Below are 111162 nucleotides of genomic sequence, written 5' to 3'. Positions count from 1 at the left end.
CGTCGACCACCTCGGCGACCGTGCCGATCGCGCCGGTCAGCCCGAGCCGCTGCGCGATCACCCGGCCGATCTCCACCGGCGCGGCGCTGACCAGCCAGACCCGCTCACCGGAGTCGAGGTGGAGCTGGGCGAGCGCCCGGGTGCCCGACCAGATCCGCGGCGCCATCAGCTCGTCGAAGATCTCCTCGGTGAGCCGCTCGATGTCGTCGACCCGCCAGCCCTCGATGAACGCCAGGGCCACCTTCTTGGCGGACGACACGTCGCCCGCGTGCTCGGCGGCGAGCAGCCGGTAGCGGGCCTGCTGCCAGGCGAACCGGGCGAGGTCGGTGGTGGTGAAGTAGCGCCGGGCGGCGAGCCCGCGGGCGACCCAGTAGATCGAGGCGCCCTGCAGCATCGTGTTGTCGATGTCGAAGAAGGCGGCCGCGCTCTTGTCGACGTCGACCGCGAGCGCCGCGTCGAGCTCGGCCTCGGCCCAGCCCGCGGTGTGGCCGTGTGCGTCCGTGCTGATGGTCAGCTTGTGCTCGGATGCCACGCGCCACCTCCCGATCGCCTGCGCCGCCTCCAGCGAGGGTATCCGCCCGATGACGCCCGTTGCGCGATCGAGGCGCCCCCCGAGGTGGGGAACGCCCCGATCGTGGTAGTTCCAGCGGTCTGCCCGACTCAGGGCACGATGCCGCCGAGCAGGTCGCCCAGATCCTCGACCAGGTTGCCGCTCTTGCTCGGCGCCGGGGTCGGCGAGGCGGGCGCCGGGCTCGAACCCGCGGGCCGCTCGGCGTCGCCGGTCCCGGCCGGGGCGTCGGACGTGTCCGGCCGCGGGTCGGTCTTCTCCGGCCGGACCTCGTCGTTGGCCCGCTCCTGCTCACCCGACTGCGGCTGGCCGGCCGGCGCGTCGGCCGGAGCCTTGCCCGGTGCGCACGCACCCGCCAGCGGGCCGAGCGCGTCGGCACCCTCCGCGACGGCGCCGCACTCGAGCCCGCGACGCAGCTCGTCGGCCCGCTTCTCGACGGAGAGCAGCAGACCGACGGAGGTCAGCGCGCGTTCGTGCCGGGCACCCGTGGTGGTGCCGAGCAGGTCGCCGACCTTCGTGCGCTGCTGCTTGAGGAACGCCTCGACGGCGTCCAGGGCGGCCGTGTCGTGCCGCTCCATCGCCGTGGTCGTGAGCAGGCGTACGCCTTCGGTGGTGTTGGCGTCCATGTCGTCGAGCGCGTTCGCGAACCCGTCGCTCTCCCGGACCGCGGTCGCCTCGGCGAGGCGGTTGCGGGCGAAGTCGAGGAACAGCTGGCCCTTGGACAGGTCGGAGCTCGCCAGCGCGAGCTGGGCCCGCTCGGTGGACCGCTTGACCCCGTAGAGCGCGTCGCCCGGCACGGCGTTCTCGCTCGCCGCCGACATCCCCGAGATGGCGATCGCGCCGACGGCGACGCCGGCCAGGATCGCCCCACGGGTACGCAGCCGGCGCGCCCGCTGCTTCGGCGCGTGGGCCGCGGCGCGGAACGCCTCCAGGTCGACGGTCGCGCCGGTGTCGGCGATGTTGCCGATGCCCTCACGCTCCGCCGCGGCCACGAGCATCGCCCGCAGGCCCATCCGGAACTCGGGATCGACGTCCACGTCGATCGCGTGCTTGAGCGCTGACACCCGATGCCCGACAGCCACGACATCGGCAAGATCATTATCGACCGGAGACCGTACGTGGTGACGACGGCCGCCGTGGGCCTCGTCGAGAAGCTGGGCGAAGCGCTCGGCACGCCGTCGGTGGAAAAGCACGGAGTTCACCGCGGGCACCCCCCTTCGCTGATTACGACAGTGATGCCGGGATGGAAGCCCATCGCCGGACGCATCGAGTTCAACGGTCGTAAGGCACGAATAGTTACGGGGCGCCCGCCACGCGTCACGGTTGGAACCCGTCGGGCAGCAGCCGGGCGAGGGCTCTGACCGCACGGTACTGCAGGGCCTTGATCGCGCCCTCGTTCTTGCCCATGGCCCGCGCGGTCTCGGCGACCGAGAAGCCCTGCAGGAACCGCAGCACGATGCACTCCTGCTGCTCGGGGTTGAGCTGCTTGACGGCGGTGAGCAGCGCCACGTTGGTGATGTGGTCGACCACGGCCGCCTCGGGGCTGCCCTCGGGACCGCGGTCCTCGCGGTCGGCGTCGAGCACGTCGCCCGTCGTCACCTCGAGCCGGTAGCGCCCCGACTTGAAGTGGTCGGCGACCAGGTTGCGGGCGATCGTGACCAGCCAGGCGCCGAGGTCGCGGCCCTGCCAGGTGAAGCTGCCGATGCGCTTGAGGGCGCGCAGGAACGTGTCGGAGGTCAGGTCCTCGGCGAGCTGCCGGTTGCCGACGCGGAAGTAGACGAACCGGAAGACGGTGTCGACGTAGCGGTCGTAGATCAGCCCGAACGCCTCGGCCTCGCCCGCCTGGGCCCGCTCGACCAGCGTCCAGACCTCGGTGGCCGGGTCCGACGGGTCGGGGCGCGACGGATACTGCGGCGGAGCGCCGCCCGAGCCGCCGGTGCGCTGCTCGGTGATCGGCGGCACGGCCGGCAGGACGGTCGTCTCGCCGGCCTCCGCGGGGCTCTGGCCGGGGCCGGGCTGGGCGGGCATGGTCGGCCGGTTGGGCGTCCCGACGCGGCCGCCGTTGACCTGCTTCGCGTTGCTGCCCGGGCCGACCGGGCGACCGGGCAGGTCGGTGTGCGGTCGGTTGCGGGTCCGCCGGGCGCCCCCGTCGGCGACGGGACCGTCGCCACGCCAGGTGGATCCGTCACCTCGGATGTCGAGGCTCCGCATCTCGTGCAGCGTGCGGCGCAGGGCCGTGAGCCCGGCGTCGAGGGCGAGTCGCGCGTCGCGCACCTCGCGGCTGCACAGAACGCCGTCGGCATAGCTGTAGGCCGTCACTTGCCGCCCTCCTGGCCGCGTGCACGCGGACATAGGTGCTTATGCAACGCATGTATGGGCACAGCGGCCTCCTCGGGGATGAGGGGTGTGACTCACATACAAAAGGGGTGAGCCGACCCAAAGATGATAGGGCCAACATCACCCACGTGTGGGGAGTCCGTTACACAGAGCCGAAGTATTTCCCGATAGCACCTGAACGTGTCGCACATCTTGTCCGTTACCGGACCTACGCCACCTGGCCGGGCGACGGGCGCCACCTGCGGAAAGCGCGCGACACGCCGAATCGCGACACGCCGATGTATGCCGGCGCCTCTAACCGATCGGCGACACGCGGGTGGCCCGTCGGCTCGTGCGTACAGTCCCGTAGGCGGGATCGCGACGCACAGTCGCACGACCACGTGCGTGCCACGGTCGGCGACACTGTGCCAGACTCGGCGACCGTGGTGGACCGCCGTTCCGACACACTTGCCGACCGTGTGGCGGCAGCCGCTGTCGCGACACCTGACAAGCCCGCGCTCGTCTGGCACGACACGACGGTGAGCTGGCGCGAGCTCGACCGCCGCGTCGACGCCGCCGCGACCGCGCTCACCGGGCTCAACCTGTCGACGGGCGCTCGGGTTGCGCTCGCGTTGCCGAACTCACTCCGGTACGCGGTGACGTTCTTCGCCGTGCTCCGCGCCGGGCTGGTCGCCGTGCCGACCAACCCGCAGTACACCGCCCGGGAGCTGCGCCACGTGCTGGCCGACTCCGGGGCGTCCGTGCTGGTCGCGACCCCCGACGTGGGCCGGCTGGTCGAGGGCGTACGCGCGGACCTGCCGGAGTTGAGCCGCATTCTCGAGAAGCTGCCCGAGGACGCGACCGGCCCGGCGCCCGCGCCCGTCGGTGGCGACCTCGCCGTGCTGCTCTACACCTCCGGCACCGAGGGCCGGCCGAAGGGCGCCATGCTCAGCCACCGCGCACTGCTGGCCAACCATGAGCAGATCGACGGGATCACGCCGACGGTGCTCGGCCCCGGCGACACCGTGCTGCTCGCGCTGCCGTTCTTCCACGCCTACGGCCTCAACTCCGGCCTGGGCGCGGTCGCCTACCACGGTGCCACCGGCGTGGTGGTCGACCGCTTCGACCCGGCCGACGCCGTCGCCGTGATCGCCCGCCACCGGGTGACCGGGCTCGTCGGCGTCCCGTCGATGTACCAGGCCTGGTCGCTGCTGCCCGGCCTCGGCGAGGCCATGTCCAGCGTGCGGGTCGCCGTGTGCGGCGCCGCGCCGCTGGACGCCGAGACCTCGGCCCGGTTCACCCGGGCGACCTCGCACGCGCTCTTCGTCGGCTACGGCCTGACCGAGACCGCGCCCGTCGTCACGTCGACGCTGGCCAGCCCGACGCCGAAGGCCGGCTCCATCGGCCGGCCGATCCCCGGCGTGGAGGTGCGGCTGGTCGCGCCCGACGGCAGCGAGGTCTCGGAGGTGTCCGACCTGGACGGTGACGAGTTCGACCTCGAGGTCGGCCCGCCCGAGACCGACCCGGGCGAGATCGTCGTGCGCGGCGCCAACCTGTTCTCCGGGTACTGGCCCGACGGGAGCGGCGGGCCCGACGCCGACGGCTGGTGGGCCACGGGCGACATCGCGTACGCCGACGCCGACGGCGACCTGTTCCTCGTCGACCGCCGCGGTGAGCTGATCATCGTGAACGGCTTCAACGTCTACCCGCGCGAGGTCGAACAGGTGCTGGAAGCCCATCCGGGCGTGGCCGAGGCGGCGGTCATCGGGGTGCCGCATCCCTTCACGGGGCAGACCGTCAAGGCGTTCGTGGTGCGTACGCCGGGCACCCACGTCGAGCCCGAGGACCTGCTCGCGCACGCCGAGGAGCACCTCGCCCGGTTCAAGACGCCGACCGCGCTGGAGTTCGTCACCGAGCTGCCGCACTCCGCGATCGGCAAGGTGCGCAAGGCCGAGCTGCGGGGGTCCGACGATGCCTAGGATCACGTTGCTGACGCGGGTCGACTGCCACCTGTGCGACGACGCGCGGGCGGCGCTGGACCGGGTCGCCGCGCGTACCGGATCGGGTTGGACCGAGGTCGACGTCGCGAGCGACATCGAGCTCGAGCGGGACTACGGCGACCGGCTGCCGGTGGTGCTGCTGGACGGCGCGGAGCACGGTTACTGGCGGGTCGAGGAGGACCGGCTCGTCCGCGACCTGTCTGGGTAGAGTGCCTCGGGTGACGCGTACGCACCTGGTCTGGGACTGGAACGGCACCCTGCTCAACGATTTCGACCTCGTCCTGCAGGCGACCAACCACGCGCTCGCGACGGTGGGCGGGCCACCCGTGACCGCCGACCACCACCGGCGGCACTTCGTCCGGCCGGTCGCCGACTACTACGCGATGGTGCTCGGGCGGGCCGTCGACGCCGACGAGTTCGACCAGCTCGACGCGATCTTCCACGACGCCTACCGGGCCCGGCTGACCACGTGCGCGCTCGCCGACGACGCCGTCAACGCGATGCGCTCCTGGGGCGGCACGCAGTCGCTGCTGTCCATGTGGTTCCACGAGGACCTGGTGCCGGCCGTGACCGCGTTCGGGCTCGACGGGCGGTTCCGCCGGGTCGACGGGGTGCAGGTCGCGCTCGGCGGTGACCGGGCGTTCAAGGCGGGCCACCTCGCGCGGCACATCGCGGCGCTCGAGGTCCCCGGTGAGTCGGTCGTGCTGATCGGTGACTCGCTGGACGACGCCGACGCGGCCACGTCCGTCGGCGCCGGCTGCGTGCTCTACACGGGCGGCTTCACCGACGAGGACCGGCTACGGGCCTCGGGACAGCCGGTCGCGGCGACGCTGTCGGAAGCCGTGGAGCTGGCCTCAGCCGCGTAGGTAGGCCAGCACCGCGAGCACCCGGCGGTGCTGCTCCTCGTCGGGCGGAAGCTGCAGCTTGGTGAAGATGTTGCGCACGTGCTTCTCCACGGCGCCGTCGCTGACCACGAGCTTGCGGGCGATCGCGGTGTTGGACATGCCCTCGGCCATCAGCCCGAGCACCTCGCGCTCCCGGGCGGTCAGCTCGCGCAGCGGGTCGTCGCGGCGCCGGCGCACCAGGAGCTGGGCGACCACCTCGGGGTCGAGCACCGTGCCACCGCCGGCCACCCGGCCGAGCGCGTCGAGGAACTCCGTGATCGCCGCCACCCGGTCCTTGAGCAGGTAGCCCACCGCGCCGGCCCGGTCGGCCAGCAGATCGTCCGCGTACGAGACCTCGACGTACTGCGAGAGCACCAGCACCGGCGTGCCGGGCACCTGACCGCGGGCCTCGACGGCCGCCCGCAGGCCCTCGTCGGTGTGGGTCGGCGGCATCCGCACGTCGACGATCGAGACGTCAGGCTTCTCCCGGACGATCGCCTCGACCAGGCTCGGGCCGTCACCGACCGCGGCCACCACCTCGTGACCGTGTTCGGTCACCAGCCGGACCAGTCCTTCGCGGAGGAGCACGGCGTCGTCAGCGATCACAATGCGCACCGGTCCGAGCGTAGTGGAAGGGCCCCCGTCGGCAGGGGGCCCTTCAGTTGCCGCTCAGACCGGCGGACGGTCGGTTGCCGCTCAGACCGGCAGGCTCGCCTGGATCAGGGTCGGGCCGCCGGCCGGGCTGGTGACCGTGAGCCGGCCACCCGCCGCGTGCACCCGGTCGGCCAGGCCCGCGAGGCCGTGCCCCTTGGAGACGTGCGCGCCGCCCTCGCCGTCGTCGGAGATCTCGACCCGGACGTCCTTGCCCTCCCGGCTGACCACGACCCGGCAGATCTGCGCCCGGCTGTGCTTGGCGACGTTGGTGAGCGACTCAGCGACCACGAAGTACGCCGCGCTCTCGACCGCCGGGTCCAGCCGGCCGCCGCCGGTGCCGAGCGCGGGGTCGACCGAGAGCTCGATCGGGATCACCCCGCGGCTGGCCAGGGCCGCCAGCGCGCTGGGCAGCCCGCGGTCGACCAGAATCGGGGGTGCGATGCCCCGGGACAGCGAGCGCAACTCGTCGAGCGTCTCCCGCGTCTGGGTGAGCGCCTCCTCGATCGTGCGGCGGGCGGCCTCGGGATCGTGGTCGAACTGCTGCTGGGCCCGGCCGAGGTCCATCGCCAGCCGGACCAGGCGCTGCTGGGGGCCGTCGTGGATGTCCCGCTCGAGCTTGCGCAGCGCGGTCGCCTCGGCCGAGACGGCGGCCCGGCGCTGGCCCTCGAGCGTGGTGATCCGGTTGCGCATCTCGGCGACCCCGGTCAGCATCCCCTTGCTGAAGCTGGCCTGGAGCAGGGCCACGCCGCGCACCACGATCGGCAGGCTGAGCAGGAAAAACAGCCCGATGGCCGTGTAGAGGAGCAGGCGCGGGCCGGTGCCGCTGCCGAGCCCCAGCAGGGTGTTCAGGTCGACCTCGTCGGGGCTGCGGGGGATCGCCCAGTCGTAGGTCCAGTAGGTCAGGCCGCCGAGGGCGCCGGCCCACCACGTGATCGTGACCACGAACGAGAAGATCGACAGGACGAACTTCACCAGCGCGTGTACGACGTCGAGCCAGGACTGGCTGTCGCCGACGATCGCGAGGACCCGGCGGAACAGGCCCGCGTCGGGGGGCGCCGCGCGGTACTCCGGGCGGACGCGGGGGATGCGCAGCACCGGGCCGATGGCGAGCCGTTCGAGGTCGGCGAAGAAGCGGGCGAGGAGCAGGGCGCCGGCCATCACGGGCAGGCCGATGCCGGTGACGATCAGCCCGGCGCTGAGCACCACGCCGACCAGGGACGCGACGAAGCCCGCGATCGCCAGCGGGAAGCCCACGATCACGTACGCCGAATCGGTGAGCAGTTGGCGGACGATGCCCCGGGGGGCGGCGACCGCGGGGCTGGGGACGACGGCGGTTGTCATGCCTTCGACGCTAGGCATCGGCCCTGCTTACCCCCATCCCGTCGGCTTGCCTCTTCAGGGTAGGGCTGTCCGTACCACGCTCCACCAAGAGCAATCTGGAATTGGTGGCCCAGGTCCCATTTACGCAATAATCATGACCAGGGATCGGCGGATATCGAGTGACCAAGATCGCGATTTGTGCACGACTTCACAAGCGCCTAGGCTGTAACCCCGTCGAATCCCGTTAACACAGCCGGTCTCCGCACCTCACTGTGGGGGGCCCAGCACGCGGGCCCCGCTCGCGGGCAATCCGGACGATCGCCACACGGAGTCGCATGAGCCAGCACCGCCCTGGGGGCCCCAACGGACGGGCCGGCGGCGTACCCGCCCTGCCGGACCTGCCTGAGGCCACGGTGGCACGCCTGCCCGAATACCTTCGCGCGCTGCACAACCTCGCCGAAGCGGGCAACGACACCGTCTCCAGCGAGGAGCTCGCCGGGGCCGCCGGCGTGAACTCGGCGAAACTGCGCAAGGACCTGTCACACCTCGGGTCGTACGGGACGCGTGGTGTCGGTTACGACGTGGCGCTGCTGATCGACCAGATCGAGTTCACCCTGGGGTTGACCCAGCGCCGGGGCGTCGCGCTGGTCGGCGTCGGTAACCTCGGTCACGCCCTGGCCGGCTACGCGGGCTTCGCGAGTCGCGGGTTCCGCATCGCCGCGCTGTTCGACGCCGACCCCGCCCGGGTGGGCGAGCTGATCAACGGCCTCCATGTGCGGCACATCTCGGACCTCGCCGACGTGGCGGTCGCCGAGTCGATCGCGATCGGGGTGATCGCGACTCCCGCCGCCTCGGCCCAGGACGTCGCCGACGCGCTGGTCGCGGCCGGCGTCACCAGCATCCTCAACTTCGCGCCATGCGTGCTTTCGGTGCCCGATGGAGTCGATGTCCGCAAGGTCGACCTGGCGGTCGAGCTGCAGATCCTCTCCTTCCACGAGCACCGCAAGTCGTCGCTGACCGCCCTGCCGGGCGGCCTGGGCGGCGGCCCGGCAGGGCTCGTGTCGGCGGCCGAGCCGGAAGAGGCGGTGGGCACGTGAACCTGATCGTGGTGGGTGCTTCCTACAAGACCACGCCGGTCGCGATGCTGGAGCGCATCGCGGTGCCGGCGGCCGACCTGACCGAGACCCTCGACCAGCTCGTCGCCCAGCCCTACGTGCGCGAGGCGGCGGTGCTGTCCACCTGCAACCGGGTGGAGATCTACGCCGCGGTCAGCGGTTTCCACGGCGGCCTGGGCGACATCTGCAACGTGCTCGGCGCGCGCGCCGGTCGGGCGCCGGCCGAGCTGGCCAACCACCTCTACGTGCACCACGACGCCGCCGCGGTCGAGCACGCGTTCCGGGTCGCCACCGGGCTCGACTCGATGGTGATCGGCGAGGCGCAGATCCTCGGCCAGCTCCGCGACGCGTACCACGCGGCGACCGAGGCCGACACCGCCGGCCGCACCCTGCACGAGCTGATGCAGCAGGCGTTGCGGGTCGGCAAGCGCGCCCACGCCGAGACCGGCATCGACAAGGCCGGCCAGAGCGTGGTCACCGCCGCGCTCGACATCGCCGCCACCCACTTCCCGGGCGGCCTCGCCGACCGGCCCGCCCTGGTGGTCGGTGCCGGCGCGATGGGTGCCCTCTCCGTCGCCACGCTGTCCCGCACCGGCGTCGGCCCGGTCTCCGTGACCAACCGGGGCGCCGACCGCGCGGTGCGCCTGGCCGCCGCGTACGGCGCGACCGCCGTGCCGATGACCGACCTGGCCCACACGCTGGCCGAGGTCGACCTGGTGATCGCCGCGACCGCGTCCACCGAGCCCGTGCTCACCCGGGCGACCGTCGAAGCGGCCCTGCGCGGCCGCACCACGCCGCTCGTCCTGCTCGACCTGGCCGTGCCGCGCGATGTCGAGCCCGAGGTCGCCGGCCTGCCCGGCGTCGTCGTGGTCGACATCGACACGCTCGCCGCCGAGCTGCGGGCCGGCCAGCACGCCTCCGACGAGCTGGCGGTCGAGGGCATCGTCGAGACCGAGGTCGAGTCGTTCGTCGGTTGGCTGCGCGGTGCCGACGTGGCACCGACCGTCGCCGCGCTGCGCACCCGGGCCGACGAGGTGGTCGCCGCCGAGCTGAGCCGGCTGCGCCAGCGCCGCCCCGAGCTGACCGAGGAGCAGCGGGCCGAGGTCGCGCACTCGGTGCACCGGGTGGTCCGCCGCCTGCTGCACTCGCCGACCGTGCGGGTCCGGCAGCTCGCGGCCGAGCCGGGCGGCGACCAGTACGCCACGCTGCTGCGGCAGCTGTTCGACCTCGAGGTCCCGCAGACCGCCCAGGTCGACGACGTTCCCCCGTTGGGAGATGACGCATGAGCGCACTGCGGTTGGGCACGCGTGCGAGCAAGCTCGCGCTGGCCCAGTCCCGCCTGGTCGCGGCCTCCGTGACCGCGGCCACCGGCCGTCCCGTGGAGCTGGTCGAGATCACCACCGCCGGCGACCGGTCGAACGCCCCGGTCGCCCAGCTCGGCGTCGGCGTGTTCGTGTCCGCGCTGCGCGACGCGCTGACGGAGCGCCGGATCGACCTCGCGGTGCACTCCTACAAGGACCTGCCGTCGGCCCAGCCCAACGCGCTGCACATCGCGGCCATCCCGCTGCGCGAGGACCCGCGGGACGCGCTGATCGCCCGCGACGGCCGGACCCTGACCGACCTGCCCGACGGTGCCACGGTCGGCACCGGGGCGATGCGTCGGATCGCCCAGCTCAACGCTTTGCGGCTGCCGCTGCGGGTGACGCCGATCCGGGGCAACGTCGACACCCGGATCAAGCGGGTCACCGGCCCGGAGGCCGACCTTGACGCCGTCGTACTCGCCCGCGCCGGGCTCGCCCGGCTCGGGCGGCTCGACGAGATCACCGAAACGCTCGACCCGATGCTGATGCTGCCCGCACCGGCACAGGGTGCGCTGGCGGTGGAGTGCCGCCACGACGACCATGACCTGGTCGAGGAGCTCGGAGCGCTCGACGACGGACCCACCCGCGCCGCGGTCACCGCGGAACGGGCGTTGCTGGCCACGCTGGAGGCCGGGTGCAGTGCCCCGGTCGCCGCCTACGCGGAACTCGCGGAGGGCGAGGACGGCGACGAGATCTACCTGCGCGGTGCGGTGATCAGCGCGGACGGCGAACGCGCCATCCGGCTGTCGCGCACCGGAACGCCCAGCGCCGCCGCGGAGATCGGCAAGGCACTCGCCGCCGAACTCCTCGACCGTGGTGCCGATACCTTGTTTGGGAGCACAGAATGACCCGCACCCGTAAGCCCGCAGGCCACATCTCGTTCGTCGGGGCCGGACCCGGCGACCCGGGCCTGCTGACCCGCCGGGCGCACGACGCGTTGGTCGAGGCCGACCAGGTCGTCTACGACCGCGGCGTGCCGGAGACCCTGCTCACGGCGATCCGGGCCGAGGCCAAGGACGACGCGCAGTTCACCCCGGCCGAGGGCGCCTCCGGCGACGTCGCCAAGGTGCTGATCTCCGCCGCGCGCTCCGGGCTCTCCGCCGTGCACCTCGTCGCCGGCGACCCGTTCGGGCACGAGTCGGTGGTCAAGGAGGTGCAGGCCGTCGCCCGCACCGCCGTCCACTTCGAGGTCGTGCCGGGCGTCGGCCAGGCCGAGGGCGTGGCGACCTACGCGGGTGTCCCGCTTCCGGGCCTGCGTACCGCCGCTGACGTCGACGACGTCTCGTCCCTCGACTTCGAGGCACTGGCCACCGCGGTCGCCCGCGACTCGCTGGCCCTCGCGGTCGACGCCGGTGACCTGGCCGCCCTCCGCGACGGCCTGCTCTCCGCCGGCCTCGACGGCACCACGCCGGTCGGCGTGACCGGCGACGGCACGGGCGAGACCCAGTTCACCACCACGTCGACGGTCGACAGCTTCGTCGCCGCCGCGCTCGGCTTCACGGGCCGGGTGGTGCTCACCCTGGGCGCGGGCGTCGCGCACCGCGACAAGCTGAGCTGGTGGGAGAACCGCCCGCTGTACGGCTGGAAGGTGCTGGTCCCGCGCACCAAGGAGCAGGCGGGGGCGATGAGCGCCCGACTGCGCGCGTACGGGGCGATCCCCTGCGAGGTGCCGACCATAGCGGTCGAGCCGCCGCGCACCCCCGCCCAGATGGAGCGGGCGGTCAAGGGCCTGGTCGACGGCCGCTACGCCTGGGTGCTGTTCACCTCGGTCAACGCGGTCCGCGCGGTCTGGGAGAAGTTCGGCGAGCACGGCCTCGACGCCCGCCACTTCGGCGGCGTGAAGATCGCCTGCATCGGCGAGGCCACCGCCGACGCCGTACGCGCCTTCGGCATCCAGCCCGAGCTGGTCCCGGCCGGCGAGCAGTCGTCCGAGGGCCTGCTGGCGGAGTTCTCCCCGCACGACGAGGTCCTCGACCCGGTCGGCCGGGTGCTGCTGCCGCGCGCCGACATCGCCACGGAAACCCTGGCGGCCGGCCTCACGGAGCTGGGCTGGGAGGTCGACGACGTGACCGCGTACCGCACGGTCCGCGCGGCCCCGCCGCCGGCCGAGATCCGCGACGCCATCAAGTCGGGCGGCTTCGACGCGGTGCTGTTCACCAGCTCCTCCACGGTCCGCAACCTGGTCGGCATCGCCGGCAAGCCGCACACCCGCACGGTGGTGGCGGTCATCGGCCCGAAGACGGCGGAGACGGCCACGGAGTTCGGCCTGCGGGTCGACGTCCAGCCGGCCCACGCCTCGGTCCCGGACCTGGTGGAAGCGCTCGCCTCGTACGCGGTGGAGTTGCGCGAGAAGCTGGCGGCCATGCCGGCCAAGCAGCGCCGCGGTTCCAAGGTCCAGGGCCCGACCGCCCTCCGGTTCCGCTGATGGGTTTCCCGAACGTGCGCCCACGCCGCCTACGGGTCAACCCCGCGATGCGGCGCCTGGTCGAGGAAACGAAGCTGGCCCCGTCAGAACTGGTCCTCCCGATGTTCGTCAAGGAGGGCCTGACCGAACCACGCCCGATCACCTCGATGCCCGGCGTGGTCCAACACTCCCGCGAAAGCCTACGAAAGGCAGCCGCGGAAGCGGTCCGCGCGGGCGTAGGCGGCCTCATGCTGTTCGGAGTCCCGATCCACAAGGACCCGGAGGGTTCGGGAGGCCTGGACCCGAACGGCATCCTCAACGTGGCGATCCGCGACGTCATCTCCGAGGTAGGCGACAGCACGGTAGTCATGGGCGACCTCTGCCTGGACGAGTTCACGTCCCACGGCCACTGCGGCGTCCTGGACGCCCAAGGCAGGGTAGACAACGACGCGACGCTGAAGGCATACGCCACAATGGCGGTAGCTCAAGCGGAAGCAGGCGTACACGTGGTGGGCCCATCAGGAATGATGGACGGCCAGGTAGGTGCGGCCCGCCAGGCCCTGGACGCCGCAGGCCACCAGGACGTAGGAATCCTGGCCTACGCGGTCAAATACGCATCGGCTTTCTACGGCCCATTCCGCGAGGCGGTCGAATCCTCACTGGAGGGCGACCGCCGCACGTACCAACAAAACCCAGCCAACTTCCACGAATCGCTACGCGAGGTAAAATTGGACGTGGAAGAAGGCGCGGACATGGTCATGGTCAAACCAGCACTAACAAACCTAGACATAATCCACGCGGTCCGCAAAGAGGTCACACTCCCGGTAGCGGCCTACCAAATCTCAGGCGAATACGCAATGGTAGAAGCAGCGGCAGCGAACGGCTGGGTAGACCGCGAACGCGCCCACCTGGAAACACTAACCTCAATCCGCCGAGCAGGCGCCCAAATAATCCTGACCTACTGGGCAACGGAAGCAGCCACCCTCCTCCGCACCCGCTACTGACAACACCCCGCGCCGTGACGACCGCACAAAGCTCCCCGCGGTCCGACGCAGAAAGCCCGCCTGGCTGCTCCTCACACGCCGGCCCCTAGCCCGCCCGCAATTGGGCAAGGACCGCCCGCGCCCGCTGCGACCTACGCTCACACTCTCCCGACATCTGACGACACGACACCTGTCGAGAGAATCGAGACGCCAACGGCCGCCCAGCCAGCGTGACCGACGCGCGCCAGCACGAGCCGACGGTGCGCCGCGAAACCGCGCGACGCGCTGACTTCGCAATCCGGCCGGCGCACCGACCTCCTCGCGCACCGACCGGCCGGAAAACGCGAACCTTCGCTCCCACGCAGCGGAGCGATCCCGCAACCCCGAAACACCATGTCTGGGCCCGCCCTCCACCCAGCCACCACAGCAAGACGGGACCGGCAAGCCATCCGCGGCACCCCGGGCAACTGCTCCAACCGCTCGCGAACCCCACGCCCCGCGCCCGCCACCCACCCGCACCGCCAGGCTTTGCTCTGCACCCATATACGCACCACCCCTGCTGACCTGCGGTGCGTATATGGGTGCAGAGCAAAGTCAGGTGGTTATCCACAGGCTGGGGGGTGGGGGTGTTTTGGGGTGGGCGCCGGCGGCATGCTTTCGGTATGGCGCTTGAATCTGGTGGGTTGGGGAGTGCGGTTTCTGGGTTGTTGCGGGCCGCGCGGCGGCGGGCTGATCTTAGTCAGCGGCAGCTTGCCAAGAAGGGGAGGGCTAGTCATGGGACTGTGGGGCGGATTGAGTCCGGGGAGCTTGTTCCCAGTCTTGCCATGATGGAGCGGTTGCTTGCCGCATGTGGGTTTCGGATCGTTGTTGTGGATCAGCGGGAACGGAAGCTGCAACCCATGGTCGATAGCGATAACACCCTCGATGGGGCTCGGCGGCGGTTTCCCGCTCATCTTGATGTGATTCTTGATCCGCTGTTCGGTGAGTGGTGGGGCGATATTTATGGGCTTGCTCGGCCGCCCGAGACATTTTATCGCGATCGGGGGCGGCGGGATCGGCAGCGCCTCCGTAGTCAGTGGGAAGTGCGGGTCGCGCGGTTTCGGCGGGTTGAGGCACCTTATACCGAACCTGGTTTTTACGGTATGAAGAGCGGCCCGGCCGTGGGGGCCGGGCCGCTCGTTTCAGTCAGTACCTAGTCGTCGTTGCGGATGGTGCCTAGGCCGATCGGGTCTGTGAGGACCAGGCCGGGGATTCCTGCTACCACCAGCGTCAGGGTTTCGTTCTGTTCGCGTTGGCGGTCGCCCTTGATCGTTACGTCCACCGTCGTCGACGTTGCGCCGGCGGGGAGGGTGCGGCAGCCGATCACCGGGTCGTAGTCGGTGCCCGCGCGGGCCGTCAGGCCCAGCGTCGTGCCGCAGAGGAGGATCGGCTGGGAAAGCGGGCGGGAGAGCGAGACCGTGAAGGTCAGGCGGGTGGTTCCCGTGTTTCCTTCCAGGACCGTCGCGTCCGAGACGCGCAGTTCCGCGCGGGACGTGAAGCGGGCCACCTGCGGGTCGTGGTCGCTCGAGCCGCGTGAGCCGTCGCCTGCGTGGTTCGCCGCCCAGTCGGCGTTGATGTGGGCCGCGCGCATCTGGATCAGGTCGTCGTGCAGCGGTGCGTTGACGAACAGGTGGTCCAGCGTCTGGGCCTGGCCCTCGAACGAGTACGAATACGCGCTCGACGGGACCTCCGCCACCAGGTTCTCCCACAGGTTGTGCAGGCCCTGGTCGTAGAGCGGCGCCAGTTGGTCGCCGGGGTTCGACTGCACCGGGTCGTCCGGGCGGGGGAAGACGTTCAGGTCGCCGCCGTACGCCACGCGGGCGTTCGGCTCCGATGTCTCGATCGCCTGCACCACCGCCGCGCCGTAGGCCGCCTGTTCGCGGCGCTGGCCGATGCGGCCGTCCGGGCCCGACGAGTAGTGGTTGCTGATCGCCCACAGCACCGAGCGTTCCGTGCTGCCCGGGGCCGCCGCCACCAGGAACTTGGCCACCTGCGGCGCGCGCGTGTAGACCTTCGAGCCGTCCACGCCCGTCGAGGTGTCGACGTCCGCGGGGAGGTCCGCGTTGAGCGACTTCGGGTTCTGGACGTCCGTGTTGTACGGCAGCGCGTCGCCCCGGTAGGTGACCGCCGGCGTCGCGCCCAGCACCGCGTCGGACGCGTCGGCGGGAGCCAGCGAGACCCGGTCCGTGCGGTACAGGAACGCCGCCGTGATGCCGCGGTCGTCCGCGCCGTCACGGTCATAGGCCGCCGCGTACGCCGGGCCGCCCTTCGCCTTGATGGTCAGCGCCAGTTCCTGGATCGTGTCCGGCGCACCGTCGGCGTCGTCGGTCGTGCCGCAGGACAGCGCGTTGCCGGCGACCGTGCAGATGTCCTGGTCCTCGGCCTCCTGCACCAGGATCACGTCGGGGCTGTGCAGGTCGTTCGTGATCTGGTCGGCCAGCGCCGCCAACTGGTTGTCGTAGTCGGCCTGGTCGACCGGCACGTAGTCGAACGGCGGGCTGACGCCCGGGCAACCCGTGTTGCCGAGGAAGTCACAGCCGTCGAACGGGTCGTCGCGGAAGTCGTAGAGGTTCTCGACGTTGTACGTCGCGACCGCGTACTCCGTGCTGCGGTTGGCGGCCTTCGGCGGGTTGTTCTTCGACGGGTCGGCGCCGCCCGCGAAGGAGACCTGCTCCGGCTGGATGCCGTACTTGTCGAACGAGAAGTAGAGCCCGCCGACCGCGTCGCCCGTCAGCTTGTCGAAGGTGTGCGCCGGCGGGAGCAGCGTCGTGCTGTCGCCGGAGCGGTCCTTGACGCCCATGGAGCCGAACATGATCCGGTTGCCGTTCTCGTCGTCGAACCGCGCCGGGTCGTTGTCCAGCGGGTGCGAGTCACGGAAGACCCGGCGGGCGTACGGGTCGGCGCGGTCGAGCAGCGGGTCGTCCTTGTCGACCACCCACACCTCGGAGTCGGCCGTGCTGGTGAACACGTCGCGGCCGCTGACCGCCTGCGCGCCGGCCGCCACCCGCATCCGCATGCCCTCGTGCCGCTCCCAGAACCGGTCCGCGGTGGCGAGGTCGGTCGACGGCACCGCGTCCGTGACGGTCACCGAGACGTCACCGGCCAGCTTGGACACCAGCGAGGCGCTGGCGATCTGGGTCAGGTTGAAGTACTCGGTGACCCGGCCCCGGACGACGATCTCGTCGCCGACGACCGGCTGGTAGCCGCCGATCAGCGTGGTGAACGTGCTCGTGTAGACGAAGATGCCGTCGGAGGTCAGCGGGTCGCCGTCCTCGGTGCCGGGGCGGCTCTGCAGGAAGAAGCCGTACTGCAGCGCGCCGGCCGACGTGCGGGAGAGCGTGCGCTGGGTGACCACGCCGCGGATGTCATACAGCAGCGCGCTGTTGCCGCTGGCCGGGGCGAGCGGCGAGCGGTCCAGCTTGCCCTGCTCCGCGTCGGTGGTCTGGCCCTGCACCTCGCCGACGGAGAGCGTCCGGTTGACCTGGACCGTCAGCGTGCAGGACGCGGTCGTGCCGTCGTCGTCGGTCGAGGTGACCCGGACCTGGTAGCCGCCCGCCGGCAGGTCGGCGCTCGCCGCGAGCGTGGCCGTGGCGGTCGCGCCGCCCGTGAAGGCCGTGCGGGTGATGCTGCCCGTCGCCGGCGTCGGCGTCACCGAGGTGATCGCGAGGTCGGTGATCGTGTCGTCGGGGTCGGTGGCCGTGACGTCCCGGGTCGCCGCCGTGCCGACCGCGGTGTAGAGCGGACTGCCGCAGGTGAGCACCGCGGGCGCGTCGACCGGGCCGCCGCCGGTGGAGTGGCTGCCGAGGCCGTCGAACGTGTCGGAGGCGAAGCCGTCCCACTGCGTCGCCGGGTCGAACGCGTCGCTCGGGTCCGTGTCGCCCGCCTCGACCGTCGACGTGCGACGGATGGTGTTGTCGGCCGTGCTCGTGAGGCCGGTGCCCCACTCGGTGCCCGGGTCGACGCCGACCTGGCCGAGCGAGTCGACGACGGCGCCGCCCTTGCTCAGCACGACGGCGTCGTCACCGTTCCACAGGCCGCTGCCCGTGGTCGCGTCGGCCTGGGCCAGGATCGCCGCGGCCGAGGACGCGTGGGCGAACACGAACACGTCGCCGGCCGCGACCGTGCCCGTCAGGTCGGCGTTGAAGGTCGCCGCGGTGGCACCGTTGAAGTAGACCGAGAGCCGGTAGCCGGCCAGGTCGACCGGTGCTCCCGTTCCGTTGTAGAGCTCGACCGCCTTGTTGTTGGACGAGCCCTCGACGTATTCGGAGATGATCAGGTCGGTCGGTGCCGCGGATGCCCCACCGGACACGCCGAAGATAGCGGCGGTCGTGGTGAGGGTCGCGGCCACCAGGACGGCGGACGCGCGCTTAGAGCGCAAGGGAGCCTCCGGGGTGGTGGGGGCAGAAAGAGAAAACCATTCAGGGCTGTCTAGCAGCCCTGAATGGCGATCACGTGTCGGCTAGCTGACTAAGCGCCGTGTTCGAGTCTGCGCAGGACGTCGGCCACGTCGGCGCCGTACTCGTACCACTCGCGGTCGGCCTGGAAGCCCAGCTCCGCGTTGACCTTGAGCATCGACTCGTTGGCCTGCGCGTTCCACGTCTGCACCTCGGCCAGCTTGGGCTCGGCCGAGCGCAGCTCGAAGAGCATGCGCGCCTTGATGGCCCGGTCGATGCCGTAGCCGCGGTGGTCCTGGGCGACGATCGTGTCGTACTGGTCGGCCCGGGTGGGGTGCTGCGCCGGCACGACGACCTCGGTGAGCCCCGCGACGTCGCCGGTCTTCTCGTGGATGGCGAGCACGATGTAGGGCTTCATGCCGCGGCGGTGCAGGCAGTCGAGGCTCGCCCGGAGCCGTTGCGGGTCGTAGGAGCTGGGGCGCAGGTCGAGGTCGCCGTCGTCGATGTCGCGCAGCTCGGCCTTGGCCTTGGCGTAGGCGTCGAGCAGGTCGTCGGGCGGCCCGCCCGGGCAGAACTCGAGCCGGTAGCCGGCCCCGATGCCGCGGGCCATCTCGCCCAGCGTCAGCCAGTCGACGGAGTTGAGCCGGAGCACGCTGCGGGTCTCGGTGTATTCGCGGACGAAGCCAACGGATTCGAAGAACGTGACGGCCGGGGTGCCACCGACGACCTCGGCGCCGATGACGGAAAAGCCTTCGTGAAAGGTCTTGCGGGCGGCCTGGGCGAGCATTTCGCGGGCGAGGCCGGCGCGCCGGGCCTTGGGGTGGATCAGCAGCTCGACCACGCCGATGTCGCCGAGCAGCAGCACGTTGGCGTGCCCGAGGACCTTGGCCGGCTTGCCCTGCTCGGCGGGCTCTTCGGCGAGCCAGGAAATGCGTCGTTCACCCGGCATCGTCTCGGCCAGGTATTCGCGAAGATAACTCTCCTGCCACAGTGGGTCATCCGGGAGGTCCGCCATGAGCACGGCATTGAGGCTGTCCAGCATCGCGCGTAGCTCGTCGGCGGAGGCGGTTCTGGGATCCCACTCGCGCACCATCACCTGTCTAGCTTGCCGCTAACCAGTCCGACGCGAAAGGCCTTAGTTCTCCAAAGTGCCTGTGCGATTACGCTACGTGCGGCTCTTGGTGCCGTACTCGTTGGCCGCCGCGAACACGTCCCGGACGTATTGGTCCACGTTGTTGTAGCTGCGGATGGCGGACGACCAGTCGCCGGGCCGGTTGAGGTCCCAGGAGTTTCGACACAGATAGTTAGCTGTCGCCAGGGCCGCGTCGTCGAGGTCGTTCGGATCCTTCACGCCGTTGTTGTCCGCATCGACGCCGGATGTGGCCCACGTGGTGGGGATGAACTGCATCGGACCGATCGCCCGGTCGTACGTCGAGTCGCCGTCGAGCTGGCCGTCGTCGGTGTCCATGATCCGCAGCCGGTTGCCCTGGCCGTCCAGTGGCAGGCCGATGATGCGCGGGAAGGTCTGGCCGTCGGGAGTCAGCGTGCTGTTGTTGGCGGTGCCGTGCCCGGACTCGACCTTGCCGATCGCGGCGACCGTGGTCCACGACAGGTTGCACGACGGCGTGGTCTGGGTGACGACGAGTTCGGCGTAGCCGTACGCGCGCATGGCGGTCGCGCTGATGCCGACCTTCGCGCCGATCTGGGTGGCCCACCCGGTCAGCACGTCGGCGGGCTGCACGGCGCCGCCCACCGGCGGGTTGTTGCCCGGCGCGGTGGTCGTCGGCGTGCCGGTCGGGATCGGCGGGAAGCCCGGGTCGGACGGCACGGCGTCGGTCGGGAACGGGAAGCCGGGGTCGGCGGAGAGGGACGGGTCGGCGCTCGGCGTGCTCGCCGGGCTCGGGTGGGCGGCCGGCGGCGCGTTGGCGGGGAGCACCACGGCACCGGCGACCGCGGTCATGCCGACGAGCGCGAAGAGCAGCGCACCGGGCAGCACCAGCCGGCCGCTCGGGCGGCGGGACCAGTCGGCGAAGGCGGTCGCACCGGACCGGATCGCCGCCCCGCCGAGCAGGCGGCGGGTGACCGGGCGCTCGATGCCGGGCGGCGGCCGCTTGGCCGGGTCCCACGGCTCGTCGAGGTCGATGTCCACTTTGGTGGGTGAAGGTGCCGGCGGGTCCGCCACTTCGGACTTTTCGGCCTCGGGCGGCGGAGCGGGCGTGCCGCCGGGCGCCGCGGCAGCCGGCTCGGCGGCCGGTGCGTCGCTCGGCGAACGTTGGTCCGGCACGGAAGCGCGAAGCTTCGCCGCAGCCGTCGGTGTCTCCTCCCCGGCACCCACGAGCACGAGCCTACCCAGGCGGGTGCGGGTTTCGGTAAGGCGGAGGCCGTACCCTGTCTGGCATGCCCCGGTATGAGTTCCGCTGCCGCGCTTGCGGCAGCACCTTCGAGGTCAACCGCCCGATGGCCGAGGCGTCCGCGCCCGCGCAGTGCCCGGACGGCCACGCCGACACCGTCAAGCTGCTCTCCACAGTCGCCGTCGGCGGCATCGCCGGGGCATCGCCCGCTCCGTCGGCGGGTGGCGGCGGAGGCTGTTGCGGCGGCGCCTGCGGGTGTTGACCCCCGTTCGCTGACCCCTGTCGATCATCCGTTGGTCTGATCAACACTGACCAACGGTGCCGCAACCACCCACCGGACACCTCGTTACTCAGCCGTGTAACCGCGGCCGGACACCCGTGGTTAACCCCGGCGTGGCACGTTCCTCCAGGTGGGAGCGGGTGATCGACCTTGGGCCCCGCCGGGCCGACCGAACCTACGATGCGCCGGCGGACCGGAGTGCGGCAGCATGGACCCGACTTCCAGGGGGGCGGAGGTTCTAGGCGTGCCGGGACGAGTTCACCTTCCCAGTGGGTTGGTGACTTTCTTGTTCACCGACATCGAGGGCTCGACGCGACTGGCCCAGATGCTCGGTGCGGGTTACCGGCCGGTGCTCACGGAGCACCGGCGGATTCTGCGCGCCACCCTCGCCGCCAACCGTGGCGTCGAGCTGTTCACCGAGGGCGACTCGTTCTTCATCGCGTTCGACGACGCGGCCGCCGCGCTGGACGCCTGTGTCAGCGCGCAGCGCGCCCTGGCCGACCACGACTGGCCGGCGCCCGAGGCCACGCCCCGGGTCCGGATGGGCCTGCACACGGGGCACGCGGTCCCGCTCGCCGGTGAGTACGCGAGCCCCGAGGTGCACCGGGCGGCCCGGATCGCGGCCGCGGCGCACGGCGGCCAGGTGCTGCTCTCCGCGGCGACCGCGCACCACGCCGCGCCGCTGCCGGCCGACGCGTCGCTGATCGACCTGGGCCTGCACCGGCTGCGCGGCTTCGACGACCGCGAACGCCTCTTCCAACTCGTCGCACCGGGCCTGGGCCGCGACTTCCCGCGCCCGCGCACGGTCGACGAGGCCGTGCACAACCTGCCGACCCAGGTGACCCCGTTCATCGGCCGGCAGACCGAGCGCGCCGAGCTGTCGGCCCTGCTGCGGGAGAACCGCCTCGTGACGGTCGTCGGCGCGGGCGGTGCCGGCAAGACGCGGATCGCGGTCGAGGTCGCCGGGCCGCTCGTCGACGCGTACCCGGACGGGGTCTGGTTCGTCGACATTGCCACGGTGACCGACCCGGGCCTGGTCGCGTTCGCGATCGCCGCGGTCTTCGGCCTGCGCCCCGAGCCCGGGCGGCCGATGATCGACACGCTGGTCGACTACGCCGCGGGCAAGCGCATGCTGCTCATGCTCGACACCTGCGACGCCCAGCCCGGCGCGTCCGCCGAGGCCATCTCCCGGTTGCTCACCGGTGGCAGCGCGCTGCGCGTGCTGGCCACCAGCCGGGAGCCGTTCGGGCTGCCCGGTGAGGTCGTGTGGCGCATCCCTCCGCTGTCGACGGAGCCGGCACCGGGTGGCGGGCCGAGCGACGCGATGGCGCTGCTGCTCGACCGCACCGCGGCAGCCCGCGGCGGCCGGCGCGGCGGGCTCAACGAGTCGATCGAGCTGCACCGGGTGGTCGCCCGGCTCGACGGGCTGCCGCTGGCGATCGAGCTGGCCGCCGCCCGCCTGCGGGTGCTCTCCGCGAGCCAGCTCGCCGAGCGCCTCGACGACGTGCTCGGCACGCTGGACGCGGGCCGCGAGGACGCCGAGGGCCCAGCGGCATACGGGGATTTCCCGAACGCCGGCAACCAGGAAGACACCGTCGACCTCAACGCCGCGGCGCTCGGTGAGGCGCGCAGCGCGCAGACCCGGGCCGCGTTGCGCTCGGCGACCCAGCGGCACGCCACGATGCAGGCGACGGTCACCTGGTCCTACCGCACGCTCGGCCCGCGCGCCGCCCGGCTGCTGCGCTGGCTGTCGGTCTTCGCCGGCCCGGTCGACCTCGCCACCGTCGAGTGGCTGCTCGACGACGACCCGCTCGACCCGCTGGCGGTGCTGGTCGACAAGTCGATGATCCAGGTCGAGCCGCACGGCACGGGGAGCAGCTACCGGATCCTCGACCCGATCCGCGCGTACGCGGCCCGCCGCCTGGTCGACGCCGGCGAGGAGCAGAGCGCCCGCGACCGGCACGTCGCGTGGTGCGCGCACGCGCTGCAGCGGGTCTTCCACGGCGCCGACGGCCGGCCGGTGACCCTCTCGCTCGCCGCGCTCGACCCGCTGGCCGACGAGGTGCGGGCCGCGCTGCGCTGGACGGCCACCGGCGGCAGCGCGCGGATGGGACTGCGCCTGGCCGGCGGGCTCGACCAGTGGTGGCGCGAGCGCGGGCTCGCCCGCGAGGGCCGGCTGTGGCTGTTCCGCCTCTACGGCCGGATCGCCGAGACCGGTGAGCCGATCCCCGACGCGGAGCTCGCGGCGGTCTACCACATGCACTCGCAGCACGCCGCTGCCGACGGCGAGTTCGCCGAGGAGCTGCGGTTCGCCCAGCGCGCCGAGGTGGCCGCGCAGCAGGCGGGCGACGCGGGCCTGCTGGCCCGGGTGATCGCCGGCCGGGCCGGTCCGCTGATCGACATGGGCCGGTTGGCCGAGGCCGAGCGGGCCAGTCGCGACGTGATGGAGTGGGCCGCCGAGAACGGCGTCACCAGCGACGCGCTGGTCGCGGTGCTCAGCCTGGCCGAGCTGCTCTGGCAGCGCGGCGCCCTCGACGAGGCGGCCGAGTTGCTCGGCGCGGCCCGCCCGCTCGAGGCCGCCCGCCCGGCCGAGCGGGGTCGCCGCACGGTCGACATGCTGCTCGGCATGGTCGCGCTGGCCCGCGGCGACCTGGTCGCGGCGCACGACCACCTGGTCGTCGCGCTGCGCTCGCGGATGGCGTACGGCTTCCGGAGCCGGGCCTGCGACAGCCTCAACGCGATGGCGGTGCGGTGCGCCCAGGGCGGCGACCCGAAGACCGCGGCCCGGCTGTTCGGCGCCGCGCAGGCCACCCGCACCACGACGCGCGGCGCGGGCGGGCTGTTCGCCGCGTACTGGTCGCGGGAGCAGGAGACGACCCGGTCGGCGCTGGGCGACACCGCGTTCGACACCGCGTACGCCGCCGGTGCGGAGCTCACGCTGGAGCAGGCGGCCGGCATGGCGCTCGCCGTCGAGCACCCCGACCTGGCCGCGGGTTCGAGCCGCTTCGCCGCCGAGCCCGAGACGTCCGGCCCGCTCGACGGGGCGCCGATGCCGCAGCACGCGCCGGATCCGTTGCGGCCGGGGGCCCGCCACCGGCCCGACCCGTCCCGGGAGGGCGACGAGACCACGGTGTCGTTCCGCGAACCGCGGGGAGGCCGGCCGGCCGGCGGCGTCGACCCGCAGCCGCCGCACCCGCGCCGCTCGCGCACCTACCGCGGCGCCCTGATCGGCGACGGCGAGGCTGACCGCAAACCGTAGCTGACGCCCGCGCGGAATCGACACCCGCCGGGGGGCGCGGCAGCCGCGCGGCTTCGTTACGGTGTGGGCGTGCGGGAGACGGCGTGATCCACTTTCCCAAGGTACGCCAGAGTCCACTCCGGGCGCTCGGCGTGCGACTGCTTGCCGCGGTCGCGCTGGTCGTGCTCATCGTCGTCATCGTGTACGTCGACCGTGGCGGCTACCGCGACGTCACGGAGACGCCGCTCTCGCTGCTCGACTGCGCGTACTACGCCGTGGTGACGCTCTCGACCACGGGTTACGGCGACATCACCCCGGTCAGCGAGTCCGCCCGCGTGATCAACGTCTTCGTCATCACGCCCGCCCGCGTGCTCTTCCTGATCATCCTGGTCGGCACCACCCTCGAGGTGCTGACCGAGCAGTACCGCACCAACCTGCGACTGACGCGGTGGAGGAAGAAAGTGAAAGACCACGTGATCGTCTGCGGGTACGGGACGAAGGGGCGCAGCGCCGTCAACGCGCTCCTGGAGAACGGCCTCGACAAAAGCCGGATCGTGGTCGTCGAGCGCGACCAGACGGCACTGCGGTCGGCGATCGCCAGCGGCCTCGTCGGCATCGAGGGCTCGGCGACCCGCTCCTCGACGCTGCTGGACGCGCACGTCAAGGACGCCAAGTCGGTGATCATCGCGACGCACAGCGACGATGCGGCCGTGCTGGTGACGTTGACCGTGCGGCAGTTGACCGCCGGCAAGGTGCGGATCATCGCCGCCGCCCGTGAGTCGGAAAACGCGCCGCTGCTGCGGCAGAGCGGCGCCCACCACGTGATCGTGTCGGCGTCCACGGCCGGCCGGCTGCTGGGCCTCTCGACCTCCGCGCCGCCGCTGATCGAGGTCGTCGAGGACCTGCTGACGCCGGGCCAGGGCATGGCGCTGGCGATGCGCTCGGCCGAGCGGCGCGAGGTAGGCCAGGCGCCGCGCGCCCTCGACCCGCTGGTGATCGCGCTGGTCCGCCGCGGCAAGGTCGTCTCGATCGCGGAGCCGGCCGGCCTCACGGTCGAGACCGGCGACATGCTGGTCTACGTCCGTGACGACCGGCCGTCCACGGTGGCCGGAGCCTAGAGGATCGTCCAGGTGTCGCCGCTGGTCAGCAGGCCGGCGAGCTGGTCCTCGGGCGAGCCGGTGGCCTTTGCCTTGGCCGTCTCGGTCTGCTCCCGGACCCGCTCGTCGTAGGACGACCGCTGGACCTGGCGCAGCACCCCGATCGGTGTGTTGCGCAGGTCGAGGCCCGGCAGGCGGGACAGGGCGAACGCGTACGCCGGCTCGGCGACCGTCGCGTCGTGCACCACGATGTCGGCCGGGTCGACCGAGGCCGTCTCGCGCACCTCGAGGCCGAAGCCGCCCGGCGGGTGCACGACGCAGCGCTGACCGTCGGCGCCGAACGTGATCGGCTGGCCGTGCTCGAGCCGGATCAGGTACTCATCGCGGGTCGACGGGTCCTTCAGCGTCTCGAAGGCGCCGTCGTTGAAGATGTTGCAGTTCTGGTAGATCTCGACGAACGCGGAACCCTGGTGCTCGGCCGCGGCCCGCAGCACCGACTGCAGGTGCTTGCGGTCGGAGTCGATGGTCCGGGCGACGAACGTGGCCTCGGCGCCCAGCGCCAGCGAGAGCGGGTTGAACGGCGAGTCCGCCGAGCCGACCGGCGTCGACTTGGTGATCTTGCCGAGCTCCGACGTCGGTGAGTACTGCCCCTTGGTCAGGCCGTAGATCCGGTTGTTGAACAGCAGGATCTTCAGGTTGACGTTGCGGCGCAGCGCGTGGATCAGGTGGTTGCCGCCGATCGAGAGCGCGTCGCCGTCGCCGGTGACGACCCAGACCGAGAGGTCGGGCCGGCTCACCGACAGGCCGGTCGCGATCGCCGGCGCGCGGCCGTGGATCGAGTGCATCCCGTAGGTGTTCATGTAGTACGGGAAGCGGGACGAGCAGCCGATGCCCGAGACGAACACGGTGCGCTCGCGCGGGATCTGCAGCTCCGGCATGAAGGACTGGACCGCGGCGAGGATCGCGTAGTCACCGCAGCCGGGGCACCAGCGAACCTCCTGGTCGGACTTGAAGTCCTTCTGGGTCAGCTTCAGGGCGACGGGCTCAGCCATTTTTGACGACTTCCTCGAGCATGGACTCCAGTTTCGCGGCCGTGAACGGCAGGCCGCTGACCTGGTTGTAGGGGATGGCGTCGACGAGGTAACGCGCCCGGACCACGTGGGCGAGCTGGCCCAGGTTCATCTCCGGGATGACCACGCGGTCGTACGCCTTGAGCACCTCGCCGAGGTTGGCGGGCATCGGCGACAGGTGCCGCAGGTGCGCCTGGGCGATCGGCAGCCCGCGCTGGCGCAGGGCCCGGCAGGCCGCGCCGATGGGGCCGAAGGTCGAGCCCCAGCCGAGCACCAGGGTGCGGGCGTCGCCGTCGGGGTCCTCGACCTCGAGGTCCGGCACCGGGATGCCCTCGATGCGGGCGGCCCGGGTGCGCACCATGAAGTCGTGGTTCGCCGGGTCGTACGAGATGTCGCCGGTCTTGTCGGCCTTCTCCAGACCGCCGATCCGGTGCTCGAGGCCCGGCGTGCCGGGGATCGCCCACGGGCGGGCCATCGTCACCGGGTCGCGCAGGTAAGGCAGGAAGGTCTTGCCGTCGTCGCCGTTGGGCTCGGTCGCGAACTCGACCCGCAGGTCGGGCAGCGAGTCGACCTCGGGCAGCAGCCACGGCTCGGACCCGTTGGCCACGTAGTTGTCGGACAGCAGGATCACCGGCGTGCGGTAGGTCAGCGCGATCCGGGACGCCTCGAGCGCGGCGAAGAAGCAGTCGGACGGCGACCGCGGCGCGACCACGGCCACCGGCGCCTCGCCGTGCCGGCCGAACAGCGCCATGTTGAGGTCGGCCTGCTCGGTCTTGGTCGGCATGCCCGTCGACGGGCCGGCCCGCTGCACGTCGATGATCACGAGCGGCAGCTCGAGCGCGACGGCCAGCGAGATCGTCTCGCCCTTGAGCGCGACGCCGGGGCCGGACGTGGTGGTGATGCCCAGGCTGCCGCCGTACGAGGCGCCGAGCGCGGCACCGATCGCGGCGATCTCGTCTTCCGCCTGCATCGTGGTCACGCCGAACCGCTTGTGCTTGCTCAGCTCGTGCAGGATGTCGGACGCCGGGGTGATCGGGTAGGCGCCGAGGAAGACCGGCAGGCCCGAGCGCACGCCGGCGGCGACGAGGCCGAGCGAGAGCGCCTGGTTGCCGGTGATGTTGCGGTAGGTGCCGGGGCGCATCCGGGCGGGCTTGACCTCGTAGCGGACACCGAAGTCCTCGGTGGTCTCGCCGAAGTTCCAGCCGGCCTTGAACGCCGCGATGTTGGCCGCGACCAGCTCCGGACGGGAGGCGAACTTGCGCTCCAGGAACCGGATCGTCGACTCGTAGGGCCGCGAGTACATCCAGGAGAGCAGGCCCAGGGCGAACATGTTCTTCGCGCGCTCGGCGTCTTTCTTGGAGACCGCGTGGTCGGCGAGGGCGCCGATGGTCATCGAGGTCAGGGCGACCGGGTGCAGCGCGTAGCCGTCGAGCGAACCGTCCTCGAGGGGGTTCACCGCGTAGCCGACCTTGGTCAGGTTGCGCTTGGTGAACTCGTCGGTGTTGACGATGATGTCGGCACCGCGCGGCAGGTCGCCGATGTTGGCCTTGAGCGCGGCCGGGTTCATCGCGACCAGTACGTTCGGGGCGTCACCCGGGGTGAGGATGTCGTAGTCCGCGAAGTGCACCTGGAAGCTCGACACACCCGGCAGCGTGCCGGCAGGGGCCCGGATCTCGGCGGGGAAGTTCGGCAGCGTCGAGATGTCGTTGCCGAGCTGGGCGGTCTCCGAAGTAAACCGGTCGCCGGTGAGCTGCATGCCGTCGCCGGAGTCGCCAGCGAAGCGGATGACCACGCGATCCAGTTGACGGACCTGTTTGGTCACGAGAAGCTGACCTCCTTGCCGGACGGCGGCGGCGGGGTCGCGCGTCAGTGGGCCGTCCCGCTCCATGTTGTGTCTCTGGGAAAGCGTACGTCCCGAGAACAGCCTTTCCACGTACCGGGTCCCGCCCGGTGAGACGACCTTCTCATGTCCGGGTCAGGGTTACCTTACTTGTGAGCGAAAGCACTGCTTGTCGGCCTAGTTATGGGCCGGCACGTCGAGCGGTGCGGTGCTGTCGTCTTCTATACGCGCACGCAGGGAGGTGGTGGCGAGCGCGATCGCCAGCACCACCAGCAGGATGGAGACGATCACCAGGGCGAGGGCCGTCTTCTGCACGGTCGACAGGCCGCCCGCGTCGCCGCCGATCGGTGCGAACGCGCCGACCATGCCCTGTGAGGCGGTCGGGCCGACGGGCGCGTCGGGGGTGGCCGACGGCGTGGCGGTGGCCGCGGCCGCGGTGATCCGGAAGCTCATCTGCACCTGCTTGGTGCGACCGCCCGCGGTCAGCGTGCCGAACACCGCGCCGGACAGCGGAGCCAGCCGCTGCGCCTCGGCCGTCGCCAGCAGCGGCAACGTCGTCGTCACGGTCTCGCCGGACCCCAGCCGGCCCAGGTCGCAGCGGGTGCGGTCGCCCTCGGTGGCGCAGCCGGCCGGGCGGGTGCCGACGGTCACCCCTTCGGGGAGCACCACCTCGACCGCGCCCGCCGAGTCGACGTCACCCGAGTTGGTGAGCCTGACGTCGAGGTCGGCCGTACCGGTGGCCGTCCGGAAGTCGACCTCGCCGGCGGCGAGCCTGATCCCGGCGACCGGCGGGCCCGGCGGGAAGAGCACCGCGAAGCCCTGGTTGTCGCCGACCGTGCCGAGATCGGTCCGGCCGGGGGCGCTCGCCGTGACGTCGACGGAGCCGCTGAGGGGCATCCGCCGCCAGGCGTCGCCGGCCACCCGCACGCGGACCGTGGTCGAGAAGCGCTTGCCGGGACCGGCGACCCAGGAACCGCAGGTGTACGTGCGCCCGGCGGCGCGCTGGCAGCCGGGTGTGCCGGCGTCGGTGAGCCCCTCCGGCAGCGTGTAGCGCATGCTGATCCGCTCGACGATCGTGCCGGTGTTCTCGACGACCACCCGCAGGTCGGCACGGGTGCTGCCGCGGGTCCAGTAGGAGGGGCCGAGGCTGACGTCGTCGGTGCGGACCAGTGCCGCGAGCCGTGGCTTGTCGCCCGGGAGCACCGGGCCGGGCCGGCTCTGCGTCGGGTACGGGACGCCGCTCGGACCGGGCCGGTAGCTGGGCTGACTCGGCCGGGTCGGCTCCGTGGTCGGTTGCTCGGTCGGCGTGCCGGTCTCGGTGTCGGTCGGCGTGGGGCTCGGCGTCTCGGTCGCCGTCTCGGTCGGCGCGGCGATGGTCGGCGGCGAGTCGGGCTCGGTCGCGTCCGGGTCGGGCAGGGTGGTGTCGTCCTCGGGGTCGTAGGCGACCGCGACGGGGCCCGGGCCGGGGCCCATGGACGGGACCGCCACCACGAGCGCGGTCAGGCCGGCGGCGAGCAGGCCGGCAGCGAGCGCGCGGAGCAGCGCGGGCGTGCGGCGATCGCTCGGCATGGGCCCTCTTCCGTCCGTGGGTGCTTCATTATTCGGGGATAGTTGCCCCTGGACACCCGTTCGGTCGGAAACAAATCCGTAACTCCGACCTTCGCTGACTCGCGTGGACTCATCGGCCCGCGCTGATCGCCCGAACGGCGGTAGAGTGCCGTGCCATGACGGGTTACCTCGGGTCGTACGCGACGCTGGGGCTCCTGTTGGTGGCGAGCGTGCTCATCTTCGTCGGCGCGTTCACCGCCAATCGGCTGCTCAGTCCGGCCGATCCGGCCGAGCCCGCGGGCAAGCGCGCGACCTACGAGAGCGGCGTCGACCCGGTCGGGGGCGACTGGGCGCAGATGCAGATCCGCTATTACGTGTACGCGTACCTTTATGTGCTTTTCGCGGTTGAGGCCGTTTTCCTCTTTCCGTGGGCCGTGATCTTCGACCGCCCGGGATTCGGTGCGACGACCGTCGTGGAAATGGCCATCTTCGTGGCCGTGCTCGCGCTCGGCATCCTCTACGCCTGGCGCAAGAAGATCCTCGACTGGACCTAGGCGAGTCCCCTCCGGGAGACCGCCGGAGGCCGGTCGCCGCGGATCGCGGAGACCGTGTCGAGGACGCGGCGGGTCTCGCGGACCTGGTGGGCGCGGAAGAGGCGGGCGCCGAGCCAGGCCGAGACCGCGGTCGCCGCGAGCGTGCCCTCCAGTCGCTGGTCGACGGGCACGTCGAGGGTCTCGCCGATGAAGTCCTTGTTGGACAGCGCGACCAGCACCGGCCAGCCGGTGGCCACCAGGTCGCCGAGGCGGCGGGTCAGTTCCAGCGAGTGCCGGGTGTTCTTGCCGAAGTCGTGCGCGGGGTCGACGACGATGCCGTCCGGTCGTACGCCCAGTGACTCGGCCCGGCGGGCCAGCGCGGTGACCGTGCCGACCGCGTCGGCGACCACGTCGGCGAAGGCGGCGCGGTGGGGACGGGTGCGCGGGCGCAGGCCGCCCGCGTGGGTGCAGACCAGCCCCGCGCCGGTGGCCGCGGCGACCTCGGCGAGATGCGGGTCCGCGCCGGCCCAGGTGTCGTTGATCAGGTCGGCGCCGGCGGCGACCGCCTCGGTGGCGACCTCCGCGCGCCAGGTGTCGATCGAGATCACCGTGTCGGGGAACGCGGCGCGGACCGCGGCGACGGTGGCCACCGTCCGCTCGATCTCCTGGGCCGGGTCGACGTGGTCGCCCGGGCCGGCCTTGACGCCGCCGATGTCGATGATGTCCGCGCCGTCCCGGATCGCCGCTTCGACCGCCCGCAACGCGGCGTCGGCGGCGTAGGTGGCCCCGCGGTCGAAGAACGAGTCGGGTGTCCGATTGACGATCGCCATCACCACGAGGTCGGTCGGGCCGAACGTACGCGGACCCAGCCGCAACTCGCCCGACATGTCGTGCCTCCTGTGGTCGTGGGTCCTCCGGCCGCCGTAGGACGTCCGGCTTGATCCTTGCCCGCGAAGGTGGACGACGGGGTGGCGGGGTCGACCCTCCCGGCGCGGCATGCCACGATCGGGCGTATGGGTCAGCTACTCCTTATTGTGGTCGTCGCGGTCACGATCGCGGCGGTCGTGTTCGGCGTGACCGTGCTGGTCAGCGGGCGCGACCCGGGCCTGTCACCCGCGGAGCCCGACGGGCGGGCGTTACCGCTGCCCACCACGCGACCGCTGCGCGAGGCCGACCTGGGCGACGTGCGCTTCGACCTGACCACCCGGGGCTACCGGATGGCCCAGGTCGACCAGGCGCTGCGCCGGGCGGCCTACGACATCGGCTACAAGGACGAGCTGATCGGGGTGCTGGAGGCCGAGGTCAACGCGCTGCGCGAGGGCCGGTTGCTGGACGCCGACGCGCTGCGCCGGGCCCGCGAGGCGGCCCAGGCACCACCGCCGGCGGCGGCCGGCGCTGACCAGCCGAGCCGGCCCGGCTGGTCCGAGTTCACCCAGCCGGCTGAAGATGCCGAACCCGCGGCGGCGCCGTCGGGTGGCGCGGAGGCCTCGGCCGGGGACGCGGAGATCGACAAGGCTGAGCCGGGCGTGGGCGAGGTGGCGCCCGCGGGTGGCGGGCGGCCGGGCGCCGAGACGTCGGAACCGGCCGTGACCAGCGCGGCGACGGAGCCGGCGACCGAGATCGAGCGCGTTCCCGAGGCCGGCGCGGCCACCGCCGCGGAGCCGTCCGTGGCGGCGGAGCGGGCCGCGGTCACCGAGCGGGCCGCGGCCACCGAGCGGGCCGCAGCCACCGAGCGGTCGGCCGCCGCCACGGAGGCGTCCGCGGGAGCCGAGCGGTCCGCCGCGGGAGAGCGGTCCGCGACCGCGCCGTCCGTTTCGGCCGAGCGGGCCGCGGCCGCTGACCAGGTCGGCACGGACTCGGCCCTGGCCGGCGAATCGACCGCTCCCGCGGAGCCCACGGCCGCCGCCGGCGAGGTCAGCGGCGCCGCCGAGCCGGCCGCCGCGACCGTGCCGGCCAAGCCGCGCAGTGCGACCCGGCGGTCCACCGGCACCCGGGCGAGCCGGGCGACCAAGGCCGCCGCCGCCGACCCGGCCGAGCCCCCATCCGTGGGCGCTTCGCCGGAAAGCGCACCCATCGCGAAATCGACCATCGAGTCGGAAACCTCGGCCACCGCGAAGCCGGCGGAAGACGCCGAGTCGGCGCGGCGATGAGCGAGGCCGACCTGCGCGACGCCGCGCAGCCCGGCGCGGGCGAGGTCACCGCGACCGTGATCGTCAACGCGCCGGCCAAGCAGGTGTACGAGGCGTTCACCGCCTGGCGCCGGCAGGGCGACTGGATCCCGTTCACCACCGTTCGGGTGATCTCCGGAGACGGCGGCGAGGGCAGCGTGATCGAGGCGGTCACCGCGATCGGCCCGGCCGTGCTCCGCGACGAGATGCGGGTGGCCAAGCTCGACCCGCCGTACGAGGTGCGGGTGATCCACCAGGGCCGCCTCCTGCGCGGCCCGGGCGTGCTGCGCTGCACCCCGATGGGGCAGAACCGCACCCAGGTCGTCTGGCACGAGTGGTTCCACCTGCCGGGCGGCGCCGCGGGCCGGGTCGCCTGGCCGGTGCTCTGGCCGGGCTCGAAGTTCAGCCTGACCCAGGCCCTCAAACGCTTCGCACGACTCGTCGAGGCCGGCCGGTTGCCGTAGGGGGTTCTGTCGTACCCCGCTCATAGGCTCGTGTCCGTGACGGACCTCGTGATCGGCGCCGACGGCAAGGCGCGCTGCCCGTGGGGCGGCAGCCCCGACTACCTCGTCTACCACGACACGGAGTGGGGCCGGCCGCTGCACGGCGACGACCACCTCTACGAGCGGATGACCCTCGAGGCCTTCCAGTCGGGCCTGTCCTGGCTCACGATCCTGCGCAAAAGGGAAAACTTCCGCGCGGCGTTCGATCATTTCAAGATCAAAAAAGTCGCGGCGTACGACGATTCCGACGTCGCCCGCCTCATGGCCGATGTCGGCATCGTCCGCAACCGGCAGAAGGTCGACGCCGCGATCGCCAACGCCCGCGCGGCGCTCGAGGTCGACGGCGGGCTGAGCAAGCTGCTGTGGTCCTTCGCCCCGCCGCCGCGCCCGCACCGCCCCCGCTCCGCCGGCGAGGTCCCCGCGATCACCCCGGAGTCGACGGCACTGGCCAAGACCCTCAAGAAGCGTGGGTTCCGCTTCGTCGGCCCGACCACGGCCTACGCCCTGATGCAGGCGACCGGCATGGTCGACGACCACCTGGAAGGCTGCCACGTCCCGCCACACTGAGGTCCGCCTAACCGACTGTGATGGGATGGTTGGCATGGCACAGTGGGCGGTCGTCATCCCGGAGGCTCGGCTCGCCGCCGAGCGGCTCTTCCACCACGAGACGCTGGAGCTCTCCGACGGCGGCGAGACCGCCGGCCCGGCCGAGGGCGACCAGGTCCTGGTGGTCGCCGAGGAGCCGGCACCGCACATCGTGGCCCTGGGCCGGATCACCGCCGCCGCGGGCCGCGCCGACGACGACCCCGACAACGCCGACGTGGCCGCCCGGGGCCCGGTGGTGGTCACCTACACCCGCCGGTTCTTCGACGAGCCGACGCGGGCCGACGAGCTGACCCTGGCGGGCCCACTCACCCCGCTCGACGAGGTCACCTTCGCGACCCTGTCGACCCGGGTGGCTCCCGCCGTCGACAACCGCACCTGGCTGGTCAGCCTCGACCTCCCGATCGAGGCCCCCAACGCGGCCGAAGCGGTCCGGCTGTTCTGGAGCTACGTGATGGAGCTGGGCCCGCGCGAGCTGCCCACCTACGTCGCACCCTCCGACGACGAGCTGGCCATGCAGGCCTTCGTCCTCGGCGAGGAAGCCAACCAGGACCCGGAGGAAGACGACGACTAGCGGCCCTCGAAGACCGGCTTCTGCTTGTTGACGAAGGCCATCGTCGCGTTGCGGTGGTCGGCCGTGGAGCCGCTGATCGACTGCGCCAGTGCCTCCGCGGACAGGGCGTCGGCCAGCGTGCCCGCGTCGCCGATCGAGAGTTGGCGCTTGATCGCGCCGTAGGCCACCGTCGGGCCCGCTGCCAGCCGGGCCGCCAGGTCCTGGGCCGCCGGCAGCACGTCGTCGTCCGCCGGCTGCACCTCGGTCAGCAGGCCCAGCGCCAGCGCCGCCTCCGCCTTGACCGGCTGGGCCAGCATCAGCAGCTCGATGGCCTTCGCGTGGCCGACCAGCCGGGGCAGCGACCACGACAGGCCCGTGTCCGCGGCCAGGCCCACGTTGGCGAACGCCATCAGGAACGACGTGGACGGCCCGCCGATCCGGAAGTCGGCCAGCAGCGCGAGGCCCGCCCCGGCGCCCGCCGCCATCCCGCCGACCGCGGCGACCACCGGCTTGGGCATGCTGCCCAGCCGCGACGCGATCGGGTTGTAGTGCCGCCGCACCGTGTCGAGCGGGTCCGTGCTGCCGGACTCCAGCACGCCGACGTGCTCCCGCAGGTCCTGTCCGGCGCAGAACGCCCGCCCGGCACCCGCCAGCACGACCGCCCGGCAGGACCGGTCGGTCTCGAGCGAGGCCAGCGCGTCGCGCAGCGCCTCCTTGAGCGGCACGTCGAGCGCGTTGAGCGCCTCCGGCCGGTTCAGGGTCAGCGTCACGACGGCGTCGGTGCGGTCGACGAGCAGCACGTCACTCACGTCTCAGGAACCTTTCGATCGGGCGGCCCGCAGGCCCGCGTCGAGACAGCTTTCCACGTAGCGGTCGGCGGCCGGGCGCAGGCGCGTGGCGTGCCGGTCGAAGAACGCCGCCGCGTGCGTGCCGGCCCAACGGTCGGGCAGCAGCGCCGGCGGCAACTGCGGGTCACGGAACAGGAACGTGCGCCAGGCGTGTACGAGCCGGAACCGCGCGGCGTACGCGTGCTCGTCCTCGCTGCGCGGCGTCACCTGGGACAGCAGCGGGCGCTGGGCGGCCACGAACGCCTCGTACGCGCCGCCGATCTCCTCGAGATCCCAGGCGCGGCGGACGACCGCCATCGCGCCGGACGTACCCGCGGCGTGGGTCGCCGTGAACCGCTCGTAGCCGATGTTCGCCTCGACGAGCAGGGCGTCGACGTCGGGGCCGGGCCGGGTGGCGACCCAGGTGCGCTCGTCGAGCATGCCGTAGCCGAGGTAGCTCAGGTTGGCACCCAGCCGGTGGCGTTCCCGGCGCGCCGCCGGCGCCTCCAGGACGATGAGGTCGAAGCGCCCGTCCCAGCCCGGGCGGTTGGTGCGGTAGATCCGGGCGGCGGCCTCGTCGAGCCGCCGGGCCGCCTTCGACGTGATCAGATATCCGGGGCCGGAGGCCAGCCGGAGGGGGTGCAACCAGCCTTGTCGCACCATGCGGGACACCGCTGTGCGCACCGCGGGAGGAGCGATGCCGAGGGGCGCGAGCAGGCGCACGAGGGCGGCGACGGGGGCCCTGCCGCCACGTGGGCGCAGGTAGTCGCCATAGAGGTCGAAGAGTGCCGACCGTGCCTGCATGACCGCACATTGTGACAGCCACTTTCAAGATAAGCTAGATGCTGTCACATCAATACCGGCTCGGTTTGGGCCCAGCGGTGGTTATCAGGGAAAATCATTGGTCGGCGCCCTGCGAGGCGCCCTCGGGTAATAACGGTGTCACGGGCCGTAGCGTGGCACCGCCGGAACGAAGTGGCTGTGGGACAACCCACCACCCTGGCGAGTCTGAGGGGAGACAACATGGCGGCGATGAAGCCGCGGACGGGCGATGGTCCGCTGGAGGTCACCAAGGAGGGCCGGGGCATCGTGATGCGGGTTCCGCTGGAAGGCGGAGGGCGGCTCGTCGTTGAGATGACCCCTGACGAGGCCAACGCGCTCGGTGACGCACTGAAGACCGCCGCCGGCTGACGTCCGACCGCGCCCGCCGGCACGCCATTCCCCGGAGTGCCGGCGGGCATCCTTGTCTCCGCAGCACCGTGCGATCCCGGGAGGCCGGCGTGCCCACAGTCCGTTTCATCGAACCCACCGAGGTCGATGCCGAGACCCTCGTCGTGCCCGTCCGGGCCGGCGAACCGCTGCCCGACGACCTGCCCGCCGACGTCCTGGCGATGGCGGCCGAGCACAGCGGCAAGGGCGTCGAGGTGCTGCCCCGGCCGACCCAGCGGCCGTCGCGGGTCATGCTGGTCGGCATCGGTGACGGCGACGCGAGCGGCTGGCGAGCGGCCGGTGCCGGCATCGCCCGGTCGACAGCCCGCACATCATCAGTCACCGTACGTGTGCCCGACGGCGCCGACCTCCGGGCGTTCGCCGAGGGCGTGCTGCTGGGCTCCTACCGGTTCCGGCTCGCCGGGCCGAAGCCCAACGGCGCCCCGGAGCTGACCGAGGTGCTGCTGGCCGGCGCCCCCGACGAGGCCGCGCTGGCCGCCGCGAGAGCCACGGCCGACGCCACCACGCTGGCCCGCGACCTGACCAACATGCCGTCCGACCAGAAGACCCCGGAGTGGTTCGCCGCGCGGGTGGAGGAGGCGGCGGCACCGTACGACGGCCTGACGATCTCCGTCCGTGACCCGGAGCGGCTCGCGGCTGAGGGCTTCGGCGGCATCCTCGCCGTCGGCGGCGGCTCGGCGCGGGGTCCCCGCCTGGTCGAGCTCTCCTGGGCGCCGGCGGGCGCCACCCAGCACGTCGTGCTGGTCGGCAAGGGCATCACGTTCGACACCGGCGGCATCTCGATCAAGCCGCGCGACGCGATGAAGCTGATGCGCAAGGACATGGGCGGCGCGGCCGCCGTCGTCGGCGCGACGATCGGCGCCGCGGCGCTGGGGCTGCCGGTCCGGGTGACCGCGCTCGCCCCGCTCGCCGAGAACCTGGTCAGCGGCTCGGCGTTCCGGCCGGGCGACATCATCCGGCACTACGGCGGGCGCACCAGCGAGAGCAACAACAGCGACGCCGAGGGCCGGCTGGTGCTCGCCGACGCGCTGGCCTACGCGGTCGACACGCTCGCACCCGACCTGATCGTCGACCTGGCGACGCTGACCGGCGCCAATGCGGTGGCGCTGGGCAAGCGCACGGCCGCGCTCTACAGCGACGACGACGGCCTGGCCAAGTCGTTCGCCGACGCCGCCGCCGACGCGGGCGAGCAGGTCTGGCGGATGCCGCTGGCCACCGACTACCGCGAATACCTGAGCAGCGATCTCGCCGACCTGAACAGCGTCTCCCCGGAGGCGAGCGCCGGGTCGGTGATGGCCGCGCTCTACCTGGCCGAGTTCACCGGGTCGCTGCGCGACCGCTGGGTGCACGTCGACATGTCGGCGCCCTCCTGGGCCGACTCCGACAGCGCCGAGCTGACCAAGGGCGCCACCGGCTGGGGCGTACGCACGCTGCTCCGCTGGCTGGCGGCGCTGTAGCGGCCGGCGGTCAGCGACGCACCGCGGTGAGCAGGCCGGCGCCGGTGGGCAGCAGGGCGGGCACCCAGTCGTCGGAGTCCCGCAGGTCCTTGACGACCTCGCGGATCAGCACCGTCTCGGTGTCGCGGGCGGCCGGGTCGCCGATCCGGCCGCCGGCGAGCGCGTTGTTGACCGCCAGCACGCCACCGGGGCGCAGCAGCCGGCGGGCCGCGATGACGCAGGCGGCGTACTCGGTCGGGTCGGCGTCGACGAACACCAGGTCGTACCCGCGGTCGGTGAGCCGGGGCAGCACGTCGAGCGCCCGCCCGGTGATGATCCGGGTGCGGGACGGCGCGAACCCGGCCTCCTGGAAGATCCGCCGGGCCACCCGTTGGTGTTCGTTTTCGACATCGATCGTGGTCAGGACGCCGTCGGGCCGCATGCCGCGCAGCAGCCAGACGCCGCTGACCCCGGTGCCCGTGCCGATCTCGACCAGCGAGCGGGCGTTGCCCGCAGCGGCGAGCAGCCGCAGCGCCGCGCCCGCGCCGGGCGTCACGCAGGGCAGGCCGACCTCGTCGGCGAGCCGGCGGGCCGTCTGCAGCACCAGGTCCTCCGGCGGGTACGCGTCGGCGAACTGCAGCGCCTGCGCTGATGCCGGGCCGGCGGTGCCCATGGGTGAACCTCCGTGCGAGGGGGAAGCGGGGGGACCGGGTATGAGCGTAGAGCGCACCGTCGGTGTTGGATGGACGGGCGGTGCGGTGAAGGCGTTCGGCAATGGCTGAATGGTCTTCAGGTATCCATGTAATCCTTGAAGCGGGTTAGTGGGCGGCGACCGGGAGGCGACGTGACCGACGGCTGGCATTGGCAACAGCCGGGCAACGGCCGGCCCCAGGGCCAGCCGGTCCCGAGCCACGTGCCGACCAGCCCGCCGCCGGCCGGTCCGGCTCCGGCCGGGTCCGCACCGGGCAGCCCGTGGTGGTCCGACGCCCTCGGCGACCCGTGGCGCGACCCGCACGCTCCGGCCGCGGTGGTGCTCCAGCCCGGCCCGACCGGTGTCGCGCAGCCCGAGCCCGTGGTCGACCCCGACGCGCCGCGCCCGCCCGGCAACAACCGGTCGGTGCTGCTCGTCGCCGTCGTCTCCGCGCTGCTGGCCGGGCTGCTCGGCGGTTCGCTCGGCTACGCGTTCGCGGCCCGCAGCGGCATCGGCGGCGGCACGGCACTCGGCGGCAACGGCGCCAGCCCGCCGGCCGCGGCCAACCGCCCGCCCGACTCGCTGGCCGGCGTCGCCGGCCGGCTGCTGCCCAGCGTGGTCACCGTCCGGGTGGCGTCCAGCAACGGCTCGAGCATCGGTTCGGGCTTCGTGGTCTCCACCGACGGTTACGTCATCACCAACGACCACGTGGTCGAGGGCGGCGGCACCCAGACCTTCACGGCGGCGTTCAGCGACGGCAGCACGGCCTCGGGCAAGCTGGTGGGGCAGGACCCGGAGTCCGACATCGCGGTGATCAAGCTGGCCCGTGACGGCCTGACGCCGGTCGAGTTCGGCGACTCCGACGCGATCGCGGTCGGTGACCCGGTGCTCGCCATCGGTTCGCCGCTGGCGCTGTCCAACACGGTCACGGCCGGCATCGTGAGCGCGGTCGACCGGACCATCCAGGCCGGCGACCCGGGCGGCACGGTCCGCTACTACGCGGCCATCCAGACCGACGCCGCCGTCAACCAGGGCAACTCGGGCGGCCCGCTGGTCGACGCCGGCGGCCGGGTGATCGGCGTCAACGCGGTGATCAAGTCGGTGTCGGCCGACGAGCAGTCCGCCGGCAACATCGGCCTCGCCTTCGCGATCCCGATCAACCAGGCCAAGCGGGTCGCGCAGGACATCATCGACACCGGCAAGGCCCGCCGCACGGTGATCGGCGCCAAGGTGACCAACGGCCGCACCACGGGCTCCGGGGTCCGGCTGGACACCGTCGAGTCGGGCGGCCCGGCCGAGTCCGCCGGCCTGCGGGCGGGCGACGTGGTGACCCGGATCGACCGGCACCCGCTGGAGGAGGCCACCGACCTGATCGCGCTGGTCCGCAAGTACGCGCCGGGCTCCGTGGTCACCGTGGAGTACCGCCGGGGCACGGCGACGCAGACGGCCTCAGTGACATTGGCCGCAGACGCCCAGTGACCGCGGGGTCTGTCCCGCACCTACGGGCCGCGCGTATGGTTGCGCCGGGGAAGGCACGAGGGAGGCCCGGTGTTCGAGAACCTGAACTGGTGGGAGATCGGTCTCCTGGTCCTGGTGGCCCTGCTGATCTTCGGCGACAAGCTGCCCAACGTGATCAACGACGGCCTGCGCATGGTCCGCAACCTGCGCAACATGGCCCGCAACGCGACCGGTGACCTGAGCCGCGAGCTCGGCACCGACATCCAGCTCGAGGACCTGCACCCGAAGGCGTTCATCCGCAAGCACCTGATGAGCGAGGAAGAGCAGGAGTCGCTGCGCAAGCCGCTGCAGAAGATGTTCGACGACGCCAAGGACGACCTGACGGGCGTGCACAACGACCTCAAGGACGTGGCGAAGGCGGCCGACATCAAGGCGGCGGCGCGTCAGCCGGCCACCGGGACGGCGAGCGCCCCGGCGCCGGCTCCGCAGCGCTCGTTCGACGACTACACCTGAGTGCAAGGAACGGTCCGTTGTTAACGCATGGCGTTAACAACGGACCGTTCCTTGCTTCGTCAGCGCCCCGCCGGCTTCAGGCCGAGGGGCTTGCCGATCAGTGACTCGCGGCGCACGGCCAGCCGTTCGGCGACGGCCGACAGTGCCTGCGCCGCCGGCGCGTCGGGCTCGGCCAGCACGATGGGCAGGCCCGCGTCGCCGGCCTCGCGGACCCGGGTGTCCAGCGGGATCTGGCCCAGCAGCGGCACCGACGCGCCGAGCGTGCGGCTGAGCTTGTCGGCGACGATCTGCCCGCCGCCCGCGCCGAAGATCTCCATCCGCTCGCCGGTCGGCAGCTCGAGCCAGGACATGTTCTCGACGACACCGAGCAGGCGCTGGTGGGTCTGCAGCGAGATCGCGCCGGCCCGCTCGGCGACCTCGGCCGCGGCGGCCTGGGGCGTGGTGACCACCAGGATCTCCGCGCTCGGCAGCAACTGCGCCAGGGAGATCGCCACGTCGCCGGTGCCCGGCGGCAGGTCGAGCAGGAGCACGTCGAGGTCGCCCCAGTAGACGTCGGCCAGGAACTGCTGGAGCGCCCGGTGCAGCATCGGGCCGCGCCAGACGACCGCGGCGTTCTGGGCGGTGAACATGCCGATCGAGATCACCTTCACGCCGTGCGCGGCGGGCGGCATGATCATGTCTTCGACCCGGGTGGGCCGGCCGGCGGCGCCCAGCATCCGGGGCACCGAGTGGCCGTAGATGTCGGCGTCGACCACGCCGACCGCGAGACCCCGGGCGGCCAGCGCGGCGGCCAGGTTGACCGTGACGCTGGACTTGCCGACGCCGCCCTTGCCGCTGGCGATCGCGTAGACGCGGGTGCGCGAGCCCGGCTGGGCGAACGGGATCACCGGCTCGGCGCCGCCACCGCCGCGCAGCCGGGTCTGCAGGTCCTGGCGCTGCTCGGTGCTCATCACGCCGAAGTCGATCACCACGCCGCTGACACCGGGGACCGCGGACACCGCGCTGGTGATGTCGTTGTTGAGCTTGTCGCGCAAGGGACAGCCGGCGACGGTGAGCAACAGCTCGACCCGCACCAGCCCGTCTTCGTCGATGGTGAACGACTTGACCATGCCGAGATCGGTGATCGGCCGGCGGATCTCCGGGTCGTCGACGGTGGCGAGGGCGGCCTGGACGGCTTCCTCACGGGATGTGGCAGGTGCGGACATGCTGCAACTGTATGTCGCGCCTCAGGCGTCGGTGTCCGCGTGGTCGTCGGGTTCGGCTTCGGGTTGTTTCGGCTTGCGCTTCTTGCGCGGGCGTTCCTCGAGCTCCTCGGCGAGCCGCCCGAGCTCGGAGCGGAGGAAGTCGCGCGTCGCGACCTCGCCGATCGCGAGCCGCAACGAGGCGATCTCGCGCGTCAGATATTCGGTGTCGGCCTTCTGCGCCGCCGCCCGCCGCCTGTCCTCCTCCAACGCGAGGCGGTCGCGGTCGGCCTGCCGGTTCTGCGCGAGCAGGATCAGCGGCGCGGCGTAGGACGCCTGCAACGACAGGATCAGGGTCAGGAACGTGAAGGTGTACGGGTCGAAGCGCCAACCCGAGGGCGCCAGCGTGTTCCAGCCCACCCAGAGCAGGATCACCACGCTCATGTAGACGAGGAACTTGGCCGTGCCCAACGCCCGGGCGATCGCCTCCGACCAGCGGCCGAAGGACTCGGGATCGAACCTGGGCAGGCTCAACCGGCGCGGCTCACGCGGCTGGTCGAGCCGCGGCGCGCGGCGGGGCTCAGCCATGGGCGCCGCCGTCGCGGCCGTTCGGCGTGTTGCGGTGCGGCACGGCCACGGGGGAGGCGGGAACGCTGTCGGGCACGTCGCGGTCACGCCAGTCCGGCGGCAGCGAGTGGTCGAGCACGTCGTCGACGGTGACGGCGCCGAGCAGGCGGTTGCTCTCGTCGACGACCGGCATCGCGACCAGGTCGTACATGGCCATCCGCCGGGTGACCTCGATCAGCGGCGTGTCGGGCCGCAGCGGACTGATGCCGGCGTCGACCACGCCACCGACGATCTCCGACGGCGGCTCGCGCAGCAGTCGCTGGAAATGCACCATGCCGAGGTATTTGCCCGTCGGCGTGGCCATCGGCGCCCGGGCGACGAAGACCTGCGCGGCCACCGCCGGCGGTAGCTGCGGCTCGCGGATCCGGGCCAGCGCGTCGGCCACCGTCGCGTCGGGGGTGAGGATCACCGGCTCGGAGGTCATCACGCTGCCCGCCGTGCCGGCCGCGTACTTGAGGAGCTGTCGCACCGGCTCGGCCTCGTCGGGCTCCATCAGGTCGAGCAGCGCCTGCCGCTCGGGGCCGGTCAGCTCGCCGAGCAGGTCGGCCGCGTCGTCGGCGTCCATCTCCTCGAGGATGTCGGCGGCCCGCTCCTGGTCGAGCACGGCGAGGATCTCGACCTGGTCGTGCTCGGGCAGCTCGCTCAGCACGTCGGCGAGGCGCTCGTCGTCGAGCGCGGCGGCCACCTCGTTGCGCCGGGTGTCGGACATCTCCTGCAGCGAGTTGGCCAGGTCGGCCGGGCGCATCTGCTCGAGCACGGCGAGCAGGCCGGCCGTGCCCTGGGTGTCGGTGAGCCCGATCAGCCCGCGGACACGGTCCCACTCAAGCTCGACGAGCTGGCCACGGCGGGTCAGCCGGCGGCTCGGCTGGCGGACCGCGACCTTGGCCAGCGACCACTCGCCGGTGCGGTTGGTCTCCATGGCCAGGTCGACCACCACGCCCGGCGTCTCCTCGGGCAGGATCGTCACCCGCCGGTCGAGCAGGTCCTCGAGGACCAGCAGCTCGTTGGGGCGCTTCTCGAACCGGCGCAGGTTGAGCGTGCCGGTGCTGAGCACGACCGCGTCGGGGTCGATCGAGGTGAACCGGCCCATCGGCAGGAAGATCCGGCGGCGCACGGTCATCTCGGTGACGAGGCCGACGACCTGCGGCGGGCGGTTGGTGGTGCGCAACCGGGCGACGGCGTCACGGACCCGGCCGACCTGGTCCCCGTTGGGGTCGTAAACGGGGAGGCCGGCGAGTCTGGCGATGTAGACCCGCGCCGTCGTCACCGTCCCAGCCTAATTCCCTAGGCTGTGGCGCATGTCTACCGTCGCGTACGAGATCGTCGACGTCTTCACCGACCGGCCGTTCACCGGCAACCCGCTCGCCGTGGTGTTCGGCGGGGAGGAGCTGGCCGCGAGCCAGATGCAGGCGCTGGCCCGCGAGTTCAACCTGTCGGAGACGGTCTTCGTGCTGCCGCCGACGCCCGGCGCGCAGGCCACCTACCGGGCCCGGATCTTCACTCCCAACAGCGAGCTTCCGTTCGCCGGCCACCCGAGCGTCGGTGCGGCGGTGACCGCCAGCGGCCGCGGGCTGTTCGCGGCCGGCGACGTGGTGCAGGAGTGCGGGGCGGGCCTGCTTCCGGTGGTCGTGTCCGGTTCGACCGCGACGCTGACCGGCGGCACCGCGACGGTCGGCGAGCCGCTCGACCCCGGCCCGCTGCTGGCCGCCGTGAGCCTGACCGCCGAGGACCTGGACCCGGCCGCGCCGCCGCGGGGCGCCGGGTGCGGCCTGGAGTTCCCCTATCTGCCGGTACGCGCGGACGCGGTGGCCCGGGCGCGCGTCGACACCGCCGCCGCCCGCGGGGTCGTCGCCGACAGCATCGACGTGTTCGCCTGGGACCCGGAGACCCGCACGGCCCACGCCCGCGTGTTCGCGCCGGGGCTGGCGGTGGCGGAGGACCCGGCCACCGGCTCGGCCGCGCTCGGCCTCGGCGTCTGGCTGGTCACCGGCGGGCTGCTGCCGGCCGACGGCGACAGCGACTACGTCGTGCACCAGGGCGTCGAGATGCACCGCCCGTCGGTGCTGCAGTGCGCGGTGAGCGCGACGGGCGGGCGGGTGACCCGGGCCCGGGTGACCGGCCACGTGGTGCCGATCGCCCGCGGCGAGATGGCGGTGCCGCCGTTCGTCGGATAGTCAGTCTGGCGGTATATACCGATGGTCGGTAGCATCGACGCATGGCCATGCAGGAGCCGACCTTCTTCATCCTCACCGCGCTCGCCGAGCAACCGCTGCACGGCTACGGCGTGATCCGGGCCGTCACCGAGCTGTCCGGCGGCCGGATCACCCTGCGGGCGGGCACCCTCTACGCCGCCCTCGACCGCCTCACCGAGGAAGGGCTGCTCGTCGTCGACCGCGAGGAGGCCGTCGAGGGGCGGCTGCGCCGCTACTACCGGCTGACCGACGACGGCACCGGCGCCCTGTCGGCCGAGGTCGAGCGGCTGCGGGCCAACGCGGCGATGGCCGCCGCCCGGCTGCGCCGCACGACGAAGCTCGCGTTCGGCCCGGCGTCGTGAGCGACCTCGAACGTCGCTACCGCCGCCTGCTGCTGGCCTATCCGCGCGCCTACCGCCGGGAGCGCGGCGACGAGCTGGTGACCACGTTGCTGGAGGGGGCGCCGCCCGATCGGGTCCGCCCGGCCGCCGGTGATGCGTGGGACCTGCTCCGTGGGGGCCTGCGCCTGCGGTTCGCGCCGCCGCACGGTCGCCGCTACCGGGTGTTCGCGCTGGTCGGCGCCCTCGCCGTCGGCTACCTCGCGCTGGCCGCCACCGCGCGGACCACGCTCGACGACGACCCCGGCGACCAGGTGCTGGCGACGGCGATGGCCCTGCTTCCTCCGGACGCCGGTTCGACGGGGGTCGGCGACCGGGAGTGGACCAGCTTCGGCGGGCCGACGGAGCTGGTCTTCACGTTCGCCACCGAACCGTCGGCCATCGACGGCCTCACCGCGGACATCCGGGCGCGGGCGGTCGCCCAGGGCTTCACGGCCGGCCCGCTCGAACCCGGGCACCGGTTCACGCTCGACCGGGCCGGGCAGACCGCGGTCGTCTCGGTCGCCGACGGCGAGACCTACGCGGGCACCGCGATGTCCTTCGAGGCCCGCTTCCCGTGGCCGGCCGCGCTGCTGCCGGCCGGCATCGCCGCCCTCGTCCTGGGTGGGCTGACCGGCTGGCTGGCGAGCGCGTGGACCCTGCGCCGGTTCCGGACCCGCCGGCCCGCCGGCCAGCTCGCGATCGCGCTGGTCGGTGTGCCGAGCCTGCTGTTCGTCGCCGCGGCGGCGATCGGCACCGTCGGGGCCGCCCGGGGTGACCTGGGCCCGGCCGTCTGGGCGGGTGGGTTCTTCGAACGGCTCGGCATCCTGGGCCTGCTGGTGACGCTGCTCCTGGCGGCGGTCCTGCCGCGGGCCGGCCCGCTCGTCGCCGCGCGCCCGCCCCGCGACAACCTGCGCGCGGGCATCCGGCTGGTCACCGTGGCCCATCTCGCCTTCGGGCTCCCGATCGCGGCCGTCTTCGTCACCTTCACGGTGCGCATGCTGGTCACCGGCGCTGACCGGGCCGCGATGGTGAGCGGTGCGCACGACCCGAAGGAGGTGCTCCCGTTGGCGGTGTTCGCGCCGATCGCGCTGCTCTACTACGCCGGCGTCGTGCTGTCGCCGCTGCTCCTGCTCGTCTCGGTGCCGCTGCTCGGCGTGGGGCGCGGCCGGGTCGGCCCCATGACCTGGCGGGTGCTGCTGGCGGCGGCGATCTCGGCGGCGGTGCTCCCGGCGCTGCTGCTCACCCCGTACGGCGGCGACGTGGCCACCTGGTGGATGGACTAACGCCGGCGGACCTTGTGCAGGCGGAACGGCTTGCGGGTCGGGCGGGCCGCCGGCGTCTCCCGGGGTGGCTCGGCCAGGCTGCCGTCGGGCAGGTCGGGCCGGGCGACCACCGCGCCCGCCGGGCTCAGGCAGCTCAGCGTGCAGTCCATCGCCCAGCGCTCCACCAGGAGCTCGGTGGAACCCGTCGCGTTGAGCCGCTTCGCGCCGACCTGCGGCGCGACCGTGTTCCACTCGTCGTCGCCGGGCTGCACGCGGCGCACGTCGGCGGTCCAGGTGACGATCCGGCCGCCGTGGTCGCCGCGGAGCGTCACCTCGGCGGTGGCGGCGCGGGCCAGCCCGTCCAGCCGCTGCTCGCCGATGCCGGTGACCACGTAGAGCGCGCCGTCGACCGGCACGCACCAGAGCCCCTGCGCCGGGCCGCCGTCGACGGACACCCAGGCAATGGCCGCTTTCCTGATCGCCTCTTCCACCACCGGCTCGGTCACCCCCTCATCCTGCCCGGCACGGGGGTGCGCTGGCCATGGTCCACCTCGTCCAGCACCCCGGTGAGCCCGCTGACCGCGCGCCCGGGCCAGTCGACGTCGGCCGCGAAGACCAGGTGGTCGACCAGGTCCGGGGCGGCCAGCCGGACGGCGGTCATGCCGACCCCGCGTGCCCCGGTCAGCTCGTGGCTGCCGCCATCGCCGACGTAGAGGCACTCCTCGGGCGGCACACCCAGCCGCTGGCAGGCGGCCAGGTAGATGCTCGGGTCCGGCTTGCAGACCCCCTCCTCGACCGAGAAGACCGCGGTGTCGAGCAGCGGCGCGATCGGCAGCCGGGGCAGCAGCGCGGGCAACTCGTGGGTGCAGTCGCTGACCACGGCGGTACGCAGGCCGCGCAGCTTGAGCGCCCAGAGCACCGGCACGGCCTCGTCCCGTAGCTCGGTGTCGTGCTGGACCGCGCGGAGCCGGCAGTCCAGGGCGGCGCGGATCGCGTCGTCGGACGGCGCGGCACCGGCCCGGGCGGCGATCCAGCGCAGGTTGTCCTCGGCCGAGCCCAGGTCACCACTGGCCCGGCGGTAGTAGGAGACGTTCAGCAGCGTGATCATCACCTGGGGGTCGCATCCCAGGATGCGGGCGGTCTCGAGGTGCTCGGGGCCGCGGTGGACCGCCCGGGTGAGAGTGCCGAAGAAGTCGAACAGGACCGCGCTCAATGCGGGCAACGTCAGCCTCCCTGGCCTGACCTTGGGGCAGCAGCGGGTAGGACCGGGGAAGCCTATCGATGCCGACCGCCCGACCCTATCGGCTGATCGACTGAACGTAGTCGGATAAACGCAGGTTGTGATTTGTGAGGATGGTTCACTGTGCACCGCCCCGCCATCGACCCGGCCGCCACGACGGCGCTGGTCGTCGCCGTCCTCGCCGTCTCGACCTCCGGCCCGCTGATCGCCTTCGCCGCCGCGGCGCCCGCGCTGGCCATCGCGTTCTGGCGCAACGCCCTCGCGGTCGGCGTGCTCGGCCCGATCTCGCTGATCGCGCGCCGCGGCGAGTACGCCCGCCTGGGCCGGCGCGAGGGGCTGTTCTGCGTGCTGGCCGGCGTCGCCCTCGCGGCGCACTTCGCGGCCTGGATGCCGAGCATCCGGTTCACCACCGTCGCCGCGTCGACCGCCCTCGTCGCCACCCAGCCGGTCTGGCAGGGCCTGATCTCCGTCGTCCAGGGTCGCAAGCTGCGCACGGTGACCTGGGTCGGCATCGGCATCGCGGTGGTCGGCGCCGTGCTGGCCACGGGGGCCGACTTCGGTGTCTCGGGCCGGGCGGTGCTGGGCGACCTGCTGGCGGTGCTCGGCGCGATCATGGCGGCGGCGTACACGGCGCTCGGTGAGCGGGCCCGCGCGACGCTCAGCACGACCACGTACACGACGATCTGCTATTCGGTCTGTGCCGTGCTGCTGGTGGTCGTCTGCCTGGCGTCGGGGCAGTCCCTCGGCGGCTACCCGGGCACGACCTGGCTCGCGATCCTCGGCCTGGTGGCCGGTGCCCAGTTGCTCGGGCACACGATGTTCAACTACGCGCTGCGCCGGGTCTCGGCCACCACGATCAGCGTGCTGATCCTGCTCGAGGTGCCGGGCGCGGCGTTGATCGCCTGGCTCTGGCTCGACCAGGTGCCGCCGGCCGCCTCGCTGCCGGGCCTCGCCCTGCTGATGGTCGGCGTGGTCGTGGTGGTGCTCGGCGGCGCACAGGCGACCCGCCGCGAACGCGAACGCGCCCTGGCCCGCGAGGTCGAGACGGCCGGCACCCTGCCCTAACCGATGGCCTGCTCGCTGGCCTTCCAGAGGGCCGCGGCCATCGCCGGGTCGCTGGCCTTCGCGTACGGGCGGCGCGGTTTCATGTCGAAGTAGTAGGCGCCGTTGACCAGCAGCGCCGGGTCGGCGGTGGCCAGCCAGACCAGGGTCTCCGCGCCCTTCTCCGGGCCGCGCAGCAGCGGTGCGCGCTTCATGCCCCAGGCGATCAGCCGGTTCTCGTTGTAGAAGCGGGTGCGCACCGCCCCCGGGTGGAACGAGTAGGAGAGCATCGCCGGCCACTGGCGGGCCGCCTCGGCGGCGAACAGGATGTTGGCCTGCTTGCTCGTGCCGTACGCGCGCATCGGTACGTAGCGCTCCAACGACCGGTTGAGGTCGCGCGGGTCGAGGTTGCCCCACCGGTGGGCGCCCGAGGCGGTCACCACCATCCGCGTGACGCGGTCGTGCAGCAGCACGGTGAGCAGGAAGCTCGCGAGGTGGTTGGCCTGGATGGTCAGCTCGTGACCGTCCACGGTGGTCGCCGGGTGCAGCACGATCGCGCCCGCGTTGTTGGCCACCACGTCGATCCGGTCGTACGCCGCCCGCAGCGTCTCGGCCAGCGCCCGCACGTCGTCGAGCGCCGCGAAGTCGGCCCGGAAGGAGGCCGGCAGCGTGCCGGCCGCGTCGCGCACCTCGGCGGCCGCGTCGGCCAGCCGGACGGGATCGCGTCCGACGAGGACGACCTGGTCGCCGCGCCTGGCCAGGGCGACGGCGGCGGACAGCCCGATCCCGGAGCTGGCCCCGGTGATCACTACGACTCGCCCGGTGACTTCTTCCACTGGTTGGTTCTCCTCGGTCGTCGCGCGAGGTTACCGTTTGGCTAACTGTATCGATCGTGAGGAGCCGTCGATGGCCGCTGCGGGACGACCACGCCGGTCCTGTCTGGCCGTACCCGGTTCCAGCCTGAAGATGCTCGACAAGGCCCGCACGCTTCCGGCCGACCAGGTCTTCCTCGACCTCGAGGACGCGGTCGCGCCACTGGCCAAACCGGAGGCGCGCAAGAACGTCGTCGCCGCGCTCAACGAGGGCGACTGGGGTTCGCGGACGCGGGTCGTGCGGGTCAACGACCTGACCACCGAGTGGACCTATCGCGACGTGGTCGAGGTGGTCGAGGGCGCCGGGTCCAACCTGGACTGCGTGATGCTGCCCAAGGTGCAGTCCGCGGCGCACGTGGAGTGGCTCGACCTCACGCTGACGCAGATCGAGAAGGCGGTCGGCCTGCCGGTCGGCGGCATCGGCATCGAGGCGCAGATCGAGAACGCGGCCGGCCTGGTCAACGTCGACGCGATCGCGGCGGCCTCACCCCGGGTCGAGACGATCATCTTCGGCCCGGCCGACTTCATGGCGTCGATCAACATGCGGTCGCTGGTGGTCGGCGGGCTGATCCCCGACTACCCGGGCGACCCCTACCACTACATCCTCATGCGGCTGCTGATGGCCGCGCGGATGCACGACAAGCAGGCGATCGACGGGCCGTTCCTGCAGATCCGCGACGTCGACGCGTTCCGCGCAGTGGCCAAGCGGTCGGCGGCGCTCGGCTTCGACGGCAAGTGGGTGCTGCACCCGGGGCAGATCGAGGCGGCCAACGAGATCTACGCGCCCGCGCAGGAGGACTACGACCGGGCCGAGTTGATCCTCGACGCGTACGCGCACGCGACCTCGGAGGCCGGCGGCAAGCTGGGCGCGGTGATGCTCGGTGACGAGATGATCGACGAGGCGTCGCGCAAGATGGCCCTGGTCATCGCGGCCAAGGGGCGGGCCGCGGGCATGGCTCGGACCTCGCGGTTCACGCCGCCAGAAGGCTGAGTGCGTAGGCCCCGTCGTCGGCAACACCGGCGGTGATCGCGACGATGATGATCACGAGCAGGAACAGCAGGTAGGCGACGCCCAGCCCGGTCAGGATCCAGCCGACGATGATGCCGGCCAGGGCCAGGCCGTCGCCCTGCTCGCCGCGCTCCCGGATCTGCCGGCGGGCGATGTGGCCGAGGACCGCGCCGACCGGTGCCGAGAGGCCGGTGACCAGGCCGGCGAGGGCACAGACGAGCGAGGCGATGGCCAGCGTGTTGGTCTTCGCCACGGCGTATCCGTAGCCCGGGTAGGCGGGTGCCGGCGCGAGGTAGCCCGAGGCCGGATAGGCCGGGCCAGGCTGTCCGGGCGCCGGATAGGCCGGGTCCGGCTGTGCGGGTGCCGGGTAGCCGGGACCGGCCTGCGGGGGCGCCGGGTAGCCGGGATAGGTCGGCTGGCCCGGCTGGTCCGGCTGGCCTGGCTGGCTTGGTGCCGGGTAGGCGGGTGGTGGCGCGGTCGGATCCAACGGTGCGGCGGGGGTCGGGTCGGTCATCGCGCTCTCCGAGTGTGCTGGCCGGCGTGCCGGTAGGGTACCGGCTCGGCAGTGTCGCCCGTGCCCCCTGTGGAGGGGGTGTCGTTGCCGGTGTTGCGGCGACCGGGCAGGATCTGCCGCATGGGAATCGACACGCAGGCCGATGACGGGCTGACCACCGTGCGCCTCGACGGCCGGATCGCGCTGGTCACCGGGGCCGGCAGCCCCGACGGGATCGGCTACGCGACCGCACGCCGGCTGCGCCAGCTCGGCGCCAAGGTGGCCATCGTGTCGACGACCCGGCGGATCCACGAGCGGGCGACCGAGCTGGGTGCCATCGGCTTCGTCGCCGACCTGACCGACGAGGCCGAGGTCGGCGCGCTCGCCGACGCCGTGACCGAGCAGCTCGGCGACGTCGAGGTGCTGGTCAACAACGCCGGCCTGGCCAGCCGGACGAGCCCCGAGGTGCTCCGCCCGGTCGCCCAGCTCACGTTCGACGAGTGGCGGGCCGAGATCGACCGCAACCTGTCGACCGCGTTCCTGTGCAGCCGGGCGTTCATCGGCGGCATGTCCGAGCGCGGCTGGGGCCGCATCGTCAACCTGTCGGCGACCGCCGGCCCGGTCAACGCGCTGCCGACCGAGGCCGCGTACGCGGCGGCCAAGGCCGGCGTGCTCGGGCTGACCCGCGCGCTGGCGATGGAGATGGTGGCCGACGGGGTGACCGTCAACGCGGTCGCGCCGGGCACCATCTACACCGCGGCGTCCACGGTCACCGAGCTCAAGCAGGGTCTCGGCACGCCGATCGGGCGGCCGGGAACGCCCGACGAGGTGGCCGCCGCGATCGCGTTCCTCTGCTCGCCGGCCGCCTCCTACATCACCGGCCAGATGCTGGTGGTCGACGGCGGCAACAGCGTGCGCGAGGCCCAGTTCCGCTAGTAGCTCGTACCCGTGCTGCCCGTGCTGTCCAGCGTCGAGCCGAGCCAGCCGAGGCCGATCGCGCCGCAGCAGAACAGCAGGTACAGGCCCGTGAGCACGTAGCCGACCACGAGACCGGCGGTGGCCAGGCCGCCGCCCTCCTCGCCCGAGGTCTTGAGCTGGTTCTTGGCGATGTGGCCCAGCACGATGCCCACCGGCGGCACCAGGATGCCGAGGATCAGCGCGAGGATCGCCATCGTGTTCATGCCGCGCGGCTGCGCCTGCGGAAAGGCGTAGCCCGGCTGCTCGTAGCCGTAGGGCGCCGGCTGCTGCGGATAGCCCGGGTAGCCCTGCCCGTACGGGGGCTGCGGCGGCGGCTGGCCGTAGGGCGCGTACGGGTCGGGCTGGCCGGAGGTGGGCGGCTGCGTCGGGTAGGCCGGCGGCCCCGACTGCTGCGGGTCGTACGGCTGCCCGGGCTGGTAAGGGTCCGGCTGGTATGGGTCGGGCTGGTTGCCTGGGGGTGGGTAGCTCATCGTCGCCTTTCCCGAGTCGTCCCCGGCACGTTACTAAACGCGAGGAACCTATTAGCGTCCCGATCCCGCCCGTGACGAGGGAAGATGGTGGTCATGGCGCGCCTGGCCCGGACACCCGGCCTCTCCGACGTGCAGGAGTCGATCCTCGAGACGGTCCGCGAGTTCGTCGACAAGGAGATCATTCCGCACGCGCAGCGGCTGGAGCACGCCGACGAGTACCCGGCCGACATCGTCGACGGCATGCGGGAGATGGGGCTTTTCGGACTGACGATCGACGAGGAGCACGGCGGCCTCGGGGAGTCGCTGCTCACGTACGCCCTCGTGGTCGAAGAGCTGTCGCGCGGCTGGATGTCGATCTCCGGGATCGTGAACACCCACTTCATCGTCGCTTATCTGGTGGCTCAGCACGGTTCGCCCGAACAGCGCGCGGCCCTGCTGCCCCGGATGGCCACCGGCGAGGTGCGCGGGGCGTTCTCGATGTCGGAGCCCGGCTGCGGTTCCGACGTGGCGGCGATCCGCTCGACCGCGCGCCGTGACGGCGACACCTACGTGCTCGACGGCCAGAAGATGTGGCTGACCAACGGCGCCTTCTCGTCGGTGGTCGCGACGCTGGTCAGGACGGAGGACGGCGCCGACTCGGTCTACGGCAACATGACCTGTTTCCTGCTGGAGAAGGAGCCCGGCTTCGGCGAGACCGCGCCCGGGCTGACCATCCCCGGGAAGATCGGGAAGATGGGCTACAAGGGCGTCGAGACCACCGAGATGGTGCTCGACGGCGTCGCGGTGCCCGACTCGGCCGTGCTCGGCGGCGCCGGATCGGCCGGTCGCGGCTTCTACCAGATGATGGACGGCATCGAGGTCGGTCGCGTCAACGTCGCCGCGCGCGCCTGCGGCATCGCGCTGCGGGCGTTCGAGCTGGCCATCGCGTACGCGCAGCAGCGGCACACGTTCGGCGAGCCGCTCGCCGGGCACCAGGCGATCGCGTTCAAGCTCGCCGAGATGGCCACGAAGATCGAGGCGGCCCACCAGATGATGGTCAACGCCGCGCGGCTCAAGGACGCCGGCGCCCGCAACGACGTCGAGGCCGGCATGGCCAAGCTGCTGGCCTCCGAATACTGCGCCGAGGTCGTGCAGGAGGCCTTCCGGATCCACGGGGGCTACGGCTACTCGACCGAGTACGAGATCGAGCGCCTGATGCGCGAGGCGCCGTTCCTGCTGATCGGCGAGGGCACCTCGGAGATCCAGAAGACGATCATCTCGCGGGGCCTGCTGAAGGAATACCGCCTCTAGTGTGAGGTCGTGTCGCTTCGCCGGGACCGGAACTTCGTCCTCTTCTGGATCCTGCAGACGGTCTCGGTCGCCGGTGATTCGCTGACCACCCTGGCCGTGCCGGTGCTGGTCCTCCAGCTCACCGGCTCGGTCTTCCAGATGGGCCTGGTCACCGGCACGATCGGCGCCGCGTGGCTCGTCTCCGGCGTGCTGGCCGGGTCCATCGTGGACCGCTTCGGCCGCCGTACCGTGATGATCGCGTGTGACGTGGCCCGGGCCGCGCTCTATGCCCTGGTCCCGCTGGTCTGGCTGGCCGCGCCGCAGCTCTGGGTGCTGTTCGTGGCGATGCCGCTCGGCGCGGCGGCCGGCATGCTCTACCAGGTCGGCTACATCACGGCGGTGCCGGCGCTGGTCCGCCGCGACCAGATCACCCAGGCCAACGGGCTGCTCTCGGCGTCGTTCGCGGCCGCCGGTGTCGCCGGCCCGGCCATCGCCGGCGGGCTGTTCGCGGTGCTCGACCCGGCCTGGGTGATCGGATCGACGCGATCACCTTCGGGCTGTCGGCCGTCGCGATGTCGTTCGTGCGGCTGCGTCCCCGGGAGACCGCGCCCGAGCGGCAGTCGCCGATCCGCGGGTTCATCACCGGGCTGCGGTTCCTCTGGGGGCAGCCGGTGCTGCGTACGCTCACGCTGCTGCTCTGTGGCGTCATCTTCCTCACGTACACGATGGACGACCTGGTCATCTACCGCCTGCGGGAAGACCTGCACCAGGGCGGCGGCGCGGTCGGCGCGGTGTTCGCGATCGGCGCGGCGGGCACGATCGTGGCGGGCTCGGTGGTCGCGCTGCTGCGCCGCAGGCTGGGCTTCGGCGCGTGCTGGATCGGCGCGTACGCGTTGACCGCGGTGGCCCTGGCCGGAGCCGGCGGCGCGACCGCGGTGCCGGTGATCGCGGGGTTGGTGGCGGTGATCCTGTTCGCGCAGGGGATCGCCGGCACCTGCTCGATGTCGCTGCGCCAGGAGATCACGCCGGAGCACCTGCTCGGCCGGGTGACCTCGGCGTTCTGGACCGTCCACTACCTGCCGGGGCCGATCGGGGCGCCGCTGGTCACGTTCGCGGCGGCGCACGCCGGGGTGCCGGCGGTCGCGCTCGCCCTCGGTCTCGGGCTCGGCGTGATCGCGCTGTTCGCCGCGTTCTCGCCGCTACGAACCCGCGCCCCCGAGGGTGTCGGACACCGTCCGGCTCATGGTGAAGCTCTGTAGCCGCGTCGCGTAGCCGAGGTGCGTGTTGAGCGCGCGCATGTCGGCGTTGCCCCGCTGGGTCCAGGTGTAGACCTCGGTGAGCCCGGTCGCGGCGGCGTGGGCCAGCGCGACGCGCTTGAGGTGGGCGGCCACACCACGGCCCCGCCAGTCGCGGCGGACCACGGTCAGCGCGTTCTCGGCCCGGTGCGGGTTGTCGTGGTCGGCGATCAGCCCCGCCAGCGCGACGGGCCCGCCGCCGCCCGTCGCGTCGAGCGCCAGGAACATCGCCGCCGGGTCGCCGATCCAGGTCGTCCGCCACTCGGCGAGGGTCGCGTGCATCGGCGCGATCAGCGCCATGTCCTCGAACGCCTGGCTCGCCAGCTCGTCGTAGGCGACGTCCCACAGCTCCGGCCGCTGCGCGACCGTGACGACGTCGACGTCCGCGCGGGGCGGCGGCAGCTTCTCGTCGCCGATCTCGCGGACCTGCTCGACCTGGCGGTCGACCTCGGCGAACCCGTGCCGTTCGGCGAAGGCCTTGGAGCCCTCGTCGTCGGCGTGCCCGAGCACCCGCGCGACGCCGAGCGTGGCGGCGTGCGCCCAGAGATGAGCGAGCACCCGACTGCCGATGCCCTGCCGGCGGAACCCGGGCAGGACCCGCGGGCTGACCGTGGCGGCACCCGTGATGCTGGACCGGTCGGCGGCCCCGCTGCCGATCAGCTCACCGCCGCGCTCGACCAGCAGCACCAGCGAGTCGCGGCTCAGCGAGGCGCGCATCTCGGCGACGGACGGTGCCCGCTCGTAGGGCATGACGGCCATCCGCACCTGGCGGACGAGCGCGAAGTCGGCATCGGTCCGGGCCCGGCGCACCGTCAGCATGTGCGGAAACTAGCCCCTTGACCCACGAACCGCGACCGAGTTTGCTCTGCACCCACGGGCGCACCACGTGTAGGCCGGCTACACATGTGGTCGGCCTCAGGCCTTGCTGATGTTGCCGACGGCGCGCTCGACCGCGGTGCAGCGGTCCTCGACGTAGTCGAGACCGGCCTCGGTCGCGAGCTTGCGGGCCTCCGGCGACACGATGTCGAGCTGCAGCCACACCGCCGGCGCACCGGCGGCGATCGCGTCGCGGACCACGTCGGGACAGTCCGCGGCGGGCCGGAAGACGTTGACCAGGTCGACCGGGAACGGGATCTCCGCGACCGAGCGGTAGACCCGCTCGCCGAACAGCTCGTCCACGAACGGGTTGACCGGGATGATCCGCCAGCCGTGACGCTGCATCTGGAGGGGAACGGTGTGTGCGGCCTTTCGGGGGTCGCGCGACGCGCCGACGACCGCGATCACTGTGGCGTCGGCGAGGAGTTGCTGGGCATCACGCATGCGATCGACCTTATCTCCGGTGCGCGGCGGTCGACCGCTCGGTCGCCGGCGCCCCGGCCTGCCGCACCACGGGCACGGTCGGCCCGGCGGGCAGGGCGGGCGGCGCGCCGCCGTCGCGCAGCCGGCGGGACAGCCGTTCGAGCTCGGCCGGCCGGCCGATCGCGGCGCGGTGCTCGGGGTGCGCGACGTAGTAACGGATCGCGTCGGCCAGGAACCACGGGTGTATGTCGAGCACGTCGATCGGCACGTCCAGGCGCTGCCGGCGCTCGCTCGGCGGCCGGACCAGGTAGCCGGTGCCGATCAGCAACTCCAGCCGCTGGGTGCGCAGCACCGGCGCCCACGGCGTGCCCGGCCGGATCGCCGCCCACGGCACGTCGACGCGATGCAGCCGCCCGGGGATGCGCAGTCCGTCGGCGTTGAGCTCGACCGTGGTCGGCACCAGCACCGAGCGGGCGAGCAGGGCGGCGGCGAGCAGCCCGAAGACGACCGAGAGGAGGCCGTCGAACACCCCGCCGCCGTCGGCGAGCCGGTCGATCGCCAGCGCCGCCTGCGAGGTCAGCACCAGCACCAGCGCGGCGATCTCGATGGTCCGGCGGCGGTTGGTCGGCGCGACGAACGTCTCGGCGCGGATCTCGAAGCTGGCCGGGCCGGCGGGCCGCCAGCCGATCAGCGCGACCAGGGCGGCGACGCCGGCCAGGGTCGGGCCGAGATGCAGCAGGAAGTCGAGCACGAGGACGGGCGCGTCGAAGGCGATCGCGACCGCGCCCCAGACCACCCCGAGGGCCGCGGCGCCGAGCAACCAGCGCTGGTGCATGGGCGGAGCCTACCGGGGCATCAACGGCCGTCAGTCGTCGTGCCCCACCTGGACGGGCTGGCCGCTCCGGCACTCGACCTTGATCTCGAACCGGCCGCCGGAGCCCTCGAACTCCACCTCGGCGTCGTCGTCCGGGCCCTTCTCGAGGTCGCGGACGGCGTACCCCTGGGCCGGTGACCAGGTCTCGAGCGTGACCAGGTCGCCACGGCAGGCGGCGACCACGCTGCCGCCGCGGTTGGAGAAGGTCTCGCGCGCGCCGCTGGGTGTCGCGGTCGCCGTCGCTGCTGCGGTCGTCGGCTTTGGCGTGGGGGCCGCGGTCCCGTCTGTCGCCGCCGCGAGGTCGCGGGCCACGTCGGCCTGGCTGCGTACTCCGCCCGGCGTACCGGTGAAGCCGTCACCCACCAGGCGGATCGCGCCGACGCCGGCGAGCGTGGCGACGACCACGGCGGCGAGCCATCCGAGCACGGCGAGACTCCGGCGAGGCATGCACCGACTATGCATGGTTGCTCGCTAAGAGCGGCACCGGGCGACGCTAAGAGCGGGTTAAGGGCCTCGGCCGGTCGGGCGCCGGGAGGATACGGTGCGAGCTGTGCCGCGCCTGCTGCTCATCGAGGACGACCCGGCGATCCGCACGCCGCTGCTGCGGGCGCTGCGCGACCGTGGGCACGCCGTCGCCGCGGCGACCACCGCCATGGACGGGCTGCGGGCCGCCCTCGACGACCGTCCGGACCTGGTGGTGCTCGACCTCGGCCTGCCCGACGTCGACGGCACCGAACTGCTGCGGATGCTGCGGGCGGTGAGCCGGGTCCCGGTGATCGTGGCGACCGCCCGGGACGCCGAGACCGAGATCGTCCGGGTGCTCGACGCGGGCGCCGACGACTACGTGGTCAAGCCGTTCACCGCCGCCCAGCTCGACGCCCGGATCCGGGCGGTGCTGCGGCGTGGGCCGGCCGCCGCGACCGACGAGACCATCGTCGTGGGCGACCTCGAGATCGACCCCAGATCACGTGGCGTACGCCTGGACGGCGTGCCCGTCGACCTCACCCCGCGCGAGTTCGACCTGCTGCACCACCTGGCGACCCGGCGCGACGAGGTCGTCACCAAGCGAGAGCTGCTGACCGAGGTGTGGCAGATCCCGTACGGCGGTGCCGACAAGACCGTCGACGTGCACCTGTCCTGGCTGCGCCGCAAGCTCGGGGAGACGGCCGCGGCGCCGCGCTACCTGCACACCGTCCGCGGCGTCGGGGTGCGCCTGGCCACACCGGACACCGCGCCGTGAGGTGGCGGCTGACCCTGCTGGTCGCGGCGACGACGACGCTGACCCTGATCGCGTTCCTCGTGCCGCTGGCGTTGCTGCTGCGCGATGTCGCCGAGGACCGGGCGACCGACCGCGCCACCGCCGACGTGCAGGGCATCGTGCCGGTCGTGGGCACGGCCGAGCGGGCCGACATCGAGCTGATCGTCGACCAGCTCAACGCGCCGGGCCGGCGGGTCACGGTGTTCCTGCCCGGCGGCGGGGAACCGGTCGGCACACCCGCATCGCGTACGCCGGCGGTCGAGCTCGCGGCGACCGGCACCAGCCTGACCGCCGCGCTCGACGGCGGGCGCGAGATCGTCATCGGAGTCGGGCGGTCCGACGGGACGGCCGTGATCCGCACCGTCGTGCCTGCGGACGAGTTGCGCGCCGGTGTCACGCGGGCGTGGCTCGTGCTCGCCGCGCTCGGATTGCTGCTGGTGGTGGTCGGCCTGCTCGTCGCGGACCGGCTGGCGCGCAGCCTGGTGCGGCCGATCGGCGAGCTGTCCGCGGTCTCGCACCGGCTCGCGCGGGCGGAGCTGGGGGCCCGCGCGGAGGTGCCGGCGGGCCCGCCCGAGCTGCGCGAGGTGGCGGGGGCGCTCAACCACCTGGCCGAGCGGATCCAGGTGCTGCTGCGCGAGGAACGGGAGCAGGTGGCGGACCTGTCACATCGCCTGCGTACGCCGTTGACCGCGTTGCGGTTGGAGGCCGAGTCCGTGCGCGACCCGGACGACCGGGCGCGGGTGGCCGGCGGCGTCGACGCGCTGGAGCGGGCGGTGACCGGGTTGATCCGGCAGGCGCGGTGGCGCAGCGAGCCGTCGACCGCGGCGTCGTGCGACGCGGTCGCGGTGGTGCGGGACCGGGTCGAGTTCTGGTCGGTGTTGGCGGAGGACACGGGCCGGGCGATGCGGCTGTCGGTGGTGGACGGTCCGTTGCCGGTGGGTGTGGCGGCCGACGAGCTGGCGGCGGCGGTGGACGCGCTGCTCGGCAACGTGTTCGCGCACACGCCGGACGGGACGCCGTTCGCGGTGTCGTTGTCGGCCGACCGGGTGCTGGTGGTGTCGGACGCGGGGCCTGGGCTGGCCGGCGCGGCGGTGTCGCGAGGGGTGAGCCCGGGCGGCGGGACGGGGTTGGGCCTGGACATCGCGCGGCGGGCGGCTAGCAGTTTTGACATTTCGGACAATCCGGGTGGTGGCGCGGCGGTCACGCTGGGCCTGCCGGCGGCCTTAACCACCCCTTAGCGGTCACGCAGCGCGGCGCTATCCCTGGTGGGACGAACCTCCTTGGTAACACCCGATACGGAGGTCAGGACCCATGAAGCGCACACCGGTGATCATCACGCTGGCCGCGATGGCGGCGCTCGCCGTGACAGGCACGGCACTGGCGGCCACCCGCGACGACCGACCGTCCGCACTGACCGGTCTCGGCAGCGCGGTCGCCACCACGGACCCGACGGCACCGGCGACGCCGACCGACGCCACGTCGACCCCGGACGACGACGCCACGGCGAGCCCGGACGACGACCGCACCGCGACGCCGACGCCCGACTCGTCGACGACGAGCCCGGCGGCCCCCGCCGGCGGCGGCCTCGACGCGGACGAGGCGTCCCGGATCGCCCTGGACCGCGTCGGCGGCGGCACGGTGACGGAGATCGAGTCGGAACTGGAGCACGGCGCCAAGACCTGGAAGGTCGAGGTCGTCCGGGACGGCGTGGAGCACGACATCTACGTGGACCGCACCAACGGCACGATCATCAAGGCGGACAGCGACCGGGACGACGACGACCGCGACGACGACGACCGCGACGACGACGACCGGGACGACGACGACCGGGACGACGACGATGACGATGACCACGACCGGGACGACGACTGACCCTCGACCGAGCGGTGATGCCACCCCCGCGGGGGTGGCATCACCGCTGCTACAGACTGACCGGGTGACGGTGATCCTCGGCCGCCGCGACATCACCGCGGCACTGGACCTGGACGTGGTGCTGGCTGCGCTGGCGGCCGGCTTCCGCACGCCGGCCACGGACCCGACGCCGCTGCGGATCCGCACGGACCTACCGGGCCCAGGCACGGCAACCTGCCTGATGCCGGGCCTCCTACCGGCCGTACCGGCCTACACGGTAAAGGTCAACGCGAAGTTCCCGACGGCATCGCCGGCCCTACGGGGCGTGATCTGCCTACACGCCCTGTCCGACGGCGAGCTGCTGGCCCTCCTGGACTCGGCAACGGTGACGGCATGGCGCACAGGCCTAGCGGCAGCGCTGGCCACGCACACGCTGGCCCCACCGGAGGCGCGAACACTCGGCTTCATCGGCGCGGGCGCACAGGCGGCGACCACGCTGGCCGGCCTACGCCACCTCCGCCCCTGGTCCCGCATCGTCGCCACGGACCTGACCCCGACCCGCGCCGCAGCACTCCTGGCGCCGGCAACGGAACCGCCCGGCACCGCGACGAACCCGGATCCAGCCGGGGCGCTCCCGCTGGATCCGACCCGCACCGCCACATCCCCGGCGACGGTCCTGTCCTCGGCGCCCGAGGTCGCCGCCGCTTCTGACGTGGTCGTCCTCGCCACCTGGTCGCAAACCCCACTGCTGGCCCGCGCGGACGTGCGCCCGGGCCAACACCTCACGTCGCTGGGCGCGGACGAGCCCGGCAAACGCGAGCTGGCCACCGACCTCCTCACAGCCAGCCGCCTGATCGTCGACGACATCGATCGGTCCCTCTCCGGCGGCGCACTCGGCACCGCAGGCCTACCGGCGGCATCCGCCACGGGCACCTTGGGCGCAGTACTCCGCGGCGAACTCCCGGCCACGGCCCCACCGACAATCCCAAGCGTCTACTCCCCGGTCGGCCTGCCTTGGCAGGATTTGGCGTTGAGCTGGGCGGTCTACGAGCACGCCCTCGACTCAGGCGCGGGCACCCACGTGGACCTACTCACCTGACCGACCGGCGCCGGCGCCGCACGGCCGCCGCGTCGAACCGTCGGACCGCGCCGCCGCCAGACCGACGCGAGGCTGCGACGCCCTCGCCGCGCCGGGCCGTCGGGCCGCCGCGCCGCTGTGAGGCCGCCCTGCCGCGATGTCGCCGCGCCGCGGCCCGGCCGCCGAGCCGCCGCGAAGCCGCGCTTGAGAAGCTGTGTTTCATGTCCGAGAGCGAAGTGGACGAGCTGATCGCCATAGTGCGGGCCTGTCCGTGGCTGATGACCGTGCTGGCCGCCGTCCAGGCGGCCGGGCTGCCCGACGCGTGGGTCGGTGCCGGGGCGCTGCGCAACGTCGTCTGGGACCAGCGCTACGGCGACGGTTTCGACCCCGCCCGGGTCCGCGACGTCGACGTCGCCTTCTTCGACCAAGCCGACCTCAGCCGCGAGCGGGACCGCGCCGCCACCGCCGAACTCGCCCGCCACCTGCCCGCGGTGCCGTGGGAGGCGACCAACCAGGCGGCGGTTCACCTCTGGTACCCGGCCGCCGAGGGCGGCGGACCCGTGTCGCCCCTCGCCAGTGTCGCCGAGGCCATCGGCACCTGGCCCGAGCTCGCCACCTCCGTCGCGGTCCGTCGCACCTCAGACGACCGCCTCGAGGTGCTCGCGCCGCACGGGCTGGGCGACCTGCTCGGTGGCATCTGGCGCCGCAATCCGCGGCGGGTCAGCGTCGAGCGGTCCCGGCAGCGGCTGGAAAGGCAACGGCCCGCCCAGCGTTGGCCCGGCGTACGCGTGATCGAACCGGTCTGATCACCCGCAGGGTCTGACCCACTCGATGAAGGTCCAACTCTGCTTGCGCGCCGCCACCCGGCCCGGGATGCCCGAATAGCTGAGCAGGCGGTCGTGGCTGTAGTAGCGCGGGACGGTGCCCGGCGCCTGGTTGTTCCGGTACGACCCGTAGCCCGCGAACAGCAGGTAGTGCAGCACCCCGCACTGGTAGAGGTCGAGCCGGTCGCCGGCGTAGTCCTCGTGCGCGTACACGCAGAAGTGGTGCGGCCGGCACGGCGCCGGACCAATCACGCCGGACGGGCTGACCTCGGGAGCGGCCGGGCCCCGGCCCGGCACGACCAGCCGCAGCGTCGCCCCGCCGGCCAGGTCGATCCTGTTGATGCCCACCTGCGTGCCGCCGAGCCGGGCCAGATAGCGGTCGACCCGATGCTGCAACGCCCGCGCCTCGGCACCGGTCAACCCCGCCGCGCTCGCCTGGGTCGCGAAGTGCGGATGGCGCGGGTCGGCGCGCGCCGCCGCCGTGCCGCCGAACACCGCCACCGCCACCACCACAAGCAGCGCCACAGCCGCCACTCTGGTCACCCCGGCCTCCCCCGTTGCGCCGCCACGAGGCGGCTGGCGACCAAACTGTCACGCAGCGTGGCGGCTGCATAGCGTGACGTTGTTGATCCGACAGGCCGTCACAGGGAGCGGTCGAGCCCCGCCCACGGCTCCTTGTCGGTGACCCCCGCCGGGCAGCTCCGGCGGAAGTCGCACCAGCCGCACATCGGGCCCGGGGTCGTCGGGAAGGCCTCGTCGGGGTCAGCGCCCGCGGCCACCGCCTTCTCGGCGTCGAGGATGTCGCGGGCCGTGTCCTCGGCCCGGGAGACCTGGCGGGCCAGCGACTCCTGCGTGTGGTCGTGCGCCGCGATCGTGCCCGACGGCAGATGATGCAGCTCGACCCGGCGGCACGGCCGGCGGAAGACCCGCTCCGCCGCGTAGGCGTAGAGGGCCAGCGCCTGCGAACCCCGGGCGTCGTCGCTGTCGAGGCCCGTGCGGCCGGTCTTGTAGTCGACGATCGCCAGCTCGCCGCCCCGCGCGTCGATGCGGTCGGCGCGGCCGTTGAAGGCCAGCACCGCCGTCTTGACCGCGACCACCCGCTCGACGCCGACCGGCTCGGCGGCCGGGTCGAGACCGCCGACGTAGCCCTCGAGCCACTCGAGCGCCCGGCGGTAGGCAGCCCGCTCCTGCACCTCGTCGCGGTAGCCCTCGCGCACCCAGGTGCCCTTGAGCAGCGCCGGCAGCGCCGCGCGGGTGCGCCGCTCCGGCGGCAGCGCGAACCAGTTCTTCAGCGCGGTGTGCACGCTCGCGCCGAGCGAGTTGTGTGCCCACGGCGGGCCCTTGGGCGGCGACGGGCGGTCGACGTAGGAGAACCGGTAGCGGCGTGGGCAGTCGGCGTAGGTGCCCAGCTTGCTCGGCGTGCACACGAACAGCCGCTCGGGCATGCCGGTGAAGCCGAGTTGCTCGGCCCGGGGCGCCGGCGCCCGGCCGGCGGGAGAGGTGCGCACGGGAGAATCCTCCCATCCGGGTACGACAACCCCGTCCGGTCACCCCGCCTGGTACGAGTCGACGAAGGCGAAGACCGCGTCCGCGATCAGTTGCACCGCGATCGCCGCGAGCAGCAGGCCGGCGATCCGGGTCAGCACCTCGATGCCGCCGGGGCGGAGGATCTTGACCACCACGCCGCAGTAGCGCAGCACCAGCCAGACCGCCAGCATCGCGACCACGATGCCCGCGTAGACCGCGACGTAGTCCGCGGCGTCGGAAGACCGCTGCACGAACAGCATCGTCGCCACGATCGCGCCCGGCCCGGCCAGCAGCGGGGTGCCCAGCGGCACCAGCGCGATGTTCGTCGTGGAGTGCGCCGTCGGGTCGTCGGTCTTCCCGGTCAGCAGCTCCAGCGCGATCATGATCAGCAGCAGGCCGCCGGCGCCCTGCAGGGCGGGCAGGTCGACGTGCAGGTACTCGAGCAGGTTCTGGCCCGCCACCCCGAACAGCACGATCACGCCCAGGGCCAGGCACACCGCCTGCCAGGCGGCCTTGTGCCGGTCGCGCTCCGCCATCGGACCGGTCATCGCCACGAAGATCGGAACCATGCCCGGCGGGTCCATGATGACCAGCAGCGTGACCAGCACTTCGCCGAACACTTTGAGATCCACGCGAGCACGGTATGCGAAGGACCTTCGGGTCAGCGAAGCACGGGTGTCACCCCGGAGGAGGCGGCCACCAGCCGCGCCAGAACCGCCGGGGCCGTGCGCTCCGCACCGAGCTTGACCTGCTTGTGCGTACCGTGAAAATCGGATGATCCGGTCACCGCGAGCCCGAGCGACTCCGCGAGGGCCCGCACGTGGTCGCGTTCCGCCGGGGTGTGGTCCGTGTGGTCGACCTCGAGACCGAACAGCCCCGCCGAGGCCAGCGCCACGATCAGCTCGTCCGGCACGATCCGGCCGCGCCTGGTCGCCCGCGGATGCGCGAAGACCGTCACCCCGCCGGCGTCGCGGACCAGCCGGACCGCCTCGAAGACGTCGATCTCCTCCTTCGGCACCCGATAGCGGCGGCCCAGCCATTCCGGCGCGAACGCGGCGTTGGTCGAGGTGACCAGCCCGGCCCGGATCAGCGCCTGGGCGATGTGCGGCCGACCGACGCTGCCGCCGGCCGCGTCCCGCAGCACCTCGTCCCAGTGCACGTCGTAGCCGTCGGCCCGGAGCAGCGCGACCATCCGCTCCGCGCGCACCTCGCGCGCCGCGCGGACCCGGGCGAGCGTCGCGACGAGGTCCGGCGCCGCGGGATCGAAGAGGTAGGCCAGCAGGTGCAGGGCGATCGGCGGGTCGGCGCCCGACCAGCGGCACGACAGCTCGGCCCCGCGGACCAGGGCCAGGCCGGGTGGTCGCGCCGCGGCGGCGTCGGCCCAGCCGGCGGTCGTGTCGTGGTCGGTGATCGCCACCACGTCGAGGCCGGCCGCCGCGGCCGCCGCCATCAGCTCGGCGGGGGTCAGCGTGCCGTCGCTCGCGGTCGAGTGGGCGTGCAGGTCGATGCGACTGTCCATCGCCGCAGACGCTAACGCTCCCCGGACCCCAATCGGGGGACCAGCGCCCAGGCCGTGCCGGCCGCCGCGGGCACCTGGAGCAGCTTGCGCGCCCCGTCGGTCTGGCAACGGACCACACCGCCGTCGTACGGCGCGACGACGGTGCGGGTGTCGAGCCAGATCGGGGAGCGTACGCCCGCCGCCGCGCACTCCCTGGCCGAGCGCTGGTCGGCCGAGAGCGCGGTGTCGACGCTGAACAGCGTGAGCTGGTTGCCGTCGGGCTCGGCCAGCCAGCCACCGTCGGGGGAGAGGCTGTGGGTGAGGTCCTCGCCGGGGTGGGCGAAGCCGCAGATCGTGGTCGGGTGGACCGACGTGCTCGGACCGTCGGGCCGCAGCGCGGCGAGACAGAGTTGGGCCTTGCCGGCCCGGGCCAACCCGACGACGGCGTCGCTGCGGGTGCCGAAGACGCCGGAGATCGCCGGGTTCCAGGCGGGGTCGACCTCGCCCGAGCTGCCGACGACGCTCACGAACTCGTAGCCGCGTCCGCTGCGCGCACCGCCCGCGACCAGCACCCGGTTGCCCAGCACCGCGGTCGGCGCGGCGTCGGCCGGAACGTTGATCACACCGTCGCGCCGGGCGCCCGCGGGGCCGAGCTCCGAGAGGGTGAGCTGCCCGTCGGCCACGACCGCGAGCCGCCGGCCGTCCTCGCTCACCGACCAGCGGCTGTCCTCGGGCGCGACCTGCACGGGCTGGCCGTCGGTGGGCTGCAGGTAGACGCCGCCCGTGCTGCCGTAGAGCCAGCCGGCCGGCACCCGGTAGGCGCGCTCGACGTCGCCGTTGGCGCCCAGGTCGATGCGGCGACCCTCCATGGTCCAGAGCAGGTCGCCGATGCGCAGGTCGAGCCCGAGGCCGGCGAGGTCGTGCGGGGTGATCGACGCGGTCTCGGCCGGGGTGGGCAGCGCGGTCGGGTCGGCGGCGAAGACCGAGGGGTCGTAGCCGGTGCGCGGGGTGCGCAGCACCTGCCAGCCGAGCACGCCGCCGAGCAGCAGCGCGAAGGCCAGGAACGCGGCGAGCGAGGTGCCCGCCCGGCGCCACCGCCGGCCGCGCCGGGTGCGCTGGATGATCCGGTCGGCGCGGTCGACGGCCGCCGGGGTGAGCTCGACCCGTTCCTGTAGGGCGCGGCGCAGTCGTTCCTCGAGCATCAACGCCCCTCCAGTCCTCCCGCCGGCGCGGGAATGCGGGGAGCGGGGGCACGCACCGGCCGCGTTGCCGGGGGTGTCTGCGCCTGACGCGGGATCCGGGGACGCTCGGCCTCGGCGGCCAACTCGTCGACCCGGGCCTGCTCGGCCGCGCGTTCGGCGCCGAGCCGGCCGCGCAGCGTGCTCAGCGCCCGCGACGTCTGGCTCTTCACCGTGCCGGTGGAGATGTCGAGGATCGCCGCGGTCTGCGCCTCGGAGAGGTCTTCGTAGAAGCGGAGCACGAGCACCGCGCGCTGCCGGGCGGGCAGCGACTGCACGTGCCGCCAGAGCGCGTCGCGCTCGAGCTGCTCGTCGACCCGGTCGGCGACCGCCGGCTCGGGCAGCACCTCGGTCGGGCGTTCGCCGTGCCAGCGGCGCCGCCACCAGCTGATGGAGGTGTTGACCAGGACCCGGCGGGCGTACGGCTCGACAGCCTCGATCTCGCCGAGCCGGCGCCAGGCTAGATAGATCTTGGTGAGGGCCGTCTGCAGCAGGTCTTCGGCGGTGGCCCAGTCACCGGTCAGCAGGTAGGCGGTGCGGAGCAGCGCGGGCGACCGGGCGGCGACGAACTCGCGGAAGTCGTCCTCGACCGCCTGCCTGTCCGTCACCGGACGCCCTCCCTTGGGTTCGCGCGTGGGTGAAGACTGTCACACGGCGCGCGGGGAGGTCTACGGGCGAACGGGTCGTCGTCGAACGGCTGATCGGCAGTGGCTCACGCGCCGTCGTCGGCGCGGGCCTCGTCGGCGTCCTTGCCGAGCCGGGCCTCGACCGCCTGCGGCTCGTACATCTCCTCGACGACCCGGAGGTAGAGCTCGTTGGGGTTCGGCAGGTGCTTGATCTCGCGCAGCGCCTGCTCCTGGCCGGCGGACTCCAACACGAACGTGCCGTAGTTGAGCGCACGGCCCAATGGGGACTGTTCGTATTTCATGTCGGTGACCCGGAGCAGCGGCATCATCGCGACGCGTCGGGTGATGATGCCGCTGACCACCATGACCCGCTTGTTGGTCAGGATGAAGCGGTCGAAGTACCAGTCGCCGACCTTCCAGGCGACCCACCCGAAGATGCCCACCCAGATCAGGATGGCGACCGTGGTCATGCCGGTGGCCTCCTGCCGGAACAGGAAGCCGGAGAGGTAGCCGAGCACGAAGGTGGCCAGCACGATCACGATGAGCGGCGTGCTCAGGTGGATCCAGTGCCGCTTCCACTCGCCCCGGTAGCGCTCGGTCGGGAAGAGGTAGCGGGAGACCAGCGGGGTCGGCTCGTCCTCGAGCGGGAGCACCCGGCGTGGACCGAGCGGCAACCCGGACGCGTCGACCTGCAGGCCCGCAAGCTCCTCTTCGGAGATGTCGGTGGCCGTGTAGGCGCCGCGCGGGCGCGTGCGGGTCTCGTGCGCGTAGTCGGCCGACTCGGAGAAGCCGGCACCCTCGGCGTAGCCGGCACTCGGTGAGTAGGCCGGCCCACTGCCGAAGTCGGGACCGTCGTCGACGGGCGCGGTCTCCCGCTCCCAACGCTCGCGGTCGGATTCGTCGGGGTCAGGAGGTGGCGCGGACGGACGGTCCATAGGTGACGTATGCGCCTAGGCGACCAGGCTCGTGAAGAAGTCCCCGAAGCCCTCGGCGACGTCCATGATGCCCCCACCGATGTTCTTGAAGACATCGGCGGACTCGTTGGGGCGGAAGGCAATGAAGAAAATGAGGAAGGCGATTCCGCCCCAAGTGAGGATCTTCTTGAGCATTGCGGCCCATCCCCCTCTGCGCGGCGCCGGCAACTTGCCGCGGCAGGCTCAGAGTATCAGTCGTAGCTCTCAGGTTGAATCAACTGCGCACAATCCGCACAAGCGGGAACGGCCCACTCAGGCAAGGCCATGCAGGTACGGAGAAGGAGCACCGTACACCAGCTCAGGAGGCAGCCATTCACACAGGTCGTGCACCACGACGTCCTCTGCGAGGACGTAGCCGGCGTGTGCGGGCCAAGCTATGGCATAAAGCCACATACCGCGCGCCTCACCGACGTACGCGCTGCGGTCCTCCAGGGCTGGGACGGACCACAGTGGAGTCGGGTGGCCGTCCACTTTGATCTTGGCGTGCGCGTTGACCGGCTCGCCCGGCGGCGGATCCGCCCGGGTCAGCTCGCGGACCAGGTCAGGGCCCGGATCGGTGCCCGGCAGGCCGGCGAACCGGTTGCCGAGGCCCACGCCCGGCTGCTCCGCGACGAGCACCAGGTCGGCCGGGCCGCCACCGAGCGGGGCAGGCCCGCTGCAGGCCAGCGCCGCGGCGTGGACACCCGAATGGTCGTCACCCGCCCAGGCGACACCGGTCACCGTCCAGTCGCGCAGCAGGGGCCAGGTGCACCAGAGCGGCACCACCTCGCCGCCCGGCGTCGCGCCGGCGGTGATCGTGTTGACGACGCTCTTCAGGATCTCGGCGTTGTTGTGCTCGGCCACGTGCAACGGGGGGACGTCACCGCACGCGTCGCACCGCCAGTCGGCGCGCATCAGGTCCGGCGGCCGCACAGGGCCTCCGCACCGGGGGCAACTCACCGACATGCCCACCCCGCTACGTTCCCCGGGGTACGGGTCGCGAGTCAAGCGTTGCGGGCGGTTTCGTCCGGCGGAGGTTCGCCGTACGTCCGGATCCAGGCGTGCATGGCGATGCCGCTGGCGACGCCCGCGTTGATGGACCGGGTCGAGCCGTACTGCGCGATCGAGAAGAGCTGGTCGCAGGCGGTACGGGCGGTATCGGACAGGCCCGGGCCCTCCTGGCCGAAGAGCAGCACGCAGCGGCGCGGCAGGATGACGGTCTCGATCGGGCGGGAACCGGGCAGGTTGTCGATGCCGATCACCGGCAGGTCCGACTCGTGCGCCCAGGCGACGAACTCCTCGATCGTGGGGTGGTGCCGGACGTGCTGGTAGCGGTCGGTGACCATCGCGCCGCGCCGGTTCCACCGCCGGTTGCCGACCACGTGCACCTCGGCCGCGAGGAACGCGTTGGCGTTGCGGACGACGGTGCCGATGTTGAAGTCGTGCTGCCAGTTCTCGATCGCGACGTGGAAGTCGTGCCGGCGCCGGTCGAGGTCGGCCACCACCGCCTCGTGCCGCCAGTAGCGGTAGCGGTCGACGACGTTGCGCCGGTCGCCCTGCGCGAGCAGCTCCGGGTCGTACCTCTCGTCGGTCGGCCACGGACCCGGCCATGGTCCGACCCCGACCTCAGCTTCCACGCCCGAAGATTATTGGGTACGGCGTCGTCAGCCCATTCCGAGGGCCTGACCGAGGTCGGCCAGGAAGCGGCGGTCGACCGGGCCGAGCTGGCCGGCGGCCGGGCCGCGGCCGGCGGTGCAGACCCGGGCCGCGATCGACTGCACCCACTGCCGGTAGGCGGCGGAGTCGGCGGGATCCGCGCGCTCGCCCAGGATCCGGCGCGCCTCGCGGCACTCGTCGAGCAGGTCACGCGCGGGTCGGCTGGGCGTGCTGGGCAGCCGCTCGGCGTAGACGGCGGCGACCACGGCGCGGACCAGGTCGCTGTCGAACATCCGGCCCGCGGCCATCGCCGCCAGGCCGGCCAGCCCTTCCTCGACGGTGCGCCCGGGGTCGCCGGCCCGGGTCGCCGCGACGATCACCCGCCCGGGCAGCCGGACGAGCGACTCCCACTCGCGGGCGGTGAAGACGTCGATCGCGACGTTCGGGAAACCGGGTACGGGGAACGAGAGTGGATCGCCGGGCGCGGGCTGGCTTGGCATAACGACCTCCCAAGGTCAGCATATGCCGCATTTGGCCCGTTGCGACCAGTGAGTTCTGGCGGGGGACGGCCTAGCCGGCGACTGGCTCCGGGAAGCTCGGCCGTTCGGGGTCGCGACCGTCGTCGTGCGCCGCGAACGCCCGCTTGGGCACCATCACCTTGCGGCGGAAGACACAGATCAGGGTGCCGTCCTGGTTGTAGCCGCGGGTCTCGACGGCGACCACGCCGCGGTCGGGCTTCGACGCGGACTCCCGCTTGTCGAGCACCGTCGTCTCGCCGTACACGGTGTCGCCGTGGAAGGTCGGCGCGACGTGCCGCAGCGACTCGACCTCGAGGTTGGCGATCGCCTTGCCGCTGACGTCGGCCACCGACATGCCCAGCAGCAGCGAGTAGACATAGTTGCCGACCACGACGTTGCGCCCGAACTCGGTCGCGGTCTTCGCGTAGTGGGCGTCGAGGTGCAGCGGGTGATGGTTCATCGTCAGCAGGCAGAAGAGGTGGTCGTCGGCCTCGGTGACCGTCTTGCCGGGCCAGTGCCGGTAGACGTCGCCGACCTCGAACTCTTCGTAGTACCGCCCGAACCGCATGCCCGCACTTTAACGTCGCGCGGTGCGAAAACTGGGGCGGACGCAATGAGCGGCGGGGCCCTCCCCGGCACCCGCCGCCCACGCTTGTCCTTCTGATTTTGCCGGACCAACCGGTACCGGAAAACCCTTCAGGAAGTGACGGGGGTCACCCGTTATGGTTCTGCAACATTACGTATCGTAAGAGTGATCGACTTTCGAACCGTTCGTCACCCGTGTCGTTTTCCCTTGCCGGGCCGGTCGAGCGGGGATAACGGCAGCGTGATGGGCACGACGATATGGAATCGCTCCCATCACCGTACGCGATGCCGATCTTGACGGTTGCCGATGTGACGGGAGTGACCCAGGCCACCTTGTCCGCACCTGGCCGGATTCGGCGGGGAATGGTGGGGGCACCTGTGTCGTTAAACCCGTCGGATGCCTCATGCGAGGCACGAACGAGCACCGATCGGAGTGATCCATGGCGACCGTTGAGCTGACCACCGAGAATTTTGACAAGGTCACCGGCGGCGACGGCATCGTCCTCGTCGACTTCTGGGCCAGTTGGTGCGGGCCGTGTCTGCGTTTCGCTCCCGTCTACGACCGGGCCAGTGAGAAGCACGAGGACATCGTCTTCGGCAAGGTCGACACCGAGGCGCAGGTCGAGCTGGCCGCGCGCTACGACATCCGGTCGATCCCGACCCTGATGGCCCTGCGTGACGGTGTCATCGTCTTCGCCCAGCCGGGCGCGCTGCCCGAGTCCGCGGTCGAGTCGCTGATCTCCCAGGTCCGCGAGCTCGACATGGACGACGTCCGCAAGCAGCTCGCCGAGCACGCCGCCCACGAGCACTGAGCCTTTTTCGACCAGGGCGTCCCGACTTCGCGCGGGGCGCCCTTTTCGCGCCTGTGAGCTGGGCGCTTGCAATCTTGCTCGTACACGTGTTCGAATCGGGTAATGCGCTGGGACAACCTGTCGGCTCTCCCCGTCTCGGTCGTCCCTGACCGGGCGGCGCCGGCGACACCACCCCTGCCGCTGGCGCTGCCCGGCGCAGTAGCGCGCACCTTCGACACCCCCGGCTTCGCCGGCATGACCTTCTATGAAGTACGCGCGAAGTCGATCATCAATCGGGTGCCCGGCAACTCGCGGATGGGCTTCGACTGGACGATCAACCCCTACCGCGGCTGCAGCCATGCCTGCACCTACTGCCTCGACGGCGACACGCGGATCCTGATGGCCGACGGCCGCACCCGGGCGCTGCGCGACCTGAAGGCCGGCGACCGGGTCTACGGCACCGTCCGCAGCGGCACCTACCGGCGCTACGTGATCACCGAGGTGCGCGACCACTGGCAGACGACCAAGCCGGCCTACCGGGTCACCCTGGCCGACGGCACCGAGCTCGTCGCCAGCGGCGACCACCGCTTCCTCACCGAACGCGGCTGGAAGCACGTCACGGGCGCGATGGGCGGCGCCGGCCAGCGCCCGCACCTGACCAGCGGCAACAAGCTGATGGGCGTGGGCCGGTTCGCGGCCGCGCCGGCCGACACCGCCGACTACCGGGCGGGCTACCTGTGCGGGATGAGCCGGGGCGAGGCGAGCATCACCGACCGCGAGCCGCTGGCCCGCACCCGGCGCTACCTCGCGGAGGCGCCGCCGGCCGTGGCCCGGTCGGCCGCGGCGGGCCGGCTGTCCGCCCCCGCCTCCGTCACCGACGACTGGCGCAAGGGTTTCCTCGCGGGCGTCTTCGACGCGCAGGGCTCCCACGACGGCACCGTGCTGCGGATCGGCAGCATCGACCGGGAGACCATCGACGAGGCGGCGGCGGCGCTGCGCCGGCTGGGCTTCGACCACGTGGTCCGCCGCACGGGCGGCGGCGCCCGAGGCTGGTACGTGCGGATCGTCGGCGGCCTCGCGGCCCGGCTGCGCTTCCTGCACATGACCGACCCGGCGGCGGTCGGCAAGCGCTCGATCGAGGGCCTGGCGCTCAAGTCCAACGTCCCGCTCGACGTGCTCAAGGTCGAGCCGCTCGGCGTCGACCTGCCGCTCTACGACATCAGCACCGGCACGGGCGACTTCATCGCCAACGGCGTGGTCAGCCACAACTGCTTCGCCCGCAACACCCACACCTACCTCGACCTCGACCCGGGCCACGACTTCGACAGCAAGATCATCGTCAAGGTCAACGCCGGCGACCTGGTCCGCAAGGAGCTGGGCGCCCGCCGCTGGCGCGGCGAGCACATCGCGATGGGCACCAACGTCGACGTCTACCAGCGGGCCGAGGGTCGTTACCGGCTGATGCCGCAGATCCTGTCGGCGTTGCGCGACTACGCCAACCCGTTCTCGATCCTGACCAAGGGCACGCTGATCCTGCGCGACCTGCCGCTGCTGCGCGAGGCGGCGTCGGTGACGTCGGTGGGCCTGGCGTTCTCGATCGGCTTCGTCGACGAGGAGCTCTGGCGCCGGGTCGAGCCCGGCACACCGAGCCCCCGCCGCCGGTTGGACGCGGTCCGCCGGCTGACGGACGCGGGCTTCGCGGTGAGCGTCCTGGTCGCGCCCATCCTGCCGGGCCTGACAGACGACGAGGAGTCGATCGACGCCGCGGTGGCGGCAGCGGCCGCCGCGGGCGCGTCGGGGGTGACGGGCATAGCGCTCCACCTACGCCCCGGCACCCGCGAGTGGTACGCGACCTGGCTGGGCCGCGAGTTCCCGGACCTGGTGCCGCGCTACCGCGCCCTCTACCGCGGGGGTTCCTACCTGCCGAAGGAATACCAACGCGAGATCACGGCCCGGGTGCGCCAGGCGGCCCGCCGCCACGGGGTGGACAGGCAGCAGAGCTTCGAGTCGCGCCGGCTACCGGAGCCACCTCCGGAGCCCGAACAGTTGACGCTGCTGTGACAGTGTTCGTTGTTCGATATTGACCGAACAGCGAACACGCTAACCTGGAACGCATGCGCGCCGACAACAGCACATCCGGTGTCGAGGAGTTGCGGGACGCGGCCCTCGCGGTGGGTCTCGTGCTGGATGCGACGGAGGGCGACACGGGAGTCGACCTGGTCCTCGTCAATCCGACCGGTGGGCGCGTCGCGGTTCAGCTCAAGCGCACGTCTCTCGCCGCGGCGGACGGCCTGGATCGGCGCATCCGAGAATGGGCCGGCGAGTTCGGCCGAAGCGATGGCATCAGGGTCCTCGTCGCGGACCGGGTGACCGCGGAGGGCCGGCGCATACTCCGCGCCGCGGGCTGGGGCTGGCTCGATCTCAGGGGGCACCTGCATCTCGCCGGAAACGGCTTCTTCGTGGATGCGGACGTGCCCAGACTCAGCGTCGCCTCCGCTGCGTCGGTGGGCCTCACCGGACAGGTCTCCGCCGCGGTCGCCGCCTGGTTGCTGCTGCACCCCGACGAGCCGGCGGGTGTTCGGGAGATCGCGAGGGTGCTGGGCAGGTCGGCAAGCACGGTGTCGAAAGCCATCGCCGACATGCGTGCGGGCGGACTCGTCGACGATCAACGTCGCCCCGTGGTTCCCGATCTGTTCTGGCAGCTCGCGGCAGATTGGGAGCCGGCCGACGCAGATCTTCAAAATCCACCGACACCGACCGTTTCCGGCACGGTTGACGTACTGCGGATGGGTCTGACCGATCTCGACTCGACGATCGGCTGGGCACTCACCGATACCGCGGCTGCGGCGGCGTACGGTGCTCCCGTAGGAGTAAGAGCGGACCATCCGCCCGATTTCTACGTGCCGGATCAGAACGTTCTTCGGCGGACCGTCCAGTTGCTCGGCGGTGCGACCAACTACGACGGTCGCGCCGCCACAGTTCGGCTGGCGCCATTTCCGTTGGTCTGCTCGCGACGCGTCGATCGGCCGGGCCAGACCTGGCCACTCGCGCGACCGCTGTTCGTAGCGCTCGATCTGGCGCGGGATCTCGGGCGCGGACGCGAGATCCTCGACGGATGGACGCCGCCTCCCGGGATCGGTCGCCGTGTCTGGTAGGGATTCCGCACCCGTCGTCGACCTGGCCGGCACGGCGGATGTCCGCGCTCGCTCTGGCGATACGGGCTGTGGCGGAGCGCACCGGGCGTGCGGTCACCGTTGTGGGTGGCCTCGCGGTCGTCTGTCGGCTGACGCGTCCGTACCGCGGCGACCATTGATCTGGACACCGTGGACAGGCGGCACGACGACGAGCCCGCGCAACTCGAACTCCTGCTCACGAGCGGCGCCGCGCCCAGTGGTCCGTCCGGTGTCCTGGTCCCCACCGCAGCCGGCCAGGTGCAGGTCGACATCCTCGAAGTGACCGACGCCGACCTCGCCCGGCTGCCCGACGACCCCACCGACCGCCTGCACGTCAAGTCCCATGCCTGGGCCGCTGCGAGCGCGACCGAGGTGACGATCCGCGCTGCCGGACAGCCAGGCCCCGCGGTCGCGGTGGCGGAACCAGGGCCTCTTGTGGCGATGAAGCTTCAAGCGGTGATGAACCGCGGTCGGGTCAAGGAAGGCACTGATCTTCTCGACATCGTCCGGCTCTGCCTGGACCCAGGTGCCCGCCCCGCGCTTCTCGGCCAACTGGGAGGTAGTGAGCCGCAACTCCGCGCGGATGCCGATCGCCATGCTCGCCGGTGGTTCTTCGACCAGGCGGAAAGATCACTCCGCCTGGTGCGCGCCGTCCCGGAAGGTCGCGAGATCCAACTGGATGATCTGCACCTGGTCGGCGAGCTGCTGCACAGCTCATTGCTTGATGGTGGAGCTGAGGGGATTTGAACCCCTGACCCCCTCGATGCGAACGAGGTGCGCTACCGGTCTGCGCCACAGCCCCGCCGCTGGAACACGTCCAGCGAACCGGCGATAAGGCTAACAGGTGGAACCACCGGACAGCGAACCGGCCCTAGGCGGTGTCGCGGCGGCGGGTTTCGTAGGGGCGGCCGCGTAGGCCGCCCGCCCGGCGGTAGGAGACCGAGCCCGTCGCCGCCGGTGGGAGGTCGGCCGGGCGGTCCAGGCCCATCGCGGCCCGGCGGACCGCCTCCCGCTGCGCGGCCAACCGGCGCTGCTGCTCCCGGCGCGCCTCGGCCCGCCGCGCCTGCTCCGCCCGGACCTCCGCCTGCCGGGCCGCCAGCCAGGCCGCGCGCCGGGCCAGCTTGCGCCGCCGCGCCCGCTCCGCCAGTGCCCGGCTGCGCAGGTGGCCCAGGTAGGCCACCAGCAGGCTGCCGGTCACCGCGACCCCGACCCAGAAGCCCGGGCCGACCAGGAAGACGCCGACGAGTTCCACGAGGTTGAGCAGGATCAGCGCCGCCAGGACCCGGCGGCGGCGGTAGACGGCGGTCGGGTGGCGGCGGACCGCCGGCCGCCGGCGGGCCGGGCGGGCCAGCACGCCGGGTGGCACCGCGCGCAGGCGCGGCGAACGACGTGGAGCGGGTGGGGCCGAGACCGGTGGCGCCGAGACCGGCGGCGCGGAGACGGGGACCTCGGGGCGCAACGGCGGCAGCGCCGTGCGGGCGCCGCGGACCGGGCGGCGGCCGGGCACGGTGCGGCGACGGCGGCGGCGGGACAGCACGCGCGCCGTCGGCGACGCCCTCTCCGCCACCAATCGCTCGGTGGCGTCATACCGGCGGACCAGGGCCGGCGCCAGAGCGAGCAGCCCGGCCGCGGCGAGGACGGCGAGGAGCACCGAGGTCGGCACCCTCACCCCTCCCGTCATATACGAGTGACAACCCGATCATGCGGATTGATGAGGTTGCCGTACGTTCGTAATTTGAGGTTACGGGCGGCCACCGAACAATGTGGCGCAACGCGCCGACTTGCTCAAGATCAGGATGTGGCGGTGCGGACACGGTGCCAGCGGGCCAGCAGGCCGCCTTCGGCCGTGACCTCCTCGCTGGTCATCGCGTATCCGATGTGGTCACGCCAGGCGCCGTCGATGTGCATGTAGCGCGGGTGGTAGGCCTCTTCGCGGAAACCGAGCTTCTCCACGACCCGCCGGGACGGCTTGTTCTCGGGGCGGATGTTGACCTCGATGCGGTGCAGGCCGCCGTGCCGGAAGGCGTGGTCGACCACCAGTGCCAGCGCGGTCGGCACGACGCCGCGCCCCGCGATCCGGCCGTCGACCCAGTAGCCGACGTAGGCGGAGCAGAACGCCCGGCGTACGACGTTGCCCAGGTTGATGTGGCCCACGAACCGGTCGTCGAGGCAGATCGCGAACGGCATGCTCTCGCCCCGCCGCGCTGACTTGCGCTGGTCGCGGTGCACGAAACGGTAGGCCGCGATCGAGTTGAGCTCGTTCCAGTCACCGGGCGCCGACGGCTCCCACGGCGCCAGCCACGCCCGGTTTGTCCGGCGTACCTCCGACCAGGCCGCCGCGTCGGAGCGGCGGTAGGGGCGCAGCAGGACCGGCCCGTCGCGCAGGACGGCGGGCCAGCCCGGAGCGGCGCCGAACGGGGTCACCTGCGTCTGTCCAGCAACAGGACGTCCACAGTGGAACCAGCCGTGGCGGCGGTGACCCGTTCGCCGAGCACCACCAGACCGTTGGCTTCCATCAGACCCGACAACGTGTACGGCCCGCCGTGCAGCGGCTGCACCGTGTAGCCCCCGCCGCGGCGCTCGGCGACGTGCGCCGGGCGGAACTCGCGCAGCCCGACCGGCGAGGTCACGGTGTCCAGCAGGTGCGCCCGCACGCTGGGGCGGAACACCGGCTCGGCGCCCGAGAGCAGCTGGATCGCCGGGCGGGCCAGCACCTCGAAGCCGATCAGCGCGGCGCCGGGGTCACCGGGCAGGCAGACCACGGGCACCTCCTCCGCGCCGACCGTGCCGAATCCCAGGGTGGTGCCAGGGTAGAGCGCGACCTCGGTGAATGCCACGGGCCCCGCACGCCCTCCGTCGCGGCGGGACAGGATGCGGCGGACCATGTCGCCGGGGCCGGTGCCGGTGCCACCGGTGGTGAGGATCAGGTCGGCCCGCAGGGTCTGGTCCTCCAGCAGTGCGCGCAGGCCCTCAGGGTCGTCGTCGCAGATGCCGACGCGGTAGGCGAGCGCGCCCACCTCGGCCGCGGCGGCGGCCAGGGCGTGCGAGTTGGCGTCGACGACCTGGCCGGGCTGGCTGCCCCGGCCGACCTCGACGAGCTCGTCGCCGGTGGCGATGATGACGACCCGCGGGCTGGACCGGACCACCACGTGCCCGATGCCGGTCGCGGCGAACGCGGCCACCAGGGCGGGCGAGATGGTGGAGCCGGCGCGGGCCAGCACCGAGCCGGCGGCCAGCTCGTCGCCGGCCCGGCGCAGGCCCGAGCCGCGCTTCGGCGGCTGGAAGATCTCGACGGCGGCCATGCCCTGGTCGGTCCAGGTGATCGGCACGACGACGTCGGCGCCACCGGGCAGCGGCGCACCGGCCGCGACCGAGAAGCAGGTCGACGGGGTCAGCCGCACCGGCCGCCAGCTCGACGCGGACAGGTCACCGATCACGTTGAGCCGCACCGGTGCACCGCGGCCCGCGGTGCACACGTCTTCCCAGCGCGCCGCGTACCCGTCGATCGCCGCCAGGTCGAACGCCGGGAACGGATGCGGTGCCACGACGTCCTTGGCCAGCACGTTGCCGTACGCCTGGGTGAGCTCGAGGTCGAGCGGTGGCAGGGCGCGCAGCCGCCGCAGCGCGCTGCCGAGATAGTCGGCCAGCGAGGTCAGCTCTCTGGCGCCCACCTCCGCGTCGGCCATTTGGGTCATGAACCGACCCCTCCCGCTTGTACGAACTCTTCGAGCCAGGACCGGAATGCCGGGCCCAGGTCTTCACGCTGGCACGCGATCTGCACCACGGCCTGCAAATAGCCCAATGGCATGCCCGTGTCGTAGCGCGTGCCGCGGTAGACGATGCCGTGGACCGGGGTGCCCTCGTCGAGCAATGTCTGCATCGCGTCAGTGAGCTGGATCTCGCCGCCGCTGCCGGGCTTGGTGTTGCGGATCGTCTCGAAGATCTTGCCGGGCAGCACGTAGCGGCCGAGCACGGCGAGGTTGCTCGGGGCGTCCTCCGGCGACGGCTTCTCGACCAGGCCGGTGACGCGGACGACCTCGGCGCCGGGGACGAGGCCCGGTTCGGCCGGTTCGACCGAGGCGATGCCGTAGCGCTTGACCTCTTCGCGCGGCACCTCGAGGAAGGCCAGCACGATGCCGCCGGTCTCGGCCTGCAGGTCGAGCATCGCCGGCAGCAGCGGCTCGGACTCGTCGACGAACTCGTCGCCGAGCAGCACCGCGAACGGCTCGTTGCCGACGTGCGAGTCGCCCATGCCGACCGCGTGCCCGAGCCCGAGCGGCTCGCCCTGCCGGCAGGTGTAGATCTCGGCGAGCTCGGCGGGGCGGCGCACGGCCGCGAGCCGTTCCGCGTCGCCCTTCTCCTCGAGCCGGGTCTCCAGGTAGGGCTGGCGGTCGAAGTGGTCGACCATCGAGGTCTTGCCGCGGCCGGTCACCAGCAGGACGTCGCGGATGCCGGCGGCCGCCGCCTCTTCGACGATGTATTGCAGCACCGGGCGGTCGACGACCGGCAGCAACTCCTTGGGGACGGCCTTGGTGGCCGGCAGGAAGCGCGTGGCGAGACCGGCGGCGGGAATGACCGCCTTGACCGCGCGCCGGCGCGGCTCGGTCGACGGGGATGGCGGTCGTGGGGTCGCTGGCTCGTCCGACATTCCGCGAGACTATCCGCCCCTCGTCTGTCGCGGTGGCTGCGTCCCGCTTGACGCGCCGCCAGCAGGTCGGATCGGTCCGCCGCCCCCGGCTCGCGGTTGGTTGTCGGCGGGTGGGACGGCCGCCGCGGCCACCGGTATCTCGGCCCGCTCGGCCCGCCCGCCCGGCGCGGTGCGGAACCCGTCGCGGCCGGCCGCCTTCGCCGCGTACAGCGCGTCGTCGGCCGCGTCCAGCACGGCCTGCGCGGTGGCGGCGTGCCCGGGGAACACCGCGATTCCAATGGAGACGGTCACGTCGACCGCCCGCGGACCGTCGATGTCGAACGGTTCGTCGCGGACCGCGGCGCCGAGCCGGCGCGCCACGATGGCCGCGCCCTCCGCGTCGGTCTCCGGCAGCAGCACCACGAACTCCTCGCCGCCCTGGCGGAAGGCCAGGTCGACCTCGCGCACCACGCCGCGGATCCGGCGGGCGAAGTCGACCAGCACGGCGTCGCCGGCGGCGTGCCCGTAGGTGTCGTTCACCTCCTTGAACCGGTCGAGGTCGAGGGCGAGCACCGCGAGCATCCGGCCGAACCGGCTGGCCCGCTCGACCTCGCGGCGGATCGACTCCTTGAGGTAGCGGTAGTTCCACAGCCCGGTGAGCGGATCGGTCAGCGACAGCCGCTGCGCCTCCTGGTGCACGCGGACGTTGTCGACCGCGACCGCGGCCTGGCCGGCGAACGTGCGCAGCGTGATGACGTCGGCGTCGTCGAACTCGTCGGAGCCCAGCCGGTCGTAGAGGGCGAGCACACCGGAGGCGGTCGGCGGGTCCGGCGGCAGCACACCGGGCACCGGCTCCGTCGCCGGACCGGAGACGTTGAACGGCACGGCGACGTACGTGTGGCAGGTGGGCTCGAACGGCGAGAGCGGCGGACCGTCGCGGTCGACCCGGCCCCGGCGCGGCACTCCGGTCGCGGCGATCCCGCCCAGCAGACCGGCGCCGAGCGGCACCCGGCGGCCGGCGACCTCGACCCCGAGCCCGCACTGGCCGACCAGCGTGCCGGTCGCGGGGTCGAGCAGCAGCACCACGCCGCCGCTGGCACCGGTCGCGGCGCCCGCGGTCTCCAGGATCACCTGGAGGATCCGCTGCAGGTCGTGCGTGCTGGACAGGGTGTCACCGAGCACCGCGAGATGCCCGCGCAACTGGTCGCGGCTCGTGGTCAGGGCCCGTACGTAGGCCTGGGTCTCCCGGGTCATCCGGTTGAACGCGACCGCGAGCCGGCCCACCTCGTCGTGCCCGCGCAGCGGCACCCGGGCCGCGAGATCGCCCCCGGCCACGCGGTCGGCGGCACCCGCCAACTCCGCCAGCGGTCGGGTGGTCGACCGGGCCAGCGACCAGGCGGCGCCGACCGCGCACAGGGCGGCCAGCACGACGGCGCAGACCAGCAGGGCGTACAACCCTTGGAGGTGGCCCGTCGGCACCGACAGCACGAGGGGGAGCGGCTGCCCGGGCGCCGGGCCGACCCGGCGGACCACCCGGCCGTCGCTCGTCTCGGCGACGGCGTCACCGCGCACCGAGCCGGCCGCGGCGACCACGGCCGACAGGGCGCCCGGCGACTCCGTGCTGTGCACCGCGCCCGCCGGGGCGCCGCCGAGCAGCGTGACCGCGGTGCCGGTGGCACCCGCGAGCCGGCCGACCGTGCCGGCGTCGAGGTCGTGGGTGGCCCAGATCGCCCCGAGCGGCGCGCCGGCCGCGTCCCGCGTCTCGATCCGGACGGCCAGGCCGAGGAACGGGCCGGCGTCCGTCGCGGGTCGCGCGCAGTCCGCCCAGGGCCGGTCCGGGGACCCCGGGGTGCGCAGCGTGGGTACGCCGTCGACGCCCTCGACGACGACGCCGGAGGCCAGCCCGCGGGCGACCACCTGACTGGCCACCTCGGTCTGCCGGGCCGGGTCGGTGGTCACGGCGACCGCGTCGGCGGCGGCCTGGAGTTGCTGGCAGAGGGAGCTGACCGAGGTACGCACGGCGGTGGCCGCGACGCCGAGCCGCTCCGCCGCCCGGTCCCGGCCGACCGCGGCGACCGTGCCGCCGACGAAGAGGGCGCTGAGCAGCACCGGTCCCAGCACGACGGCGAGGAACGCGGCGGTCAGCCGCCCGCGCAGCGTCACAACTCCCCCTCCGGACCTGACATGCTCGGCAACGGTGTGCCCGTCGAGGGTCTAACCGGGTGAGGGTCGGGAGTGTTGCGTGCCGGATTTATCGCATAGTGGGGCGACTAAGGCTGACATGCGGGCGGCGGTGCTCGCCGCCCGCCGGTCGCTGGCCGCACCGGCGCGGGAAGCGGCGGCCGCCGCGGTGGTCACCGCGCTGGCCGACCTCGTCCGGGCGAGCGCACCGCGACTGGTCTGCGGGTACGTGCCGGTGGGCAGCGAGCCCGGCGGCCCCGGCCTGGCCGAGGCGCTGTGGGCGGCGTTGGGCGCGCACGGCCGGCTGCTGCTGCCGGTGCTGCGGCCGGACAACGACCTGGACTGGGCCTTCTACACCGGGGAACTGGCGGTGGCGGGGCGCGGCCTGCGCGAGCCGCCCGGTGAGCGGCTCGGGCTTTCAGCGGTGGCGGGCGCCGACCTGATCGTGGCGCCGGCGCTCGCGGTGGACCGGCGCGGGATGCGGCTGGGCCGCGGCGGCGGTTCGTACGACCGGGCACTCGCCCGCAAGCCGGCGGGCGTACCCGTGATCGCGCTGCTCCATGACGGCGAGCTCGTGGACCGGGTGCCCGAGGCGGCGCACGACCAGCGGGTGACCGGGGTGATCACCCCGGCCGGTGGGCTGACGCGGCTGTGAGGGTCAGGCGGCGGAGGTGGCGCTGCTGCTGCTCGCGGCCTTCGCCGGCTCCGACTTCGGCTTGGCCTCGGTCTTCGTCTCGGTCTTGGTCTCGGTCTTCGATTCCGACTTCGACTCGGCCTTGATCTTGGTGTCGCCACCGCTGGTGCCGTTGCGGGAGTCCGTGCGGTAGAACCCGGAGCCCTTGAACACGACGCCGACCGAACCGAACACCTTGCGCAGGCGACCCTCGCACTCGGGGCAGACGGTCAGCGCGTCGTCCGAGAACGACTGGACGGCCTCGAGCTGGTGTCCGCACTCGGTACAGGCGTACTGGTAGGTCGGCACGGGTTCCCTCCGGATTGTGCGAGTTTTGGCACTCAGCCTATCCGAGTGCTAATAGTGCGGCATCGGACGTGGCTTCGTCCAGCGACAACATCAACCCCAGTGCGGCGGCACGTCTTCCCAGAGGCGGTCGTCGTTGCTGTCGGTTCGCTCACCCCAGCCGCGGTCGGTGTCGTCGCGGGTCTGCTCGGGCAGCATGAACTCGTCGCCGCTGAGGTCGACGGGGCGCTCGTCGTCGGGTGTTGCGGGCGGTTCCACGCGGTTCACGGAGGCAGCGTACCCGCGCGTTCGGTAGCGTCGTTCGGCGTGACGTACGACGAGTCCGGTTGGCAGCGGCCCGGTCCCGGTGGCGAAGCCGACCCGAGGGGTGCCGGGGACGCCGTGCCCCCGGTCGGCTACTCGGGTCCGCCGCCCTCGGAGCCGCCGCCGGCGGGTTGGCGGCCGCCCACCTACCTGCAGCCGCCGCCGCCGCGCCAACTCGCGCCGCAGGACGTCGACAAGATCGAGGCGCAGGAGAAGGACGCCCGGACGGTGACGTACGGCGTCGGCCTGGTCGCCGCCGCCGTGCTGGTCGTCCTCTCCTGCCTGCTCTGCTCCCGGGTGCTGTTCTGACTCTAGGGAACGGCGCCTTCCCAGACCGCGTGGGCGCCGCTGTCGCCGGTGAGGAAGACGTAGATCGCGGTGGCGACCGCGAGCGCGATGACGACGACGGCCATCGCCAGGTTGACCCAGACGGGCACGTGCGGTGCCCGGCGGTTACCGCTGTTGACGAAGAGCATGACCAGCGTCACGACGCCGAGCGCGAGGGTGAACCACCAGGTGCGGTCGCCGTAGCTCTGGTGCTGGTTGACCTTGTCGAGGATCTCGGGGGAGAAGCCCGCCGCCACCAGTCGGTCGCGCAGGTTCTCGCCGGAGGCCTTGGCGAACCAGGCGGCGATGGGGGAGATCACCGCGAGCGCGAGCACCGCCCACCCGATCTTGCCGCGGAACCGCGGGACCACCGCGTAGACGACCGCGCCGAGGCACAGCAGGGGGATGAAGACCACGGCCGCGTGGATGATCAGGGGATGGGCCGGTATGCCCAGAATGTTGTTCAGCACGCGGCCTCCTATGGATTTCGATCAGCGTACGGGCGCTGAATAGTCCTTACGAACGGGACACGTGAGCCGCCTGCCATTCGGTTCAGCGCTTGATCGAAATGCCGGTTGAACACCGCGTATCTTGAACGTTTCCAGGGAGCGTGCTTCCATTGCGGCATGTCTGAGTCGGCGGAGGAGCACGGCGCGGCGCTGCTGCGCGCCCGCGGCATGCGGGTGACGCGCCCCCGGGTCGCCGTGCTCGCGGTGCTGGCCGGCGGTGGTCACCTCGAGGTCGACCAGATCGCCACGGCGGTCCGCGCCCGGCTCGACACGGTCTCGACCCAGGCGGTGTACGACGTCCTCGGCGCGCTGTCCCGGGCCGGCCTGGCGCGGCGGATCGAGCCGGCCGGCAGCGCGGCCCGGTTCGAGGCGCGGGTCGGCGACAACCATCACCACGTGGTCTGCCGGGCCTGCGGCGCGATCGCCGACGTCGACTGCGCGCACGGCGCGGCGCCCTGCCTGGACCCGGTCGGCGCCGGCGGCTTCCTGGTCGACGAGGCGGAAGTGACCTTCTGGGGCCTCTGCCCGACCTGCCAACAGCAGCCAGCCGACGACTGATGAGGTTTGGTGGCAGGCTGGAACCCATGACGGACCTCGGGTTGTTCGGCCCCGACACGGTGACCTGGCGGGTGCACGCCGAGCCCATCCTGTTCGTCGGTGGTCTCCGGTCGCTCTACCTGCAGGCGCTGCATCCCCGCGCGATGGCCGGGGTCGCGCAGAACTCGCATTACAAGGACGACCCGTGGGGCCGGCTCGTGCGCACCTCGATCTACGTGGCGACCGCCGTCTACGGCACCACCGCGCAGGCGCGGGAGGCCGGCCGCCGGCTGCGCGCCCTGCACGCCCGGATGACCGCGCGTGACCCGTTCACCGGCGAGGAGTTCCGGATCGACGAGCCGGACCTGCTGCGCTGGGTGCACGTGGCCGAGGTCGAGTCGTTCATCACGACGGCCCGCCAGGCCGGGGTGCCGCTGACCGACGCCGAGGTCGACACCTACTACGACGAGCAGCGCCGGGTGGCCGAGCTGGCGGGGCTGGACCCGGCGACCGTGCCGGGGTCCGCGGCCGAGGTCGCCGCCTACTACGCGGACATCCAGCCGGAGCTCAAGGTCACCCGCGACTCGGCCGAGGCGCTGCTGTTCCTCACGGCACCGCCCGTGCCGTGGAAGCTCAACCCGGCCGTCCGCCTCGGCCTCGAGTTGGGCGGCCCGCGCCTGCTCTATCTCAGCGTCGCGTCGACCGCGCTCGGCCTGCTGCCGCCGTGGGCGCGGCGGCTCTACGGCGGGTTCGGGCTGCCGATCGAGGGCTTCACCGCAGGGTTGTCGGCGCGGGCGCTCCGGGCGGCGCTGGCCGCGCTGCCCCGCCGCTACACCCAGGGCCCGATCTACCAGGGCGCGATGGCGCGGGCCGGCCTTCAGACGTAGGCGCCGGCCAGCTCGGTCAGCTCGGGGTCGGCGCGCCCGGCGATCACCCGTACGGTCCCCGCGACGATGTCGGCCACCTGCACCCGCGGGTCGTCGTTGGAGTCGACCAGCGTGAGCTCGACCAGGTCGGGCGTCGCGGCCCGCAGCCAGGCCACCCGGGCCGGGGTGAGCGTGCTCTGGAAGTCGTGCGTGATCCGCACGGGCCCCCAGTGCGCCACGGTCCGGACGATCGCGGGCGCCAGCAGGTCGACGGGCGCGAACGCGGGCGGGTCGGTGCGGCGCCGGTCGAGGAACTCGTCGGCCCGGCCACGGCTCTTGGCGAGCAGGGCCAGGGTCTCGTCGGCGGCGGGTGGGACGCCGGTGCGGCGCAGGTCGTCGATCGACCAGAACAGCGCGTCGGCGGCGGTCGGGTCGAGCGGTTCGCGGGTGCGCAAAAGTTGGTTGCCCGCGACCAGGAACCGGCGCCATCGGGGCTCGTCGGTGACGGGCAGCGTCGCGGCCCGCTCGGGCGCGTCGACGAGCTGGTCGAGCAGCGTCTGGACCAGGAAGAACGGCTTGTCGACGAGGTGCACGTGGGCGTGCCCGTGCACCGGCCCGCCGGGCCCGAGCAGCCAGACCAGCACAGCGCGGTGCTTATCCCGCAGGAGGTGGTTGGCCTTGTATTCGGTGGCCGGCGACCGGATCCGCTCGCGCAACTCGGTCATGCAGTCGGCGGCCGCCGCCCGCGACAGGTGGACGCTGCCGTGCGCGAACACGGTGGTGGGCGAGGAGACGAGCTGCTGGCCTTCGTAGCCGGACTCGTCGCAGGCGATCTCCCTGATGTCCGCCGCCACCCAACCACCCTCCCACGTGCGGGTCAGGCGGTGACAGCGGATTTCCGCGCCCGCCGCCGCAGGGCGAGGGCGACAAAGACGATCAATGCCAGCACACCGGGGCCACAGTGGACGGCGAGCACCCCGGCGAGGCTCGGGCCACCCCAGTCGGCCTGATAGGTCGAGGGATCGCCGACGTCGATGACGAACGGCTCGATCGCCGCCCGCACGATCGCGTAGACCCCGAACACGATTCCGACGACCGCCAACGCCTTCTTCATGCCTTCAGCCTCGCGGGGGAATCCAGCGGTTTCCATCCGGCCAGCCACCCTTACGAGGTGCGGTCAGCCGTACCACTGTGGCCTCCCGAGGGCCATGCTGGCGGGATGCCGTTCAGCCTGGACACCGGCGACCAGATCGCCAGCATGGTCAGCGCCGTGCTGGCCGTGGTCGCCGTCTGGCTGGCACTGGCGGCGCGTCGCCGCAGCCCCGACGCGGATCCCGACGCGCTGCTCGACCAGGCGGCGCGGCGGTTGGCGCTGCGGGTCCGGCAGCAGTGGGACCAGGAGGCGGGCAACCGCGGCCTGCTCCACCCCGAACCGATCGCGGTGCGCTGGTCGTCGACACCCCGACCGGTCGGCGCGGCGGCCGCCGAGATTCTCGGGCCCGGGGCGGGCCGGGCGATCCGGCTGAAGCTGGCGGGCGACGTGACGACGGTCGCGGCCACCTGGCGGCAGTTACCCGCCCGGCAGCTCGTCATCATCGGCGCGCCGGGCTCCGGCAAGACGTCGCTCGCGGTGCTGCTGGTCCGGCAACTGCTGGCCGATCGGTCGGTCGGCGACCCGGTGCCCGTGCTGCTGAACATGTCGGCCTGGGACCCGGCGGTGCACGTCGACGTCTGGCTGGCCCGCCGGCTCGTCGAGATCTATCCAGAGCTGTCCCCTCGCCGGTTGGGTCCGGGAGGCGCGGGCCTGCTGATCAGCAGCGGCCGAGTGGTTCCGGTGCTGGACGGGCTGGACGAGATCCCGGCCGATCTCCGGGCGTCGGCGCTCACCGCGTTGACCCAGGTGGTCGCCGGTGACCGGCCCCTCGTGCTGACCTGCCGGGCCGTCGAGTTCGAGGAGATCGTGCAGGCGACCGGCGTGCCGCTCGCGCGGGCCGCCGTGGTCGAGGTCGAGCCGGTGACAGGTGCGCAGGCGGCGACCTACCTGCGGGCCGGCCAGATCGACAGTGAACGCCGGTGGGCTCCGGTGACCGCGACTCTCGCGGCCGAGCCGTCGGGAGCGCTCGCCGCCGCCCTCGGCACGCCGCTGATGGTCTACCTCGCCCGGACGGTCTATGCCGACGGACGCGCGGATCCCCGAGAGTTGGCCGCCTTCACCGATCCCGGGGCCATCGAGGAGCATCTGCTGGCCGCATACCTGCCCACCGTGTACGGCGGTCCGCCGGCCAGGTCGGACGGGCGCCGGCCACGGCCCTACCCGCCCGAGAAGGCCGTCAGGTGGCTGGGCGTGCTGGCCCGGCACCTGCGGGACCGGCGTGCGTCGGAGTTCGCCTGGTGGCGGCTCGTCGACGCGGTCCCGGCGCCCGGGCTGGTGGTCGCGGCGGTCTGGGCCCTGTGGATCGGGCTGCTCAGCACGAGCCTCGTCCTGGTCGTCAGCGTGGCGGTGCGGGTGGCCACCTCGGATGGTCTCGCCACCGGGGCGCTGATCGCGGACGAGCGGTGGTGGGCGGTCCTGGGCGTGGCCGCGGGGACGGTGTTCTCGGCGGGCTGGGGCGCCCTCCTGATCAAGGTGCCGCTTCGCGTGCGGGTGCAGCCGCGCTGGTTGGTCGGCGCGGCTACGGCGGGTGTGCTCGGTGCCGTCCTCCTCGCCTGGGTGCGGGACCTCCTGTGGACCGGTCCGACGGTGACCAGGCCCGCCTACCTGCTGATCTTCGGACTCGCGTTGGGACTGGGCCTCGGGGTCGTGGCGGCCGCCGGCCCGAGCGAGTTGCTCAGCCCGCGCCAGTCCATGCGGGACGACAGGGGCGCGGCGCTCGCGGCGGGGCTGTGCTCGGCGGGTGGGGGACTCGTCGTCGGTGCCGCGTTCAACGAACCCTGGATCGGCGCCGGGTTCGGCGTCTACCTGGGCGTGAGTATCACCGCGTACATCTCGTCCTGGGGTCGGTACCTGTTCGCGCTGGCGGTGCTGGCCACGCTGGGGCGGCTGCCTGTGCGGTTGTTCCGCTTTCTCGAGGACGCGCATGCCCGTGGTGTGCTGCGGCAGGTCGGTGCCGAGTATCAGTTCCGGCACCTGCGTTTGCAGGAGCATCTCGCCGGTCAGAGCGTCGCGCAGACCTCGCGGAGGTGACGTAGGCCGTTGGTGGCCAGGGCGTCCTGGGTCGGGGCGAAGGGGCGCCAGATCGAGGCGGCCACCGCGATCGACTCGTTTTCGCCCGTGAAGGACTCTATGCAGATCGGGCCGCGGTAGCCCGTCGCCGCGAGGGTACGTAGCCAGCGCGGCCAGTCGATGTGGTCCGAGCCCGGTGCGCCGCGGTCGCTGCCGCTGACCTGGACGTGGACCAGGCGTGGGCCGGCCGCGGTGATCGCCGCGTACGGGTCCGCTTCCTCGATGTTCATGTGGTAGCTGTCGAGCATGATGCCGACCGTCGACGGCAGGCCCTCGATCGCCGACAGGGTCTGCTCCACCGTGTTGACCACCGAGGTCTCGTAGCGGTTCAGTGCCTCGATCCCGATCCGGACCCCGTGCGCGCCGGCGTGGTCCGCGACCGGCGCCAGGGCCGTGCGCAGCGACGCGTAGCAGGCCGCGCGTTCCGCCGGGAGCATCCGCCAGACGCGGCCGACCGACGCGTACGCCGGGCCGCAGACGCTGGGCGCGCCCAGGACCACCGCCGCGTCCACGAGGGAGCGGAGGTAGTCCTGGGTCGCGCGGGTCGTCGCCGGGTCGGTGCGGACCAGGTCACGGCCGGGTGGCGTGACCGAGAGGACCGCGGCCGCGGTCAGGCCGTGCGCCGCGAGCAGGTCGCGGGTGCGCTCGGGTGACCAGTCGCCGGGGTTCTCCACGGGGATCTCGATCGCGTCGAAGCCCCAGGCGGCGATGCGTGGCACCAGGTGCGCCAGCGCCTCGTCGGTGACCGGGGACGTCCAGATCCACGGGTTCGCACCGATCTCGAACACGTTACTTGCCGCCCCATTCGCCGGGGTAGCCCGGCAGGTCGCTGCAGCCGCACATGGCGTAGTGCAGCGGGGGCATGCTCGGGTCCACGTACTGGCTCAGGTTGGCGTCCGTGATCGTCGGCTGCGGCAGCTTCCACGGGCTCGGCACCTGCTCGCCCTTGAGGATCTTCAAGGCGGCGATCACGGGGGTACGCCACTGGTAGGTCGGGTAGGTCGGGGCGACCGCCGTCAACTTGCGGTCCTGCCACATCCGCAGGAAGTCCTGCTGGTCCTCGCCGACGATGGCCGGGAACGGCTTGCCGGCGTCCTCGAACGCCTCCGCCGCCGCGACCGCCGTGGCGCCGGCGTCCATCCAGATGCCGTCGATCGTGCCGAAGCGCTGGAGGTAGTTGCTGACGATGGTCTTCGTCTTGGCCGCGTCGCCGTCGGTGAACTCGACGCCGACGACCTTGAGCTGCGACTTGTCGAACGCCACCTTGGCCGCGGCCCAGCGCGTCTCGAGCACGTCGACGCCCGGCAGGATGCGCAGCGCCAGCACGTTGCCGCCCGGCTTGACCTTCTCGGTCAGGAACTCGGCGCCGGCCGCGCCGAACGCGTACCCGCCGATGGGGTTGATGAACGTGACCGGGCACTTGGTGTTGACGCCGCGGTCGAAGACGATCACCGGCACCTTCGCGCACGCCTGCTCGACGGCGGGGGTCAGCGTCGCGGTCGTGTTGGGCGACACGATCAGCGCGTCACAGCCCTTGCCGAGCAGGTCGTTGATGTCGGAGATCTGCTTGTCGTCCTTGCTCTCCGCGTCGGCCACCTGGAACGACTTGAACTCCGGGTGCAGTTTGACCTCGGCCTGCATGTTCTTGAACCCGACCTGGCGCCACGGGTTGCCGACACCGGCGTTGGAGAAACACAGGTTGTAAGGCCCGGCCTTCTTGTATTTCGCGGTGTCCACGTTGGTCGGGTTGAGCGCCTGCTCCCACGGCTTGTCGGCCGGCCCGGAGGCGGTCGCCGTGCGTAACGCGATCTCGTTGTCGTAGTCGGCCTGGACGAAGAAGCTCGACGTCTCTCCGGTGCCGGCGCCCGCGTCCGCGGACGCGGTGGCGGCCGGGTTGCCGGCCGGCACGTCGCTGGAGCAGCCGGCCAGGACCATGGCCGTCCCGGCGAGCACCGCAACTGTTCTCTTGCGCAACTCTCCTCCTCGGTGGTGGGTCGTGCGTCAGGTGCGTGCCCGTAGCCCGCCGATGGCCACGGCAGCGAGGATGATCAGGCCCTGCACGGCGGACGCCAGCGCGCCCGCGACGCCGAGCAGGTTGAGCAGGGTCAACAGGGTCTGCAGGGTGAGCGCGCCGAGCATGGCGCCGACCACCGAGCCGCGGCCGCCACCGAGCACGACGCCGCCCAGCACCACCGCGGTGATCGCGGTGAACTCGAGGCCGACGCCGACCTGGAAGCTGACGCCGCCGAAGCCGCCGAGCAGGATGGCCGCCACCGCGGCGCAGCCACCGCTGATCACGAACGCGATCGTGCGGACGCCGGCGACCCGGCCGCCGGCCAGGCGGGCGGCGCGCGGGTTGTCGCCGACGGCGAGCAGGACCTTGCCGAAGTCGGCGCGCATCGCGAGGATCGCCAGGGTGCCGAGCACCAGCAGGATCAGCACCGCATAAGGGATCTCGCCCAGCCAGGGGACGCCCTCGATGCCGCGGCGGCCGAACATCCGGAACTCCTCGGAGAGCGCGCCACGGGGCGAGCCGCCCGTCCAGGTGTAGACCGCGCCGACCAGGATCAGGTACATGCCGAGCGTCGTGATGAACGACGGCACCAGCAGCAGCGTGGTGACCAGCCCGTTGACGAGGCCGACCAGCAGGCCGAAGGCCAGCACGACGGCGATCACCGGCCAGGTCGCCGCCGGATCGCCGTCGATCAGCCGGGCGGCGATCACCACCTCGGCGGTGACCAGCGAGCCGACCGACAGGTCGAAGTCGCCGGCGACGATCACGAAGTACTGGCCGGCGGCCAGGACGATCAGCGGCGCCGCCCGCTTGAGGAAGGCGAGCAGGGCCGGCGGGTCGTAGAAGTCGGGCTGGCGGATGCCGACCGCGACCAGCAGCACCAGCAGGATCGCGACGACGGGCCAGATGCTGCCCGCGCCCCAACGGCCCCGGCGTGACTGGCCGAGCGTGGCCGGGCCGGTCGGCGCGTCGGTCCGGGTCATGCCGCCACCGCCTTCCGGCGCAGGCGCAGCGCGTAGATCGCGACGGCCGCGACGATCACGACACCGCGGACCACCTGCTTGAAGAACGGGTCGACGGCGAGTTGGTTGAAGATGCCGTCGATGACCGCGAGCAGCAGCACGCCGCCGACCGTGCCCGCGACGCCGCCCTTGCCGCCGGCGAGCACCGCGCCGCCGAGCACCACCGCGGCGATCGACTCCAGGTCGTAGCCGCCCTCGGCGCCGACCCGCGGCGCGCCCGCGCCGAGCCGGCTGGCCAGGTAGAGGCCAGCGATGCCGGCACAGAGCGAGCAGATCATGTGGGTACGGATCAGCACCCAGTCGGTCCGGACGCCGGAGAGCCGCGCGACGTCGAGGTCGCCGCCCGTGGCGATCAGGTGGTGCCCGAACCGGCTGCGCTTGAGCACCACCCAGGCCACCGCGGCCACGCCGATGAACAGGAGGAACGACACCGGGATCGGGCCGATCCGGTCGTAGCCGAGATGCTGGAAGGAGACGGGCACCTGGCCCGCCGGGCCGGCGTACCCCTGCTCGAGATAGCCCTTGATCAGCAACCCGACGCCCAGCGTCGCGATGAACGCGTTGATCCGCAGCTTGGTGATCAGCAGGCCGTTGACCAGCCCGATCGCGCCCGAGACGGCGAGCACGGCGAGGATGGCCGGCAGGACCCGGCCGTCGCTGCCGGCCATCGTCTCGGCGGCGATCAGGGACGTCAGGCTGATGACGTACGCGACGGACAGGTCGAGCGACCCGGCCAGGATGGTGAACGTCTGCCCGACGGCGACGATGCCGAGGCCGGCGGCGCGCTGCAGCAGGCTGACCGTGCTGTTCTGGCCGAACAGCGACCCGCCGTCGGTGGCGACCAGGATGCCGCCGACGATCAGCGTGATGCCGAGCGCGACCCAGACGCCGTTGGTGGAGTCGATCCGCGGTGTTCGTCGCGTCGCGGCGAGGGCCGTCATGCGGAGACCTCGTGCGGTGTGCCGGTGGCCAGGCTCAGGACCGCCTCCTCGCTCGCGTCGCCGGGCAGCTCGCCGGCCAGCGCGCCGTCGCGCATGACGACGATCCGGTCGCTCATGCCGAGCAGCTCCGGTAGCTCCGACGAGATCATCAGGATCGCCGCGCCCTTCTCGGCCAGGTCGCGGATCAGCTCGTGGATCGCCGCCTTGGCGCCGACGTCGATGCCCCGGGTCGGCTCGTCGAAGAGCAGCACCCGCGGGCCCATCGCCAGCCAGCGGGCCAGCACCACCTTCTGCTGGTTGCCGCCGGAGAGGTAGCGGACCTCCTGGTCGGCGCCGGCCGCGTGCACCTCGACGGCGGCGAGCAGCTCCCGCACGGTGGTCGTGCGGGCCTTGTCGGGAAACCAGCGTGGTGTGGCGGCCCGGCTGGCCAGCAGCGCGTTGTCGAGCACCGACTGGCTCAGCGTCAGGCCCTCGCCCTTGCGGTCCTCGGTCACGTACGCGATGCCGGCCCGGACCGCCTGCCGCGGCGAGCGGGGCCGGACCGCCTTGCCGTCGAGGGTCATCCGGCCGGTGGTGAAGCCTTCGACGCCGAACAGCGCGCGGGCCAGCGCGGAGCGCCCGGAACCCTGCAGGCCGCCCACGCCGAGCACCTCGCCGGCCCGCAGCTCGAGGTCGAGCGGCTTGAGCCGGGCGTTGCCGCCGCCGGCGACCGAGACGACCGTCGGGCCCGCACCGGCGGCCTTGGGCGGGTAGTAGGTTGCCAGCTCGCGGCCGACCATGTGCCGCACCAGGCCCTCCGGCGTCGCGTCGGCCGTGTCCACAGTGGTCACCCGGCGGCCGTCCTTGAGCACCGTGATCCGGTCGGAGAGGTCGAACACCTCGGCCAGGCGGTGCGAGACGTAGAGGATGCCGATGCCGCGGGCCTGCAGGCGGCGGACGAGCGCGTAGAGCAACTCGACCTCGTGGTCGGCCAGCGCGGCGGTCGGCTCGTCCATGATCAGGATGCGGGCGTCCAGGGAGAGCGCCTTGACGATCTCGACCACCTGCTGCTGCGCGATGCCCAGATCGCGGACCCGGTCGTGGGGGCGGACCACCTCCGCGCCGACCGCGGCGAGGAGTTCGGCCGTGCGCGCCCGCATGGCCCGGCGGTCGACCAGCCCGCGGCGGGTCGGCTCGCGGCCGAGGAAGACGTTCTCGGCGACCGTGCGCTCGGGGAGGAGGTTGAACTCCTGGTGGATGATGCCCACGCCGGCGGCCTGGGCGGCGCGCGGGTCGGGCAGGGTGGCCGGTCGGCCGGCGATCGTCAGCGTGCCGGTGTCGGGCTGGTGGACGCCGGAGGCGATCTTCATCAGGGTCGACTTGCCGGCGCCGTTCTCGCCCACCACCGCGTGCACTTCGCCGGGATGTACGTCAATGTCCACATCGGACAATACGGGCACGCCGTAGAACGACTTGCCGACGCCGAGCATCGTCAGGAGCGCGTCCGGTGGTTCAGGTGAATCCATGGGTGATCACCAAAACTTTCGCTTGCCAGGCATGAGCTTTTGCTGAGCTGACCGAAAGCGCCGTTGGCGTCGCATCGTAAGCGGCCGAACACGGACGGATCAAGACCGTAACTCGCCGGAACCGATCACAGTTCGGCATTGATTCATTCCCATCCGCGATGGCGAGCCCGTTGACTCAAAACGGGGTCCCGGCGCAGACTCATGTGCGTCGATGCTCGATCGGCTCGACTCGCGCGTTTTTCGGCGGACGCGTTGCACGGCAAGCCTTCTGCACGCCCTCGCACGGCATCTCGAAGGAGACCCGCATGCGCCGCCGCAGACCTGTCCTCACCCTGCTCACCATCGCCGCCACCCTGCTCGGCCTGGGCATCGTCCAGGCACCCGCGCAGGCCGCGCCCGCCTTCCGGGCCCTGGTGTTCAGCGAGACCGCCGGCTACCGCCACGACTCGATCGCCGCCGGCGTCACGATGTTCAACCAGTTGGCGACGGCCAACAACTTCGAGGTGGTGTTCAGCGAGGACTCCACCGTGCTCAACACCGCCAACCTGAACACGTACGACGTGCTCGTGATGTTCCAGACCTCGGGCATGGTGTTCGACAACGACGCCCAGCGCACCGCGGTGCAGAACTACCTGCGGGCCGGCAACGGCATCGTGGCGATCCACAACGCGACCGACATGGGCATCGACACCACGTTCCCGTGGTGGGACCAGACGATCAACGGTGGCGCGCACATGCCGTCGCACTCGCCGGGTTCGTTGCAGGGGTTCGCGCGGGTCGCCGACAAGGCCCACCCGTCGACCGTGGGCCTGCCGGACAACTGGCAGCGCACCGAGGAGTGGTACAACTTCGACGTCAACGCCCGGGGCAACGTGCACGTGCTGGTCACCGCCGACGAGCGCACCTACAACCCCGGCTCCGACGCGATGGGCATCGACCACCCGATCTCCTGGTGCCGCGAGACCGAGGGCGGCAAGGTCTGGGCGACCGCGATGGGGCACGACATCGCCTCGTACAGCGAGACGAACTTCCGCAACCACATCCTCGGTGGCGTGCGGTACGCGGCCGGCAACCTGCCCGGCGACTGCGGCGGCACCGTCTGGGGCAACTTCGAGAAGGTCAGCCTCGACTCCAACACGGTCGACCCGATGGCCTTGGACATCGCGCCGGACGGCCGGGTCTTCTACGTGCAGCGGGCGGGCCAGATCAAGGTCTTCAAGCCGGCGCAGCAGAGCACGGTGACCGCGGGGACGTTGCCGGTCTACACCGGTGGCGAGGACGGGCTGGTCGGCATGGCGCTGGACCCGAACTTCGCGACCAACGGCTGGATCTATCTCTACTACTCGCCGTCCTCCTCGTCGACCGACGTCAACCGGTTGTCGCGGTTCACGGTCAGCGGCGACACGGTCAACCTGGCCAGCGAGGTCGTGCTGCTGTCGGTGCCCGCCTACCGCGACCGGACGTTCCCGGAGCCGGGGCACACCGGTGGCTACGTGGCGTTCGGGCCGAACGGCAACCTCTACCTGTCGACCGGTGACGACACGCCGCCGAACCTGGACCCGGCGTGGCAGGGCTACGCGCCGATCGACTGGCGGCCCGGCAAGTCCAACCTGGACGCCGCCCGCAGCGCGGGCAACACCAACGACCTGCGCGGCAAGATCCTGCGGATCCACCCGGAGAGCAACGGCACCTACACGATCCCGAGCGGCAACCTGTTCGCGCCCGGGACCGCGCAGACCCGGCCCGAGATCTACGCGATGGGCTTCCGGAACCCGTTCCGGTTCGAGGTCGACAAGCAGACCGGCTGGATCAACCTGGCCGACTACGGGCCGGACCGCGGGGCGCCGACCACCAACCGCGGGCCCGAGGGCCTGGTCGAGCTCAACGTGATCAAGCAGGCGGGCAACTTCGGCTGGCCGTTCTGCCACGGCAACAACCAGGCGTACGCGCCGTACAACCCCGACACCGGCGTGGTCGGCGCGAAGTTCAACTGCAACGCGCCGGTCAACGACTCACCCAACAACACCGGCCTGCGCGTGCTGCCGGCGTTGGTGCAACCCCAGATCTGGTACGGGTACGGCGCCTCGCCGCAGTTCCCGGAGATGGGCGCGGGCGGCGCGGCGCCGATGGGCGGCCCGGTCTACCGCTACAACGCGGCGAGCACGTCGACGACGAAGTTCCCGCCCTACTACAACGGCGTGCACTTCTTCTACGAGTGGGCCCGCAACTACGTGCAGGAGATCCACTTCGACGCGGCCGGCGGGCTGGTGAAGATCAACCCGTTCCTGCCCGGTGAGTTCTTCAACAAGCCGATGGCGATGCGCTTCGGGCCCGACGGGTCGCTCTACCTGCTCGAGTGGGGTGCCAACTTCGGTGGTGGCAACAACGACTCCGGGCTCTACCGGATCGACTACGTCAAGGGCGGCCGGGCGCCGGTCGCGGTGGCGACGGGCACGCCGACCAACGGCCTCGCGCCGTTGACCGTGCAGTTCTCCAGCGCCGGCACGCACGATCCCGACACGGGCGACTCGATCAGCTACGCCTGGGACTTCGAGAGCAACGGCAGCACCGACTCGACCGCTGCCAACCCGTCGAAGACGTACACCTCGAACGGGAACTATGTGGCGAAGTTGACCGTCACCGACAACACCGGGCGGTCCTCGTTCGCCAACGTGCCGATCACCGTCGGCAACAACGCGCCGGTCGTGACGATCACCGGGCCGCCGAACGGTGGGATGCTCGACTTCGGGCAGAACGTCTCCTACTCGGTGTCGGTGACCGACGCCCAGGACGGCGCGGTCAACTGCCAGCAGGTGTTCACCAACCCGGCGCTCGGGCACGACGACCACGAGCACGGCACGACCGACCTGCCCGGCTGCTCCGGCACGGTGTCGACCGGCAACCTCGGCGGGCACCCGGACGGCGCCAACCTGTTCTACGTGCTGAACGCGCGCTACCAGGACAACGGCAACGGGTCCGTGGCCCGGTTGACCGGCTACGCCAAGGCGATCCTGCAGCCCAAGCACAAGCAGGCGGAGTACTTCACGGGTCAGTCCGGCACCCGGATCGTCGCGCAGTCCGGCGCGGAGAGCGGCGGGCGGATCGGCGACATCAGCAACAACGACTGGATCATGTTCGACCCGATGAGCCTGCAGGGGATCAACACGGTCAGCTACCGCGTCTCGTCGCCGACCGGTGGCGGCAGCATCGAGTTGCGGGCCGACTCGCCGACGGGCACGCTGCTGGCCACCAACCCGGTCGCGGCGACCGGCGGCTGGGACACCTACGTGCAGCAGGCTGCGGTCAACGTCGCGGCGCTGTCGGGCACGCACAAGCTCTACATGGTGTTCAAGACCAGTGTGGCCAACAACTTCGACGTCGACTCGTTCACCTTCGGCGGCAACGGGGTCGGCACCGCCCCGGCCGGCGGCATCGCCGGGCGGACCTGGACGCTGACCGCGCAGCACAGCGGCAAGCTGGCCGACGTCAGCGGGCAGTCGACGGCGGACAACGCGGTCGTGCACCAGTGGGCGTCCACCGGCGGGGCCAACCAGCGCTGGCAGGCGGTGGACGCGGGCAGCGGCAACGTCACGCTGCGCGCCGTCCACAGTGGCAAGTGCCTGGCGGTGTCCGGCGGATCCTCCGCCGACGCGGCCGCGTTGGTGCAGCTGACCTGCACGAACGCGGCGAACCAGGCGTGGACGCCGGTGGCCGTCTCGTCCGGGGTCTACCAGTTCCGGGCGGTGCACAGCGGCAAGTGCCTGGACGTCAACGGCAACTCGACGGCCGACGGCGCGGCGTTGATCCAGTGGCCCTGCCACACGGCCACGAACCAGCAGTGGCGCCTGACCCAGCAGTGACCGGAGCGGGGGACCCTCGTCGACGCGAGGGTCCCCCGCGCGGCCCTCAGTAGGGCGCCCGCGCCCTGTCGCGCAGGCCGGGCGTGATGGGCATGTCCAGGCGGATCGGCTCGGTCGTCGGGGCGGCGAAGCCCGCGGCGGCCAGGCCGACCGGCTCGGCCGGCTTCGGGGCCGTCAGCGTCGCCGGTCCGTCGCCGTCGAACTCCTCGGTGGTCATCGCCTGCAGCGCGACCGTCGCCATCGCCGTCATCGTGACCGCGGCGACCAGGGCCACGGCGACGATCAGGCCGAGCGGGCGTACGCCCTCGACCGTGGCCAGGCCTGTCAGGTCGAGCCGGACACCGACCGCGGCCATCGCGGTGTAGTGCATGCCGCAGACGCCGGCGGCCATCAGCGCGGCCGCGCCCGTCATCGGCAGCCGGCCGTCGACCGTCACGCTGAACCAGAGCGCGGCGGTGGCCGCCACGACCGCGATCAGCGCCGACAGCGCGACGAGTTGCGGCTGGTGGACGATCTCGCCGGCCACGTCGACCGCGGCCATGCCCGTGTAGTGCATGCCGAGCAGGCCCGCGCCGGTGGCGGCGCCCGCGCGCAGGATCTGCGCGGTGGTGGGCTCGCGGCGGCCGACGAGGAACAGGCCGACACCGGCGGCGGCGAGCGAGAGCGCGAGGCTGGCCGCGGTCAGGCCCGGGCTGTAGCGCACCGGGCTGTTGACCACGTCGAAGCCGAGCATGGCGGTGAAGTGCGCCAGCCAGAAACCGGCGCCGCCGATCGCGACGGTCGCGATGGTCAGCCACTTGATCCGGGCGGCGCCCTCGGGCAGGTTCCGCGCGCGGGCGGTGCAGTAGAGCCCGATCAAGGCTCCGATCACGGAGACCGCGTACGCGAAGCCGGGGTTGAGCCAGCCGTGGGTGAAGTGGTGGACCTCTGCCATGCGGGAAGTCAGCCAGGTGGTTAACGTGGACTGTCGCACATCTCGTCCGTCACTCACCCGATCGAGGTGGCTTGCGTTAGATGTCCTTTTGGCCCGTTGACCGGCTGAAGCGCCCGCGCATACGGTCGCTCGGCGTGAGAAGACGCATCAGACGACACCGCTGGCCGATCGTGGCGGTGGCGGCAACAGCCGCGATCATCGCCCTGGCCGGCACGCTCTCGGCGCACGCCGACCGGTCACCCGCGAGTTCCGGCGGCGCGGACGGGCGCACCGGCACCGGCTGGAGCGACGCCGAGGGCGGTTGGTCGGAGCCCGCGGCCCCGCCGACCGGGACGTCGTCGACCACGCGGCCCGCGGAGAAGGGGCCGGCACGGTTCGTGACGCTGCCGCCGGGGTCCACGTTGCCGTCGGGGGCGCAGTGCGCGACCTGGGTGCGGGCGGCGCCGTCGGCGGAGAACAAGGGCATGAACCTGATGGCGAACGCGCGTACGGGCCACCGGATCGGCGGCGACATCTTCACCGACGAGCGCGCGGACGCCCAGATCGCGACGCGGGTCGACGGTGCCTTCACCGGGTCCACGAAGGACGTGCTGCGCTGGGCGGCCTGCAAGTGGGGCGTCGACCAGGACCTGGTCTTCGCCCAGGCGGCGGTCGAGAGTTGGTGGCGGCAGACCGTCTACGGCGACTACACGCGCGACGGCGCGCGCTGCGCGCCGGGTCACGGGCTGGGCGTCGACGGGCGCCCCGGCGAGTGCCCGGAGAGCTTCGGCATCCTGCAGGACCGGCACCCCTACCAGAAGTCGGCGTGGCCGGGCGTGGCCCGCTCGACGGCGATGAACGCGGACCTGGCGTACGCGATCTGGCGGGGCTGTTTCGAGGGGTACGAGGGTTGGCTCAACGGCGAGGAGCGGGTGGGCACCTACGAGGCGGGCGACCAGTGGGGTTGTGTCGGCCGGTGGTTCAGCGGCCGGTGGCGGACGGCCGACAGCGAGGACTACATCGGCAAGGTCCAGGACTACCTCGACCGCCGCATCTGGGAAACGCGCGACTTCCAGCAGCCCTGATCACCGGCGCGGCTCAGGCGCAGGCGGAGGTGATCTTGTCGGCGACGCCCGTCAGGGCGTCCTTGGCGGCGTTGACCGGGGTGTTGTCGGCCGGGTCGGCGATCTTCCGGACCGTGGCCGCGCCCTCGGTCAGCGCCGCCCGCACGTCGGCCTCGACCGGCTCGCCGGCGAACTCCGTCAGCTTGTCGGACCAGGCGGTCAGCGTGGTGCGGAACTCCTCCTCCGCCGCCGCGAGCTTGGCCTCGTCACCCTCGACCGCGAGCTCGAGCAGCTTCGACACCCCGGGCTCGAACGCGGCCGCGCCGTCCTTGCTGATCCGCACGGCCTCCGCACAGGCCGACGCGGTTTCCGCGGCGTCGGCGGCGCCGGCGGCGGACGGAGCCGGCGCGCCCGTGCCCGCGTCGTCGGAGCCGCACGCGGCCAGGGCCAGCGCGAAGGCGGATGCGGCGGCAGCGACCACGAAGCGGCGCACGGCGAGGGCTCCCTACGGACATCGATGGACGGCGAGCGACCGAACGATAGCGGACCACCGTCGGGCTCGCTGCCCGCGTCAGTAGGTGAACTCGGCGCTCTTCGCCTCGCCGCGGATCGCGGTCCCGTCGTCGTCGTACACGCGCCAGCTCTGGACCAGCACGTAGCGCTTGCCGCGGGACGGTTTCAGCTCGACCGGGCCGCAGGTCCGCTCGGACATCTCCGGCGCGAAGCGCAGCGCCTGGCACGTGTGCGCCTCGCCGACCTGCCGCCCGGCGGTGTCCTTCAGGGTCAGGGTGATGTCGGCGGTCACGCTCTTCGAGCGCAGCCCGCCCGAGATGCGGATGCCCGGGCCCGTCGCGAAGCAGGTGTTCGAGAACGCCGGCTGCAGGAACTTCCACTGGTAGCCCGTGCACTGCGCCTGGCCGTACGCCGTCGGCAGCGGTGCGACCTTCGCCTCCCGGCCGTCCGGCTCCTCGTCGCGGGCCGGCACGGGCTTGACCATCCGGTTGGCGGTCAGCCCGGCCGCCGCGGTCTCCACAGGTGCCGCGGCGCGGTTCTGCTTGGTGCCCTTGGTCTTCGTCGACGCGCCCGGTGAGGCGGTGGGCCGGCTAACCTCCGCCTGGCTGCGGTCACCCGGGCCCGGCCACTCGAGCGCGACGAGCGCCACCGCGATCAGCACGAAGGCGGTGGCCACGGTGGTGATGGCGTGCCAGGCCGGTACGCGCCGGCGCTGCGTGGGGATCCGGGGCCGGGTGTGCGGCGACTGCATGGGCAGCCGGGGCGGCCTGGGCAGCGCGGGTGCGGCGCCGAGCCGGACGGCCACCGCGCGCAGCGCCTCGCCCAGCGCGTCCGCCGACGGCCGGCGCGCGGGGTTCCTGTCCACACAGGACGCGATCAGCCGCCAGAGCACGTCCGGCATGCCGGGGTTGCGGCGCGGGCGCGTCTCCACGTGCCGGCGGAACACCGAGCGCGGGGTGTGCCCGCCGTACGGTGGCCGGCCGGTGAGTAGCTCGTAGAGCACCATGCCGAACGCGTACACGTCGGAGCCCGGCGACGGCCGGCCGCCGTTGATCACCTCGGGCGCGAGGTAGTTCGGCGTGCCGAGCAGCGCCCCGGTGGTGGTCAGCGGCGGCGCGTCGACGACCCGGGCGATGCCGAAGTCGGTCAGCCGTACGCCCGGCGCGGTGTCGAGGGCATCCGCGTTCCGGACCAGGATGTTGTCGGGCTTGAGGTCGCGGTGCACCACGCCGAGCCGGTGCGCGTGCGAGAGCCCGTCGGCGACCTCGGCCATCACCGTCGCCGCCTCGGCCGGGGTCAACGGCCCGTTGGCCCGCAGCACGTCGCGCATGCTGCCGCCGGGCACGAGCTCCATCACCAGGCCCAGCGACTCGCCGATCGTGAGCAGCTCGCGGACCGGCACGATGCTGTCGTGCTCGAGCGCGGCCAGGATCGCGCGCTCCTGCACGAACCGCGTCACCGCTTTCGGCTGCGGCACCAGCTCCTCGCGGAGCAGCTTGATCGCGACCTGTTCGCCGGTGGCCTGGCTGTGCGCGCGCCATACGGTGCCGCTGGCGCCGCTGCCGATCTGTTCGACCAGCTCGTAGCAGCCGCCGACCACGCGTGCGCAGGGTTTGCCTGGCGCGGGGACGGGCTCGGGTGCTGGCGCGGGGACAGGCTTGGGCGTCTTCGGGGGTTCGGACGTCACCGGACAGTCATACTCGTCTAAGACCTGGTATGCCGGAACACACCCGAAAGGCCGGATTGGAATCCCCTGATCGGAGGACGGCTAACCAGTGATGATGTTGACCGCGATGGCCAGCACGATCGCGTTGTAGAAGAAGCTGATCACGCTGTGCATCATCACGTGATAGCGCGCCGCCCGCCCCTGCACCTCCACGTCGGACGCCGCGAACGAGACACCGACGGTCACCGCGAAATACAGGAAGTCGATCAGCCGGGGGTACGGGCACTTCGGGAACCGCCACCCGCTCAGTTGCGCGTAGAACCGGGCGTACCCGACCTGCAGCAGCAGCCACGCCGTGAAGGTGACGAACGCGCCGAGCCCCTGCACGAGCCCGCTGTAGTCGCTGTTCTCGTCGACCGCGAGCACGTCGAGCGAGGCCCCGAGGCCCGTGATGCTCGCCGCCGCCGTGAAGAAGAAGCTGAACCGGCGCCCGGTCAGCCGCGCGTTGACCCCGGTGGCCGGCGGTGCCGGCACGTTCGGGTCGGCCACCCGCTCCCGGCGCACCCGCACCGTGCCGACCAGCAGGTAGCCGAACGCAAGTAGGCCCCAGAACAGCAGGAACAGCACGACGTTGGGCTCGCTCTCGCTGCCCACGACGGTGAACAGCAACCCGCCGACGGCGAGGACGAACTCGACCAGGCGCGCGATCAGCGTGCCGGCCACCCCCACACCCGCCTAACGCGCGGGCCGGTGCGCGGTTGCGCCGGCTTCCCATTTGTCCAAGCACCTGGTTGCGGGCATCGATACGGTCTGTCACATGACCACAGACACCGAGACCGGGCCGGAGCGCAACACCCGGCCCGCCGACTACCCGGCGGCGATCGTCCCGATGCTCGCGTACGAGGACGGCGTGGCGGCCATCGACTTCCTGCGCACGGCGTTCGGCTTCGCCGAGCGGATGCGGCTCACCTCGGACGACGGCTCGATCGGCCATGCCGAACTGGCCCTCGGCGACGCGGTGGTCGCGCTGGCCACGCCGCCGGGCATCGGCTACGAGAGCCCGAAGAGCCACCGCGCCCACTGCGCGTCCGCGATGCGCTGGACGGAGCAGCCGTGGGTCGTGAACGGCACCCTGATCTACGTCGACGACGTCGACGCCCACGCGGCCCGCGCCCGGGCGGCCGGCGCCCGGCTGCTCAGCGAGCCCGCGGACCAGCCGTACGGCGTGCGCAGCTACCGGGTCGAGGACCTGGAGGGCCACCGCTGGATGTTCAGCCAGCACCTGCGGGACACCCGGCCCGAGGAGTGGGGCGCGACGACATCCGCCGGGTGACACGCCGATCGCCGATGCCATCACCAATACGATCGTTGGTACTGTCCCCGGCATGACCGCGGCGATTTCCATCACCCTCGACGACGATCTCGCCCAGGCGCTGAACTCCGCGGTGGGTGGCGGCAACCGGTCCGCGCTGGTCTCGGACGCCATCCGCGAATACCTGGACCGCCGCAACATCGCCGCCGCCAGGTCCTGGCACGCGTCGCTGGAGGGCGACGACGCCGCGGCCCTGGCCGCCTTCGACGCGACATGGTGACCCGCGGCGAGGTCTGCGACTACACGATCGGCAGCCGGCGGGTCCGGGTGCTGGTGGTCAGCGCGAGCACCTTCGGCGCCGACTATCCGGTGATCGTGCTCATCCACGACCGGGCCGACGGCGACGTGCCGGGCATCCTGCTGCCGCTGCCCCAGGACATCGCCGGTGGCGGCACCATCGACCTGTCCCGCATCCGCCATGCCGATCCGGCGGCCTTCGGCCACCGGCACGCCCGCGTGTCGGCCGGCCTGATGAGCCAGGTCGACCAGGGCCTGCGCCGCCTGCTGGGCCTCTAGCGCAGGGCCGGTGTGTTCGCGAGCCGACGGAAGGCGTCCGCGGTCGGCGAGCCCGGCTCCGCGCAGTAGACGATCATGCGCTGGTCGCTGTCGCTGATGTGCAGGACCTGGCACTCGAACTCCAGCGGGCCGACCGCCGAGTGGTCGACCCGCTTGCGCACGCCGACGCGGCGGTGAAGGCCAGCGCGTCCTCGTCGCCCCAGTGGGGGTCGTCGGCCGACCGGCGGAACATCCAGCGGATCATGTTGCGGTCCGCCGCCGGGTGCGCCGACCGGTCACCGATGAAGCGCGTGGCCAGGTCGTTCCAGGCGAGCAGGTCGTACTTCGCGTCGACAACGTACGCCGGCGTGAGCGGCATGCTGTCGAGCAGGTAGCGGACCGCGGGCAACAGCTCGTGGCTCGGCCCGACCAGCACCGGTGGCACCTCGCCGGCCATCCGGAACAGATACTCCCGCTCGTCGCGGGTCAGCAGCAGGGCCCGCGCCAGGGCGGCGAGCACCTGCCGGGACGGCTGCGGGCCACGGCCCTGCTCCAGCCGGATGTAGTAGTCGATCGACATGCCGGCGAGCTCGGCGACCTCCTGCCGGCGCAGGCCGGGTGTGCGCCGCGGCCCGGTGCCGTAGCCGCCCGGCAGGCCGACGTCGACGGGGCGCAGACGCTCGCGGCGGCTGCGCAGGAACGCGGCGAGTTCGGATCGGTTGACCGTCACCGCTCAAGCCTGCCTCGCCCGGCAGCGGCGTGGGTGGTACAGCGTGGCCGGGCCGCGGCCGGACAGTTGCCGGGCGCCAGGTTCGTCCGGCTCGACGTGACCGACGCGGCCACGGTCGAGGCGGCGGCCGCGCTGGTGGAGGCCGAGTTCGGCCGGCTCGACGTGCTGGTCAACAACGCCGGCATCGTGCGGGCCGACGGCACCGCGGAGCCGAGCGCGACCACGATCGGCACGCTCCGGGAGGTCTTCGAGACCAACGTGTACGGCGTCGTCACGGTCACCAACGCGATGCTGCCGCTGCTGCGCCGGGCGCCGGCCGCGCGGATCGTCAACGTGTCCAGCGAGGTCGGCTCCATCTCCTCGTTGACCGATCCGGCGAGCCCGCTGTACGCGCTGACCTCCGTGCCGTACCCGGCCTCGAAGGCGGCGCTGAACATGATCACCGCGATGTACGCCAAGGAACTGCGGGACACCGCGATCAAGGTCAACGCGGCGAACCCGGGCTACACGGCGACCGACTTCAACGGCCACCACGGCTTCCGTACGCCCGAACAGGCCGCGGCGGTCTGCGCGCACCTCGCGACGCTGCCCGCCGACGGACCGTCGGGGCTGCTCTGGGGGCACCTCATCTCGGTTGACGGCGATCACAACGGGGTTCTCGCCTGGTGATCCGGGGTATCCGGAAGGGGTGGAAACCTTCGTCTTCAACGCGTGGTCGTGGCGCACCCCTGCCCTCGGGGGCGGCCACGACCAGACAACCCCGGATTTCGGCCCCGACGACTCCGACCAGACGGTCTCCGCCGAGCGGGACGGTGGCGGACCCGGCTTCTCGCTCGACCTCACCGGCTACGCGGTGCACGCCGTCGACGGCGAGATCGGCAAGGTCGAGCAGGCCGGCGCCGCGGACCTGGTGGTCGACACCGGCCCGTGGATCTTCGGCCGCCAGGTGCTGCTGCCGGCCGGCGTCGTCGACCGGGTCGACCACCAGTCCCGGACCGTGCACGTCGACCGCACCAAGGAACAGATCAAGGAAGCTCCCGAGCACGCGGACGCGGCCGACTACCGGGACCGCCTGGCCCACTACTACCGGGACACCTACCACTGAGGGCCGTCAGTAGCCGAGCCCGACGACGTGGCCGACCGTACGCGGGTCGCCGAGCGCGACCATGATCGCGTCGGCCAGGTCGGCGCGGGACAACCGGATCCCGCCGCGGACGTTGCGGTCGACCGCGGTCCGGTAGGGCTTGCGCGCTCCGTCGGTGAGTTGCGGGGGCCGCAACACGGTCCACCCCAGTCCACTGCCGAACACGATGTCCTCCGTCCGCGCGAAGTCGGCGAACTGCTTCTTCAGGAACGTGTTGCCGATCAGCGGCTTGAACAGGTAGCGGGTGAACGGCCCGTCGCCGTCGTCCCGCACGTGCCCGCTGCCGGTGACCACCAGCAGCCGCGCGGCGGGGTTGTCGGCGGTCAGCGCGGCGACGACGGCCGCCGCGCCGCGTGAGCAGACGGTGGTCTCGGCCCCGGGCCGCGGCCCCAGCGCGTCGACGACCGCGTCCCGACCGGTGACCGCGGGCCCGATCGCGGCGGGGTCGAACGCGTCGGCGGCGACCACCTCGAGCCGCGGGTCGGCGCCGACGGTGAGCCGCGCCGGGTCACGCACCACCGCGGTGACGTGATGCCCGGCGTCGAGCGCCCGCCGCACGACGTGACCACCTGTCCCACCGGTCGCACCCAGAACGGTGAGTTTCATGATTCCCGCCTCTCCTGCTGGTTAGTAAACGCTCACTCACCACTAGGATGGTGAGTGCTTACTAACCTGTCAAGGGGGCAGCACGTGGGAACCAGGGACGTGATCCTCGACGCCGCCGCGACGGTCATCCGCACCCGCGGCATGGCCAACGCGACGACCCGCGAGATCGCGAAGGCGGCGGGCTACTCGGAGGCCACGCTCTACAAGCACTTCACGGGCAAGGTGGAGTTGCTGGTGGCGGTGCTGCGCGAACGCTCACCGGGCTTCGCCCACCTGGCCCGCGCGATGGGGGACGACGACGCCGACCTGACCACGGGCCTGACCGCCATCGCCACGGCCGCGATTGCCTTCTACACCGACAACTTCCCGATGTTGGCCTCGATCTTCTCGGACCCGTCGATCCTGGCGGCCCACAACGCGGGCCTCCGCGAGGTCGGCGCGGGCCCGCACAGGGTCAACGAGGCGGTGGTCGACTACCTCCGCCACCACCAGGAACGCGGCACGATCCGCCGGGACGCGGACCTCTACGCGGCCGCCGGCCTGCTCGTCGGCGCCTGCTTCCAACACGCGTTCCTGGGCCACATGAACTGGTCGGACCGCCGACCGGACCGGGAAGCGGCCGCCGGCTTCGCCGCGATGACCACCGCCGCGCTGCGCTAGACGGTCAGGTCTGTTTCCAGTCGTGGTCGCCCCAGCCGTCCTGGGCTTCGTGGTAGCCGCGGAAGATGTCCGCGACCTCCGCGCGTGAGGTGACGTCGCAGCGGAAATGGAGGTTAGGGTCGCCCTCGCGGCGTTCGACCCGGAACGGGCCGGCCGGGTTGTCGGCGGCCGCTCGCAGGAAGTTGTCGCCGTCCAGGTCGAGGATCAGGACGTCGAGCCCGTTGCCGAGGCGGCCGACGTGCGTCTCGACGTCGAGGGCGGACGGCTGCGGGATCGGGCGCCCGGGTGATCGCTTCAGGGTCAGCTTCGGGGCCCGCAGCCGGAACGCGGCCAGCGGCACCCGGGCCGCGTCGGGCATCCCAGCCGGTGGGTTGCCCTCGACGACGAACCCGCACAGCGCCGCCAGTGCGTCCTCGCCGAGCTCCAGCGGATGGAACGGCAGCGGATAGGGCTCCTCGTCGTCCTCGACCGGGCGCAGCCCGGCCCAGTACGGCTCCTCGAACGGCAGCCGGGCACCCTCGTCCTCGACGATTCCCTGGTCAGGGTTCAGGCACAGCGCGCGTTCGAGCTTCCCGTCCGTGTCCCAGACCGCGAAGCCGAGGAAGTCCGAGGCGCTGTGCATCGAGTGCAGGATCACCCGCCGGCCGGCGCCCTCGGCCAGCCAACCCGGCCGGAGGGAACCGGGCTGGAGCTCGCCGAGCTGTGCTGAGCAGATGACGGTGAGTCCCGGAAACACGCCGGCGTAGAGGATCCCGTCCGGCGGGTTGACGTGCCGGTCCAGGGTGCCGTCGTCGACCGCCTCGAACGCCAGCCCGGGCAGCAGGCGCCGCACCAGTGCCTCGGTCGCGGTGCGATCGGGCGCGACCGCGTGCCGCAGCGCCTGGGCCGCGTCGCCGTCGGCGTACATCAGCAACGCTGTCTTGGCGCCCATGCGCGGACACGCTACGGCAACGGTGCCGCGCGCGACCGCCCGTCGCTGGTGGCCAGGTCCCGTTGTGCCAGCCAGCGGGTGTACTCGACCCGGTCCAGCGGGTTGCCGTCCGTGCGGGCGCGGCGAGGCGGGCGGCCGCCCTCGACCGGGCGGTCGCCCGCCGGGGTCGAGGTCCAGAGTCCCTCGCCGTTGGTCAGGTCAGGCAGCCGGCGTTGCGCCTGCGTGACCACGCGGGCCGGGATCGAGCCGGTCACCCGCCACGTGTCGCCGGCCGGCAGCGTCTCGGTCACCCGGCCGCCGAGCTGGGCCAGGGCGCCCGTGACCGGGCCCAGGGACGGGCCGGGCACGTCGGCCTCGAACTGGTGGCACGGCTCGAAGACCCGGGTGCCGGCCCGTGCCAGCGCCTGCATCAGCACGTGCGGCGTGAGGTCGCGGAAGTGGCCGGCCACCGTGATCGGCGACCAGTAGCCGCTCTGCGTCAGCGTCACCCGCACGTCGGTCACCGGCCAGCCGTGCAGGCCCTGTTCGAGCGTGCGCAGAACAGAATCCTCGATCGCCTTGTGGTACGCCAGCGGCAGGGAGCCGAGCTCGACCTCGAGGTCGTACTCGATGCCGGTGCCGGGACCGACGCGGAGGCCGACCGTGCCGAAGAAGCCGTTGCCGATGATCTCCAAGGCGTCGCCGACGCCGGTCGGGCGCTCGAGGTGAACGAGTTGGCTGGGCGCGAACTCGGCGGTGATGCCGTGGTTCGCGGCCAGCGTCGCCGCGATCACCTCCTTCTGCACCTCGCCGTAGAGCAGCACGCCGGTGTCGCCGGACGCCGTCACCCGGGTGTGGATCAGCGGGTCCTCGTCGGCCATCCGGAGCAGGGCCGCGTGCAGGTCGGACGCCGGGCCGCCGTCGCGTCTGCGGACCACGGTCTCCAGACCCGGGCGCGGGAAGTGGGTGCCCTGCTCCAGGCCGCCGGACGAGCCGACCTGGTCACCGATCCGGGCGGCGGGCAGGCCGTGCAGCGCCGCGATGTAGCCGGCGGTCAGCGTGGTCGCATCCGGGTCGCCGGTCACCGTGACCTTGGTGAGCTGCGCGCGGTGGGTCTCGACGCGCCCGTCGGCGGTGCGCCGGTAGACGGGGACGCGCTGGCGGACGGTGAGCGTGCCGCCGTACGAGCGGGCGTAGGCCACCTTGGTCCCGCCCGGGTCGCGGCTGATCGCGAAGATCCGGGCGCGGATGGTGGGCTCGGCCTCCGGCGAGGGCGGAAGCAGGTCGCCGATGGCGTCGAGCAGCTCCGGCACGCCGGTGCCGGAGAGGGCGGACCCGAACAGCAGGGGATGTACGAGCCCGGCGGCGGTCTGGGCCCGCAGCGCGGCCCGCAACACGGGCGCGGGCACGGGCCGATCCTCGACATAGGCGGCCAGCAACGCCTCGTCGTTGTCGGCCAACACCGGCAGCCAGCCGGCCGTCGGGAGGTCGATGAAGCGGGCCGCGGCAGTGCCGATTGCGTCGACGGTGCCGAGTGGGGCGATCGACGGTGTGAGCAGGCGGCGGATGTCGGCCAGCAACGCCGCCTCGCGGGCGCCGACCCGGTCGATCTTGTTCACGAACAGCAGGGTCGGCAGGCCCATCGCGCGGCAGGTGCGCATCAGCAGCCGGGTGTGCGGCTGCACGCCCTCGACCGCGGAGAGCACCAGGACCGCGGCGTCGAGCACGCCGAGTGCCCGTTCGACCTCGGCCATGAAGTCGCGATGTCCGGGTGTGTCGATCAGGTTGACCTGGCGGTCGCGGGTGCGGAACGCGGTGACCGCCGAGCGGATGGTGATGCCCCGACGCCGCTCGAGGTCGCCGGTGTCGGTCTGGGTGGTGCCCGCGTCGACGCTGCCGAGCCGGTCGATCACCCCGGTGTCGAACAGCAGTCGCTCGGTCAGGCTGGTCTTACCGGCGTCGACATGCGCCAGAATCCCGATGTTGACGGTATGCACAGGCGGAGGCGTCCTCGAAAACTCGCACGGATGGGCGGAAGTTTTCGCTGCCTCGCATTGCCTCGCTCCTGTCGCCGACGCCGGTGGACCCGCTCAGGATCGCAGGCCCAGCCGGCCCCGACCACCGATTTATCCCTGGTCGGCCACCCAGGCGCCGGTCAGGCCGCGGAAGTGCGCGACGAACCGGTCGTGCTCGTGCTCCGGGTACGTGGCCCGCACCGTCTCCACGAGCAGCGTGTCGAACTCCGGCGAGCGCACCCACTCGTAGACGAGGTCGTCGACGTGGGCGAGCCGCGACGCGCAGAAGTCCGCGTACCGCTCCGTCTCGAAGTATTCGTCGGTGAGCTTCCGATAGAGGGCCAGCTTCTCCCGGTACGAGAGGTCGGTGCGGTCGGCGATCTCGAAGTACTGCCGGGTGTTGAGGTCGACGTGGAACCGCCGGCCCGTCACGACGCAGAACGTCGTCCACCGCAGCAGGGCCTTCATCGCCCACGGGAAGTAGTAGTGCAGCGACGTCAGCGCGACGTCCGGACAGGCGTTGGCGTAGTCGATCGGGTGCACCTCGGTGCCGCGGACCAGCGACTCGCACGAGTTGAACTCCCAGCCGAAGAACGCGTTGACGAGCCGCGAGATCGTGATCACCTCGTCGCCGGTGTCGGCGTCGAGGAAACCGTGCTCCACCGCGTACCGGTCATGCATCGGAAGTTCCGGCCGGAACTTCATCACCATCGTCTCGGGCCCGATCGACAGGGATCGGGCGAACACGTCGTAGCCCTCGACGGCCTGCTGGAGGTGCATCAGCCGCTCACCGGAGGCGTCGTAGGCGGCATGCAGCTCGGCGCCGTCACGGATCTTGGAGACGCCGACCCAGGCGCCGCCGTCGTACGGCTTCATGAACAGCGGATAGCCCAGCTCCTCGGCCACCGAGTCGAGGTCGAACGCCTGGTTGTAGCGGGCGGCGGTGTAGGCCCAGCGCGAGTTCTCGAGCGGGTGCTTGTAGGGCACCAGCACGGTCTCGGGCACCTTGAGGCCGAGCCGCATCATCGCGCAGTAAGCGGCGTGCTTCTCCATGGACTGGAAGGTGAACGGACTGTTGAGCAGGTAGACGCCGTCCATCATGGACACCTTCTTGAGCCACTCGCGCGGGTGGTAGTACCAGTACGCGAGCCGGTCGATGACCAGCGAGTGGCGTGGCTTGTCGCGCAGGTTGAACGGCTCGATGGTGACCCGGGTCGTCTTCAGCCGATGCTTGCGCCCCGAGCCGTCGACGACCGGCCCGAGCCGGTCGACCAGCGTCTCGTAGGCGCGCGGCCAGTCGTCCTCCGTGCCCAGCAACAGCCCGATGATGTGTTCGACGTCGGCCACGTGCCGCCTCCCTCAACAAAAACGTGGCAGGTGATGTGCCCACTGCGCGCGCCACGACGGCCAGTCGTGCGGCACGTCGTGTCCCCACAGGTCCAGCTCGTGCTTGATCCCCTTCTCCGCGAGCAGGCCGGCCACCCGCCGCGTCGACGCGAGCGCGCCGGTCGTGTCCTCCCACTGCCCCTGGCCGCAGACCAGCAGCACCGACAGCCGCGAGCGCAGCCAGTCGAGATGGTCGCCGTGCAGGTTCGCGAGGTAGTCGACCGGGGTGTTGAAGTAGGTCGCCTCGCCGCGGTCGCCCCAGCCGTGCCAGGCCGCCGGGTCGTAGTTGCCCGAGAAGCACATCGCCAGCGGGAACAGGTCGGCCCGCTTGCAGGCGAAGTTGAGCGCGTGGAAGGCGCCCATCGAGCAGCCCGTCACGATGATGTCGGCCGCCTCGCCCTGGTCCTGGTGGATGAACGGGACCACCTGGTCCACGATCCAGGACTCGAACGCGCCGTGCTTGCGGGCGCGTTCCTCGAGCGGCAGGTCGCGGGCCGCCCACGAGGCCGCGTCGTACGAGTCGACGCAGAAGAGCTTCACCCGGCCCGCGTCGACGAGGTCGGCGACGGCACCGACCATCCCGTTGCCGGCGAAGTCGCTCGCGCGGCCCTGCTCGGACGGGAACACCAGCACGGGGCGGCCGAAGTGGCCGTACCGGACCACGGAGCCGGCCGTGCCGATGGCCGGGGAGAACAGCTCGACCCAGTGTTCCCGCACGCGCGCTCCTCTCGCTCTACAACGCTCGCGAACCCCAGGCCC

General features: G+C 72.4%; 113 protein-coding genes, 1 tRNA gene and 5 pseudogenes (2 of these 119 running past the window's edge). 52 read left to right on the top strand and 67 right to left on the bottom strand.

The genetic code is table 11. The annotated features are described in order from the left end of the window. From Asi02nite_RS01060 to Asi02nite_RS01050, 3 genes and pseudogenes are all read right to left on the bottom strand, one after another. Positions 1-532 carry the 5' portion of an HAD family hydrolase gene (locus Asi02nite_RS01060; protein ID WP_203710144.1) on the bottom strand. Its footprint begins 344 nt before the window's first position, so the window shows 532 of its 876 coding nt (coding positions 1-532); the start codon lies at positions 530-532; its stop codon lies off the left edge, out of view. Between the two features lie 380 nt (positions 533-912). Then, a pseudogene (locus Asi02nite_RS01055) lies at positions 913-1770 on the bottom strand (DUF5667 domain-containing protein); the annotation flags it as partial. Positions 1771-1885: 115 nt separating this feature from the next. Next, entirely contained in the window at positions 1886-2779 is an 894-nt protein-coding gene (locus Asi02nite_RS01050) for an ECF subfamily RNA polymerase sigma factor, BldN family (RefSeq protein ID WP_203710225.1), read from the bottom strand. 584 nt (positions 2780-3363) lie between these two features. On the opposite strand from Asi02nite_RS01050, the gene Asi02nite_RS01045 reads away from it, so the two are divergent. The 3 genes from Asi02nite_RS01045 to Asi02nite_RS01035 are packed head-to-tail and all read left to right on the top strand — an operon-like array spanning position 3364 to position 5750. Next, positions 3364-4863, top strand: coding sequence for an AMP-binding protein (locus Asi02nite_RS01045; RefSeq protein ID WP_239126380.1), 1500 nt, complete (start codon positions 3364-3366; stop codon positions 4861-4863). Further along, complete coding sequence (locus Asi02nite_RS01040; RefSeq protein ID WP_203710142.1) at positions 4856-5092, top strand: glutaredoxin family protein; 237 nt, start codon at positions 4856-4858, stop codon at positions 5090-5092. Before Asi02nite_RS01045 ends, Asi02nite_RS01040 begins: the two co-directional genes overlap by 8 nt. Positions 5093-5102: 10 nt before the next feature. After that, on the top strand, positions 5103-5750 hold the full coding sequence (locus Asi02nite_RS01035) for an HAD family hydrolase (protein ID WP_203710141.1): 648 nt from the start codon (positions 5103-5105) through the stop codon (positions 5748-5750). On the opposite strand, the gene Asi02nite_RS01030 is transcribed toward Asi02nite_RS01035, so the two are convergent. Beyond that, positions 5739-6383, bottom strand: coding sequence for a response regulator (locus Asi02nite_RS01030; protein WP_203710140.1), 645 nt, complete (start codon positions 6381-6383; stop codon positions 5739-5741). The genes Asi02nite_RS01035 and Asi02nite_RS01030 overlap by 12 nt on opposite strands. Before the next feature lie 81 nt (positions 6384-6464). Next, the gene (locus Asi02nite_RS01025) at positions 6465-7763 is read right to left on the bottom strand and encodes a sensor histidine kinase (protein ID WP_203710139.1); all 1299 of its coding nucleotides are present in this window, start codon (positions 7761-7763) and stop codon (positions 6465-6467) included. A gap of 314 nt (positions 7764-8077) precedes the next feature. On the opposite strand from Asi02nite_RS01025, the gene Asi02nite_RS01020 reads away from it, so the two are divergent. From Asi02nite_RS01020 to Asi02nite_RS00995, 6 genes are all read left to right on the top strand, one after another. Then, entirely contained in the window at positions 8078-8839 is a 762-nt protein-coding gene (locus Asi02nite_RS01020; RefSeq protein WP_203710138.1) for a redox-sensing transcriptional repressor Rex, read from the top strand. Beyond that, positions 8836-10143, top strand: a complete 1308-nt coding sequence (locus Asi02nite_RS01015; protein WP_203710137.1) for a glutamyl-tRNA reductase — start codon at positions 8836-8838, stop codon at positions 10141-10143. Before Asi02nite_RS01020 ends, Asi02nite_RS01015 begins: the two co-directional genes overlap by 4 nt. Further along, the gene (gene hemC, locus Asi02nite_RS01010; RefSeq protein ID WP_203710136.1) at positions 10140-11066 is read left to right on the top strand and encodes a hydroxymethylbilane synthase; all 927 of its coding nucleotides are present in this window, start codon (positions 10140-10142) and stop codon (positions 11064-11066) included. The genes Asi02nite_RS01015 and hemC overlap by 4 nt, the downstream gene beginning before the upstream one ends. Continuing rightward, on the top strand, positions 11063-12643 hold the full coding sequence (locus tag Asi02nite_RS01005; RefSeq protein WP_203710135.1) for a bifunctional uroporphyrinogen-III C-methyltransferase/uroporphyrinogen-III synthase: 1581 nt from the start codon (positions 11063-11065) through the stop codon (positions 12641-12643). Before hemC ends, Asi02nite_RS01005 begins: the two co-directional genes overlap by 4 nt. Then, entirely contained in the window at positions 12643-13626 is a 984-nt protein-coding gene (hemB, locus tag Asi02nite_RS01000; protein WP_203710134.1) for a porphobilinogen synthase, read from the top strand. Before Asi02nite_RS01005 ends, hemB begins: the two co-directional genes overlap by 1 nt. 641 nt (positions 13627-14267) lie before the next feature. After that, positions 14268-14801, top strand: coding sequence for a helix-turn-helix domain-containing protein (locus Asi02nite_RS00995; RefSeq protein ID WP_203710133.1), 534 nt, complete (start codon positions 14268-14270; stop codon positions 14799-14801). Here the strand turns inward: Asi02nite_RS00995 and Asi02nite_RS00990 are convergent. From Asi02nite_RS00990 to Asi02nite_RS00980, 3 genes are all read right to left on the bottom strand, one after another. After that, a complete protein-coding gene (locus Asi02nite_RS00990; protein WP_203710132.1) occupies positions 14798-18022 on the bottom strand; it encodes a lamin tail domain-containing protein in 3225 nt (1074 codons plus the stop codon). The genes Asi02nite_RS00995 and Asi02nite_RS00990 overlap by 4 nt on opposite strands. 89 nt (positions 18023-18111) lie before the next feature. Beyond that, positions 18112-19131 (bottom strand): GNAT family N-acetyltransferase, encoded by a 1020-nt coding sequence (locus tag Asi02nite_RS00985; RefSeq protein WP_203710224.1) that lies wholly within the window; start codon positions 19129-19131, stop codon positions 18112-18114. 72 nt (positions 19132-19203) lie between these two features. Then, entirely contained in the window at positions 19204-20322 is a 1119-nt protein-coding gene (locus Asi02nite_RS00980) for a lytic transglycosylase domain-containing protein (RefSeq protein ID WP_239126379.1), read from the bottom strand. A 113-nt stretch (positions 20323-20435) separates the two neighbouring features. On the opposite strand from Asi02nite_RS00980, the gene Asi02nite_RS00975 reads away from it, so the two are divergent. The 3 genes and pseudogenes from Asi02nite_RS00975 (at position 20436) to Asi02nite_RS00965 (ending at position 25025) form a co-directional block, all read left to right on the top strand. After that, complete coding sequence (locus tag Asi02nite_RS00975) at positions 20436-20651, top strand: FmdB family zinc ribbon protein (RefSeq protein ID WP_203710131.1); 216 nt, start codon at positions 20436-20438, stop codon at positions 20649-20651. Between the two features lie 262 nt (positions 20652-20913). Further along, positions 20914-23488, top strand: a pseudogene (locus Asi02nite_RS00970) (ATP-binding protein); the annotation flags it as partial. Between the two features lie 523 nt (positions 23489-24011). Next, complete coding sequence (locus Asi02nite_RS00965) at positions 24012-25025, top strand: potassium channel family protein (protein WP_203710129.1); 1014 nt, start codon at positions 24012-24014, stop codon at positions 25023-25025. Here Asi02nite_RS00965 and Asi02nite_RS00960 read toward each other — a convergent pair. From Asi02nite_RS00960 to Asi02nite_RS00950, 3 genes are all read right to left on the bottom strand, one after another. Beyond that, positions 25022-26056, bottom strand: coding sequence for a 2-oxoacid:ferredoxin oxidoreductase subunit beta (locus Asi02nite_RS00960; protein ID WP_203710128.1), 1035 nt, complete (start codon positions 26054-26056; stop codon positions 25022-25024). The two genes, Asi02nite_RS00965 and Asi02nite_RS00960, sit on opposite strands and share 4 nt — an antisense overlap. Beyond that, positions 26049-27896: a 2-oxoacid:acceptor oxidoreductase subunit alpha gene (locus tag Asi02nite_RS00955; RefSeq protein ID WP_203710127.1), complete on the bottom strand. Its 1848-nt coding sequence runs from the start codon at positions 27894-27896 to the stop codon at positions 26049-26051. The genes Asi02nite_RS00960 and Asi02nite_RS00955 overlap by 8 nt, the downstream gene beginning before the upstream one ends. Positions 27897-28091: 195 nt before the next feature. Beyond that, positions 28092-29483, bottom strand: a complete 1392-nt coding sequence (locus Asi02nite_RS00950) for a hypothetical protein (RefSeq protein WP_203710126.1) — start codon at positions 29481-29483, stop codon at positions 28092-28094. A gap of 155 nt (positions 29484-29638) precedes the next feature. Here Asi02nite_RS00950 and ndhC point away from each other — a divergent pair, with 155 nt between their 5' ends. After that, the gene (gene ndhC, locus Asi02nite_RS00945) at positions 29639-30016 is read left to right on the top strand and encodes an NADH-quinone oxidoreductase subunit A (protein WP_203710125.1); all 378 of its coding nucleotides are present in this window, start codon (positions 29639-29641) and stop codon (positions 30014-30016) included. On the opposite strand, the gene folP is transcribed toward ndhC, so the two are convergent. Further along, a complete protein-coding gene (gene folP / locus Asi02nite_RS00940; RefSeq protein WP_203710124.1) occupies positions 30013-30882 on the bottom strand; it encodes a dihydropteroate synthase in 870 nt (289 codons plus the stop codon). The two genes, ndhC and folP, sit on opposite strands and share 4 nt — an antisense overlap. A 126-nt stretch (positions 30883-31008) precedes the next feature. On the opposite strand from folP, the pseudogene Asi02nite_RS41355 reads away from it, so the two are divergent. From Asi02nite_RS41355 to Asi02nite_RS00920, 4 genes and pseudogenes are all read left to right on the top strand, one after another. After that, positions 31009-31369: pseudogene (locus Asi02nite_RS41355) on the top strand (DivIVA domain-containing protein); the annotation flags it as partial. Positions 31370-32141: 772 nt separating this feature from the next. After that, the gene (locus Asi02nite_RS00930; protein ID WP_203710122.1) at positions 32142-32627 is read left to right on the top strand and encodes an SRPBCC family protein; all 486 of its coding nucleotides are present in this window, start codon (positions 32142-32144) and stop codon (positions 32625-32627) included. Between the two features lie 36 nt (positions 32628-32663). Further along, positions 32664-33233: a DNA-3-methyladenine glycosylase I gene (locus Asi02nite_RS00925; protein WP_203710121.1), complete on the top strand. Its 570-nt coding sequence runs from the start codon at positions 32664-32666 to the stop codon at positions 33231-33233. Between the two features lie 25 nt (positions 33234-33258). Beyond that, entirely contained in the window at positions 33259-33843 is a 585-nt protein-coding gene (locus tag Asi02nite_RS00920; RefSeq protein ID WP_203710120.1) for a hypothetical protein, read from the top strand. On the opposite strand, the gene Asi02nite_RS00915 is transcribed toward Asi02nite_RS00920, so the two are convergent. After that, on the bottom strand, positions 33840-34631 hold the full coding sequence (locus Asi02nite_RS00915) for an enoyl-CoA hydratase-related protein (protein ID WP_203710119.1): 792 nt from the start codon (positions 34629-34631) through the stop codon (positions 33840-33842). The genes Asi02nite_RS00920 and Asi02nite_RS00915 overlap by 4 nt on opposite strands. A gap of 3 nt (positions 34632-34634) precedes the next feature. Continuing rightward, positions 34635-35453, bottom strand: a complete 819-nt coding sequence (locus tag Asi02nite_RS00910) for a PaaX family transcriptional regulator (protein ID WP_203710118.1) — start codon at positions 35451-35453, stop codon at positions 34635-34637. A gap of 219 nt (positions 35454-35672) precedes the next feature. Between Asi02nite_RS00910 and Asi02nite_RS00905 the strand changes: the two genes are divergently transcribed. Both Asi02nite_RS00905 and Asi02nite_RS00900 read left to right on the top strand, forming a co-directional pair. After that, complete coding sequence (locus tag Asi02nite_RS00905; protein WP_089253522.1) at positions 35673-35840, top strand: DUF3117 domain-containing protein; 168 nt, start codon at positions 35673-35675, stop codon at positions 35838-35840. A gap of 89 nt (positions 35841-35929) precedes the next feature. Beyond that, positions 35930-37336, top strand: coding sequence for a leucyl aminopeptidase (locus tag Asi02nite_RS00900; RefSeq protein WP_373312102.1), 1407 nt, complete (start codon positions 35930-35932; stop codon positions 37334-37336). 10 nt (positions 37337-37346) lie between these two features. Here the strand turns inward: Asi02nite_RS00900 and Asi02nite_RS00895 are convergent, their stop codons facing one another. Further along, on the bottom strand, positions 37347-37988 hold the full coding sequence (locus Asi02nite_RS00895) for an O-methyltransferase (RefSeq protein WP_203710117.1): 642 nt from the start codon (positions 37986-37988) through the stop codon (positions 37347-37349). Between the two features lie 171 nt (positions 37989-38159). Here Asi02nite_RS00895 and Asi02nite_RS00890 point away from each other — a divergent pair, with 171 nt between their 5' ends. Together Asi02nite_RS00890 and Asi02nite_RS00885 are read left to right on the top strand one after the other, a co-directional pair. Beyond that, a complete protein-coding gene (locus tag Asi02nite_RS00890) occupies positions 38160-39485 on the top strand; it encodes a S1C family serine protease (protein WP_203710116.1) in 1326 nt (441 codons plus the stop codon). A 69-nt stretch (positions 39486-39554) separates the two neighbouring features. After that, a complete protein-coding gene (locus tag Asi02nite_RS00885) occupies positions 39555-39977 on the top strand; it encodes a twin-arginine translocase TatA/TatE family subunit (RefSeq protein WP_203710115.1) in 423 nt (140 codons plus the stop codon). Positions 39978-40036: 59 nt separating this feature from the next. On the opposite strand, the gene Asi02nite_RS00880 is transcribed toward Asi02nite_RS00885, so the two are convergent. The 3 genes from Asi02nite_RS00880 to Asi02nite_RS00870 are packed head-to-tail and all read right to left on the bottom strand — an operon-like array spanning position 40037 to position 43052. Continuing rightward, entirely contained in the window at positions 40037-41182 is a 1146-nt protein-coding gene (locus tag Asi02nite_RS00880; RefSeq protein ID WP_203710114.1) for an Mrp/NBP35 family ATP-binding protein, read from the bottom strand. A gap of 21 nt (positions 41183-41203) precedes the next feature. Then, a complete protein-coding gene (locus Asi02nite_RS00875; protein ID WP_203710113.1) occupies positions 41204-41746 on the bottom strand; it encodes a DUF1003 domain-containing protein in 543 nt (180 codons plus the stop codon). Next, complete coding sequence (locus Asi02nite_RS00870) at positions 41739-43052, bottom strand: magnesium transporter MgtE N-terminal domain-containing protein (RefSeq protein ID WP_203710112.1); 1314 nt, start codon at positions 43050-43052, stop codon at positions 41739-41741. Before Asi02nite_RS00870 ends, Asi02nite_RS00875 begins: the two co-directional genes overlap by 8 nt. A gap of 31 nt (positions 43053-43083) precedes the next feature. On the opposite strand from Asi02nite_RS00870, the gene Asi02nite_RS00865 reads away from it, so the two are divergent. From Asi02nite_RS00865 to Asi02nite_RS00855, 3 genes are read left to right on the top strand one after another with little or no spacing between them, the layout of a single operon-like run. After that, entirely contained in the window at positions 43084-43959 is an 876-nt protein-coding gene (locus Asi02nite_RS00865; RefSeq protein WP_203710111.1) for a PhzF family phenazine biosynthesis protein, read from the top strand. A 47-nt stretch (positions 43960-44006) separates the two neighbouring features. Continuing rightward, positions 44007-44339, top strand: a complete 333-nt coding sequence (locus Asi02nite_RS00860; RefSeq protein ID WP_203710221.1) for a PadR family transcriptional regulator — start codon at positions 44007-44009, stop codon at positions 44337-44339. Next, entirely contained in the window at positions 44336-45640 is a 1305-nt protein-coding gene (locus Asi02nite_RS00855; protein ID WP_203710110.1) for a hypothetical protein, read from the top strand. The genes Asi02nite_RS00860 and Asi02nite_RS00855 overlap by 4 nt, the downstream gene beginning before the upstream one ends. On the opposite strand, the gene Asi02nite_RS00850 is transcribed toward Asi02nite_RS00855, so the two are convergent. Further along, on the bottom strand, positions 45637-46125 hold the full coding sequence (locus Asi02nite_RS00850; RefSeq protein WP_203710109.1) for a hypothetical protein: 489 nt from the start codon (positions 46123-46125) through the stop codon (positions 45637-45639). The genes Asi02nite_RS00855 and Asi02nite_RS00850 overlap by 4 nt on opposite strands. Further along, positions 46122-46841, bottom strand: coding sequence for an HAD family hydrolase (locus Asi02nite_RS00845; protein WP_203710108.1), 720 nt, complete (start codon positions 46839-46841; stop codon positions 46122-46124). The genes Asi02nite_RS00850 and Asi02nite_RS00845 overlap by 4 nt, the downstream gene beginning before the upstream one ends. Positions 46842-46982: 141 nt before the next feature. Between Asi02nite_RS00845 and Asi02nite_RS00840 the strand changes: the two genes are divergently transcribed. Further along, a complete protein-coding gene (locus Asi02nite_RS00840; RefSeq protein WP_203710107.1) occupies positions 46983-47924 on the top strand; it encodes a DMT family transporter in 942 nt (313 codons plus the stop codon). On the opposite strand, the gene Asi02nite_RS00835 is transcribed toward Asi02nite_RS00840, so the two are convergent. Further along, the gene (locus Asi02nite_RS00835) at positions 47921-48736 is read right to left on the bottom strand and encodes an SDR family NAD(P)-dependent oxidoreductase (RefSeq protein WP_203710106.1); all 816 of its coding nucleotides are present in this window, start codon (positions 48734-48736) and stop codon (positions 47921-47923) included. The two genes, Asi02nite_RS00840 and Asi02nite_RS00835, sit on opposite strands and share 4 nt — an antisense overlap. A gap of 70 nt (positions 48737-48806) precedes the next feature. Here Asi02nite_RS00835 and Asi02nite_RS00830 point away from each other — a divergent pair, with 70 nt between their 5' ends. Continuing rightward, positions 48807-49763: an HpcH/HpaI aldolase/citrate lyase family protein gene (locus Asi02nite_RS00830; RefSeq protein WP_203710105.1), complete on the top strand. Its 957-nt coding sequence runs from the start codon at positions 48807-48809 to the stop codon at positions 49761-49763. Here Asi02nite_RS00830 and Asi02nite_RS00825 read toward each other — a convergent pair. After that, positions 49744-50295 carry a DUF4190 domain-containing protein gene (locus Asi02nite_RS00825; RefSeq protein WP_203710104.1) on the bottom strand — a complete coding sequence of 184 codons (552 nt, stop codon included), beginning with the start codon at positions 50293-50295 and terminating at the stop codon, positions 49744-49746. The two genes, Asi02nite_RS00830 and Asi02nite_RS00825, sit on opposite strands and share 20 nt — an antisense overlap. 156 nt (positions 50296-50451) lie before the next feature. Between Asi02nite_RS00825 and Asi02nite_RS00820 the strand changes: the two are divergent. Continuing rightward, positions 50452-51210 (top strand): annotated as a pseudogene (locus Asi02nite_RS00820) (SDR family NAD(P)-dependent oxidoreductase); the annotation flags it as partial. On the opposite strand, the gene Asi02nite_RS00815 reads toward Asi02nite_RS00820, so the two are convergent. Beyond that, positions 51207-51722, bottom strand: coding sequence for a DUF4190 domain-containing protein (locus Asi02nite_RS00815; RefSeq protein WP_203710102.1), 516 nt, complete (start codon positions 51720-51722; stop codon positions 51207-51209). The pseudogene Asi02nite_RS00820 and the gene Asi02nite_RS00815 sit on opposite strands and share 4 nt — an antisense overlap. A gap of 93 nt (positions 51723-51815) precedes the next feature. On the opposite strand from Asi02nite_RS00815, the gene Asi02nite_RS00810 reads away from it, so the two are divergent. The 3 genes and pseudogenes from Asi02nite_RS00810 (at position 51816) to Asi02nite_RS42225 (ending at position 54250) form a co-directional block, all read left to right on the top strand. Further along, a complete protein-coding gene (locus Asi02nite_RS00810) occupies positions 51816-53012 on the top strand; it encodes an acyl-CoA dehydrogenase family protein (protein ID WP_203710220.1) in 1197 nt (398 codons plus the stop codon). Between the two features lie 9 nt (positions 53013-53021). After that, positions 53022-53465, top strand: a pseudogene (locus Asi02nite_RS42640) (MFS transporter); the annotation flags it as partial. A 107-nt stretch (positions 53466-53572) separates the two neighbouring features. Continuing rightward, positions 53573-54250, top strand: coding sequence for an MFS transporter (locus tag Asi02nite_RS42225; protein ID WP_373312101.1), 678 nt, complete (start codon positions 53573-53575; stop codon positions 54248-54250). Here the strand turns inward: Asi02nite_RS42225 and Asi02nite_RS00800 are convergent. The 4 genes from Asi02nite_RS00800 to Asi02nite_RS00785 all read right to left on the bottom strand — a co-directional run bounded on the left by Asi02nite_RS00800 (position 54191) and on the right by Asi02nite_RS00785 (position 56906). Then, positions 54191-55105 (bottom strand): GNAT family N-acetyltransferase, encoded by a 915-nt coding sequence (locus Asi02nite_RS00800; RefSeq protein WP_203710100.1) that lies wholly within the window; start codon positions 55103-55105, stop codon positions 54191-54193. The genes Asi02nite_RS42225 and Asi02nite_RS00800 overlap by 60 nt on opposite strands. A gap of 96 nt (positions 55106-55201) precedes the next feature. Beyond that, the gene (locus Asi02nite_RS00795; RefSeq protein ID WP_203710099.1) at positions 55202-55606 is read right to left on the bottom strand and encodes a CoA-binding protein; all 405 of its coding nucleotides are present in this window, start codon (positions 55604-55606) and stop codon (positions 55202-55204) included. A gap of 10 nt (positions 55607-55616) precedes the next feature. Further along, positions 55617-56420, bottom strand: coding sequence for a hypothetical protein (locus Asi02nite_RS00790; protein ID WP_203710098.1), 804 nt, complete (start codon positions 56418-56420; stop codon positions 55617-55619). Between the two features lie 30 nt (positions 56421-56450). After that, on the bottom strand, positions 56451-56906 hold the full coding sequence (locus Asi02nite_RS00785) for a septum formation initiator (RefSeq protein WP_203710097.1): 456 nt from the start codon (positions 56904-56906) through the stop codon (positions 56451-56453). Between the two features lie 103 nt (positions 56907-57009). On the opposite strand from Asi02nite_RS00785, the gene Asi02nite_RS00780 reads away from it, so the two are divergent. The 5 genes from Asi02nite_RS00780 (at position 57010) to Asi02nite_RS00760 (ending at position 61452) form a co-directional block, all read left to right on the top strand. Then, the gene (locus Asi02nite_RS00780; protein ID WP_203710096.1) at positions 57010-57699 is read left to right on the top strand and encodes a response regulator transcription factor; all 690 of its coding nucleotides are present in this window, start codon (positions 57010-57012) and stop codon (positions 57697-57699) included. After that, positions 57696-58955, top strand: coding sequence for a HAMP domain-containing sensor histidine kinase (locus Asi02nite_RS00775; RefSeq protein ID WP_203710095.1), 1260 nt, complete (start codon positions 57696-57698; stop codon positions 58953-58955). Before Asi02nite_RS00780 ends, Asi02nite_RS00775 begins: the two co-directional genes overlap by 4 nt. A 73-nt stretch (positions 58956-59028) precedes the next feature. Beyond that, positions 59029-59589, top strand: coding sequence for a PepSY domain-containing protein (locus Asi02nite_RS00770; RefSeq protein WP_203710094.1), 561 nt, complete (start codon positions 59029-59031; stop codon positions 59587-59589). Between the two features lie 64 nt (positions 59590-59653). Continuing rightward, positions 59654-60667, top strand: coding sequence for an ornithine cyclodeaminase family protein (locus Asi02nite_RS00765; protein WP_239126377.1), 1014 nt, complete (start codon positions 59654-59656; stop codon positions 60665-60667). A gap of 200 nt (positions 60668-60867) precedes the next feature. Further along, a complete protein-coding gene (locus Asi02nite_RS00760; RefSeq protein WP_239126376.1) occupies positions 60868-61452 on the top strand; it encodes a nucleotidyltransferase family protein in 585 nt (194 codons plus the stop codon). On the opposite strand, the gene Asi02nite_RS00755 is transcribed toward Asi02nite_RS00760, so the two are convergent. The 12 genes from Asi02nite_RS00755 to Asi02nite_RS00700 form a co-directional block, all read right to left on the bottom strand. After that, positions 61453-61995 (bottom strand): hypothetical protein, encoded by a 543-nt coding sequence (locus Asi02nite_RS00755; protein ID WP_203710092.1) that lies wholly within the window; start codon positions 61993-61995, stop codon positions 61453-61455. 116 nt (positions 61996-62111) lie between these two features. Then, positions 62112-62915, bottom strand: a complete 804-nt coding sequence (locus Asi02nite_RS00750) for a RecB family exonuclease (protein ID WP_203710218.1) — start codon at positions 62913-62915, stop codon at positions 62112-62114. Positions 62916-63017: 102 nt separating this feature from the next. Beyond that, positions 63018-63629: a MarC family protein gene (locus Asi02nite_RS00745; protein ID WP_203710091.1), complete on the bottom strand. Its 612-nt coding sequence runs from the start codon at positions 63627-63629 to the stop codon at positions 63018-63020. 29 nt (positions 63630-63658) lie between these two features. After that, positions 63659-64516: a PHP domain-containing protein gene (locus tag Asi02nite_RS00740; protein WP_203710090.1), complete on the bottom strand. Its 858-nt coding sequence runs from the start codon at positions 64514-64516 to the stop codon at positions 63659-63661. 11 nt (positions 64517-64527) lie between these two features. Then, positions 64528-65697, bottom strand: coding sequence for a hypothetical protein (locus Asi02nite_RS00735; RefSeq protein ID WP_203710089.1), 1170 nt, complete (start codon positions 65695-65697; stop codon positions 64528-64530). Then, positions 65697-66341: a SigE family RNA polymerase sigma factor gene (locus Asi02nite_RS00730; protein ID WP_203710088.1), complete on the bottom strand. Its 645-nt coding sequence runs from the start codon at positions 66339-66341 to the stop codon at positions 65697-65699. The genes Asi02nite_RS00735 and Asi02nite_RS00730 overlap by 1 nt, the downstream gene beginning before the upstream one ends. Before the next feature lie 104 nt (positions 66342-66445). Next, a complete protein-coding gene (locus Asi02nite_RS00725) occupies positions 66446-67294 on the bottom strand; it encodes a PH domain-containing protein (protein ID WP_203710087.1) in 849 nt (282 codons plus the stop codon). 15 nt (positions 67295-67309) lie between these two features. Continuing rightward, a complete protein-coding gene (locus Asi02nite_RS00720) occupies positions 67310-67468 on the bottom strand; it encodes a hypothetical protein (RefSeq protein WP_170215836.1) in 159 nt (52 codons plus the stop codon). A 117-nt stretch (positions 67469-67585) separates the two neighbouring features. Beyond that, positions 67586-68278: a DUF6758 family protein gene (locus Asi02nite_RS00715; RefSeq protein WP_308440140.1), complete on the bottom strand. Its 693-nt coding sequence runs from the start codon at positions 68276-68278 to the stop codon at positions 67586-67588. A gap of 38 nt (positions 68279-68316) precedes the next feature. Further along, positions 68317-68949 carry a TrmH family RNA methyltransferase gene (locus tag Asi02nite_RS00710; RefSeq protein WP_203710086.1) on the bottom strand — a complete coding sequence of 211 codons (633 nt, stop codon included), beginning with the start codon at positions 68947-68949 and terminating at the stop codon, positions 68317-68319. A 27-nt stretch (positions 68950-68976) separates the two neighbouring features. Then, on the bottom strand, positions 68977-69468 hold the full coding sequence (locus Asi02nite_RS00705) for a hypothetical protein (RefSeq protein ID WP_203710085.1): 492 nt from the start codon (positions 69466-69468) through the stop codon (positions 68977-68979). A 70-nt stretch (positions 69469-69538) separates the two neighbouring features. Then, positions 69539-70054, bottom strand: coding sequence for a MaoC family dehydratase (locus tag Asi02nite_RS00700; protein ID WP_203710084.1), 516 nt, complete (start codon positions 70052-70054; stop codon positions 69539-69541). 457 nt (positions 70055-70511) lie between these two features. Here Asi02nite_RS00700 and Asi02nite_RS00695 point away from each other — a divergent pair, with 457 nt between their 5' ends. The 4 genes from Asi02nite_RS00695 to Asi02nite_RS00680 all read left to right on the top strand — a co-directional run bounded on the left by Asi02nite_RS00695 (position 70512) and on the right by Asi02nite_RS00680 (position 74782). Continuing rightward, positions 70512-70883: a thioredoxin family protein gene (locus tag Asi02nite_RS00695; RefSeq protein WP_203710083.1), complete on the top strand. Its 372-nt coding sequence runs from the start codon at positions 70512-70514 to the stop codon at positions 70881-70883. Between the two features lie 102 nt (positions 70884-70985). Then, positions 70986-72923, top strand: a complete 1938-nt coding sequence (locus Asi02nite_RS00690; protein WP_203710082.1) for an intein-containing Rv2578c family radical SAM protein — start codon at positions 70986-70988, stop codon at positions 72921-72923. 53 nt (positions 72924-72976) lie between these two features. Beyond that, positions 72977-74017 carry a winged helix-turn-helix domain-containing protein gene (locus tag Asi02nite_RS00685; RefSeq protein WP_203710081.1) on the top strand — a complete coding sequence of 347 codons (1041 nt, stop codon included), beginning with the start codon at positions 72977-72979 and terminating at the stop codon, positions 74015-74017. 168 nt (positions 74018-74185) lie between these two features. After that, the gene (locus Asi02nite_RS00680) at positions 74186-74782 is read left to right on the top strand and encodes a hypothetical protein (RefSeq protein ID WP_203710080.1); all 597 of its coding nucleotides are present in this window, start codon (positions 74186-74188) and stop codon (positions 74780-74782) included. Here the strand turns inward: Asi02nite_RS00680 and Asi02nite_RS00675 are convergent. From Asi02nite_RS00675 to Asi02nite_RS00650, 6 genes are all read right to left on the bottom strand, one after another. Further along, positions 74761-74837 (bottom strand) — tRNA-Ala (locus tag Asi02nite_RS00675). The two genes, Asi02nite_RS00680 and Asi02nite_RS00675, sit on opposite strands and share 22 nt — an antisense overlap. A gap of 69 nt (positions 74838-74906) precedes the next feature. Further along, the gene (gene sepX, locus Asi02nite_RS00670) at positions 74907-75704 is read right to left on the bottom strand and encodes a divisome protein SepX/GlpR (RefSeq protein ID WP_239126375.1); all 798 of its coding nucleotides are present in this window, start codon (positions 75702-75704) and stop codon (positions 74907-74909) included. A 122-nt stretch (positions 75705-75826) separates the two neighbouring features. Next, the gene (locus tag Asi02nite_RS00665) at positions 75827-76459 is read right to left on the bottom strand and encodes a GNAT family N-acetyltransferase (RefSeq protein WP_203710078.1); all 633 of its coding nucleotides are present in this window, start codon (positions 76457-76459) and stop codon (positions 75827-75829) included. After that, positions 76456-77730 carry a molybdopterin molybdotransferase MoeA gene (locus Asi02nite_RS00660; protein WP_203710077.1) on the bottom strand — a complete coding sequence of 425 codons (1275 nt, stop codon included), beginning with the start codon at positions 77728-77730 and terminating at the stop codon, positions 76456-76458. Before Asi02nite_RS00660 ends, Asi02nite_RS00665 begins: the two co-directional genes overlap by 4 nt. Then, positions 77727-78683, bottom strand: coding sequence for a UTP--glucose-1-phosphate uridylyltransferase (locus tag Asi02nite_RS00655; RefSeq protein WP_203710076.1), 957 nt, complete (start codon positions 78681-78683; stop codon positions 77727-77729). The genes Asi02nite_RS00660 and Asi02nite_RS00655 overlap by 4 nt, the downstream gene beginning before the upstream one ends. A gap of 9 nt (positions 78684-78692) precedes the next feature. After that, a complete protein-coding gene (locus Asi02nite_RS00650; RefSeq protein ID WP_203710075.1) occupies positions 78693-80825 on the bottom strand; it encodes a GGDEF domain-containing protein in 2133 nt (710 codons plus the stop codon). A gap of 79 nt (positions 80826-80904) precedes the next feature. Here Asi02nite_RS00650 and Asi02nite_RS00645 point away from each other — a divergent pair, with 79 nt between their 5' ends. After that, positions 80905-81498, top strand: coding sequence for a 5-formyltetrahydrofolate cyclo-ligase (locus tag Asi02nite_RS00645; RefSeq protein ID WP_505604943.1), 594 nt, complete (start codon positions 80905-80907; stop codon positions 81496-81498). 3 nt (positions 81499-81501) lie between these two features. On the opposite strand, the gene Asi02nite_RS00640 is transcribed toward Asi02nite_RS00645, so the two are convergent. Together Asi02nite_RS00640 and Asi02nite_RS00635 are read right to left on the bottom strand one after the other, a co-directional pair. Beyond that, complete coding sequence (locus Asi02nite_RS00640) at positions 81502-81825, bottom strand: FmdB family zinc ribbon protein (protein WP_203710073.1); 324 nt, start codon at positions 81823-81825, stop codon at positions 81502-81504. Positions 81826-81915: 90 nt separating this feature from the next. Beyond that, positions 81916-82089, bottom strand: a complete 174-nt coding sequence (locus Asi02nite_RS00635; protein ID WP_203710072.1) for a hypothetical protein — start codon at positions 82087-82089, stop codon at positions 81916-81918. Positions 82090-82128: 39 nt separating this feature from the next. Between Asi02nite_RS00635 and Asi02nite_RS00630 the strand changes: the two genes are divergently transcribed. Beyond that, positions 82129-82434 carry a translation initiation factor 2 gene (locus Asi02nite_RS00630; protein ID WP_203710071.1) on the top strand — a complete coding sequence of 102 codons (306 nt, stop codon included), beginning with the start codon at positions 82129-82131 and terminating at the stop codon, positions 82432-82434. A 2-nt stretch (positions 82435-82436) separates the two neighbouring features. On the opposite strand, the gene Asi02nite_RS00625 is transcribed toward Asi02nite_RS00630, so the two are convergent. Then, complete coding sequence (locus tag Asi02nite_RS00625; RefSeq protein WP_203710070.1) at positions 82437-82922, bottom strand: DUF2231 domain-containing protein; 486 nt, start codon at positions 82920-82922, stop codon at positions 82437-82439. 156 nt (positions 82923-83078) lie between these two features. Here Asi02nite_RS00625 and Asi02nite_RS00620 point away from each other — a divergent pair, with 156 nt between their 5' ends. Next, positions 83079-83519: a Fur family transcriptional regulator gene (locus tag Asi02nite_RS00620; RefSeq protein WP_203710069.1), complete on the top strand. Its 441-nt coding sequence runs from the start codon at positions 83079-83081 to the stop codon at positions 83517-83519. A 26-nt stretch (positions 83520-83545) separates the two neighbouring features. After that, entirely contained in the window at positions 83546-84385 is an 840-nt protein-coding gene (locus Asi02nite_RS00615; RefSeq protein ID WP_203710068.1) for an oxygenase MpaB family protein, read from the top strand. Here the strand turns inward: Asi02nite_RS00615 and Asi02nite_RS00610 are convergent. Together Asi02nite_RS00610 and Asi02nite_RS00605 are read right to left on the bottom strand one after the other, a co-directional pair. Further along, positions 84376-85218 carry a hypothetical protein gene (locus tag Asi02nite_RS00610; protein WP_203710067.1) on the bottom strand — a complete coding sequence of 281 codons (843 nt, stop codon included), beginning with the start codon at positions 85216-85218 and terminating at the stop codon, positions 84376-84378. The two genes, Asi02nite_RS00615 and Asi02nite_RS00610, sit on opposite strands and share 10 nt — an antisense overlap. 23 nt (positions 85219-85241) lie before the next feature. Beyond that, a complete protein-coding gene (locus Asi02nite_RS00605) occupies positions 85242-85478 on the bottom strand; it encodes a hypothetical protein (RefSeq protein WP_203710066.1) in 237 nt (78 codons plus the stop codon). 105 nt (positions 85479-85583) lie between these two features. Between Asi02nite_RS00605 and Asi02nite_RS00600 the strand changes: the two genes are divergently transcribed. Then, positions 85584-87548, top strand: coding sequence for an NACHT domain-containing protein (locus tag Asi02nite_RS00600; RefSeq protein WP_203710065.1), 1965 nt, complete (start codon positions 85584-85586; stop codon positions 87546-87548). Here the strand turns inward: Asi02nite_RS00600 and Asi02nite_RS00595 are convergent. From Asi02nite_RS00595 to Asi02nite_RS00575, 5 genes are read right to left on the bottom strand one after another with little or no spacing between them, the layout of a single operon-like run. Further along, positions 87518-88375: a sugar phosphate isomerase/epimerase family protein gene (locus Asi02nite_RS00595; protein WP_203710064.1), complete on the bottom strand. Its 858-nt coding sequence runs from the start codon at positions 88373-88375 to the stop codon at positions 87518-87520. The genes Asi02nite_RS00600 and Asi02nite_RS00595 overlap by 31 nt on opposite strands. Position 88376: 1 nt before the next feature. Next, the gene (locus Asi02nite_RS00590) at positions 88377-89561 is read right to left on the bottom strand and encodes a substrate-binding domain-containing protein (protein ID WP_239126374.1); all 1185 of its coding nucleotides are present in this window, start codon (positions 89559-89561) and stop codon (positions 88377-88379) included. A gap of 27 nt (positions 89562-89588) precedes the next feature. Continuing rightward, positions 89589-90584 carry an ABC transporter permease gene (locus Asi02nite_RS00585; protein WP_203710063.1) on the bottom strand — a complete coding sequence of 332 codons (996 nt, stop codon included), beginning with the start codon at positions 90582-90584 and terminating at the stop codon, positions 89589-89591. After that, complete coding sequence (locus tag Asi02nite_RS00580) at positions 90581-91564, bottom strand: ABC transporter permease (protein ID WP_203710062.1); 984 nt, start codon at positions 91562-91564, stop codon at positions 90581-90583. Before Asi02nite_RS00580 ends, Asi02nite_RS00585 begins: the two co-directional genes overlap by 4 nt. Continuing rightward, positions 91561-93069, bottom strand: coding sequence for a sugar ABC transporter ATP-binding protein (locus Asi02nite_RS00575; protein WP_203710061.1), 1509 nt, complete (start codon positions 93067-93069; stop codon positions 91561-91563). The genes Asi02nite_RS00580 and Asi02nite_RS00575 overlap by 4 nt, the downstream gene beginning before the upstream one ends. Positions 93070-93374: 305 nt before the next feature. Here Asi02nite_RS00575 and Asi02nite_RS00570 point away from each other — a divergent pair, with 305 nt between their 5' ends. Beyond that, positions 93375-96929 carry a ThuA domain-containing protein gene (locus Asi02nite_RS00570; RefSeq protein ID WP_203710060.1) on the top strand — a complete coding sequence of 1185 codons (3555 nt, stop codon included), beginning with the start codon at positions 93375-93377 and terminating at the stop codon, positions 96927-96929. Between the two features lie 46 nt (positions 96930-96975). Here the strand turns inward: Asi02nite_RS00570 and Asi02nite_RS00565 are convergent, their stop codons facing one another. Beyond that, a complete protein-coding gene (locus Asi02nite_RS00565) occupies positions 96976-97863 on the bottom strand; it encodes an MHYT domain-containing protein (RefSeq protein ID WP_203710059.1) in 888 nt (295 codons plus the stop codon). A gap of 134 nt (positions 97864-97997) precedes the next feature. Here Asi02nite_RS00565 and Asi02nite_RS00560 point away from each other — a divergent pair, with 134 nt between their 5' ends. Beyond that, positions 97998-98927, top strand: a complete 930-nt coding sequence (locus tag Asi02nite_RS00560) for a hypothetical protein (RefSeq protein ID WP_203710058.1) — start codon at positions 97998-98000, stop codon at positions 98925-98927. 13 nt (positions 98928-98940) lie between these two features. On the opposite strand, the gene Asi02nite_RS00555 is transcribed toward Asi02nite_RS00560, so the two are convergent. The 3 genes from Asi02nite_RS00555 to Asi02nite_RS00545 all read right to left on the bottom strand — a co-directional run bounded on the left by Asi02nite_RS00555 (position 98941) and on the right by Asi02nite_RS00545 (position 101808). Further along, positions 98941-99399 carry a hypothetical protein gene (locus Asi02nite_RS00555; protein ID WP_203710057.1) on the bottom strand — a complete coding sequence of 153 codons (459 nt, stop codon included), beginning with the start codon at positions 99397-99399 and terminating at the stop codon, positions 98941-98943. A 78-nt stretch (positions 99400-99477) separates the two neighbouring features. After that, a complete protein-coding gene (locus tag Asi02nite_RS00550) occupies positions 99478-101019 on the bottom strand; it encodes a serine/threonine-protein kinase (protein ID WP_203710056.1) in 1542 nt (513 codons plus the stop codon). Between the two features lie 168 nt (positions 101020-101187). Next, on the bottom strand, positions 101188-101808 hold the full coding sequence (locus tag Asi02nite_RS00545) for a DUF1345 domain-containing protein (RefSeq protein WP_203710055.1): 621 nt from the start codon (positions 101806-101808) through the stop codon (positions 101188-101190). A gap of 94 nt (positions 101809-101902) precedes the next feature. Here Asi02nite_RS00545 and Asi02nite_RS00540 point away from each other — a divergent pair, with 94 nt between their 5' ends. From Asi02nite_RS00540 to Asi02nite_RS00530, 3 genes are read left to right on the top strand one after another with little or no spacing between them, the layout of a single operon-like run. After that, the gene (locus Asi02nite_RS00540; protein ID WP_203710054.1) at positions 101903-102418 is read left to right on the top strand and encodes a VOC family protein; all 516 of its coding nucleotides are present in this window, start codon (positions 101903-101905) and stop codon (positions 102416-102418) included. Between the two features lie 52 nt (positions 102419-102470). Next, on the top strand, positions 102471-102677 hold the full coding sequence (locus Asi02nite_RS00535; protein ID WP_203710053.1) for a ribbon-helix-helix domain-containing protein: 207 nt from the start codon (positions 102471-102473) through the stop codon (positions 102675-102677). Beyond that, complete coding sequence (locus Asi02nite_RS00530) at positions 102671-102973, top strand: putative type II toxin-antitoxin system PemK/MazF family toxin (RefSeq protein WP_203710052.1); 303 nt, start codon at positions 102671-102673, stop codon at positions 102971-102973. Before Asi02nite_RS00535 ends, Asi02nite_RS00530 begins: the two co-directional genes overlap by 7 nt. Here Asi02nite_RS00530 and Asi02nite_RS41350 read toward each other — a convergent pair. Then, positions 102970-103098, bottom strand: coding sequence for an MmyB family transcriptional regulator (locus tag Asi02nite_RS41350; protein WP_239126394.1), 129 nt, complete (start codon positions 103096-103098; stop codon positions 102970-102972). The genes Asi02nite_RS00530 and Asi02nite_RS41350 overlap by 4 nt on opposite strands. Next, on the bottom strand, positions 103047-103682 hold the full coding sequence (locus Asi02nite_RS00525; protein ID WP_239126373.1) for a helix-turn-helix transcriptional regulator: 636 nt from the start codon (positions 103680-103682) through the stop codon (positions 103047-103049). Before Asi02nite_RS00525 ends, Asi02nite_RS41350 begins: the two co-directional genes overlap by 52 nt. Positions 103683-103715: 33 nt before the next feature. Here Asi02nite_RS00525 and Asi02nite_RS00520 point away from each other — a divergent pair, with 33 nt between their 5' ends. Both Asi02nite_RS00520 and Asi02nite_RS00515 read left to right on the top strand, forming a co-directional pair. Further along, positions 103716-104351 (top strand): SDR family NAD(P)-dependent oxidoreductase, encoded by a 636-nt coding sequence (locus Asi02nite_RS00520; protein WP_239126372.1) that lies wholly within the window; start codon positions 103716-103718, stop codon positions 104349-104351. A 19-nt stretch (positions 104352-104370) separates the two neighbouring features. Then, positions 104371-104787 carry a PRC-barrel domain containing protein gene (locus Asi02nite_RS00515; RefSeq protein ID WP_203710051.1) on the top strand — a complete coding sequence of 139 codons (417 nt, stop codon included), beginning with the start codon at positions 104371-104373 and terminating at the stop codon, positions 104785-104787. A 6-nt stretch (positions 104788-104793) separates the two neighbouring features. On the opposite strand, the gene Asi02nite_RS00510 is transcribed toward Asi02nite_RS00515, so the two are convergent. Continuing rightward, the gene (locus Asi02nite_RS00510; RefSeq protein ID WP_203710050.1) at positions 104794-105432 is read right to left on the bottom strand and encodes an NAD(P)-dependent oxidoreductase; all 639 of its coding nucleotides are present in this window, start codon (positions 105430-105432) and stop codon (positions 104794-104796) included. An 84-nt stretch (positions 105433-105516) separates the two neighbouring features. On the opposite strand from Asi02nite_RS00510, the gene Asi02nite_RS00505 reads away from it, so the two are divergent. After that, complete coding sequence (locus Asi02nite_RS00505) at positions 105517-106092, top strand: TetR/AcrR family transcriptional regulator (RefSeq protein ID WP_203710049.1); 576 nt, start codon at positions 105517-105519, stop codon at positions 106090-106092. Between the two features lie 4 nt (positions 106093-106096). On the opposite strand, the gene Asi02nite_RS00500 is transcribed toward Asi02nite_RS00505, so the two are convergent. From Asi02nite_RS00500 to Asi02nite_RS00480, 5 genes are all read right to left on the bottom strand, one after another. Beyond that, the gene (locus tag Asi02nite_RS00500; protein WP_203710048.1) at positions 106097-107023 is read right to left on the bottom strand and encodes a DUF6928 family protein; all 927 of its coding nucleotides are present in this window, start codon (positions 107021-107023) and stop codon (positions 106097-106099) included. 11 nt (positions 107024-107034) lie between these two features. Beyond that, positions 107035-108999: an elongation factor G gene (locus tag Asi02nite_RS00495; protein ID WP_203710047.1), complete on the bottom strand. Its 1965-nt coding sequence runs from the start codon at positions 108997-108999 to the stop codon at positions 107035-107037. 129 nt (positions 109000-109128) lie between these two features. Then, positions 109129-110364, bottom strand: a complete 1236-nt coding sequence (locus Asi02nite_RS00490; RefSeq protein ID WP_203710046.1) for an ATP-grasp domain-containing protein — start codon at positions 110362-110364, stop codon at positions 109129-109131. Positions 110365-110376: 12 nt separating this feature from the next. Further along, a complete protein-coding gene (locus Asi02nite_RS00485; RefSeq protein ID WP_203710045.1) occupies positions 110377-111120 on the bottom strand; it encodes an esterase family protein in 744 nt (247 codons plus the stop codon). 16 nt (positions 111121-111136) lie between these two features. Beyond that, positions 111137-111162 carry the 3' end of an alpha/beta hydrolase gene (locus tag Asi02nite_RS00480; protein ID WP_203710044.1) on the bottom strand. Its footprint extends 1057 nt past the window's final position, so only the last 26 of its 1083 coding nucleotides appear in the window; its start codon lies off the right edge, out of view; the stop codon is at positions 111137-111139.

It is taken from the genome of Asanoa siamensis (assembly GCF_016862555.1).
GTDB lineage: Bacteria > Actinomycetota > Actinomycetes > Mycobacteriales > Micromonosporaceae > Asanoa > Asanoa siamensis.
The sequence above is the reverse complement of the archived record's forward strand: the minus strand, read 5'-3'. Positions and strand labels throughout refer to the sequence as shown.

Coding starts and splice junctions, on each gene's coding strand:
- Asi02nite_RS00760 (WP_239126376.1), top strand. CDS start 60,868: ATGTCCGAGAGCGAAGTGGACGAGCTGATCGCCATAGTGCGGGCCTGT.
- Asi02nite_RS00615 (WP_203710068.1), top strand. CDS start 83,546: ATGACGGACCTCGGGTTGTTCGGCCCCGACACGGTGACCTGGCGGGTG.
- Asi02nite_RS00875 (WP_203710113.1), bottom strand. CDS start 41,746: ATGGCTGAGCCCCGCCGCGCGCCGCGGCTCGACCAGCCGCGTGAGCCG.
- Asi02nite_RS00830 (WP_203710105.1), top strand. CDS start 48,807: ATGGCCGCTGCGGGACGACCACGCCGGTCCTGTCTGGCCGTACCCGGT.
- Asi02nite_RS00660 (WP_203710077.1), bottom strand. CDS start 77,730: ATGACCCAAATGGCCGACGCGGAGGTGGGCGCCAGAGAGCTGACCTCG.
- Asi02nite_RS00815 (WP_203710102.1), bottom strand. CDS start 51,722: ATGAGCTACCCACCCCCAGGCAACCAGCCCGACCCATACCAGCCGGAC.
- Asi02nite_RS00920 (WP_203710120.1), top strand. CDS start 33,259: ATGGTTGGCATGGCACAGTGGGCGGTCGTCATCCCGGAGGCTCGGCTC.
- Asi02nite_RS00685 (WP_203710081.1), top strand. CDS start 72,977: ATGCGCGCCGACAACAGCACATCCGGTGTCGAGGAGTTGCGGGACGCG.
- Asi02nite_RS00825 (WP_203710104.1), bottom strand. CDS start 50,295: ATGACCGACCCGACCCCCGCCGCACCGTTGGATCCGACCGCGCCACCA.
- Asi02nite_RS01050 (WP_203710225.1), bottom strand. CDS start 2,779: ATGCGGAGCCTCGACATCCGAGGTGACGGATCCACCTGGCGTGGCGAC.
- Asi02nite_RS00700 (WP_203710084.1), bottom strand. CDS start 70,054: ATGCGGTTCGGGCGGTACTACGAAGAGTTCGAGGTCGGCGACGTCTAC.
- Asi02nite_RS00600 (WP_203710065.1), top strand. CDS start 85,584: ATGCCGTTCAGCCTGGACACCGGCGACCAGATCGCCAGCATGGTCAGC.
- Asi02nite_RS00585 (WP_203710063.1), bottom strand. CDS start 90,584: ATGACCCGGACCGACGCGCCGACCGGCCCGGCCACGCTCGGCCAGTCA.
- Asi02nite_RS00880 (WP_203710114.1), bottom strand. CDS start 41,182: ATGTCCGCACCTGCCACATCCCGTGAGGAAGCCGTCCAGGCCGCCCTC.
- Asi02nite_RS00695 (WP_203710083.1), top strand. CDS start 70,512: ATGGCGACCGTTGAGCTGACCACCGAGAATTTTGACAAGGTCACCGGC.
- Asi02nite_RS00575 (WP_203710061.1), bottom strand. CDS start 93,069: ATGGATTCACCTGAACCACCGGACGCGCTCCTGACGATGCTCGGCGTC.
- Asi02nite_RS01005 (WP_203710135.1), top strand. CDS start 11,063: ATGACCCGCACCCGTAAGCCCGCAGGCCACATCTCGTTCGTCGGGGCC.
- Asi02nite_RS00905 (WP_089253522.1), top strand. CDS start 35,673: ATGGCGGCGATGAAGCCGCGGACGGGCGATGGTCCGCTGGAGGTCACC.
- Asi02nite_RS00605 (WP_203710066.1), bottom strand. CDS start 85,478: ATGAAGAAGGCGTTGGCGGTCGTCGGAATCGTGTTCGGGGTCTACGCG.
- Asi02nite_RS00975 (WP_203710131.1), top strand. CDS start 20,436: ATGCCCCGGTATGAGTTCCGCTGCCGCGCTTGCGGCAGCACCTTCGAG.
- Asi02nite_RS01040 (WP_203710142.1), top strand. CDS start 4,856: ATGCCTAGGATCACGTTGCTGACGCGGGTCGACTGCCACCTGTGCGAC.
- ndhC (WP_203710125.1), top strand. CDS start 29,639: ATGACGGGTTACCTCGGGTCGTACGCGACGCTGGGGCTCCTGTTGGTG.
- Asi02nite_RS00580 (WP_203710062.1), bottom strand. CDS start 91,564: ATGACGGCCCTCGCCGCGACGCGACGAACACCGCGGATCGACTCCACC.
- Asi02nite_RS00960 (WP_203710128.1), bottom strand. CDS start 26,056: ATGGCTGAGCCCGTCGCCCTGAAGCTGACCCAGAAGGACTTCAAGTCC.
- Asi02nite_RS00655 (WP_203710076.1), bottom strand. CDS start 78,683: ATGTCGGACGAGCCAGCGACCCCACGACCGCCATCCCCGTCGACCGAG.
- Asi02nite_RS00510 (WP_203710050.1), bottom strand. CDS start 105,432: ATGAAACTCACCGTTCTGGGTGCGACCGGTGGGACAGGTGGTCACGTC.
- Asi02nite_RS00795 (WP_203710099.1), bottom strand. CDS start 55,606: ATGCGTGATGCCCAGCAACTCCTCGCCGACGCCACAGTGATCGCGGTC.
- Asi02nite_RS00540 (WP_203710054.1), top strand. CDS start 101,903: ATGACCACAGACACCGAGACCGGGCCGGAGCGCAACACCCGGCCCGCC.
- Asi02nite_RS00725 (WP_203710087.1), bottom strand. CDS start 67,294: ATGGACCGTCCGTCCGCGCCACCTCCTGACCCCGACGAATCCGACCGC.
- hemB (WP_203710134.1), top strand. CDS start 12,643: ATGGGTTTCCCGAACGTGCGCCCACGCCGCCTACGGGTCAACCCCGCG.
- Asi02nite_RS00690 (WP_203710082.1), top strand. CDS start 70,986: ATGCGCTGGGACAACCTGTCGGCTCTCCCCGTCTCGGTCGTCCCTGAC.
- Asi02nite_RS00865 (WP_203710111.1), top strand. CDS start 43,084: ATGTCTACCGTCGCGTACGAGATCGTCGACGTCTTCACCGACCGGCCG.
- Asi02nite_RS00570 (WP_203710060.1), top strand. CDS start 93,375: ATGCGCCGCCGCAGACCTGTCCTCACCCTGCTCACCATCGCCGCCACC.
- Asi02nite_RS00735 (WP_203710089.1), bottom strand. CDS start 65,697: ATGCTCGAGGAACGACTGCGCCGCGCCCTACAGGAACGGGTCGAGCTC.
- Asi02nite_RS00800 (WP_203710100.1), bottom strand. CDS start 55,105: ATGCTGACGGTGCGCCGGGCCCGGACCGATGCCGACTTCGCGCTCGTC.
- Asi02nite_RS00910 (WP_203710118.1), bottom strand. CDS start 35,453: ATGCAGGCACGGTCGGCACTCTTCGACCTCTATGGCGACTACCTGCGC.
- Asi02nite_RS00715 (WP_308440140.1), bottom strand. CDS start 68,278: ATGTCGGTGAGTTGCCCCCGGTGCGGAGGCCCTGTGCGGCCGCCGGAC.
- Asi02nite_RS00785 (WP_203710097.1), bottom strand. CDS start 56,906: ATGCCTCGCCGGAGTCTCGCCGTGCTCGGATGGCTCGCCGCCGTGGTC.
- Asi02nite_RS00565 (WP_203710059.1), bottom strand. CDS start 97,863: ATGGCAGAGGTCCACCACTTCACCCACGGCTGGCTCAACCCCGGCTTC.
- Asi02nite_RS00720 (WP_170215836.1), bottom strand. CDS start 67,468: ATGCTCAAGAAGATCCTCACTTGGGGCGGAATCGCCTTCCTCATTTTC.
- Asi02nite_RS00950 (WP_203710126.1), bottom strand. CDS start 29,483: ATGCCGAGCGATCGCCGCACGCCCGCGCTGCTCCGCGCGCTCGCTGCC.
- Asi02nite_RS00895 (WP_203710117.1), bottom strand. CDS start 37,988: ATGGGCACCGCCGGCCCGGCATCAGCGCAGGCGCTGCAGTTCGCCGAC.
- Asi02nite_RS00740 (WP_203710090.1), bottom strand. CDS start 64,516: ATGGACAGTCGCATCGACCTGCACGCCCACTCGACCGCGAGCGACGGC.
- Asi02nite_RS00810 (WP_203710220.1), top strand. CDS start 51,816: ATGGCGCGCCTGGCCCGGACACCCGGCCTCTCCGACGTGCAGGAGTCG.
- Asi02nite_RS00770 (WP_203710094.1), top strand. CDS start 59,029: ATGAAGCGCACACCGGTGATCATCACGCTGGCCGCGATGGCGGCGCTC.
- Asi02nite_RS01025 (WP_203710139.1), bottom strand. CDS start 7,763: ATGACAACCGCCGTCGTCCCCAGCCCCGCGGTCGCCGCCCCCCGGGGC.
- Asi02nite_RS00705 (WP_203710085.1), bottom strand. CDS start 69,468: ATGCCAAGCCAGCCCGCGCCCGGCGATCCACTCTCGTTCCCCGTACCC.
- folP (WP_203710124.1), bottom strand. CDS start 30,882: ATGTCGGGCGAGTTGCGGCTGGGTCCGCGTACGTTCGGCCCGACCGAC.
- Asi02nite_RS00930 (WP_203710122.1), top strand. CDS start 32,142: ATGAGCGAGGCCGACCTGCGCGACGCCGCGCAGCCCGGCGCGGGCGAG.
- Asi02nite_RS00995 (WP_203710133.1), top strand. CDS start 14,268: ATGGCGCTTGAATCTGGTGGGTTGGGGAGTGCGGTTTCTGGGTTGTTG.
- Asi02nite_RS00860 (WP_203710221.1), top strand. CDS start 44,007: ATGCAGGAGCCGACCTTCTTCATCCTCACCGCGCTCGCCGAGCAACCG.
- Asi02nite_RS00535 (WP_203710053.1), top strand. CDS start 102,471: ATGACCGCGGCGATTTCCATCACCCTCGACGACGATCTCGCCCAGGCG.
- Asi02nite_RS00620 (WP_203710069.1), top strand. CDS start 83,079: ATGTCTGAGTCGGCGGAGGAGCACGGCGCGGCGCTGCTGCGCGCCCGC.
- hemC (WP_203710136.1), top strand. CDS start 10,140: ATGAGCGCACTGCGGTTGGGCACGCGTGCGAGCAAGCTCGCGCTGGCC.
- Asi02nite_RS00530 (WP_203710052.1), top strand. CDS start 102,671: ATGGTGACCCGCGGCGAGGTCTGCGACTACACGATCGGCAGCCGGCGG.
- Asi02nite_RS00500 (WP_203710048.1), bottom strand. CDS start 107,023: ATGGGCGCCAAGACAGCGTTGCTGATGTACGCCGACGGCGACGCGGCC.
- Asi02nite_RS01020 (WP_203710138.1), top strand. CDS start 8,078: ATGAGCCAGCACCGCCCTGGGGGCCCCAACGGACGGGCCGGCGGCGTA.
- Asi02nite_RS00750 (WP_203710218.1), bottom strand. CDS start 62,915: ATGCCCGAGCGGCTGTTCGTGTGCACGCCGAGCAAGCTGGGCACCTAC.
- Asi02nite_RS00985 (WP_203710224.1), bottom strand. CDS start 19,131: ATGGTGCGCGAGTGGGATCCCAGAACCGCCTCCGCCGACGAGCTACGC.
- Asi02nite_RS00790 (WP_203710098.1), bottom strand. CDS start 56,420: ATGCACCAGCGCTGGTTGCTCGGCGCCGCGGCCCTCGGGGTGGTCTGG.